The 113496-nt window shown below is 72.1% G+C and carries 99 protein-coding genes, 3 tRNA genes and 2 pseudogenes (2 of these 104 only partly in view); 44 read left to right on the forward strand and 60 right to left on the reverse strand.

The window, feature by feature from the left end:
* The 5 genes from ACFW5B_RS14355 to ACFW5B_RS14375 all read left to right on the forward strand — a co-directional run.
* A protein-coding gene (locus ACFW5B_RS14355) for a hypothetical protein (RefSeq protein WP_386438425.1) crosses the window boundary here: on the forward strand, nucleotides 1-217 show its 3' portion. The gene continues 137 nt to the left of window position 1, outside the view; only the last 217 of its 354 coding nucleotides appear in the window; the start codon falls outside the window, past its left edge; the stop codon is at nucleotides 215-217.
* A gap of 130 nt (nucleotides 218-347) precedes the next feature.
* Nucleotides 348-1094 carry a hypothetical protein gene (locus ACFW5B_RS14360; protein WP_386438428.1) on the forward strand — a complete coding sequence of 249 codons (747 nt, stop codon included), beginning with the start codon at nucleotides 348-350 and terminating at the stop codon, nucleotides 1092-1094.
* Nucleotides 1091-1459, forward strand: a complete 369-nt coding sequence (locus ACFW5B_RS14365; protein WP_386438430.1) for a hypothetical protein — start codon at nucleotides 1091-1093, stop codon at nucleotides 1457-1459. The genes ACFW5B_RS14360 and ACFW5B_RS14365 overlap by 4 nt, the downstream gene beginning before the upstream one ends.
* A gap of 219 nt (nucleotides 1460-1678) precedes the next feature.
* Nucleotides 1679-1915, forward strand: coding sequence for a winged helix-turn-helix transcriptional regulator (locus ACFW5B_RS14370; protein WP_386438432.1), 237 nt, complete (start codon nucleotides 1679-1681; stop codon nucleotides 1913-1915).
* 87 nt (nucleotides 1916-2002) lie between these two features.
* A complete protein-coding gene (locus tag ACFW5B_RS14375) occupies nucleotides 2003-2503 on the forward strand; it encodes a DUF1772 domain-containing protein (protein ID WP_386438435.1) in 501 nt (166 codons plus the stop codon).
* A gap of 46 nt (nucleotides 2504-2549) precedes the next feature.
* Here ACFW5B_RS14375 and ACFW5B_RS14380 read toward each other — a convergent pair whose 3' ends face one another.
* The 3 genes from ACFW5B_RS14380 to ACFW5B_RS14390 all read right to left on the reverse strand — a co-directional run bounded on the left by ACFW5B_RS14380 (nucleotide 2550) and on the right by ACFW5B_RS14390 (nucleotide 6044).
* Entirely contained in the window at nucleotides 2550-3137 is a 588-nt protein-coding gene (locus tag ACFW5B_RS14380) for a TetR family transcriptional regulator (RefSeq protein ID WP_386438438.1), read from the reverse strand.
* A 185-nt stretch (nucleotides 3138-3322) separates the two neighbouring features.
* Nucleotides 3323-4327, reverse strand: coding sequence for an aldo/keto reductase (locus ACFW5B_RS14385; RefSeq protein ID WP_386438441.1), 1005 nt, complete (start codon nucleotides 4325-4327; stop codon nucleotides 3323-3325).
* A 184-nt stretch (nucleotides 4328-4511) separates the two neighbouring features.
* Entirely contained in the window at nucleotides 4512-6044 is a 1533-nt protein-coding gene (locus ACFW5B_RS14390) for an MFS transporter (protein WP_386438444.1), read from the reverse strand.
* A gap of 101 nt (nucleotides 6045-6145) precedes the next feature.
* Between ACFW5B_RS14390 and ACFW5B_RS14395 the strand changes: the two genes are divergently transcribed.
* Nucleotides 6146-7063 carry a helix-turn-helix transcriptional regulator gene (locus tag ACFW5B_RS14395; protein WP_386438447.1) on the forward strand — a complete coding sequence of 306 codons (918 nt, stop codon included), beginning with the start codon at nucleotides 6146-6148 and terminating at the stop codon, nucleotides 7061-7063.
* A gap of 33 nt (nucleotides 7064-7096) precedes the next feature.
* On the opposite strand, the gene ACFW5B_RS14400 is transcribed toward ACFW5B_RS14395, so the two are convergent.
* Nucleotides 7097-8551, reverse strand: coding sequence for an MFS transporter (locus tag ACFW5B_RS14400; protein WP_386438450.1), 1455 nt, complete (start codon nucleotides 8549-8551; stop codon nucleotides 7097-7099).
* Between the two features lie 154 nt (nucleotides 8552-8705).
* On the opposite strand from ACFW5B_RS14400, the gene dusB reads away from it, so the two are divergent.
* A complete protein-coding gene (gene dusB / locus ACFW5B_RS14405) occupies nucleotides 8706-9833 on the forward strand; it encodes a tRNA dihydrouridine synthase DusB (RefSeq protein ID WP_386438453.1) in 1128 nt (375 codons plus the stop codon).
* A 531-nt stretch (nucleotides 9834-10364) separates the two neighbouring features.
* The gene (locus tag ACFW5B_RS14410) at nucleotides 10365-10937 is read left to right on the forward strand and encodes a MarR family winged helix-turn-helix transcriptional regulator (RefSeq protein WP_386438457.1); all 573 of its coding nucleotides are present in this window, start codon (nucleotides 10365-10367) and stop codon (nucleotides 10935-10937) included.
* 6 nt (nucleotides 10938-10943) lie between these two features.
* Here the strand turns inward: ACFW5B_RS14410 and ACFW5B_RS14415 are convergent, their stop codons facing one another.
* Nucleotides 10944-11864: a helix-turn-helix transcriptional regulator gene (locus ACFW5B_RS14415; protein WP_386438460.1), complete on the reverse strand. Its 921-nt coding sequence runs from the start codon at nucleotides 11862-11864 to the stop codon at nucleotides 10944-10946.
* A 564-nt stretch (nucleotides 11865-12428) separates the two neighbouring features.
* Between ACFW5B_RS14415 and ppdK the strand changes: the two genes are divergently transcribed.
* On the forward strand, nucleotides 12429-15209 hold the full coding sequence (gene ppdK, locus ACFW5B_RS14420; RefSeq protein ID WP_386438734.1) for a pyruvate, phosphate dikinase: 2781 nt from the start codon (nucleotides 12429-12431) through the stop codon (nucleotides 15207-15209).
* A 298-nt stretch (nucleotides 15210-15507) separates the two neighbouring features.
* Here the strand turns inward: ppdK and ACFW5B_RS14425 are convergent, their stop codons facing one another.
* Nucleotides 15508-15717 (reverse strand): hypothetical protein, encoded by a 210-nt coding sequence (locus tag ACFW5B_RS14425; protein WP_018088149.1) that lies wholly within the window; start codon nucleotides 15715-15717, stop codon nucleotides 15508-15510.
* A 559-nt stretch (nucleotides 15718-16276) separates the two neighbouring features.
* On the opposite strand from ACFW5B_RS14425, the gene ACFW5B_RS14430 reads away from it, so the two are divergent.
* The gene (locus ACFW5B_RS14430) at nucleotides 16277-17122 is read left to right on the forward strand and encodes an ArsR/SmtB family transcription factor (RefSeq protein WP_386438465.1); all 846 of its coding nucleotides are present in this window, start codon (nucleotides 16277-16279) and stop codon (nucleotides 17120-17122) included.
* Nucleotides 17123-17272: 150 nt separating this feature from the next.
* Here the strand turns inward: ACFW5B_RS14430 and ACFW5B_RS14435 are convergent.
* The 4 genes and pseudogenes from ACFW5B_RS14435 to ACFW5B_RS14450 all read right to left on the reverse strand — a co-directional run bounded on the left by ACFW5B_RS14435 (nucleotide 17273) and on the right by ACFW5B_RS14450 (nucleotide 21883).
* Nucleotides 17273-18164 (reverse strand): annotated as a pseudogene (locus tag ACFW5B_RS14435) (TauD/TfdA dioxygenase family protein).
* 613 nt (nucleotides 18165-18777) lie between these two features.
* Nucleotides 18778-19614 (reverse strand): carbohydrate ABC transporter permease, encoded by an 837-nt coding sequence (locus tag ACFW5B_RS14440; protein WP_386438468.1) that lies wholly within the window; start codon nucleotides 19612-19614, stop codon nucleotides 18778-18780.
* A 5-nt stretch (nucleotides 19615-19619) separates the two neighbouring features.
* Nucleotides 19620-20627 (reverse strand): carbohydrate ABC transporter permease, encoded by a 1008-nt coding sequence (locus ACFW5B_RS14445; RefSeq protein WP_386438471.1) that lies wholly within the window; start codon nucleotides 20625-20627, stop codon nucleotides 19620-19622.
* Nucleotides 20624-21883, reverse strand: a complete 1260-nt coding sequence (locus ACFW5B_RS14450) for an ABC transporter substrate-binding protein (RefSeq protein ID WP_386438474.1) — start codon at nucleotides 21881-21883, stop codon at nucleotides 20624-20626. The genes ACFW5B_RS14445 and ACFW5B_RS14450 overlap by 4 nt, the downstream gene beginning before the upstream one ends.
* 281 nt (nucleotides 21884-22164) lie before the next feature.
* On the opposite strand from ACFW5B_RS14450, the gene aac(6') reads away from it, so the two are divergent.
* Nucleotides 22165-22689, forward strand: coding sequence for an aminoglycoside 6'-N-acetyltransferase (gene aac(6'), locus ACFW5B_RS14455; protein WP_386438477.1), 525 nt, complete (start codon nucleotides 22165-22167; stop codon nucleotides 22687-22689).
* A gap of 62 nt (nucleotides 22690-22751) precedes the next feature.
* Here the strand turns inward: aac(6') and ACFW5B_RS14460 are convergent, their stop codons facing one another.
* The 19 genes from ACFW5B_RS14460 to ACFW5B_RS14550 form a co-directional block, all read right to left on the reverse strand.
* Nucleotides 22752-23057, reverse strand: coding sequence for a hypothetical protein (locus ACFW5B_RS14460; RefSeq protein WP_386438481.1), 306 nt, complete (start codon nucleotides 23055-23057; stop codon nucleotides 22752-22754).
* Between the two features lie 7 nt (nucleotides 23058-23064).
* Complete coding sequence (locus ACFW5B_RS14465; protein WP_386438484.1) at nucleotides 23065-23376, reverse strand: hypothetical protein; 312 nt, start codon at nucleotides 23374-23376, stop codon at nucleotides 23065-23067.
* A gap of 187 nt (nucleotides 23377-23563) precedes the next feature.
* The gene (locus ACFW5B_RS14470) at nucleotides 23564-23914 is read right to left on the reverse strand and encodes a toxin-antitoxin system YwqK family antitoxin (protein WP_386438487.1); all 351 of its coding nucleotides are present in this window, start codon (nucleotides 23912-23914) and stop codon (nucleotides 23564-23566) included.
* A gap of 2 nt (nucleotides 23915-23916) precedes the next feature.
* Nucleotides 23917-31050, reverse strand: coding sequence for a toxin glutamine deamidase domain-containing protein (locus tag ACFW5B_RS14475; RefSeq protein WP_386438490.1), 7134 nt, complete (start codon nucleotides 31048-31050; stop codon nucleotides 23917-23919).
* 96 nt (nucleotides 31051-31146) lie between these two features.
* Complete coding sequence (locus ACFW5B_RS14480; RefSeq protein WP_386438493.1) at nucleotides 31147-31611, reverse strand: hypothetical protein; 465 nt, start codon at nucleotides 31609-31611, stop codon at nucleotides 31147-31149.
* A gap of 136 nt (nucleotides 31612-31747) precedes the next feature.
* Nucleotides 31748-32116: a hypothetical protein gene (locus ACFW5B_RS14485; protein ID WP_386438495.1), complete on the reverse strand. Its 369-nt coding sequence runs from the start codon at nucleotides 32114-32116 to the stop codon at nucleotides 31748-31750.
* Between the two features lie 207 nt (nucleotides 32117-32323).
* Nucleotides 32324-33109: a maleylpyruvate isomerase family mycothiol-dependent enzyme gene (locus ACFW5B_RS14490; protein ID WP_386438498.1), complete on the reverse strand. Its 786-nt coding sequence runs from the start codon at nucleotides 33107-33109 to the stop codon at nucleotides 32324-32326.
* Nucleotides 33110-33303: 194 nt separating this feature from the next.
* Complete coding sequence (locus ACFW5B_RS14495) at nucleotides 33304-34050, reverse strand: RDD family protein (protein WP_386438501.1); 747 nt, start codon at nucleotides 34048-34050, stop codon at nucleotides 33304-33306.
* A gap of 28 nt (nucleotides 34051-34078) precedes the next feature.
* Nucleotides 34079-35023 (reverse strand): oxidoreductase, encoded by a 945-nt coding sequence (locus ACFW5B_RS14500; protein ID WP_386438504.1) that lies wholly within the window; start codon nucleotides 35021-35023, stop codon nucleotides 34079-34081.
* Between the two features lie 386 nt (nucleotides 35024-35409).
* Nucleotides 35410-35715: an ArsR/SmtB family transcription factor gene (locus ACFW5B_RS14505; protein ID WP_386438737.1), complete on the reverse strand. Its 306-nt coding sequence runs from the start codon at nucleotides 35713-35715 to the stop codon at nucleotides 35410-35412.
* A gap of 131 nt (nucleotides 35716-35846) precedes the next feature.
* Nucleotides 35847-36335: an SRPBCC family protein gene (locus ACFW5B_RS14510; RefSeq protein ID WP_386438507.1), complete on the reverse strand. Its 489-nt coding sequence runs from the start codon at nucleotides 36333-36335 to the stop codon at nucleotides 35847-35849.
* A gap of 151 nt (nucleotides 36336-36486) precedes the next feature.
* Nucleotides 36487-36858: a nitrite reductase small subunit NirD gene (gene nirD, locus ACFW5B_RS14515; RefSeq protein ID WP_386438740.1), complete on the reverse strand. Its 372-nt coding sequence runs from the start codon at nucleotides 36856-36858 to the stop codon at nucleotides 36487-36489.
* A 68-nt stretch (nucleotides 36859-36926) separates the two neighbouring features.
* Nucleotides 36927-39584: a nitrite reductase large subunit NirB gene (gene nirB, locus ACFW5B_RS14520; protein ID WP_386438510.1), complete on the reverse strand. Its 2658-nt coding sequence runs from the start codon at nucleotides 39582-39584 to the stop codon at nucleotides 36927-36929.
* 238 nt (nucleotides 39585-39822) lie between these two features.
* Nucleotides 39823-41853 carry a glycoside hydrolase gene (locus ACFW5B_RS14525; RefSeq protein ID WP_386438513.1) on the reverse strand — a complete coding sequence of 677 codons (2031 nt, stop codon included), beginning with the start codon at nucleotides 41851-41853 and terminating at the stop codon, nucleotides 39823-39825.
* Nucleotides 41854-41886: 33 nt separating this feature from the next.
* Nucleotides 41887-42078: a hypothetical protein gene (locus tag ACFW5B_RS14530; RefSeq protein ID WP_386438516.1), complete on the reverse strand. Its 192-nt coding sequence runs from the start codon at nucleotides 42076-42078 to the stop codon at nucleotides 41887-41889.
* Between the two features lie 94 nt (nucleotides 42079-42172).
* Complete coding sequence (locus ACFW5B_RS14535) at nucleotides 42173-42853, reverse strand: DUF899 family protein (RefSeq protein WP_386438519.1); 681 nt, start codon at nucleotides 42851-42853, stop codon at nucleotides 42173-42175.
* Nucleotides 42854-43215: 362 nt separating this feature from the next.
* The gene (locus tag ACFW5B_RS14540) at nucleotides 43216-44688 is read right to left on the reverse strand and encodes an MDR family MFS transporter (RefSeq protein ID WP_386438522.1); all 1473 of its coding nucleotides are present in this window, start codon (nucleotides 44686-44688) and stop codon (nucleotides 43216-43218) included.
* Nucleotides 44689-44956: 268 nt separating this feature from the next.
* A complete protein-coding gene (locus ACFW5B_RS14545) occupies nucleotides 44957-45349 on the reverse strand; it encodes a VOC family protein (protein ID WP_386438743.1) in 393 nt (130 codons plus the stop codon).
* A gap of 162 nt (nucleotides 45350-45511) precedes the next feature.
* Nucleotides 45512-46240, reverse strand: coding sequence for a bleomycin resistance protein (locus ACFW5B_RS14550; protein ID WP_386438525.1), 729 nt, complete (start codon nucleotides 46238-46240; stop codon nucleotides 45512-45514).
* A gap of 624 nt (nucleotides 46241-46864) precedes the next feature.
* Here ACFW5B_RS14550 and ACFW5B_RS14555 point away from each other — a divergent pair.
* Both ACFW5B_RS14555 and ACFW5B_RS14560 read left to right on the forward strand, forming a co-directional pair.
* The gene (locus ACFW5B_RS14555; protein ID WP_386438746.1) at nucleotides 46865-48154 is read left to right on the forward strand and encodes a ferric reductase-like transmembrane domain-containing protein; all 1290 of its coding nucleotides are present in this window, start codon (nucleotides 46865-46867) and stop codon (nucleotides 48152-48154) included.
* A gap of 116 nt (nucleotides 48155-48270) precedes the next feature.
* Nucleotides 48271-48666, forward strand: a complete 396-nt coding sequence (locus tag ACFW5B_RS14560; RefSeq protein WP_386438527.1) for a hypothetical protein — start codon at nucleotides 48271-48273, stop codon at nucleotides 48664-48666.
* A gap of 81 nt (nucleotides 48667-48747) precedes the next feature.
* Here ACFW5B_RS14560 and ACFW5B_RS14565 read toward each other — a convergent pair whose 3' ends face one another.
* Nucleotides 48748-49623 carry an aldo/keto reductase gene (locus ACFW5B_RS14565; protein WP_386438529.1) on the reverse strand — a complete coding sequence of 292 codons (876 nt, stop codon included), beginning with the start codon at nucleotides 49621-49623 and terminating at the stop codon, nucleotides 48748-48750.
* Between the two features lie 42 nt (nucleotides 49624-49665).
* On the opposite strand from ACFW5B_RS14565, the gene ACFW5B_RS14570 reads away from it, so the two are divergent.
* Complete coding sequence (locus tag ACFW5B_RS14570; protein WP_386438531.1) at nucleotides 49666-50454, forward strand: sulfite exporter TauE/SafE family protein; 789 nt, start codon at nucleotides 49666-49668, stop codon at nucleotides 50452-50454.
* A 148-nt stretch (nucleotides 50455-50602) separates the two neighbouring features.
* Here the strand turns inward: ACFW5B_RS14570 and ACFW5B_RS14575 are convergent, their stop codons facing one another.
* The gene (locus ACFW5B_RS14575; RefSeq protein WP_386438534.1) at nucleotides 50603-51457 is read right to left on the reverse strand and encodes a class I SAM-dependent methyltransferase; all 855 of its coding nucleotides are present in this window, start codon (nucleotides 51455-51457) and stop codon (nucleotides 50603-50605) included.
* Nucleotides 51458-51595: 138 nt separating this feature from the next.
* Nucleotides 51596-51961, reverse strand: coding sequence for a cupin (locus ACFW5B_RS14580; protein ID WP_386438537.1), 366 nt, complete (start codon nucleotides 51959-51961; stop codon nucleotides 51596-51598).
* A 286-nt stretch (nucleotides 51962-52247) separates the two neighbouring features.
* On the opposite strand from ACFW5B_RS14580, the gene cutA reads away from it, so the two are divergent.
* Both cutA and ACFW5B_RS14590 read left to right on the forward strand, forming a co-directional pair.
* A complete protein-coding gene (gene cutA / locus ACFW5B_RS14585) occupies nucleotides 52248-52613 on the forward strand; it encodes a divalent-cation tolerance protein CutA (RefSeq protein ID WP_386438540.1) in 366 nt (121 codons plus the stop codon).
* Between the two features lies 1 nt (nucleotide 52614).
* On the forward strand, nucleotides 52615-53688 hold the full coding sequence (locus ACFW5B_RS14590; protein ID WP_386438543.1) for a trypsin-like serine peptidase: 1074 nt from the start codon (nucleotides 52615-52617) through the stop codon (nucleotides 53686-53688).
* 69 nt (nucleotides 53689-53757) lie between these two features.
* Here the strand turns inward: ACFW5B_RS14590 and ACFW5B_RS14595 are convergent, their stop codons facing one another.
* The gene (locus ACFW5B_RS14595) at nucleotides 53758-54480 is read right to left on the reverse strand and encodes a vancomycin high temperature exclusion protein (protein WP_386438546.1); all 723 of its coding nucleotides are present in this window, start codon (nucleotides 54478-54480) and stop codon (nucleotides 53758-53760) included.
* A 148-nt stretch (nucleotides 54481-54628) separates the two neighbouring features.
* Between ACFW5B_RS14595 and ACFW5B_RS14600 the strand changes: the two genes are divergently transcribed.
* From ACFW5B_RS14600 to ACFW5B_RS14635, 8 genes are all read left to right on the forward strand, one after another.
* On the forward strand, nucleotides 54629-55069 hold the full coding sequence (locus tag ACFW5B_RS14600) for a gamma-glutamylcyclotransferase family protein (RefSeq protein WP_386438548.1): 441 nt from the start codon (nucleotides 54629-54631) through the stop codon (nucleotides 55067-55069).
* A gap of 176 nt (nucleotides 55070-55245) precedes the next feature.
* Nucleotides 55246-56268 carry an adenosine deaminase gene (locus ACFW5B_RS14605; RefSeq protein WP_386438551.1) on the forward strand — a complete coding sequence of 341 codons (1023 nt, stop codon included), beginning with the start codon at nucleotides 55246-55248 and terminating at the stop codon, nucleotides 56266-56268.
* Between the two features lie 186 nt (nucleotides 56269-56454).
* Complete coding sequence (locus ACFW5B_RS14610) at nucleotides 56455-57390, forward strand: sirohydrochlorin chelatase (protein ID WP_386438554.1); 936 nt, start codon at nucleotides 56455-56457, stop codon at nucleotides 57388-57390.
* Nucleotides 57387-58700 carry a deoxyguanosinetriphosphate triphosphohydrolase gene (locus ACFW5B_RS14615; RefSeq protein WP_386438557.1) on the forward strand — a complete coding sequence of 438 codons (1314 nt, stop codon included), beginning with the start codon at nucleotides 57387-57389 and terminating at the stop codon, nucleotides 58698-58700. The genes ACFW5B_RS14610 and ACFW5B_RS14615 overlap by 4 nt, the downstream gene beginning before the upstream one ends.
* 293 nt (nucleotides 58701-58993) lie before the next feature.
* Nucleotides 58994-60259, forward strand: coding sequence for an NAD(P)/FAD-dependent oxidoreductase (locus ACFW5B_RS14620; protein WP_386438560.1), 1266 nt, complete (start codon nucleotides 58994-58996; stop codon nucleotides 60257-60259).
* A gap of 9 nt (nucleotides 60260-60268) precedes the next feature.
* The gene (locus tag ACFW5B_RS14625) at nucleotides 60269-61273 is read left to right on the forward strand and encodes a pyridoxal-phosphate dependent enzyme (protein WP_386438563.1); all 1005 of its coding nucleotides are present in this window, start codon (nucleotides 60269-60271) and stop codon (nucleotides 61271-61273) included.
* Between the two features lie 69 nt (nucleotides 61274-61342).
* The gene (gene dnaG, locus ACFW5B_RS14630; RefSeq protein WP_386438566.1) at nucleotides 61343-63259 is read left to right on the forward strand and encodes a DNA primase; all 1917 of its coding nucleotides are present in this window, start codon (nucleotides 61343-61345) and stop codon (nucleotides 63257-63259) included.
* Nucleotides 63260-63553: 294 nt separating this feature from the next.
* Nucleotides 63554-64636, forward strand: coding sequence for an RNA polymerase sigma factor (locus tag ACFW5B_RS14635; protein ID WP_386438569.1), 1083 nt, complete (start codon nucleotides 63554-63556; stop codon nucleotides 64634-64636).
* 63 nt (nucleotides 64637-64699) lie between these two features.
* Here ACFW5B_RS14635 and ACFW5B_RS14640 read toward each other — a convergent pair whose 3' ends face one another.
* Complete coding sequence (locus ACFW5B_RS14640; protein WP_386438572.1) at nucleotides 64700-66181, reverse strand: FGGY family carbohydrate kinase; 1482 nt, start codon at nucleotides 66179-66181, stop codon at nucleotides 64700-64702.
* Nucleotides 66182-66247: 66 nt separating this feature from the next.
* Nucleotides 66248-66547 carry a YtxH domain-containing protein gene (locus tag ACFW5B_RS14645; RefSeq protein WP_386438575.1) on the reverse strand — a complete coding sequence of 100 codons (300 nt, stop codon included), beginning with the start codon at nucleotides 66545-66547 and terminating at the stop codon, nucleotides 66248-66250.
* 219 nt (nucleotides 66548-66766) lie between these two features.
* On the opposite strand from ACFW5B_RS14645, the gene ACFW5B_RS14650 reads away from it, so the two are divergent.
* From ACFW5B_RS14650 to ACFW5B_RS14670, 5 genes are all read left to right on the forward strand, one after another.
* Nucleotides 66767-66839 (forward strand) — tRNA-Asn (locus ACFW5B_RS14650).
* Nucleotides 66840-66844: 5 nt separating this feature from the next.
* Nucleotides 66845-66917 (forward strand) — tRNA-Asn (locus ACFW5B_RS14655).
* Between the two features lie 178 nt (nucleotides 66918-67095).
* Nucleotides 67096-67169 (forward strand) — tRNA-Ile (locus tag ACFW5B_RS14660).
* Between the two features lie 861 nt (nucleotides 67170-68030).
* Complete coding sequence (locus ACFW5B_RS14665; protein ID WP_386438578.1) at nucleotides 68031-68663, forward strand: hypothetical protein; 633 nt, start codon at nucleotides 68031-68033, stop codon at nucleotides 68661-68663.
* A gap of 211 nt (nucleotides 68664-68874) precedes the next feature.
* Nucleotides 68875-69807: a DUF5996 family protein gene (locus ACFW5B_RS14670; protein WP_386438581.1), complete on the forward strand. Its 933-nt coding sequence runs from the start codon at nucleotides 68875-68877 to the stop codon at nucleotides 69805-69807.
* Between the two features lie 47 nt (nucleotides 69808-69854).
* Here the strand turns inward: ACFW5B_RS14670 and ACFW5B_RS14675 are convergent, their stop codons facing one another.
* Nucleotides 69855-70730: a glycosyltransferase family 2 protein gene (locus ACFW5B_RS14675; protein ID WP_386438584.1), complete on the reverse strand. Its 876-nt coding sequence runs from the start codon at nucleotides 70728-70730 to the stop codon at nucleotides 69855-69857.
* 221 nt (nucleotides 70731-70951) lie between these two features.
* Here ACFW5B_RS14675 and ACFW5B_RS14680 point away from each other — a divergent pair, with 221 nt between their 5' ends.
* The 3 genes from ACFW5B_RS14680 (at nucleotide 70952) to ACFW5B_RS14690 (ending at nucleotide 72528) form a co-directional block, all read left to right on the forward strand.
* Nucleotides 70952-71314, forward strand: coding sequence for a cupin domain-containing protein (locus ACFW5B_RS14680; protein WP_386438587.1), 363 nt, complete (start codon nucleotides 70952-70954; stop codon nucleotides 71312-71314).
* A 222-nt stretch (nucleotides 71315-71536) separates the two neighbouring features.
* A complete protein-coding gene (trxA, locus tag ACFW5B_RS14685) occupies nucleotides 71537-71935 on the forward strand; it encodes a thioredoxin (RefSeq protein ID WP_386438590.1) in 399 nt (132 codons plus the stop codon).
* Entirely contained in the window at nucleotides 71932-72528 is a 597-nt protein-coding gene (locus ACFW5B_RS14690; RefSeq protein WP_386438593.1) for a histidine phosphatase family protein, read from the forward strand. The genes trxA and ACFW5B_RS14690 overlap by 4 nt, the downstream gene beginning before the upstream one ends.
* 44 nt (nucleotides 72529-72572) lie before the next feature.
* Here ACFW5B_RS14690 and ACFW5B_RS14695 read toward each other — a convergent pair whose 3' ends face one another.
* From ACFW5B_RS14695 to ACFW5B_RS14745, 11 genes are all read right to left on the reverse strand, one after another.
* Nucleotides 72573-73604 (reverse strand): rod shape-determining protein, encoded by a 1032-nt coding sequence (locus ACFW5B_RS14695; RefSeq protein WP_386438597.1) that lies wholly within the window; start codon nucleotides 73602-73604, stop codon nucleotides 72573-72575.
* A gap of 254 nt (nucleotides 73605-73858) precedes the next feature.
* On the reverse strand, nucleotides 73859-74452 hold the full coding sequence (locus ACFW5B_RS14700) for a hypothetical protein (RefSeq protein WP_386438600.1): 594 nt from the start codon (nucleotides 74450-74452) through the stop codon (nucleotides 73859-73861).
* A complete protein-coding gene (locus ACFW5B_RS14705) occupies nucleotides 74430-75233 on the reverse strand; it encodes an FkbM family methyltransferase (protein WP_386438603.1) in 804 nt (267 codons plus the stop codon). Before ACFW5B_RS14705 ends, ACFW5B_RS14700 begins: the two co-directional genes overlap by 23 nt.
* Nucleotides 75230-75454 (reverse strand): Trm112 family protein, encoded by a 225-nt coding sequence (locus ACFW5B_RS14710; protein WP_386438606.1) that lies wholly within the window; start codon nucleotides 75452-75454, stop codon nucleotides 75230-75232. The genes ACFW5B_RS14705 and ACFW5B_RS14710 overlap by 4 nt, the downstream gene beginning before the upstream one ends.
* Entirely contained in the window at nucleotides 75441-76400 is a 960-nt protein-coding gene (locus ACFW5B_RS14715; RefSeq protein WP_386438610.1) for a DMT family transporter, read from the reverse strand. The genes ACFW5B_RS14710 and ACFW5B_RS14715 overlap by 14 nt, the downstream gene beginning before the upstream one ends.
* Nucleotides 76378-77112, reverse strand: coding sequence for a methyltransferase domain-containing protein (locus tag ACFW5B_RS14720; RefSeq protein WP_386438613.1), 735 nt, complete (start codon nucleotides 77110-77112; stop codon nucleotides 76378-76380). The genes ACFW5B_RS14715 and ACFW5B_RS14720 overlap by 23 nt, the downstream gene beginning before the upstream one ends.
* Nucleotides 77109-78731 carry a condensation protein gene (locus tag ACFW5B_RS14725; protein WP_386438616.1) on the reverse strand — a complete coding sequence of 541 codons (1623 nt, stop codon included), beginning with the start codon at nucleotides 78729-78731 and terminating at the stop codon, nucleotides 77109-77111. The genes ACFW5B_RS14720 and ACFW5B_RS14725 overlap by 4 nt, the downstream gene beginning before the upstream one ends.
* Nucleotides 78728-83089, reverse strand: coding sequence for an alpha-(1->3)-arabinofuranosyltransferase family protein (locus tag ACFW5B_RS14730; protein ID WP_386438619.1), 4362 nt, complete (start codon nucleotides 83087-83089; stop codon nucleotides 78728-78730). The genes ACFW5B_RS14725 and ACFW5B_RS14730 overlap by 4 nt, the downstream gene beginning before the upstream one ends.
* Complete coding sequence (locus ACFW5B_RS14735) at nucleotides 83086-83811, reverse strand: class I SAM-dependent methyltransferase (protein ID WP_386438622.1); 726 nt, start codon at nucleotides 83809-83811, stop codon at nucleotides 83086-83088. The genes ACFW5B_RS14730 and ACFW5B_RS14735 overlap by 4 nt, the downstream gene beginning before the upstream one ends.
* A gap of 8 nt (nucleotides 83812-83819) precedes the next feature.
* Nucleotides 83820-85001, reverse strand: coding sequence for a glycosyltransferase family 4 protein (locus tag ACFW5B_RS14740; RefSeq protein WP_386438625.1), 1182 nt, complete (start codon nucleotides 84999-85001; stop codon nucleotides 83820-83822).
* 282 nt (nucleotides 85002-85283) lie between these two features.
* Complete coding sequence (locus ACFW5B_RS14745; RefSeq protein ID WP_386438627.1) at nucleotides 85284-86273, reverse strand: DUF3068 domain-containing protein; 990 nt, start codon at nucleotides 86271-86273, stop codon at nucleotides 85284-85286.
* A 258-nt stretch (nucleotides 86274-86531) separates the two neighbouring features.
* Between ACFW5B_RS14745 and ACFW5B_RS14750 the strand changes: the two genes are divergently transcribed.
* Nucleotides 86532-86678, forward strand: coding sequence for a hypothetical protein (locus ACFW5B_RS14750; RefSeq protein WP_386438630.1), 147 nt, complete (start codon nucleotides 86532-86534; stop codon nucleotides 86676-86678).
* A 44-nt stretch (nucleotides 86679-86722) separates the two neighbouring features.
* On the forward strand, nucleotides 86723-87952 hold the full coding sequence (locus ACFW5B_RS14755; protein ID WP_386438632.1) for a helix-turn-helix domain-containing protein: 1230 nt from the start codon (nucleotides 86723-86725) through the stop codon (nucleotides 87950-87952).
* Here ACFW5B_RS14755 and ACFW5B_RS14760 read toward each other — a convergent pair.
* Nucleotides 87945-88997: a GntR family transcriptional regulator gene (locus ACFW5B_RS14760; protein WP_386438635.1), complete on the reverse strand. Its 1053-nt coding sequence runs from the start codon at nucleotides 88995-88997 to the stop codon at nucleotides 87945-87947. The genes ACFW5B_RS14755 and ACFW5B_RS14760 overlap by 8 nt on opposite strands.
* Before the next feature lie 170 nt (nucleotides 88998-89167).
* Here ACFW5B_RS14760 and ACFW5B_RS14765 point away from each other — a divergent pair, with 170 nt between their 5' ends.
* Nucleotides 89168-90799, forward strand: coding sequence for an MFS transporter (locus tag ACFW5B_RS14765; protein WP_386438639.1), 1632 nt, complete (start codon nucleotides 89168-89170; stop codon nucleotides 90797-90799).
* Here ACFW5B_RS14765 and ACFW5B_RS14770 read toward each other — a convergent pair.
* Both ACFW5B_RS14770 and ACFW5B_RS14775 read right to left on the reverse strand, forming a co-directional pair.
* Entirely contained in the window at nucleotides 90792-91412 is a 621-nt protein-coding gene (locus tag ACFW5B_RS14770) for a disulfide bond formation protein DsbA (protein ID WP_386438642.1), read from the reverse strand. The two genes, ACFW5B_RS14765 and ACFW5B_RS14770, sit on opposite strands and share 8 nt — an antisense overlap.
* 132 nt (nucleotides 91413-91544) lie before the next feature.
* Nucleotides 91545-91976 (reverse strand): MarR family winged helix-turn-helix transcriptional regulator, encoded by a 432-nt coding sequence (locus ACFW5B_RS14775; protein ID WP_386438645.1) that lies wholly within the window; start codon nucleotides 91974-91976, stop codon nucleotides 91545-91547.
* An 88-nt stretch (nucleotides 91977-92064) separates the two neighbouring features.
* Between ACFW5B_RS14775 and ACFW5B_RS14780 the strand changes: the two genes are divergently transcribed.
* The 7 genes and pseudogenes from ACFW5B_RS14780 to ACFW5B_RS14810 all read left to right on the forward strand — a co-directional run bounded on the left by ACFW5B_RS14780 (nucleotide 92065) and on the right by ACFW5B_RS14810 (nucleotide 100270).
* Nucleotides 92065-93084, forward strand: coding sequence for an NADP-dependent oxidoreductase (locus ACFW5B_RS14780; protein ID WP_386438648.1), 1020 nt, complete (start codon nucleotides 92065-92067; stop codon nucleotides 93082-93084).
* 149 nt (nucleotides 93085-93233) lie between these two features.
* Complete coding sequence (locus tag ACFW5B_RS14785) at nucleotides 93234-93662, forward strand: organic hydroperoxide resistance protein (protein ID WP_386438651.1); 429 nt, start codon at nucleotides 93234-93236, stop codon at nucleotides 93660-93662.
* A 407-nt stretch (nucleotides 93663-94069) separates the two neighbouring features.
* Nucleotides 94070-94195, forward strand: a complete 126-nt coding sequence (locus ACFW5B_RS14790; RefSeq protein ID WP_386438654.1) for a hypothetical protein — start codon at nucleotides 94070-94072, stop codon at nucleotides 94193-94195.
* A 327-nt stretch (nucleotides 94196-94522) separates the two neighbouring features.
* The gene (locus ACFW5B_RS14795) at nucleotides 94523-95524 is read left to right on the forward strand and encodes a LacI family DNA-binding transcriptional regulator (RefSeq protein WP_386438657.1); all 1002 of its coding nucleotides are present in this window, start codon (nucleotides 94523-94525) and stop codon (nucleotides 95522-95524) included.
* A 171-nt stretch (nucleotides 95525-95695) separates the two neighbouring features.
* Nucleotides 95696-97288, forward strand: a complete 1593-nt coding sequence (locus tag ACFW5B_RS14800; RefSeq protein ID WP_386438660.1) for a sugar ABC transporter ATP-binding protein — start codon at nucleotides 95696-95698, stop codon at nucleotides 97286-97288.
* Nucleotides 97278-99217 (forward strand): annotated as a pseudogene (locus ACFW5B_RS14805) (substrate-binding domain-containing protein). Before ACFW5B_RS14800 ends, ACFW5B_RS14805 begins: the two are co-directional and overlap by 11 nt.
* A 129-nt stretch (nucleotides 99218-99346) precedes the next feature.
* Nucleotides 99347-100270, forward strand: a complete 924-nt coding sequence (locus ACFW5B_RS14810; protein ID WP_386438664.1) for a ribokinase — start codon at nucleotides 99347-99349, stop codon at nucleotides 100268-100270.
* A gap of 42 nt (nucleotides 100271-100312) precedes the next feature.
* On the opposite strand, the gene ACFW5B_RS14815 is transcribed toward ACFW5B_RS14810, so the two are convergent.
* From ACFW5B_RS14815 to ACFW5B_RS14825, 3 genes are all read right to left on the reverse strand, one after another.
* Entirely contained in the window at nucleotides 100313-101524 is a 1212-nt protein-coding gene (locus ACFW5B_RS14815; protein ID WP_386438667.1) for a M15 family metallopeptidase, read from the reverse strand.
* Between the two features lie 41 nt (nucleotides 101525-101565).
* Nucleotides 101566-102873: a pyroglutamyl peptidase gene (locus tag ACFW5B_RS14820; RefSeq protein WP_386438670.1), complete on the reverse strand. Its 1308-nt coding sequence runs from the start codon at nucleotides 102871-102873 to the stop codon at nucleotides 101566-101568.
* A gap of 229 nt (nucleotides 102874-103102) precedes the next feature.
* Nucleotides 103103-103810: a TetR/AcrR family transcriptional regulator gene (locus ACFW5B_RS14825; RefSeq protein ID WP_386438673.1), complete on the reverse strand. Its 708-nt coding sequence runs from the start codon at nucleotides 103808-103810 to the stop codon at nucleotides 103103-103105.
* A gap of 141 nt (nucleotides 103811-103951) precedes the next feature.
* Between ACFW5B_RS14825 and ACFW5B_RS14830 the strand changes: the two genes are divergently transcribed.
* Entirely contained in the window at nucleotides 103952-106477 is a 2526-nt protein-coding gene (locus ACFW5B_RS14830) for a beta-glucosidase (RefSeq protein WP_386438676.1), read from the forward strand.
* Between the two features lie 59 nt (nucleotides 106478-106536).
* Here the strand turns inward: ACFW5B_RS14830 and ACFW5B_RS14835 are convergent, their stop codons facing one another.
* The 3 genes from ACFW5B_RS14835 to ACFW5B_RS14845 all read right to left on the reverse strand — a co-directional run bounded on the left by ACFW5B_RS14835 (nucleotide 106537) and on the right by ACFW5B_RS14845 (nucleotide 109377).
* Nucleotides 106537-107235, reverse strand: coding sequence for a DUF4097 family beta strand repeat-containing protein (locus ACFW5B_RS14835; protein WP_386438679.1), 699 nt, complete (start codon nucleotides 107233-107235; stop codon nucleotides 106537-106539).
* A 130-nt stretch (nucleotides 107236-107365) separates the two neighbouring features.
* Nucleotides 107366-108412, reverse strand: a complete 1047-nt coding sequence (locus tag ACFW5B_RS14840) for an aldose epimerase family protein (RefSeq protein ID WP_386438682.1) — start codon at nucleotides 108410-108412, stop codon at nucleotides 107366-107368.
* A gap of 50 nt (nucleotides 108413-108462) precedes the next feature.
* A complete protein-coding gene (locus ACFW5B_RS14845; RefSeq protein ID WP_386438685.1) occupies nucleotides 108463-109377 on the reverse strand; it encodes an SGNH/GDSL hydrolase family protein in 915 nt (304 codons plus the stop codon).
* A 323-nt stretch (nucleotides 109378-109700) separates the two neighbouring features.
* Between ACFW5B_RS14845 and ACFW5B_RS14850 the strand changes: the two genes are divergently transcribed.
* A complete protein-coding gene (locus ACFW5B_RS14850) occupies nucleotides 109701-110195 on the forward strand; it encodes a DUF3145 domain-containing protein (RefSeq protein WP_386438688.1) in 495 nt (164 codons plus the stop codon).
* A gap of 271 nt (nucleotides 110196-110466) precedes the next feature.
* Here the strand turns inward: ACFW5B_RS14850 and fabF are convergent, their stop codons facing one another.
* From fabF to ACFW5B_RS14870, 4 genes are all read right to left on the reverse strand, one after another.
* Nucleotides 110467-111732 (reverse strand): beta-ketoacyl-ACP synthase II, encoded by a 1266-nt coding sequence (gene fabF / locus ACFW5B_RS14855; RefSeq protein ID WP_386438691.1) that lies wholly within the window; start codon nucleotides 111730-111732, stop codon nucleotides 110467-110469.
* 76 nt (nucleotides 111733-111808) lie between these two features.
* Nucleotides 111809-112057 carry an acyl carrier protein gene (locus ACFW5B_RS14860; RefSeq protein ID WP_006605825.1) on the reverse strand — a complete coding sequence of 83 codons (249 nt, stop codon included), beginning with the start codon at nucleotides 112055-112057 and terminating at the stop codon, nucleotides 111809-111811.
* A 105-nt stretch (nucleotides 112058-112162) separates the two neighbouring features.
* On the reverse strand, nucleotides 112163-113209 hold the full coding sequence (locus ACFW5B_RS14865; RefSeq protein WP_386438696.1) for a ketoacyl-ACP synthase III: 1047 nt from the start codon (nucleotides 113207-113209) through the stop codon (nucleotides 112163-112165).
* A 13-nt stretch (nucleotides 113210-113222) separates the two neighbouring features.
* Nucleotides 113223-113496 carry the 3' end of an ACP S-malonyltransferase gene (locus ACFW5B_RS14870; RefSeq protein WP_386438699.1) on the reverse strand. The gene runs 668 nt beyond the window's last position, so only the last 274 of its 942 coding nucleotides appear in the window; its start codon lies off the right edge, out of view; the stop codon is at nucleotides 113223-113225.

Genomic DNA, 113496 nt, shown 5'->3' on the forward strand with positions numbered 1-113496 from the left:
GGTGGACGGTGGCGGACTCCCGCAGAGCATCACGGCGGCCTCGGACTGGGGGAAGCGTTGCAAGCCCGACGGTCTCGGCATGGCCGTGGTCGAGGCTGCCCGTCATGCGCACTCTGCACTCATGGATACCTGGTCGCAGAACCTTCCCAGTGGCCCCTGGGATGCTCTTCCAGTTCGTGTTTTCGTCTTAGGAGATTGCGGTCGATCGGATACCTGACCGATGCAAGGAAGGTCAGCAGCGCACGCAAGAAATAGCCGATGCCCTCATCGAGAACGCGACGGCCTACGATAACCAAGAAGAAGAAACAACGGCGCATGTCGAGGGTGCATACCAAACAGGGGGCGGCATGACTACCTTCAGTCTTTCGCAGTACCAGGCCATGACGCACGAGCTGAATTCCGGCGTGCGCAAGCTGTCGCAAAAGCAAGAGGAGCTCGTTCCGACGGCACAGAAGGCGGGGGATGCATGGTACATTCCCCAGAAAATCGCCGATGCCATTATGTGGATCGCCGAGAAAATGAAGGAACTTGCAAAATGGGTGCTCGAAAAGATTGAGGATGCACTCAAGGCTGCGTGGGCTCCCGTAACGCGTTTCCACACTGCGACTGACTGGATTGACAAGATCAAGACTCCCGCATCGGCGGTGCAGGGGCAGACGGACTGGAAGGCTCTTCAGGCTCCCCGTCATTGGAAAAGGGAGGCGAGTGATCTCTACCTGGCTTCGATGCGCGGACAGTCCCCGGCCGCAGGGCGGATCGGGGATATCGCGGACCAAGTGAACTCGTCCCTCAATATCTGTGCCTCCACCGGCCTCGCGTTCTACATCACGCTGGCAGCGCTCCTGGCGAAGACCATCATCGCTACGATTGCAGCTATCGGCGCACTGATGAGTGGGGTGGGTGCTCCTGTCGCCGGCGCGATCTTCCTGGAAGAAGCAGGGTTCAATGCCACGGCCATCGGCGCAGCGATCACGGCGGCGGTCGCAGTCCTGTACACCCAGTTTCAGGAAATGGACAGCATCAAGTCGCAGGCGCAGGACGTCAAGGATTACCCCGGCCCGCCCGTTGGGCATTGGCCCAGGGGGACGGCGTGAGCATGCGGGAGTCGAAGCGCATACATCCGTTGGCGGGACTGCTGATGCTTCTGGGTATCGGTGCGGGCTACTGGGGGCTGGGGTTCCTGGTCACTGGGGATCGTGTGCAGCGTGTGGCCGGGGGCGTTCTCCTTCTGGTCTCCTTCGTCCTGTTCATGGCGGGCCAGATCTACAACCGTCGCAGGCGACAGCGTGACTGGTTCTACCGAACGTTCCGCACGTACGAGAACTTCCGCGCCGAGGTGATCGATGAGGTGCGCCAAGTGCAGTGCGAGAAGGGCGATGCGGCGATCGTGCGGCATCTGAGGATCCTGTACCCGCGCCTCCCGGTGCCGGTGATCACGCGGCTGATCAAAGAGCTCTGACCCGCGCCTTACGGGCGGGCGCCAGGGCAGCAGCCCCGGCGCCCGTTGCGTGCGATGATCGCCCTACCGGAAGGCGCGGAGGAGGAACCGCCCATGGCAACGCCGACACCAGGGCAGCCCGTTCGTGGCTCAACCACGGGGCGGCCCCTCATGGCCGCGCTCGACCTCTTCGGCCGGCGGTGGACGCTGCGCGTCGTCTAGGAGCTGAAGGAAGGCTCCATGGGCTTTCGCTCCCTTCAGCAACGGTGCGACAACATGTCCTCCAGCGTGCTGCGCCAACGCCTGCTCGAACTGGTCGACGCCTGCCTGGTGGAGCAGACGCCCGAGGGCCAGTACGTCCTCACCGCACTCGGCAAGGATGCCTACCGGGCGCTTCGCCCGCTCGTCCGCTGGTCGGACGGGTGGGCCGCGGAGCTCGCCGAGCGGTCCCGGGCGGGCGGCGGGGAAGAGGCCTGAGCGAAATCGTCCCCAGTCCTCCCGGCGGGACGGGTTCCGGGGCCGCTGCTCGGTAGGGTCGGCTCACGTACCGGACACGGAGGAGCCATGAGAGCTCTGCAGACCGCCACGCTCATGGTCGCGACGCTCGGCACGGGCCTGATGGCCGGCCTGTTCGCTGCCTTCGCCTACGCAGTGATGCCCGGCTTGGCCCGGAGCGCCGACCGCACCTTCATCCAGGCCATGCAGAACATCAACCGGGCCATCCTCAACGGCTGGTTCCTGCTCCCCTTCCTGCTGCCGATCCCGCTGCTCATCCTCGCCACCTTTCTGGCCTGGAACGGCCACGGGCGGGTGGCCATGCCCTGGATTCTCACCGCGCTGGTGCTCTATCTGGCCGGTTTCTTCGTCACCAGCGGCGTGAACGTTCCGCTCAACAACGCCCTCGACAAGGCCGATACGGGAGACGACGCCCGGACCAAGGTCGCCAGGGCCGCCTTCGAGGGCCGCTGGGTCACCTGGAACATCGTCCGCGCTGTCCTCCACACCGCGGCATTCGGCGTCCTCGCCTGGTCCCTTGTTCTGCACGGCGCGGCAGGCCCGGCGTAGTTGTCTGTGACGTGCTGCTCAGGGCGCTGTGTTCTGGTCGCTGTGCTCAGGTGTCCGTCCGCAGGCCGCGTAGGACCAGGTCGCGGACGGCCTGGAAGTCGGCGGTGATCTCGGGGCGGGACCACTCGGGGGCGTAACACGGGTCGTGGAAGCGGCCGGTGGCGTCGAAGACGGCTCGGGCGGTGGTGGCGGGGGAGGGGGTGTGGAAGTCGCCCTGGCTGACGCCGGCTTCGATGATGGAAGTGAGCTGGGCCTCGAGGTCGGTGACGTGCCGGTCGACCACGCCGCCGCTCTCTCCGATCAACGTCATATAGGTGGCGAACAGTTCGGGGTCGTCGCCGGCCTTGTGCCGCTTGGCCTCGAAGAGGGCGGTCAGCCAGCGGTCGAGCCGCTCCGGTGCCGGTCCTTCCGCCGTGACGATGACCGACAGCTCCTGGCTCGTACGGTCCAGCCAGCGCGCCGTGACCGCCTCCCGCAGCGCCGTCTTCGTACGGAAGTGGCGGTAGACGCTGCCATGGCTGACGCCCAGGGCCCGCGCCACATCCACGACCGTGGCCTTGGCCGGGCCGTAGCGGCGCAGCACCTCCTCGGTGGCTTCGAGGATGCGTTCCGGGGTCAACGTCTCGGGGGGCATGGGGCGGGTCGGCCTTTCGGGGGGCGAGGGCGGCCGCGCGACGGGTACGGAGTGGGGTCGGGGTGTGGCGCGGGCGGTGGGTACGTACGGGACGGTACCTGGCCGTGCCCCGTACCCGCTGCGGTGGCCACGACGTCCGGCTGCCCGGCTGTCCGGCCGTCTTGCTGCTCCTGCCTCTCCTGTTGTCAGTGCTCGCTGTCCAGGTGGGCCATCTGCTCGGCCGGGTAGCGGTCGCCGGCGGCTGCGTCGGCCGGGACGGCGTGCTCTATCGCGGTCTGATCGTCGGCGTCCAGGGTGATGTCCAGGGCGCCGAGGGCCTCGGTCAGCCGGTCACGGCGGCGGGCGCCGATCAGCGGGACGATGTCCGAGCCGCGGGAGAGCACCCAGGCGATGGCGGTCTGCGCGACCGAGACGCCCTTCTGTTCGGCGATCTTGCGCAGCGCGTCCACCAGGTCGAGGTTGTGGCCGAGGTTCCCGCCCTGGAAGCGCGGGCTCATGGCGCGGAAGTCATTCGCGGCGAGCTTGCGGTCGCGGGTGAAGTGTCCGCTGATCAGGCCCCGGGACAGGACTCCGTAGGCGGTGACGCCGATGCCCAGCTCGCGGGCGGTCGGCAGGATCTCCGCCTCGATGCCGCGGGAGAGGAGGGAGTACTCGATCTGGAGGTCCGAGACCGGGGCCACCGCGGCCGCCCGGCGCAGGGTCTGCGCGTTCACCTCGGACAGACCGATGTGGCGGACATGCCCGGCCTCGACCAACTCGGCGATGGCGCCGACGGTTTCCTCGATCGGGACGTCCGGATCGACCCGGGCGATCCGGTAGATGTCGATGTGGTCGGCGCCCAGCCGCTGGAGGGAGTACGCGGCGAAGTTCTTCACCGCGTTCGGCCGGCCGTCGTAGCCGGTGAAGCCGCCCTCGACGGTGCGCAGGGCGCCGAACTTCACGCTGAGCTGCGCCTTTTCGCGAGCCGCCGCGGGGGCGGTGCGCAGCGCCTCGTTGATCAGCAGTTCGTTGTGCCCCATGCCGTAGAAGTCGCCGGTGTCGAGCAGGGTGATGCCCGCTTCGAGCGCGGCGTGAAGAGTGGCGATGGATTCGGTGCGGTCGCTGTCGCCGTAGAGGGCGGACATGCCCATGCAGCCGAGGCCGAGGGCGGAAGTCCGCGGGCCGGTGGTGCCCAGGGTGCGGGTCTGCACTGCGTGCTCCTGACGAGGTGAGGGGGGCGGACGGACGGGGGCCGGCCGTCGTGCATTCATCGTGGCATGACGGCTGACAGATTTCAATATCTGTCAGCCGTCATGTGGATTGTCTGCCGTCCTCCCCGGCCGTCAGCCGCTCCCGCTCCGCACGGTCCGCTCCATCACCCCAGGTCAGGACCCCTCAGCGCACCGTGCGTGGCAGCCGCAGGGTCAGCAGCGTCGTGCCCGCGACGATGGTCAGTTGCGTCAGCAGGGCGGCGAGCAGGGCGTCGCGGATGCCGATGGACGGCAGCAGCGAGAGGAAGAGGGTGCCGAGGGTGGCCACGCCGAGGGCGAGGCCGGACTGCTGGGTGGTGACCATGACGCCGCCGCCCACGCCCGCCTGTGTCACCGGCAGTTCGCTCAGGATGATGCGCATCACCACCGGCATCACCATGCCCTGGCCGAAGCCCAGGACGGCCATGCTCGGCGCGAGGCCGGCCACCGATATCGCGGGCCAGCCCTCGTGCACGGTCAGCGCCAGAAGGGCCAGCCCGGTGCCCTGGATCAGGGACCCGGCGACCACCACCCGTCGCCCGAACCGCAGCACCAGCCGCGGACCGGCGAGCGAGGCGACGAAGAACGCGGCGCACAGCGGTGCCAGGGACAGCCCGGCCGCGAACGGGCCGAAATGCAGGCCGGTTTGGAGGGCGACCGCCACCACGAACATGAAGCCGCCGAAGCCCAGCGTGAACGGCACGAGCATGATGAGTCCGCTGTTCACGGACGGGATGCGCAGCAGTGACGGCGGCACCAGCGGCGTGCGGCCGAGGCGCTCGGCCCGGCGCTCGAAGAGCACGAACCCGGTCGCGATGAACGGGAAGACGCCCAGCAGGATCCAGGACCACAGGGGCCAGCCGGCCGCCCGGCCCTCGGTCAGCGGAAGCAGCAGGGTGATCAGGGCGGCGGCGAGAAGCGCGGTGCCGGTGCCGTCCACCCGCGCCGGGTGCGGGGAGCGGGTCTCGGGGACCGTGCGGGCGGCCAGCAGCCAGGCCGCGGTGGCCATCGGGACGTTCACCAGGAAGACCGCGCGCCAGCCGGTGCCCATCAGGTCGACGGAGACCAGCAGTCCGCCGAGCACCTGGCCGACGGCGCTGGACACCCCGGCCGTACCGCCGTACAGGCTGACCGCCTTGGCGCGCCGCTTGCCGGTGGTCGTTGCCTGGATGGTGGCCAGCACCTGCGGCAGCAGCAGCGCGGACGCGGCGCCCTGGGCCACCCGGGCGGCCACCAGCGTCCAGGCGTCCGGCGCCAGACCGCAGGCCAGTGAGGTCAGACCGAAGGCGGCCAGACCCCACAGGAACATCCGGCGGCGGCCGATCATGTCGCCGAGCCGCCCGCCGAGGACCAGCAGCATCGCGTAGGCGACGCCGTAACCGGCCACCACCATCTCCAGCATCGCCGGGCCCGCGTGCAGGTCGTGGTCGATGGTCGGCAGGGCGACATTGACGATAAAGAAGTCGATCATGGGAAGGGCCGCGCCCAGCAGCACGGTCAGCAGACCGAGCGGGGTCAGCGCGGTCGGCGTCCGCTGCTGCGGGGCGGGGCCGGGTGCGGCCGGTGCCTCCGGGATTGCCGGGGCGTCCGGGAACGCGGCCTCCGGGGCGGCGGCCGGCGCGCCGAGGGGCGCGGCCGGGGCGTCCGGGGTGGTCGTCTGTGCTCGGGTATCGCTCACGGAGTCGACGATCGCCGACCGCCCAACCGGGTACCAGAGTGTTCTTATCCTGGTACCAGCGCTACCTGGCAACCGCCTCGGGACTGCGGCACGCTGGACCCATGACCGTGGACCCGCGCCTGCCGCAGCCTGCCACAGCATCCGCCGCGGCCGCGCCGTACGGCACCGCCCCGCGCGACGGCGCCGCCCGCCGGGCGGAGTTGGCCGCTTTTCTGCGCAGCCGGCGGGAGCGGATCACGCCCGAGCAGGTCGGCCTGCCGCGGGGCGCCCGCCGGCGTACGCCCGGACTGCGCCGCGAGGAGGTCGCGCACCTGGGAGCGGTCGGGGTCACCTGGTACACCTGGCTCGAACAGGGCCGGGACATCCATGTGTCGCCGCAGGTCCTGGACGCGGTGGCGCGGGCGCTGCTCCTCGACCGAGCCGAGCGGAGCCATCTGTTCGCGCTGGCGGGAGCGGTCGACCCGATGCCCGGCACGGAGTGCACGGGCGTCACACGGGAGCTGCGGCAGATCCTGGAGCAGCTCTCGCCGTTCCCCGCCGTCCTCCAGAACAGCCGGTTCGACATCCTCGCCTACAACGGCACGTACGGCCGCCTGATGTGCGATCTCGATGCGCTGCCCGAAGAGGACCGCAACTGCATGTGGCTGGCGTTCACCCACCCCGAGTGGCGGGCGACGGTCGGCGACCTGGAGGCCACGATGCGGGTGATGGCCGCCAAGTTCCGGGCGTCGATGGCCGAGCATCTCGCCGAGCCTGCCTGGAAGGCGCTGGTCGCACGGCTGACGGAGGCCTCGCCGGAGTTCCGGGAGATCTGGGCGCAGCACGAGGTCCTCCGTCCCGTCAGCGCCGTCAAACGTTTCCGGCATCCACGGGTGGGCACCCTGCAACTGACCGCCACCAGCCTGTGGACGGGGCCCAACCCCGGTCCCAAGCTGCTGTCCTACACGCCCGTCGACGAGACGTCCCGGGAGCGGCTGGAGCAGCTGGCGGCGGAGCCGGCGGCGCTCGCCGTGGTGTGACCGTACGGCCGAAGATCCGAACGACACCCCTAGCTAGGACCGCGCATCCGCCGGCCGGTACCCCCGGGGCGCGTCCTCGAACAGCGCCGCCGTGCGGTCGGCCGTCGCCCTCGCCCACCGGCCCGTCGTCAGCGCGCCGAGCAGCAGGACGGCCGCGCCGCAGCCGGTGATGATCCACCACGCCGGCCGGCCGGCCGCGAGGAAGGCGTCCGCAGTGGCGGAGGCATGCGCCCCGCCTGCCAGTACGGCGCCGATCACCGCGACGCCGAGCGACTGTCCGACCTGTCTGCTGGTGGAGGCCACCGCGGCGGCCACCCCGGCCTGGGCGCGCGGCATCCCGGACACCGCGGTGTTTGTGATCGGCGCGTTGACCAGGCCGAACCCGATGCCGAACAGGACATAGCCGGTGAACATCAGCGAGTTCGTCGACTGTGCGTCGAAGGCCGCGAAGAGCAGTCCGCTCGCGCCCATCGCCATACCGGCCAGGAGCAGTGACAGCCGCGGCCCCCGGCTGCCGACCAGCCGTCCGGACACCGGTGCGAAGATCAGCGTCATCCCGGCCATGGGAAGCATGTAGAGCCCGGCGTCCAAAGCGGACAGTCCGCGGATGTTCTGCAGATACAGCGTGTTGATGAAGAGGAATCCGGCCAGCGCGGCGAAGGCACAGACGGCCACGACCGTGGCCCCGCTGAACGGCGCGCTGTGGAAGAACCGCAGATCGATCAGGGGTTCCGGGCGGCGCCGTTCGTAGCCGATCAGACCGGCCAGGCAGACCAGCGCGACCAGCACGAACGCCAGGATCTCCGGGGACGTCCCGCCGGCGTCCGGGGCCTCGATGATCGCGTACGTCAGCGAGCCGAGCAGCCCGATCACCAGCAGCTGGCCGACCGGGTCGACGCGGCGCGGCCTGGGGGCGCGCGATTCGGGGACGTAGCGCAGGGTCAGGAAGAGGGCGAGGGCGCCGATCGGGACGTTGATCCAGAAGATCGAGCGCCAGCCGACGCTCTGCACCAGCAGCCCGCCGATCACCGGACCGGCCGCCATGCTGATGCCGACGACACCGCCCCACACCCCGATCGCACGGGCCCGCTCCCGCGGCTCGGTGAAGGTGTTGGTGATGATCGACATCGCGACGGGGTTGAGCATCGAACCGCCGACCGCCTGCACCATCCGGAAGACCACCAGCCACTCCAGGCTGGGCGCCAGGCTGCACAGCAGCGAGCCGGCCGCGAAGACCACCAGGCCGACCAGGAAGATCCGGCGCCGCCCGAGCCGGTCGGCGGTGGAGCCGGCCAGCATCAGCAGCGCCGCCAGGACCAGGGTGTAGGCGTCGATGGTCCACTGCATACCGGCGACGGAGGCATGCAGGTCGCGCTGTACGGAGGGCAGGGCGACATTGAGGACCGTGTTGTCGAGGCTGACGATCAGCAGGCTCATACAGCAGATCGCCAGCACCACAAGACGCCGTCGACGGCTGAACTCAGGCATTCTTGAACGCTACAACGGTCCGCCGTGCCCGGCCCTGGCAGGGCCACTCGCGCGGTGCGGGACAATGGGAGGTCGCAGCGGCCGCTGACCCCGTACGGCCGCGGCCCGTCCGCCCCGCCAACGGAAGCCGAAGAAAGCCGAAGGTATCGCCGCCATGACTCTGCTGCAGATCGGTCCGCACGCGGTGCAGCCGCCCGTGGTCCTCGCGCCGATGGCGGGGATCACCAATGCCCCGTTCCGGACGCTGTGCCGGGAGTTCAGTGGCGGCAAAGGCCTCTTCGTCAGCGAGATGATCACGACGCGGGCGCTGGTCGAGCGCAACGAGAAGACCATGCAGCTGATCCACTTCGACGAGAGCGAGAAGCCGCGCTCGATCCAGCTGTACGGCGTCGACCCGGACACCGTCGGCAAGGCCGCCCGCATGATCGCGGAGGAGGACCTCGCCGACCACATCGATCTCAACTTCGGCTGCCCGGTCCCGAAGGTGACCCGTAAGGGCGGCGGCTCGGCGCTGCCGTACAAGAGGAACCTGCTGCGCTCCATCCTGCGGGAGGCGGTGGCGAACGCGGGCTCCCTGCCGGTGACGATGAAGATGCGCAAGGGCATCGACGACGACCACCTCACCTATCTGGACGCCGGGCGGACCGCGGCCCAGGAGGGCATCACGGCGATCGCGCTGCACGGGCGCACCGCGGCCCAGCACTACGGCGGCACCGCCGACTGGGACGCCATCGCACGCCTCAAGGAGCACGTCCCGGAGATCCCGGTGCTGGGCAACGGCGACATCTGGTCGGCCGGGGACGCCCAGCGGATGATGCGGGAGACCGGCTGCGACGGTGTGGTCGTGGGGCGTGGCTGTCTTGGGCGGCCGTGGCTGTTCGGGGACCTGGTGGCGGCGTTCGAAGGTACCGGCACCTACGCACAGCCGACGCTCAAGGAGGTCGCGGCGGTGATGCTGCGGCACGCCACCCTCCTCGGCGAGTGGATCGGCGACGAGGCGCGCGGCGTGATCGACTTCCGTAAGCATGTCGCCTGGTACACCAAGGGCTTCTCGATCGGCTCCGAGATGCGCCGCGGGCTCGCGGTGGCCTCCTCCCTCGACGAGCTGGACGGCCTGCTGTCGCAGCTCGATCTGGACCAGCCGTGGCCGGTGGGCGCGGACGGCCCGCGCGGCCGTACGTCGGGCCGCAACCGGGTCGTCCTCCCGGACGGCTGGCTGGACGACCCGTACGACTGCGCGGGCGTGGACGCGGGCGCAGAACTGGACACCTCCGGCGGCTGATCCCGGCCCGGAACCGGACGCTCCACCGGGCCTCCCCCGTACGGGGGAGGTTCCGCCGTGGGGATCCCTCTTGGTGCCGAGGCGCGCACCTTCCCGTCGCTGCACCATTAAGGGCGTGACCCGGCGCCCGGCTCGGAGCGGGGGTGGGGCGGGGGCGGCCGAGCGGGTACGGGCGTGGGCGGGGGAGCGCCTGGATCCGCCGGCTGGCTGCCGGGCACCGGGGCAGCCGTACGGGCTCGGGCGCACGGCGCATCAGAGGCGGGGCGCCGTGGGCCCGGCGTGACCCGGCACCCGGCCCGCGCTGCCCCGGCCGTTGCAGGGCGCGCAGACGCCGTGCCCGGGCCGCGAACGGGCCCGGCCGTACGGCACCCGGGTACATCCGAGGCGTGTCCCCGCGCGGGCGCGGGACGGGGGCATGGGCCCGGCCCTACCGTTTGAGGCCGTACGGGAGGCGACCGGCATCCCGTACGCCGCCCGCGCGATCCGGCCGGGAGCGGGCAGTTCGCGGGAGAGGCCGAAGGAGTCGCTGTGGTGAGCGGGCACCGTTCCATCGGGGAAACGGAGCAGGCCGTCCAGGCCAAGCTGGGCGACACCCCCGTCCGCCACGAGCGGATGGCCGCGGTGGCGCACCTCTACCGCGCCGCGGCCGCCGTACGGCAGCACTTCGAGAACTCCGTACTGCGCGGTGTCGAGCTGACCTGGACCTCCTTCGTCGTGCTGTGGGTGGTGTGGATCGGCGGCGAGCGGGAGACCCGCCAGGTCGCCGAGGAGGCCGGCATCTCCAAGGGCACGCTCACTGGCGTAGCCCGCACCCTCCAGAGCCGCGGGCTGCTGGAACGCAAGGCGCACCCGGCCGACGGACGGCTCGCCCTGCTCGCGCTCACGCCCGAGGGCGAGCGGCTGATGGCCCGGGTCTTCCCGGAGTTCAACGCCGAGGAAGCCTTCGTCACCGAGGGGCTGAGCGACGACGAGGCGCTGGATCTGGCGGATCTGCTGCACCGGATCGTGGCGCAGATCGAGAACCGCGGCGAGGAGCGGCGGCTGGAACTGCTGGACGGCCAGGAGCCGCACCCGCGACGGAGCGGACGACGGGCCAAGCGGTAGGGGCGGTCAGCTCACCCGGCCGTCACGGCCGTCCGCCCCGGCCGCCACCAGCCCGGCCGCGCCGCACTCCCGGTAGCGGTCGAGGAGTTCACCGATCACCCGGACCGCGTGCCCGTCGGCCGGCGTGTAGATCCATATCTTGGCGTCCGGGACGGCCGTCGCCGTGCACCCGGTCGCCGTAATGGTGACCTCGCGTCCGTCTGCCGTACGGAACCTCTTGCGGTGGGTGACCGGTGCGGTGACCTCGTGCCGGGCCCACATCTCCGCGAAGCGCGGGCTCGCCCCGGAGAGCTTCCGGACATACGCGCGCCACCGCGGGTCATGGAGATGCCGCCCGAATTCGGCCCGCAACTGGCCGACCATGAAGGCGACTTCACGCTCCCATTCGACGAGTGGCTGGCTTTCCTCGTCCGCCGTGAAGAGGCGCCACAGCACATTACGGTCATCCGGCGGGCGCAGCGCCATACGGGGATCGAGCGCCGCATAGGCGTCGTTGAACGCCAGCAGGTCGTATCCGGCGGACACGATGCCGGCCGGCAAGGGATTCAGCGCGTCCAGAATGGTCCGGGCCTCGTCCGGCAGCGGCTGCTGCGCCGGGGCACCGGCCGCGGCGCCGGGGACACCGGCGAGCCGGTGCAGATGCTCGCGTTCGGCCGGGCCGAGCAGCAGCGCACGGGCGATCGCGTCGAGCACCTGCACACTCGGGTTGATGCGCCGGCCCTGTTCGAGCCAGGTGTACCAGGCCACGCCGACACCGGCGCGCTCGGCGACCTCTTCGCGGCGCAGCCCCGGGGTGCGCCGCCGCGGGCCGCCGGGCAGCCCGACCTCCTCCGGCGTGATGCGCTCCCGGCGGAGCCGCAGAAACGTGGCGAGTTCATCGCGCCGGGAGGCCGCGACGGCTGTGGAACGGGTGCTGCTGCTGGACATCGCCCCATCATGTGGGACGCCATGACCGCGTTCCAGATACGGCCGGTACCGGGATCACCGGCATTCCCGCTGCACGATGTGCCATCCGGTCGTTCCCGGCGGCCGAAGACTATGGCCTGATCCTGACGCCCGGTGCTCTGTGAGCGGTGGCGAGAAGGAGTGCCCGGTCCGAGGCGGAACCAGCTTTCCCACATGCGCGTGGGCCTGCGTGTCGATGGAGGGGTCCTTGCTTACGTGGCCGCCAGGGGTCCAAATGATGGGACCAGCTCACACATGAGCGCGTGATTCTCGCCACCCCTGATAGGAGGTGCGCTCAGATGAGCGGTAAGGATGGGACTCCACCTCTCCAATGGTGGCACCGGGTGCCACGGATCATGTGTTCGACTCGTTAACGCGTTCGTAGCAGCGAGTAGCATTCAAGCGACTTGCGACTACATAGTGAAGTGATGCATTCAGGTAGTGAAGCATGGTCCAAACGCATGATCACTTTCGATCTGGTGGCGGACGACTGGTTACGCAGGTATGTCGACCAAGTGGACGTACCCATACGCCTTCGATCTGGGTATGTTCCTCGCCGTCAGGGCAGCCCGTCGGCGAGGAGTCAGTGCCGTGCCGGAAACACAAGATCCCCACGTAACCCAGCCTTCGGCCACGAAGTTCGTCTACGACTTCACCGAGGGCAACAAGGACCTCAAGGACCTGCTAGGCGGCAAGGGCGCGAACCTCGCCGAGATGACCAACCTGGGACTTCCGGTCCCTCCCGGCTTCACGATCACCACTGAAGCCTGCAAGGTCTACCTCGAGAGCGGTACCGAGCCCGCGGCACTGCGTGCCGAGGTCTCCGAGCACCTCGACGCCCTTGAGCAGAAGATGGGCAAGAAGCTCGGCCAGGCCGACGACCCGCTGCTCGTATCGGTGCGTTCCGGTGCGAAGTTCTCCATGCCTGGCATGATGGACACCGTCCTCAACATCGGCCTCTCCGATGCATCGGTTTCCGGCCTCGCCGCGCAGGCCGGTGACGAGCGGTTCGCGTGGGACTCCTACCGCCGCCTCATCCAGATGTTCGGCAAGACCGTGCTGGGCGTCGACGGCGAGCTCTTCGAGGAAGCGCTGGAGGAGGCCAAGCAGGCCAAGGGCGTCCGCGTCGACATCGACCTCGACGCCAAGGACCTCAAGACCCTGGTCGCGCAGTTCAAGGACATCGTCGCCAAGGAGACCGGCCGCGACTTCCCGCAGGAGCCGCGCGAGCAGATGGACCTCGCGGTCCGTGCGGTCTTCGACTCGTGGAACACCGACCGCGCCAAGCTCTACCGCCGCCAGGAGCGCATCCCCGGCGACCTCGGCACCGCGGTCAACGTCTGCTCCATGGTCTTCGGCAACCTCGGCCCCGACTCGGGCACCGGCGTCGCCTTCACCCGCGACCCCGCCAGCGGTCACCAGGGCGTCTACGGCGACTACCTGCAGAACGCGCAGGGCGAGGACGTCGTCGCCGGTATCCGCAACACCGTGCCGCTCGCCGACCTCGAGAACATCGACAAGGCGTCGTACGACGAGCTGATGCAGATCATGGAGACGCTCGAAACGCACTACAAGGACCTGTGCGACATCGAGTTCACCATCGAGCGCGGCAAGCTGTGGATGCTGCAGACCCGGGTCGGCAAGCGCACCGCCGGTGCCGCCTTCCGGATCGCCACCCAGCTCGTCGACCAGGGTCTGATCGACGACGCCGAGGCCCTCCAGCGGGTCAACGGCGCGCAGCTGGCGCAGCTGATGTTCCCCCGCTTCGACCTGGGCGCGAAGTCCGAGACGATCGGCCGCGGCATCGCCGCCTCCCCGGGCGCGGCGGTCGGCAAGGCCGTCTTCGACTCGTACACCGCCGTCAAGTGGTCGCGCTCCGGCGAGAAGGTCATCCTGATCCGCCGGGAGACCAACCCCGACGACCTCAACGGCATGATCGCCGCCGAGGGCATCCTCACCTCCCGCGGTGGCAAGACCTCGCACGCCGCCGTCGTCGCCCGCGGCATGGGCAAGACCTGTGTCTGCGGCGCCGAGGAGCTGGAGGTCGACACCAAGGCCCGCCGGATGACGACCCAGGACGGGACCGTCATCGAGGAGGGTGACGTCGTCTCCATCGACGGCTCCACCGGCAAGGTCTACGCCGGCGAGGTGCCGGTCGTGCCGTCCCCGGTCGTGGAGTACTTCGAGGGCCGGATGCACGCCGGCGCCGAGGACGCCGACGAGCTGGTCAAGGCCGTCCACCGGATCATGTCGTACGCGGACCGGGTCCGCCGGCTGCGCGTCCGTGCCAACGCCGACAACGCCGAGGACGCCGCCCGCGCCCGCCGGTTCGGCGCCCAGGGCATCGGCCTGTGCCGCACCGAGCACATGTTCCTCGGTGAGCGCCGTGAGATGGTCGAGCGCCTCATCCTGGCCGACACCGAGGCCGACCGGGACGCCGCGCTCCAGGAGCTGCTGCCGCTCCAGCGGACCGACTTCACCGAGCTGTTCGAGTCGATGGACGGGCTGCCGGTGACCGTGCGGCTGCTGGACCCGCCGCTGCACGAGTTCCTGCCCGACATCACCGAGCTGTCGGTCCGGGTCGCGCTCGCCGAGGCCCGCAAGGACGCCAACGAGAACGACCTGCGCCTGCTCCAGGCCGTGCACAAGCTGCACGAGCAGAACCCGATGCTGGGTCTGCGCGGCGTCCGCCTCGGCCTGGTCATCCCCGGCCTGTTCGCCATGCAGGTACGGGCGATCGCCGAGGCCGCGGCCGAGCGCAAGAACGCCAAGGGCGACCCGCGTGCGGAGATCATGATTCCGCTGGTCGGCACCGTCCAGGAGCTGGAGATCGTCCGCGAGGAGGCCGAGCAGGTCATCGCCGAGGTCGAGAAGGCCCACGGCGTCGAACTCAAGCTCACCCTCGGCACGATGATCGAGCTGCCCCGCGCCGCCCTCACGGCTGGTCAGATCGCCGAATCGGCCGACTTCTTCTCCTTCGGTACCAACGACCTCACGCAGACGGTCTGGGGCTTCAGCCGCGACGACGTCGAGGCCAGCTTCTTCACCGCGTACCTGGAGAAGGGCATCTTCGGCGTCAGCCCCTTCGAGACCATCGACAAGGACGGCGTGGGCTCCCTGGTCCGCAACGCCGCCGCGGCCGGCCGCGCCACCCGCCCCGACCTCAAGCTCGGGGTCTGCGGTGAGCACGGCGGTGACCCGGAGTCGGTCCACTTCTTCCACGAGGCCGGACTGGACTACGTCTCCTGCTCCCCGTTCCGCATCCCGGTCGCACGGCTGGAGGCGGGCCGGGCGGCCGCCGAGTCCAAGGGCAGCGACAGCCGCTGACCCCACCGGGGTACCACGGGCGCCAGGCGCGTCCGCGGTGCCCCGGACAGCCCACCGGAGCCGGTGCGAAGGCACCTCACCCTCAGCCGCCTGACCACCGGCTCCGGCACCCCGACGAGGGCGGCACCTGTGCGGAGGTGCCGCCCTCGCTTTGGGTTCCGGGGTCTGTCCGGCCGCGGGGTGCGGTCGTGACGCCGCCCCCCCGGTACCGGCGGTCCGGGGCAGGGGGCTCACGGGGGCCTCACCGCGGGCAGCGGTCTCATGGAGCCGTCAGCTCGGGTGGGCTCTCACGGGGCCGTCACATCCAGACGTTGTGGCCGCCGCCCCGCCATTCGATCAAGTCGTGGTCGTCGAGCGACACCACGTCCGTGTCCAGACCGGCACGGCGCAGAAACTCCAGCAGATCGACGCTGCTGTACGCGAGGCCGAGGATCTCGCCCTCGATCGTGACGCGCCGGCCGCCGGTGGGCGACGGCGGATGCACGATGACGGGCGGGTGCTCGGCCATGCCTCCAGCCTGCCCCTGTGTCCCCGAGGGTGCATCCGGTGGAGCGGGGGGCCGGGCCACGCCCCGCCGTTCATGATCGGTCCGACGAGAGCGGCACCTGTGCGGAGGTGCCGCCCTCGCTTTCTCCGGACTCCCCCCTCGGGAGCTGCCGCCACCCCGGTCGGCGCGGGAAGGCGGCCTTCAACGGGGCTGCCGAGCGGCCGGTTGTGTGCCCATCACCCCCCACGGGATCGAGCAACCCGGCCCGTTCGTGCCGCCGTTGAATTGAGTACAGCATTCCTTCCGGCCGCCCGGTGGCGCGACTACTTTCAAGTCTGGCCAAAAGGGCATGGTGACCGCGCGTGTTGGCGTGCATACTCAGGCGTGCCGGGGGCCGACTGAGGAAACCAGGGGTGGGGGTTCGGTGTTACGCGTCCATTTCAGTGGACTCGATCTGGCCCGTGTGCGCATTGCCGCGCGCCCGGACGCACTGTGGGAGACCGTCTTAAGCTTTCACCGGCTACGTGACAGACGGGACGATTCGGCGTTCGGCAAATGGCGATCGGAAACACGTGGAAGGTTGAATGGCGAAGCGCGGCTGCTGGCACCACTGGTGCCCACCCGCGGCTATTTTCCCGATTTTTTGACGCCCGCCGAAGGGCTCCTCGGGATGACCGACGCGCTCGCCGCCCTGCGGGAGACACCGGCCTGCCGGCTGGGCGCCGAGCTCGCCCGGCTCTCCACTGCCGCCCGCCCGTTCCCGTCGTGGATACGGGCGATGGCCGACGGTGACACCCGCGCGCTCGGCCGGCTCGCCGGGATACTCCAGCGCTACTACGAGGCGGCCGTCGCCCCGTACTGGCCGCGCGTCCAGGGCCGCATAGAGGCCGACCGGGCCGCCCGTGGCCGGGCGCTGCTCGACGGCGGCGCGGACCGGCTGCTCGCCTCGCTGCCGCCGATGATGCGCTGGCGCCCGCCGGTCCTGGAGGCCGACTATCCCGTCGACCGCGATCTCCACCTCAACGGCCGGGGCCTGTTGCTGCTGCCGTCGTACTTCTGCCGCCGCACCCCCGTCACCTTCCACAACCCGGACCTGACGCCCGTCCTGGTCTATCCCGTGGAGCACCCCGCGCCCCGGCTCACGCCGCAGGTCCCGCCGGAGCGCTCCCTGGGCCGGCTGGTGGGCCAGACCCGCTCCGCGATACTCCAGCGGATCGGCATCGGCTGCACCACCAGCGAACTCGCCCGTCGCGCCGACGTCTCGCTGGCCTCCGCCAGCCAGCACGCGACGGTGCTCCGCGACGCCGGCCTGCTGCTCACCCTGCGGCAGGGCAACGCGGTGCTGCACACCCTCACCCCGCTGGGCGCGGCCCTGCTGCGCGGTGCGCGACCGGCGGAGGAGGCGACGTACGAGCGGTTGCGGTGAGGGGCGTCGGGGGCGGCCGAAGGTGCCTTGCCGGGCGTTGGCGGCGCCGTGCGGGCCGGTGCGCAAGGCGGCCTCCGGGGGCTGGCTGTCTGACGGACGTGCCCGGGAGGTCCGGGTCCTCGCGGGCCGGCGGGACCGGCCGCCCTCCGGTCAGTACGGGCGGTCGCCCGCGATGGCGACCCGTTCGGCGACCCGGCGGTGCGTCCCGTAGTCGTTCACCGCGTAGTGCTGGGTGGCGCGGTTGTCCCAGAACGCGAGGTCCCCCGCCTGCCAGCGCCAGCGCACCTGATACTCCGGGACCTGCGCCTGCTGGAACAACAGCCGCAGCAGCCGGTCGCTCGCCGCCCGGCCGAGCCCCACGACGCGGGTGGTGAAGGACGCGTTGACGAACAGCATCCGCCGCCCCGTCTCCGGGTGCCGGCGCACCACCGGGTGCTCGACCGGAGGGAACTCCTCCTGAAAAGGCGCCAGTTGAGCGGATGAGTAGAAGCGAGCGAAGCCCGGAAGATAGTCGTGCACCGCCCACGCCCCATTGATCCGTGTCCGGATTTCCGGAGGCAAATTGTCGTATGCCGCCGCCATATCGGACCACATGGTGTCCCCGCCCGCGGGCGGCACCTCCCGCAGCTGCAACACCGCGCCCATCGCCGGGCGTTCCCGGAACGTCACATCCGTGTGCCATACATTTTCGAACGTCGCGGCCCCACCGGCCGCCTTGTCGAACCGCACCACATCAGCCGAATCCCCCCGTGCGAGCAGCGGATTGGACTCCAGCTCGCCCCAATTCCGGGCGAATTCCCGCTGTGCCCGGGAGCTCAGCCGCCGGCCGCGGAAGAACAGCACCTTCCACTCCAGCAGGGCCCGGTTCAGCTCCGTACGCAGCTCCGCGGAGAGCGGCCGGGACAGGTCCACCCCACGGATTTCGGCCCCGATGGTGGCCGCCTGCGGCACGACCTCGAAGCGCTCGTAGCGGCCGGTCGTCCCATCCGTCGGGGGTCCGGCGCAGGAGCCGGGGCCCCTCGTACAGGCCGTCGGCGGGGATGCGGTGGGGACGTAGGGCAGGGGTGTGGGGAGTCTCGGAATCGACAACGGCTTCGGTATCGGCATCGGCGAGGGGCGTCAACTGGTCCTCCTGGAGGGCGAGGTGGGGACGGTGAGGTGGGGAGGGAAGGGCACGGGGGGAGGCGACGGAGAGGTGTGAGGAGTCGTGGCGGGGCGGGCGGGCCGTCGCCGTCGGTGTGCGGGGCGGCGGGACCGTCAGGGGGCGCCGGGGCCGTCGAGGCGCCGGAGCCGTGGGGGCCGCCGGGGCTGTCGGGAGACCGCTGCGGGTACGGCCGTGCGGCCACATCCGCCGGATGTCAGCGGGTGGGGCCGTCAGCGTGCGGAGCAGTCAGCGCTGCTGGGGCGGTCAGGCCCGACAGGAACAGCCGGCCGGGGGAGAACCCACCCGGCCGCGGCGGCGCAGAAGGCTCAGGCCGCGGGGCGCGCACTCGCCGTGGGGGCCGCGGTCGCGCGGCTCCGCCTCACGGACGTCCAGATGCGTGCTCATGCCACGCACCGTACCCCCTCCGCCAGGTGTCCTCAATGCGCCAGTCGGCCATCGATCCACCTGCACCGGCCGTCGACCCCATGGGCATCAGTCGTCGATGTGTGCGTCAGTCGTCGATCCCGCTGCGTTCCACCCCCGCGACGATGTACCGCTGCAACAACAGGAACACCACCACCAGCGGGGCGATCGAGACCGCCGCCGCCACGAACAGCTTGTGCAGATTGAGGTTCTGCGCGGTGGTGAACGTCGACAGCGCCACCTGCACCGTCCAGGCTTCCTGGTCCTGCCCGATCACCAGCGGCCACAGGAACGCGTTCCAGGCGCCGATGAAGACGATCGTGCCGACGGCGGCGAAGACCGGCCGGGCGTTGGGCACCACGATGCGCCAGTACGTCCGCCAGTACCCGAGCCCGTCGACCCGCGCCGCGTCCTCCAGCTCCCGGGGGAAGCCCAGGAAGTACTGCCGGAAGATGAAGCAGGCGAACGCGCTGAACAGCGTCGGTATGACCAGCCCGCGCAGCGTGGAGATCCACCCGAGCGTCGACACCAGCACAAAGCTCGGCACGAACGTCACGGCCGCCGGGACCATCAGCGTTCCCAGGATCGCGTAGAAGACGGCATTGGCGTGCCGGTACGGAATCCGGGCCAGGCCGTAGCCCGCGAGCGAGGCCAGCAGCACCGTGCCGGCCGTCGTCGACACCGCGATCAGCGTGGAGTTGAGCAGCACCCGCCCCAGCGGCAGATTCGGGTCCTGGAACACCTCGGTCAGATTCGACCACTGCAGCACCCGCGGGAAGAACGTCCAGTCGGGCGCGGTGATGTCCTGCTCGGTCGCCAGCCCGTTCCGCACCAGCAGATAGAACGGCACCAGGAACAGCAGCGCCAAGGCGACCAGCAGCACCACCCGCAACGCCCGCCCGGCCCTCGTCAGCGCATCGTCCATCCCGCTCACTCCTCCTTGCGCCCGAGGCCGAACCAGCGTGCCTGCACCACCGTCGCCACCGCGATGATCAGCGCCAGGATCACGGCGCCCGCGCTGCCCAGCCCGAGGTTCTGATCCCGGCCGAGCGCCGTGTAGTAGAGGTAGACCAACGGCGGCCGGGCGTACGGCGGATAGCCGCGGGCGTCGCTCAGCAGGTTGTAGAACTCGTCGAACGCCTGGAACGCATTGATCACCAGCAGCAGCACCACCGCCACCGAGGTGGCGCGCAGCTGCGGAAAGGTGATGTACCAGAAGGTCTGCCGGCCGGGCCGCGCCCCGTCCACCGCCGCCGCCTCGTACAGCTGCGGCGAGATCCGCTGGAGCCCGGCCAGGAACAGGATCATGTAGAACCCGGCCTGCAGCCACAGTCGTACGGTCACGATGACCAGCCAGTACCAGGGCGGATCGGTCGTCGACAGCCACGCCGTCTGGTCCGCCCCGAACCACCCCAGCACCGTGTTGGCCAGCCCGAACCGCACCCCGTTGAAGATCGACAGCTTCCAGATCACCGACGCGACGACATACGAGCAGGCCGTCGGCAGAAAGAACACCGACCGGAAGAACGCCTGGGCGAACCGCAGCCGGTTGACCATCAGCGCCAGTGTCAGCGACAGCACATAAGTCGCCGGCACGATGAACGCCGTGAACAGCAGAAACGTCCCCAGGCTGCCGAGGAACGAGGCATCGCTGAGCATCGCGCCGTAGTTGCCCAGGCCGACGAAATCCGCGCCGGACGGACTGACCGTGTTGTGCGCGTCGAAGAAGCTCAGATAGACGCTCCACACCAACGGCACGTAGGTGAACAGCCCCAGCCCGAGGGCGAACGGCCCGACAAAGACCCAGAACCACAGATTCCGCCGCTGCGGCCCGAGCAGCCGGTCCCCGGGCGAGCGTCGTCGTCCGGCGTCCGGCACCACTGCCGGCCGGGGTGCCGGCGCCTCGGCGACCGCCCCTCCGCTCCCTCCCACCGTCATTGCTTCTTGACCCGCTGAGACTCGGCATTGACCTTGCGCACCACGGTCTTCAGCTCGCTCTCCGGGTTGGCGCCGTCCTTGATGATCCGGCTCAGCGCGTCCTGATAGGCGGTACGGTCCGCGGTCGTCCACAACAGCGGCTCGGCGTAGCCATGGTCCGTGGCGAGACGGACCGCGTCCGCCGCCGGTCCCTCCCGCAACTGCTCGGCTTTCTTCGCCAGCGAGATGCGGGCCGGGATGTGGAAGCCGTACGACAACGCGAAGTCCTGTTGGTAGTCGGTGCGGTCCACCCACAGCCACTTCGCGAAGGCCTTGGCCTGCGCCTGGCGCTTGCTCCGCGCACTGACCGCGCAGCCATAGGCACCCACCTGAACGGAAGGCTTCCCGCCGCTTCCGTCCTTCGGGAACGGCAGGACCCCGAAGTCGTCGCCCAGTGCACTCTTGATCTGCGGCAGCGCCCACAGCCCCGACCACTGCATCGCGGTCAGCCCCTGTATGAAAGCGGCCGGATCGGACCAGTCCGTGGGTGCCCCCAACAGCAGCGACTTGTCTGCGTACAGCTGCCGGATCTTTCCGAGCGCCCGCGCCGCGGCCGGATCGTCGAAGCCGGCCTTCCCGTCCTCGCCGATCAGACTCAGACCGGCAGCGAACAACGGCGTCCCACCGAGCACGCCCACCCCACCGTCATTCCCCAGGAACAGTCCCTTGGTCTTCTTGTCGCTGAGCTTCTTCGCCCCGTCCACCAGCTCATCGAGCGTCTGCGGCGGCCGTACCCCGGCCTTTCTCAGCAGGCTCTTGCGGTAGTAGAGCAACTGCATGTCCACCACCTGCGGGATGCCCCAGATCTTGTCCTGCCAGATCTTCGGCGCCAGCGCGGCCTGGTGGAAATCATCCTTGACCGGCTCGACGACCTCGGTCAGATCGGCCACCTGCCCGCCCTGGATCTGCTCCAGCAGAGGCCCGTTGACCTCGAAGACGTCCGGCCCCGAGTCGGTGAGCAGCGCCGCCGCCGTCTGCCGGTCGTAGTCTCCCGGCCGCCACTGCACCGACACGTGCACCTTCCGGTACGCGGCGGCATACCGCTTCACGGCCCGCTCGGTCTTCGGCTCCCCGTACTGGTGGTACCACTGCCGGATCTCCGGTCCCGAACCCCCGCCGTCCCGCCCGGTGTTGGAACCACACGCCGTCGCCAGCCCCGCGGCAAGAGCAACCCCACCACCGGCCGCCAACAGCCGCCGCCTGTCGATCTCCGTCATGACACTCGCCCCCTGCGCTCGTCACGTCCCGGTGATGGTCGATCACCGACGGTGCAGCAACCCACTTTGCCGCATGCGCGTGAGGTGCGCATTGCCTGTGGATAAAGCCGGGAGCGGGGTGGGGCCGAGGGCGGAGGAGCAGGGCGTCATCAATCCGGGCTCCCTGGGGCTGAGTTCGCTCCCGATCCACCGGTTTCTCCCCCCCCGGTGGCTGTGTTGCTCTTGACCGAATACCCACCACGGCCCGCTGCCTGAGCCCGCCCGCGCAGGACAATACGGAGATGGACTCGGAGAACGGTGACGACCGACGGCAGCAAACGGGCGGCTTGCCAAGCGAACTGCGCGGGACCGCAGTAGTGCTCCGGCCGACCACGGAGTCGGACGTCCCCACTCTGGACCGCATCGTCCGGGAACCGGAGGTCGCGGCGTGGTGGTCAGTGCCCGACGACTACCGGGGCATGCTCGCCGTCGTCCTCAACGACGCGGTCATCGGCGCGATCCAGTTCTCCGAGGAGCCCGACCCCGAATTCCGGCACGCCGGCATCGACATCTTCCTCACGGCGAGCCGGCACGGAATGGGCCTCGGCACCGACGCCGTCCGCACACTCGCCCGTTGGCTGATCCACGAACGCGGCCACCACCGCCTCACCATCGACCCGGCCACGGCCAACACCGCCGCCATCCGCAGCTACCGCAAGGCCGGCTTCAAACCCGTGGGAATCATGCGGGCTTACGGACGCGACTACCGGACGGGCGGTTGGGCGGACGGGCTGCTGATGGATCTGCTGGCCGATGAACTGACGTGAGGCGGAGGGTGGAGGGAAGCGCCATCCCGGCCCGCCGGACCACCTCGCCGACCGCGACCGACTCACGGAGTGGGGCGGCGCCGTTTGCGGTATTGAGCGATCGCTGAATCCGGCGGGAAGTTGGGCACGAAGGTCAGCGCGCCGTCAGTCTTGGAGATCACGAGATGGCTCCCGCCGAAGGAGCGGGGCTCGGTGGGCGGGAACGTGGCGTAGACGAGATAGCCGATGTCGAATTCCTTGACCCGCATCGGCGCCGGAGAGCCGTCCGCCAATGTGGGCTGGGCCTGGCGGCTGCGGGCGATGGCTAGCGCTTCCTCAGGGGTGGTCGGAGGGGCGGGGGTGCCGTCCGGCCAAACATGCGTGGCCAACTCCCTGTTATTCGGGGGACCGGCGCTGCTGTCGGTAGAGGTCGATGGCCGACTCGGTGGGGAGGTTGGGCACGGTGACGGTTTCGCCGGTGTCCTTGGCCACGATGATCTTCGCTCCGCCGGGTGGGGCCGGCTGGGGCTCGCCCGAGTCGTCGAGGGTGTCGGGGTACGCGGGGTACACGAGATAGCCGAGGTCGAATTCCTCAACCTGCATCGGAGCGGGTGAACCGTCTGCCAGCTTGGGCTCGGCGTAGCGGCTACGAACGATGGCGAGCGCTTCTTCGGGGGTGGCCGGTGGTGCGGGGATGTCCTGAGGCATAGCCGATCTCTCCTGATTCTCCTGGCGAGTCTGGTTCTTGGGCGGGGCGGTTCGGCCGGCTGGTCATTCGGATGCCGTCTGCGTCAATCTCCCACAGGCAAGCCCTGCCTGGGTTCGTCAATCGCCATGCACACACGAATTCTCCTCCCGATAAGCGTCTGCGAATTCAATGCGCCATGGCCATATCTCACGCCGTGTAGGTTTTGTCCACCGTGAGGTTTCCGTCCTCGTCCCACCTCTGGCGCTGTAGGTACCTCCCCTTGGGGCTGAAGACCGAGAACTCAGCGAGTTGGCCGTTTGGGTGCCACGTACGCCATTCGCCGACAGCCACTCCCAACCGGCACGAGCCCTCCTCCTTCTTTGCCCCGTTGGGGTACCACTCGGTCTGTGGGCCGGACTCGTAACCCTCCAGGTAGGAGACGAGGCTGATCACTCGGCCCTCTTCGTCGTGCGTAACGACTTCGCCGGTGAACGGATTGTCTTGGTAGTAGACGATGTTTCCGTTTTCCAAGTAGGTGTCTTCGTCGTCGATACGCATTTTTACTCCGAGGCGGGTGGCTCGAATCCTTGCGGCTCTTGCCTTCGATAATCGCGATTTGAGAAGTGGTAACGGCCGGAGAAGCTGGGGATGTCCCTGAGTATACAGTTGCAGTTTGCGCAGGCCGGCGCCGAGTCTCCCACGGTGAAGTCGGGATTGTCCCGGCTGGGGTTCTTGAACCAGCGCGGGTCGAACCGCATTTCCTTCAGCGCTTCGCGACTGAGCTCGCCCTGCTGTCGTTGGCGCGCCCACAGCAATTCGTTCACGGCCTTGACCTCGGCGTGCCGCAACGGCTGGTCCTCGTGGGCTTGTCCTTCCAGGACCCAGTCGACCCTCTCCCCCGGAATGGGCCTACCGTTTTCGTCGGTTGCCGGCCTCTGAGTGGGCACGCCCGGTGAATCCATCAGCGGATGCATCCACTGGGCCATGTCCATGTAGTTTTCGCGCAACAGCGGATGGAGGTGTTCCGGTGGAATGAGGTTCTTCGCCGTACCGTTGACGCCCTCGGCGATGATTCCGGTCCGAAGGTCGATCGCAAGGGCCGAGCACGGGCCTTCACGTTTCGTCGATCCCAGCTCAGCGTAATGCAGAGCGCGCTGGTGGGAAAGCTCCTGAAGATATTGCTTGACCGGCTTGTTGTCGATCTCCGTGATCAGACCATTCTCGATGGTCACCCGTTCCGTGTCTGTCAGGTCGATCGTTTCGACAATGGCGCCCCGCGACTTGTCCAGCTTGAACTTGGGGTCGCGGATGTCCGGTGCGTCGCCCGGGTCCTCCGGATCGTCGAAGGTGATGGGATCTTCGACCCGTTCATTGCTCGCCGACAGGGGCTTGTGCGGCTCGGTGGGCTCGTCGGCCTTGTCGCTCTGGTCTTCGTCGTGGTCGGCCGGCTGGTCTGCTTCCGCTTCCGCCGGGTCGGCAGCAGGCTTGTTGTCGTCTTCGTGCTGCGCGGTGTCGTGATCGTTGCCGGACGGCTCGGCCGGCCCGTTGGGTTCGGGCTGGGCGAGGCTCTCAGGGGTCGGGGACGGCGTCGGGGACGGCGTCTGGGGCTGGGGCGAGGTTGGCCGGCCGGTGTCGGGGTTCTCGTGGTGCGAGTCCGGAGTGGGAGGCCGGCTGCCGGGATCCTCGATGGGGGGCCTGCCGTAGATCCACGGATTGTGGTCGTGGCGAAGGGCATTGGCGAGGTGCTGCGAGAGGCTCGCGCCTTGGGCCTTCGGGGCACCTTCGTGATTGCTGGAAGTGTTCGGCTCCTGCTTATCGGTGGGCGCCTTCTCCGGTCCTGTAGTGGAGTCCTCGCCGGTAGACGCCTCGTCCGACAGAGCGTCGTCGGTGTCACCGGGCGACTCGTCGGCCGGGGTGTCGGTGTGTGGAGCGGGAGCGTCCTCGGGCTTGGTTTCGGTCTGTTCGGTGGGGGTGTTGTCGGGCTTGGGGTCCGTCTGCTCGGCCGGTGAGTTCTCGGGCTTCGTCTCCGCTTGGTCGGTGGAGGTGTTGTCCGTGTTGGTTTCGGTCTGTTCGGTGGTGTTGGAGTCCTGCTTGGGCCCGGTCTGCTTGGTTGCGGACTCCTCGTCGGGTTTGGCCACGGCCTGGTCAGCGTGCAGCGGCTGGCGGTTGGCGTCCAGCGGGATGTAGAAGGCGTGCGTTGCCTTGGAGATGTGGATGGGGTCGTGGCTGACCTGACCGGTCTGGGTGTCGATCCAGACGATCTTGCCGTTGTAGTTCACGGCATTGAAGGCATGGCCGCCGCCCTGCGGCTTGGGCCAGTTGACCTGGACGATCGCTGCCGCTCCGTGACCGGCCTTCAGGAGGTCATTGGCGATACGGGTGGCGGTGTTCGGGTCCTTGCCCTCTCCGGCGTAGCTGTGCTTGGCGCCGCTCCAGCGAATCTGGTTCTCGTTGGACGCCCGCTCCGGGGACCAGGTGTCGGGCTTGCCGTCCTTGTCGGTGTCGGGTGTGCGGGGTGCGGAGACCTGCGGGTTGCCGAACCAGGTCTCCAGGAAGGAGCGGGAGCAGTCGGCGCAGTTGTTGCTGCGGCCGGGGACGGTGTTGCCGCCGTCGTTCTGGAGCTGGGCCCACGAGTCGAAGGGGTTGGCGAAGCGCTGCGGGGTGCCGTCCTCGTTGCGAGGCATGGCGTTCTCCAGCGCCTGCTGGTCCTGAGGGTTCGGCGGAAGCAGACCCTCGGGGTGGTGGTTTAGATCGTTGCGGATCGCGCCGTGGGTGGTGGGATTCTCCTGCTCCTGCTCCTGCTCCTGCTCCTGCTGCTGCGGAGGTGCGGCGTTCTCTTGGTTGATGGGCGGCTGCTGGTGGGGAGCCTGCTGCTGGTGGGGCTGTGACTGTTGCTGCGGTGCCTGCTGCTGGTGGGGCTGTGCCTGCTGCTGCGGTGCCTGCTGCTGGTGAGGAGCGTGCTGCTGAGGCGTCGGCTGCTGCGGTGCCTGTTGCTGTTGCTGTTGCTGTGGCTGAGGCGTCGTCGGCTGTGGTGCCTGCTGTTGGGCGTGCGGTGCTTGTTGGTGCGGGGCCGACTGCTGCGGGGCGGACTGCTGCGGTGCCTGCTGCTGTGGCACCTGTTGCTGTGCGTGCGGTGCCTGCTGCTGTGGCACCTGTTGCTGTGCGTGCGGTGCCTGCTGCTGCGGCTGCTGGTTGTACGGGCTGGGCTGATGTTGCGGTGCCTGCTGCTGGTGAGGAGCCGACTGCTGCTGAACGTGCTGCTGTTGCGGTGCCTGCTGCTGTGGCTGCTGGTTGTACGGGGTTTGCTGCTGCGGCTGTTGCTGCTGGGCGTACGGGTTCGGCTGGGGCTGCTGCTGGGCGTGCGGTGCCTGCTGCTGGTAGGGGTTCGGCTGCTGCGGCTGTTGCTGCGGCTGCGGGTTGTACGGGCCCGGCTGCTGTTGCGGAACCTGCTGCTGGTGCTGCTGGTGCTGCTGATATGGGCTGGGCTGCGGCTGGGCGTACGGGTGCTGCTGATGCGGCTGTGCGTAGGGAGCAGGCTGCTGTTGCTGGTACGGGTTGGGCTGCTGGTTGTGGGGGCCGGGCTGGTGCTGCTGGAACGGGCCCGGTTGCTGCTGGGCATGCAGGTAGGGCTGCTGCTGCGGGACCGGCTGCTGGTGTTGCGGTGCCTGCTGTTGGGCGTGCGGGCCGGGCTGTTGGTATGGCTGGTTGTACGGGCTCGGCTGGGGGTGCGAGGCCTGCTGGTGCTGCTGGTACGGGTTGGGCTGTTGCTGTTGCTGTTGCTGTTGCTGTTGCTGGGCGTATGGGTTGGGCTGCTGGGCATGCGCCTGCTGCTGATGCTGCTGCGGCATCGGGGCCTGCTGCTGGGCCTGAGCTTGTTGTTGTGCCTGGGCCTGTGCCTGGGCCTGGGCCTGGGCCTGGGCTTGCTGCTGGGCGTGCGCTTGCGCCTGCTGTTGGGCTTGGGCGTGTGCCTGTGCCTGCTGCTGGGCCTGTGCTTGTGCCTGTGCTTGCTGGTGGGCCGTGGTGGGGATGAATGGTTGTCGGTTGGCGTCGAGGGTGAGGTGCCAGACGTCTGCGGCCTGGGTGTTGATGGGTTTTTTGCTGACTTCGCCGCTTTGGCTGTCGACCCAGACGACTTGGCCGTTGTGGTTGACGGCGTTGAAGACGTGGGCGCCACCGGGCTCGCCGTTGGGCTTTTTCGGCCAGGTGACCAGGACGGCTGCTGATGCGCCGTGGCCGGCTTGGCGAAGCTCGTCGGCTATGCGGGCGTAGCCGTCCTTGGAGTTCTTGCCGGAGGAACGGAATCCGGTGCCGGCGAACTGCTCGATGTGGGTGGCGCCGTCTCGTTCACCGGTCCTGTCGTCGATGCCGCCGTGGCCGTCCGGGTCGAGGGTGCGGGGTGCGGAGACCTGGGGGTTGCCGTACCAGGAGTCCATGAAGGAGCGGGTGCAGTCGGCGCAGTTGTTGGACCGGCCAAGGACGCCCATGCCGCCGTCGTTCTGCAGTTGGGCCCAGGGCTGGAAGGGGTCGTTGAACGGTCGTGGAGTGCCGTCCTGGTTGCGCGGGAAGCTCGCTTCCAGCGCGCGCTGGTCGCCGGGGAACGGTGTATGCAGTCCGTGCGGACGGTGGTTGAGCCCGCTGCGCACGTTGGAGTTGCTTCGGACGTGCGGGGGCTGGGGGACCGGAGTCCGGCGCTGGGCATGCTGATTCGGCAGTTGCTGCGCCTGGTGCGGGTTCTGCTGCTGTTGGTGGTGCGGTGCCTGTTGGTGGTGCGGCGCCGGCTGCTGGTGGGGAGCCTGCTGCTGCGGGGCGGGCTGGTGTGGCTGCTGGTGCTGGGGCGCGTGCTGCTGAGGGTGCTGCTGAGGGGGCGTGTGGCTCTGAAGCGTGGGCTGGTGCTGCTGCTGCGGCGGCTGCTGATGGGCGTACGGGTTCGGTTGCTGCGGCTGCTGGGCGTGCGGTGCCTGCTGCTGGTAGGGGTTCGGTTGCTGCGGCTGCTGCTGCGGCGTCGGCTGCGGGTTGTACGGGCCCGGCTGCTGCTGGGCGTACGGCTGCTGGTGCTGCGCGTACGGCTGCTGCTGCCAGTGGGAGTTGGGGTTCGGTGCGCCGGGGTTCTGGGCGTCCGGGCGTGGCGGAGCCTGGTCGGGGCCGTCGGCCCGGGGCCGGTTCGTACCGGGCGAGTCCGGCCGCTGGGCCGCGTCCGGGTGCGTGGTGTCACCGCTCGGGTCGGCAGGGGTCTGCGGGCGGCTGTCGCCCTGGCCGGGCGAGTCCGGGCGATGGGGATCGGAGTTCCCGGGCCGGGAGTCGTCGTCGCGGACGGGGCCGTCGAGACGAGGGTTGTGCGGGGGGCGTTCGGGGGTGGGCTGCTCGGTGTGATCGTGGACGATCTGCGAGCCGTCGGGGCGGCGGTTGTTGCCGGGTGGTGTGGTGGGGGTGTCGCGACGGGGCCCGTCGAGGCGCGGGTTGTAGGGCGGAGGCTCGGGACGGCGCTGCTGGGTGGGGTCGTGGATGACCTGCGAGCCGTCGGGGCGGCGGTTGGGGTCCGCGGGAGCGTTCCCGTTGCCGGCCTCGTTCCGGTTGCTTCCGTTGTTGCTGCCGTTGTTGCGGGGCGGGGTGGCGCCGCGGGGTGGCGTGGTGGCGGGGCCGCCCTGGGGTGGGATGGCGCCCGTCATCATCGGGCCGTTGGCCTGGGGGGTGTTGGCCTGGGGCGTGTTGGGCTGGGCCTGATGCGGGGTGGGGGCGGAGGGCGCGCCCGTGTCGGCGGTGTGCTGGGTGGGCGGGGGCATCGTGGCGGTGCCCGCGGACTGGGTGGTGACGGTGGTGTCGTCGGCGTCGTCCACGGTCGGCATGGGATCGCCGGGGGCGGGGTCACGCTGCTGGACGGGCTGGCCGGACGAGGGGGAGTGCTGTACGGGGGCGCCCTGGGGCGCGGAGCCGGCGTGCGGCATCGAGGCGCGGCCGCCACTGCCGCTGGTGGAGTCGTCCCCGTTGCTGTTGCCGGCTCCGTTGTGGGAGCCGGTGGAGCCGTCGTCGGCGGAGGGCGGGTTGCCGGCCACGGGGCCCGGATCCGGGCCGGGCGAGGGAGCCGGAGAGGGCTGGGAGGCATCGGGAGGCGACGGCTCGCTCGCCTGGGGTGCGTCGGGGCGTGCCCCGTCCGGGGTGTTGTCGGGGGCGGGCTGGGTGGTGACGTCGTCCGCGTCGGGACGTACGGGGTCCGGGGTGGTGTCCCGTGCGGGCTGGGTGCTGATGTCGTCCGCGTCCGGGCGCGCCGAGTCGGGGGTGTTGTCGGGGGCCGGTTGGGTGCTGACCGAGTCGGGGTCCGGGCGGGAGGCATCCGGGGTGGGGTTGCCCGAGTCGGGGGTGGGGCCGCCGTCCGGGGTGGAGCTGGAGTCGGGGGCGTGGGAGGACCCGTACGGGCTGTCGTTGCCGCCTGCGTAGCCCTCGTCGAAGGGGGAGCGCTGGTCCGGCGGCGGGAGAGGCTGCGCGTCGGGGACGTTGGGCGTGGAGTCCGGGCTGCTGCTGGGGGAGGTGTCGGAGGAGGGGGCGGAGTTGCTGCCCGCGCCTGCGTCCGGGCCGGGGCCGGAACCTGAGCTCGCGTCGGATCCCGTGTCGGCATGCGTGCCGGAGCCGTTGCCGCCGTCCGCGCCCGTGCTCACGTTGTCCGAGGCACGGGGCGAGTGGCTGTTGCCGCCGCCCGTGCCGCTGCCTGCGGACCCCCCGGATGCACCGCCGGAACCACCGCCGTCGGAGCTGCCCCCATCGGCGCCGCCGGCCGAGCCACTGCCGCCGGAGCCGCTGCCGCCGGAGCCGCTGTCCGCCCCGCCGCCATCGGAGCCGCTGCGCGAGCTGTCGGAGCCGCCGTCGTTGCCGCTGTCTGCGGACCCGCTGCGCGAGTTGCCCGAGCCGCCGTCGCCGCCGCCGTCGCTGCCTCCGGAATCGCTGTGCTCGCTTCCGTGCCCCGCGGCGCTGTCCAGCCCGCCGCGGGCGCGGCGGCCCGCGCGGCTGCCGGCGCCGTCGCGGAGGCTCTCGCCAAGGGTTTCACCGGTGTTCTTCAGGGCGTCGGTGGCGGCCTTCTTGCCCTCCTTGGCGGTGCGGCCGAGGTCGTAGCCCTTCTGGGCGCCGAAGTTCTGGTTGACCGTCTGGGCGATCAGGTCGGAGGCCATGGCCTGGAGCGCGGAGATCACCGGCTCCTTGGCGGCCTCCATGATGGCTTCAAGGAGCTGCTGGGCGACCTTCTTGAGGATCCTGCGGACCATCTCACGTGTCGCCAGCGTGGCCGCCGCGCCCCCGATTTCGGACAGACCGAGAGTGAAGGGGGCCGCGGCCTGCGCCGCGGCGATCTCCAGGGCCAGAATCACCAGCTGGGCGATCACGGCGACCTTCATGCCGAGGACCAGCATCGCGGCGGCCTCGAAGGTGAAGGCGATGATCTCGGCCGCCTCACGGGCATCGTCCAGATACCCCGAATTACCGCCGAGCTTCTCCCATACCTTACTGAACCCCTCGATGGCATCACCGGAGTTCTCCGCGAGCACATTGCTCGCATAGGTCCTGCCGCGGGCCTGGTGCTCCGCGACCTCCGCCGCGAAGTCACGCCAGACCTGCGCGCACTCCATCATTTTGTCTTCGTCCGCATGCGGCCAGTTGAAGCCGAGCATGTCCAGGACCCACTCAACGGCATGCGGTGGATTCAAAGACAAGGTGGAACTCCCCCGTGAAAAAAGTGCATTCAGGCACGTACCGGACGTGGCCCGGACAGGCCACTACGGCAAAAACTGTGGAGCGGCCGGCGGCGGCTAGTGCCTCGCGGGCGTGATGGAGGTACGGACATTGGGATCGACCGTCGGGTCCTGCCAGGCCCTCTTGTTCTCGACGTGCTGCTTCATCAGCGAGTCGTTGAAGTCCTCGTTCTCCGCATGGTTCTTGGACATCGACTTCAGCGCCTTGCCGATCTCCTGGAACTTGGCGACGAGGTGGCCCATCGATTCGTACATGCCGTCCCGTACGCCCTCATAGACGACACCGAAGTTCTCGCCGAGTTCGTCATCGCCCCACGGCGGGGCACCGTCCTTGCTGTCGAAGGTCAGCAGGCCGCTCAGGAATTGCTCGCCCTGCGACTTCTCCGGCGGCGCCTTCTCCTTGCCGTTACTCGGCGGCCCGGCATTCCGCTTGTGCAGGCCGTCCATCAGCCGGGCGACCGACGACGCGAAGTCATCGCCGAGCTTGGTGAGGTTCGCCCCCTCGGCCTTGAGGCTCTCCACGTCTGTCTGGAACCCGCCAGCGCCAGCCACAACATCCCCCGTGCTCGTACTGGTTACTTGATGCGATTCAAGCCAAAGTTTAACGGGCATCGCTGAGCCCCCGCCAGGGCTCCCCCCGGCGGGCGACCCGTCGGGCTCAGGAGCTGTTCGGGCGGTACACCCTGCGATAAATCGCCACCGCCTTCTCCTCGGGGAAGTTGGGCACGCTTGCCACCGCACCGTCGATCTTGGAGATGACGATGTTGCTTCCCCCTGGGGACGAGGGACGGCCAGTGGAGTCCTCGGTTGCCGGCCAGCCCGCATGGATGAGGTAGCCGATGTCGAATTCATGCACGTACAGCGAGCTGGGGCCACCGGGTGAGCCGACCTCGGGAAAGTACTTCTGGCCGATCTCCAGGGCCTCTGCCTCATTCGTCGGCAGGGGCTCCGGCCCGAGCCGGGGGCGGATCCGGGGTGGCGTGGGGGGCAGGCCGGGGGCGCTGCCCGGCTGGGTGTATTCGGTCATCGTGCTGACTCCCTGTTGCTCATCCGGTGGATGCTGGTCAACCTAACCCACGCCCTGGTGGGGCGGTTGGTTCACGTCCGGGCAGCAGCAGCCGGCCGGTGAACCGGTGCTTTCACCGCTTTCTCCAGACACTGTTCACTGAGCGGGAGCACCGCTCATGGTGCTGGCTGCCGGGGGCGGTTGGACAGATGGAGGGTGAGCAGACCCTCACCCGAAGAGCACCCGCGCCAGCCAGAACTCCAGCAACTCCGCGTCGCCGGTGATCTCGTAGGCGCCGTTGTCGCTGGGGGCCCGGCCGTAGATGAGGAGCAAGAGGTCCGTCAGGGGGGCGCTTACGGAGACGGCAGCCGGTTCCTGGGCGCGACGCCAGGCGAGGGTGTTGCCGGTGAGGTCGACGAGCCAGTCGGCGGCCGCTTCCGGTGGTGTGTCCGTGGCGTGGAAGTGGAGGGTGCGGCCGGGGCCGAGGAGTTCGCGCCGGTCCGGGTGGTGGTCGAACATCTCGGGCAGGGAGCCCAGTTCCATCCATTCGTCGAGGCAGTCGAGGGCGACCCGCTGGCCGACGGCGAAGTCCCGGCCGAGGGTCAGCGTGACATCGGCCCGGTGCATGACCGTCTCGTGGGCCATGCGGCGGGCGAAGAAGCGGGGAGAGCCGGAGGGGAGCGGGGTCCAGATCCGGGCGTCGGGGCCCGCGGCGCGGAGCGTGTCGGCGAGGAGCCGGGCGCCCTCGGTGAGCCAGGCGGCGAGCGCGGCCGGGGTTTCGGTGGTGTCGCGGGGGAGGTCCCGGAGCGCGGTGTCGGGCGGGGGTTCGGTGGCCCGGGTCCGGACGAGTTCCTCGACCCAGCGGTGAGCCTCGCCCAGATGCCGGAGCAGTTGGGCGAGGTTCCAGTCCGGGCAGGACGGCACGGCGGCCGTCAGCTGGGTGTGCTCGTCGAGGCCCGCACTCAGCAGGTCGGCCTGGTCGACGATTTCGGCGCAGTGGGCGTCGTAGTCCATGGCGTCACGGTAGAGGCCGGGACCGACAACGAGCCGTCACCGCGGGTGATGAGTGGTCTCCGTGGGTGAATGTGTGGCGTCGTGCGTCGCATCTCCGTGCGTGTTCGTTCTTCACGGATGCTTGCCGCAGGTGCCGCAGGTGCCGTCGGCGGTGTGGGCGGTGTGGGCGGTGTGGGTGACGCCGATGGTGCCGGTCAGTGGAGGGGCGCCCCGTTGGCCGTCTGGAGGTCGCGGAAGCGGACCAGTCGGATTCCGCAGAAGTCCTCGGGGTCGTCCTCCAGGCCGAAGCAGGCGGCGATGATCCAGACGATCAGGAAGAGGTAGCCGCCCAGCCAGCGCCGGAACAGACGGGGAAGCCGTGGGCGGCTGCCGTCCGTTTCGCGGATGACGCGGGTGCGGGCCGCGAACTTGCCGAGGCTTGCGCCGGTGATGCTGGTCAGCAGGACATGGTTGAGGAACGAGATGCCGAAGCCGGACCCGGCGACGGCGTAGATGCTCTGCAGGGCGGGCAGATCGGCGCGGTCGGCGGAGTTGAGGGCGACAAAGGCGGCGGCCAGGGCCAGCAGGCCGTCGACGAGTATCGCCCCGAACCGGCGCATGGTGCCCGCCTCTTCGGGGATGCGCGGAGCCGTGGTCGGCGGACCGTACGGGGCGTGCGGAGCCGGCTGCGGCGGATACGGGTGCTGGGGCCCCTCATAGGGATTGCGCGGACCCTGATGGGGATGTCGCGGTTCCTGTTGCGGGGGCTGCTGTCCCTGATAGGGATGCGGAGGTCCCTGATATGTGGGTTGCTGCCCCTGCTGCGGACCCTGGTAGGGGTTCTGTGGGCCCTGGTAGGGGTGCTGCGGTGCCTGTTGTTGAGGGGTGGGGTACTGCTGTGGCTGGTAGGGCTGTGGCCCCTGCGGTGAGGGCTGCTGCGGCGGGAAAGGTCGCTCGTACACGGGTACGGATTTTTCCATGCCGTACGGGTCAGAAGGCCGCAGCGGGACGGGAGAAGTCGTAGCGGACGCCGGTGAGTTGTTCCGAGGCCGCCCACAGACGCTCGCTGTTTGCGTCCTTCCTGGTCCAGGGGGCGCGGAAGGACGGTGCGGGGGCGCCGCGCAGTCCGCTGCGCGGGCCGACGAAGGAGTCCGGCCGCATGTGCGGGGCGGTGGCCGCGCAGAGGGTGCCCAGGGCGCCGCCGTCCGGGGACTGGGCGAGCACCCGGTTGGCGGCCTCGGCCATGCGCTCGGCAGCGGTGCGGCCCTCCATCCGGACGCCCGCGGTCTGGAGATTGGTGGAGGCGTAGCCCGGGTGCGCGGCGGCCGCGACGACCTGTGAACCGGCCGCGGCCAGCCGCCGGGCCAGCTCGTGGACGAAGAGCAGGTTGGCGCTCTTGGAGCGGGCGTAGGCGATCCAGCGGCGGTAGGAGTGCTCGCTGTTGAGGTCGCTGTAGTCGAGGTCGGCGAGCGCGTGCAGCATGCTGGAGACGGTGACGACGCGGGCGCCGGGCGTGGCGAGGAGCTTGGGCAGCAGCAGCCCGGTCAGCGCGAAGTGGCCGAGGTGGTTGGTGCCGAACTGCATCTCGAAGCCGTCGGCGGTGGTGCGGTACGGCAGGGCCATCACGCCCGCGTTGTTGATGAGCAGGTCGAGGCGGTCGCCGTCGAAGTCGTCGAGGGTGGCGGCGAAGTCCCGTACGGAGGACAGGTCGGCCAGGTCGAGCGGACGGAACTCGGCCTCTGCGGTGGGGACTTCGGTGCGCAGCCGGTCCAGGGCGGCGATTCCGCGCGTCTCGTTGCGGCAGGCCAGCAGCACGCGGGCGCCCCGGCGGGCCAGTTCGCGTGCGGTGACGTAGCCGATGCCGCTGTTCGCGCCCGTGACGACCGCCGAGCGGCCCGTCTGGTCGGGGATGTGGCTGGTGTTCCACCTCGTCACGCCTGCGCTCCTCCGTAGGGGGCAACCAGGTTACGCCGCGGGGTGGGGCGGACGGGGTTGGTGGGGCGGAGGTGACGGACACGGCGCGGCGAGCCCTCCGGGGGCGCCGTCCGGCACCGTCGCGCCGGCCGCACGGGCGCCAGCCCCACCAGCCGGTTCAGCCCCACCAGCCGGTTCAGCCCCACCGGCCGGTTCAGCCCCACCGGCCGGTTCAGCCCCACCGGCCGGGTGACTGCACCGGCGCCAGTCGCACCAGCCGCGCTGCGGCCGCGGCCGCACTCCTGGCCCGCGGCCGTGCTCGGCCCGCGGTCGCGTTCCGCCCGCGGTTACTTCCGCGTCCTTCGCCGCGGCCGTCTTCCCCGGTCGTGGTCAGTCCCCGGCCGGGGTCAGTCCCCTTCGGCGAGGCGCTTGATCGCCGAGAGGCGGGTGTCCCAGGCGGCGGCCACCCGCTCCATCCACCGGGCGGTGACCCCCAGCCGCTCCGGGATGACCCGGTAGCGGGCTTCCCTGCCCGCCCGGTGGCCGGCGACCAGACCGGCCCGGTCCAGGACGCCCAGGTGTTTGACGACGGCCTGGCGGCTGACCGGGAGTTCCGCCGCCAGGACCGTGGCGGTCGCCTCGCCGTGGGCGGCGAGGGCGTCGAGTATCCGGCGCCTGGTCGGGTCCGCCAGCGCGGCGAACACCTCCGCCACGGCGTCCCCGCCCGCGCCGGGGCCCGCGCCACGCTCCGGCCCGGCTTCCGCCCCGGCTCCCGGCCCGACACCCAGCACGACTTCCGGCCCGGCTCCCGCCCCGGCGTCCGCTCCCGGTGTCGTCTCCTTTGTCATGCCGTGAGCCGCTCCGTGTACCGCCGGATGTTCTCCACCTGGCCGGACCAGCCCTCGGCGTGGCTCTCGTAGCCGGCGGTCTTGCGGCGCTCCTCGGGAATGGTGAGCGCGGCGAATCCGGTCTCGACGACGCGTAGCCGGGTGCCGTCGCCCTCCGGAGTGAGCGTGAACTCGACGAGGGTGGAGTTGCCCTCCGTCGCCACCTCGCCCGGGAAGGCGCCGGCCCAGCGGTACGAGAAGTGGCGCGGCGGGTCGACCGTCACGATGGTGGTCGGGAACCGGCCGTACTCGCCGTGGTCGAGCTGCATGATGCCGCCCGGCCGCAGGTCGACCGGTGTCGGCTCGCCCTGGCCGAACCACGAGCCGACATGTTCCGGCTCGGTGAGCACGGCCCAGACCCGCTCCACGGGCGCGGCGATGCTGATCTCCCGCTCGATACGGTCCTTGCCGTCGCCGCCCGAGCTCTGATTGCCGTTGGTGCTCATGACGTGCGCCTCCTGCCGCTGATGGCCTACGTGCTACCCAATGGTTGCACGTACCTCCAGGAGGTGCAACTGGTGGGTTGCGCATCAGGCGGCGCGGCGCGCCACCGCCGGCGGCCTCCGCGGTTCCTCCCGATCCCCTCCGTTCCGCGAATCACTCCCTTCGCGCACCCCGCACACTCCGTACGTCATAAGCCGCGACCGACACCGACGCATCGTCCAGGCAGCTCCCCGACGCCAGGTCGAAACGCTGCTTGAGCAGGGGCGAGGCCACGAACGGGCGGCCGTCGGACGAGCCGGTCAGGCCGCGGGAGAGGACCTGGGCGCCGGTGAAGGGGTCGCGGTTGCCGATCGCGTAGGGCTGCCCCGCGCGGTCGACGAAGAGTGCGGCCTGGGTGCCGTCCGGGAGGAGTGCCGCGACACCGCGCCCCGGGATGAGGTCGGCGAGCGTGCAGACCGGGAGCCAGCCCTCGGGGCAGCGGATCTCGACCGTGGCGGCCGCGGCGTCCTCCACGGGGCTCTCCATGGAGCCCCCGGCGACGGCGTCGGCCGTGCGGGTGAGCGGTGCAGCAGTGGTGGCGATGGCAGTACTCATCACACAGAAGTCCCTTCCAGAGTGCGTACAGGCAAGGTCGGCCCGGCCAGCAGCGTCAGGTCCGGCTTGACCTGGTCGCGCTCGGGCACGAAGCGGACGGACGGATCGGGCGCGTCGGGCGCGTTGACGAAGGAGACGAAGCGGGCCAGGCGCTCGGGGTCGGCGAGGGTCTCGGCCCATTCGTCGCGGTAGTGGGTGACATGGGCGGCCATCAGGGCCTCCAGTTCGTCGCACAGCCCGAGGGAGTCGTGGACCACGACGTCCCGGACGTGGTCGAGGCCGCCCTCGATCCGCTCCAGCCACGCGGAGGTGCGCTCCAGCCGGTCCGCGGTGCGGATGTAGAACATCAGGAACCGGTCGATCAGCCGGATCAGTTCGGCGTCGCTCAGGTCCTGGGCGAGCAGATCGGCGTGCCGCGGGTCGGCGCCGCCGTTGCCGCCGACGTAGAGGTTCCAGCCGTTGGAGGTGGCGATGACGCCGAAGTCCTTGCCGCGGGCCTCTGCGCATTCCCGCGCGCAGCCGGAGACCGCGGACTTCAGCTTGTGCGGCGAGCGCAGCCCCCGGTAGCGCAGCTCCAGTTCGATGGCCATACGGACCGAGTCCTGCACGCCGTAGCGGCACCAGGTCTGCCCCACACACGACTTCACGGTGCGCAGCGCCTTGCCGTACGCATGCCCCGACTCGAAGCCGGCGTCCACCAACCGTGCCCACACTTGCGGGAGTTGGTCGACCCGGGCGCCGAAGAGGTCGATCCGCTGGCCGCCGGTGATCTTCGTATAGAGGCCGAAGTCGCGGGCCACCTCGCCGATCACGATCAGCTTGTCCGGAGTGATCTCCCCGCCGGGGATGCGCGGCACGATCGAGTACGAGCCGTTGCGCTGGAGGTTGGCGAGGAAGTGGTCGTTGGTGTCCTGGAGGGCGGCCTGTTCGCCGTCGAGCACATAGCCGTCCGCGCCGACGCTGGGCGCGAGGGAGGCGATGATCGAGCCGACGGTCGGCTTGCAGATTTCGCAGCCGTCGCCGTTCCTGGCCTCCGGGCGGCCGTGCGAGTCCAGCAGCTCGGCGAAGGTCGTCAGCCGCAGGGTGCGGACGATCTCGTACAGCTCGGCGCGGGTGTGCGGGAAGCAGCCGCACAGTCCGGTGTCGATGGTGGCGCCGGTCGCGGCCAGCTCGTCGTTCATCACGGCGGTCAGCGATTTGACGCAACTGCCGCAGCCGGTACCGGCCTTGGTGCACTTCTTCACCTCGGGGAGCGTCCCGCAGGAGTGCTCGGTGACCGCCGCCCGGACCGTCCCCTTGGTCACGTTGTGGCAGTTGCACAGCACCGCGCTGTCCGGCAGCGCGGACGGGCCGAGCGCGGCGGCCCCGCCCCCGGACGCCCCGGCGGGCAGTACCAGTTGCTCGGGCGGCACCGGCGGCACGCTGCCGGTCAGCGGCCGCAGCATGCCGTACGCCTCGGCGTCACCGACCAGCACCCCGCCCAGCAGCTCGCCCGCGGCGCCGATCACCAGCTTCTTGTAGACGCCGCTGCGGGCGTCCGCGTAGACCACGTCCAGACAGCCGTCGGCGGTGCCGTGCGCGTCGCCGAAGGAGGCGACGTCCACGCCGAGCAGCTTGAGCTTGGTGGACAGATCGGCGCCGGTGAAGCCGTCGACGGTTTCCGGAGCGGCGCCGAGTGCCTCGGCGAGCGTGCCGGCGGCCGTGCGGGCCATGTCGTAGCCGGGCGCGACCAGTCCGTAGACCCGGCCGTCGGCGGCCAGCGCGCACTCGCCGATCGCGTACACCGCGGGGTCGGCGGTGCGGCACAGCTCGTCGACGACGATCCCGCCGCGTTCGCCGACCGGCAGCCCGCAGTCCCGGGCGAGCTGGTCGCGCGGCCGGACGCCGGCGGAGAAGACCACCAGATCGGTCTCGATCCGGGAGTCGTCCGACAGGCCCATGGCGGTCACCGCACCGTCCGCGTCCGCGACGATCTCCTTGCCGCCGACGCCGGTGTGCACCTCCAGGCCCATCTCCTCGACGGTACGGCGCAGCGCGCGGCCGCCGCCCTCGTCGACCTGGAGGGCCATCAGCCGCGGCGCGAACTCCACGATGTGGGTGCGCAGCCCCAGCCCCTTCAGCGCCCCCGCCGCCTCCAGGCCGAGCAGCCCGCCGCCGACCACCACACCCGTGCGGGCGTTCTCGGCGTACGCCTCGATGGCGAGCAGGTCCTCGATGGTGCGGTAGACGAAACAGCCCGCGCTGTCCTTGCCGGGCACCGGCGGGACGAACGGGTAGGAGCCGGTGGCCAGCACCAGGGCGTCGTAGCGGACGGTCAGGCCGGAGCGGGCGGTGACCGTGCGGGTGGTGCGGTCGACGGCGGTGGCCGGGTCGCCGAGGTGCAGTTCGATGCCGTGCCGGGCCATGAAGTCCGGATCGGCCAGGCTCAGGTCCTCCGGCGTGCGGCCGGCGAAGTACGACGTCAGCTGGACGCGGTCGTAGGCCGGGCGGGGCTCCTCGCACAGCACGACCACCCGCGCCCGCCCGGTGACGCCGCGGTCGGCCAGCTCCTCCAGGAAGCGCTGGCCGACCATGCCGTGGCCGATCAGGACAAGGGTGGGGGTGGTGCCAGGCGCGGCGGCTGGCGTGGCTTCCGGGTGCGGCGGCATCGAGGTCATGTTCAGCAGCCTGCGGCCCGGCTGTTACCCGCCCGCATCTGCTCTGTTTCCCGGGCGGAACGCTGCCCTCAGTGGGGGGCGGGCGGGCGTGTGAGGGCGGGGAGACAGGCGGGGGAGGGGAGCGTACGGGGGCGGCGGGCCGCCTGCGCGAGGACGGGCCGCGCCCTGCCGGCGGGCCCGCCCCCACGACCGTCCGGTCCACCCGGCTGACTGACCACCCGGCTGACCGGCCAGCCGGTCAGCCCGTCGCCTTCGCCGGGCACAGCCGCCGCGGCTGCGTGTCCGTACGCAGCTTGGCGTCGACACAGCCGCCCGGCAGCCCGTCGTGCGCCCGGCTGCCGAAGTTGGCGGTGACGGTCAGCGCACCGTCGCCGAAGACCGTGCGCTGGACGCTGCGGTCACCGGTCAGCCACCGGAACGAGGTCAGCCGCTCGGTACCGGCCGCCCGGTGCAGCGGCGAGAAGTACTTCTGCAGCGCGGCCAGTTCCGGCCCCTTCTTCGCCAGCGCCGGGCCGTCGAGCACATAGTTCAGCGGGGTGTTGTAGAGCATCGCCAGCAGCGCCCGGTCGGTCTTCTGCTCCGGCAGCTTCTCGTACGACAGCTCCCACCGCTCGGCGTTGACCAGCGAGCCGTGCAGCGCGGTCTCGTAGAGGGGGACGCGGTACTTGGGGTCGTACATGGCCGTGGCCAGTTCGGTGGGCAGCTTCACCGGCTTGAAGAAGGCGCCCGGGGCCTTCTCCGGGTAGTAGCCGCCCCAGGTCTTCCGGTCCTTCTCCAGCTTCCACAGACCGTCGGCGGCCGGGGTGCCCGAGCCGTGGTCGTAGGCCAGCACCTGGTTGGCCCAGGCCTGGGCGGACTCCGATCCGAGGACGAGGTTCTGGGACAGCCGCCGCATCCGGGCGAGCCGCATCTCGCGGTCGCCGCCCTTGGTCATCTCATGGCCCCTGGCGTGGTCGCGGAACACCTCGCCCGTCGCGTCCACGTCGAGGAAGTAGCTGTCCGCCCCGTTGGCGACCATCGTGCGGGTGCGGTCGGCGAGGTAGTGCTTACCCGGCTCGGCCTTCTCGAAGGCCCGGGAGCTGAGGTAGCAGCCGCGGCCCCCGAACCCCGTCTCAGGGGTGCCGTCCGCCTTCCGTATACAGAAGTCGGGGTAGACCCGGCCGGGCCAGACCGAGGTGGGGCTGTCGGCGGACTTCGGGTCCTGCCCGTTGGCGAAGGTGTCGTACGGGCCGACGAGATAGCCCGCCTTCTTGGCGGCCCGCACCGCCGCGGCGTTCATCGGATCCGGGCCGGCGTCGTAACCGAGCCACATCCGGTCCACGCCGAGCCGCTTCAGCCTGCCGACCCCGGAGGCGGTCCGCGCGTCGCCCCACACATAGGCGTGGAACGCGCCGAGCAGCTTGCCGTTGGCCGGGTTCTGCCGGATCTTCTGACGCAGACTGCCGAGCTGCCCGTGCTGGGCGAGGTAGGAGCGGTAGTCGGTGGCGGGGGCGACCGGGTTGCCGTCGGTCAGGGCGAACGAGACCTCGTAGTCCCGGGTGCCCTCACCGGCGTCGAAGGCGTGCGCGGCGGTGGTGCGCAGCCGGCCTCCGGTGGACGCGAAGCGCAGCGAGGTGCCGATGTCGGTCGGCGTCAGATAGCTGACGCCGGCCCCGCCCTTGCCGCCGCCCATGGAGTAGCCCCAGAGCGGAAGCGAGAGCCCCTCACCCACGTCGACGGAACTGCCGTCCAGTCCGCCCTTCTCCTCCCCGCCGTTCCAGAACGCGTCCCGCACCGGCACGTCCAGGCCTTCACCGCGCGGCAGTTGGAGAGCCGACGCGCCCCGGTCGGTACCGGTCACCGGCCAGCTGACCGACCCGTCACGGTCCGCCCGCATCGTGATCCGCAGCCGTCCGCGCTCCGAACTGGCCGTGACCCTCAGCCCCTTGGCCGGATACGTCCAGCGCGCCCCGTCGCCCGTCCGCGTCACCGGCCCCGGCTTCCCGAGCCCGCCTCCGGCCGGAGCGGACAGCGCCAGCTCCCGCCCGCCACCGGTCTTCGCGGTCACCGCGAGCGAGGCGGTGTCGACGACGGCCGTGCCGCCGGTGACGGGCAGTTCGAGCCGACTGCCCTCCAGCGTCCCGGCGGCGGCACTGCCGCATCCGGACACTCCGAAGGTGGTCGCGGTCAGGGCGAGGGAGGCGGCGAGGACGCGGGTGGCGGTGGTCCGGCTACGGCCATGCCCCTCAAGGGACTTGGAATCAGGGATCTGGGAATCATCGGATGTCATGGGGACTGGATAGTCCCGGGTCTTAAGAGGGTTCTAAGAAGTCATGGTCCGTTCGACATCTGGCGCAGCCCGCAGCCGCAGATGGCCGGGGTCTCCCGAGTGGTCCACGGCGACTTCGACGACTGCGTCGTCCTTGAAGCGGAGGGTGAAGCGAGGGCTGAGGCCGAGGCAGGTGGAGGAATGGGCCCACCATTCGAGGTGCGCCAGGTCTGTGTCGCCGCTCACGCCGGTGAGGGCATTGCCGCCGTGGCGCTTTGTCTCTGCACCGGCCGGTTGAGGTGGAGGCTGAGGAACGGTCCGTGGTGTGCCCGGACAGGTCCTAGTAACGGATCGACGGAAACCACTCCCCGCGCCCCTTGGGCGTCAGATCGAGCAGATGCCACACGGGCGTGAGCAGGTCGATGCCGCGCTGGTCGATGTCGTCGGCCATCCCCGGGTGCACCGAGTAGACGTGGCGCACCGAGCCGGCGTCGTCGCGGCTGAAGACCGACACCGTCGAGTCCTGGTTGCCGTCGGCGTCCTCGCTGCCCAGGTCGTATTTGAAGGTGCTCGTCCCGGCGCTCAGCAGCCGCAGATTCGACCACTGCCGGTCGCGGGCGTAGGCGCGCAGTACCGGTAGTCCGGCCGCCGCGACGACGGCGAAGTCGACGTTCCGTGTGACGTGCTCGACGATCCCGTTGAACCCGTCGATCCACATCGTGCACATGGGGCAGGCCGTCTTCTGCTCCTTGCCGAACATGAAGTGGTAGACGATCAGGTCGCGTCCCGGCTCGCCGAACAGCTCGCTGAGTCGTACGGACCGCGCCGGCTCGTCCCCGGCGTCCAGATCCGCGGGACCTTCCTCGAAGACGTAGTCGTCGACGACGGGGCCGGGCGGTAGCCCGCGACGCAACTCCGCGACCCGTTCCCGCTGCCGCATCAGGTCGATCTCGGCCTGCCGCAGCTCCTCGCGGGCCTCGGTGTACTCGGCCGGCTCGCCGGCAAGACGGGTCTGGCGCATCGCATCTCCTGGACGACTCCCGGCACACGGCCGCGCCCCCCCCGGCCGCCAGCCGCTTTGCTCACCATCGTGTGCGGACGGGCGGTGCCTCGCCAGGCGGGACGGCCGGAAGGGGACCGGATGGGGGACCGGCCGGGAGACCGGCCGGGAGCGGCGGGACGAGGGGCGTGCCGGGGCGAGGCCGGGGGCCAGGGGCAGCGGCGGTCAGGGCCAAGGGCAGCCGCGGCCAGGAGCGGGGGCAGCCAGGAGCAGGCGCTGCCAGGCGCAGGCGCTGCCAGGCGCAGCGTCCCCCGGAGCCCGACCTCCCACCTGGCGTGGGCCCCAGCCGCTCGTAGCTGCTGGGGCCCACGCCGATCCCGCTCTCACGCTCCGGCGGGCTGCTCCGCGGCCGTGTCGTGGCCCTCGGCGTCGGCGGCAGCGATCCGGCGCGGCAGTTTCACGGCCACGACGACCGTCACCAGGGTAAGAGCGGCGGCGACGCCGAAGGCCAGCTTCATTCCACTCAGCTCCGCGGGTACGGCGGCGACGCCGTCGGCGGTCAGGTGACCGGCGCGTGCGGTCATCACGGTCACCACGAGCGCGGTCCCGAACGCCGCGGCGACCTGCTGCAACGTCCCGAGCATGGAGCTGCCGTGCGAGTACAGGTGCGGGGGAAGCGCGCCCATGCCGAGGGTGAAGACCGGGGTGAAGGTCGCCGCCAGGCTCACCATCAGCAGCGCGTGCAGCCCCAGCACCTGCCAGAACGGCATCGTCATCGAGACCTGGGTGAACCCGCCGAGGGCGAGCACCATGCCGATCGAACCGGGCACCACCAGCGGCCGGCTGCCGAACCGGTCGAACACCTTGCCCACGGTCGGTCCGAGCAGACCCATGGCCAGACCGCCCGGCATGACCAGCAGGCCGGTCTCCAGCGGACTGAGCGCGCGCATGTTCTGCAGGTACAGCGGCAGCAGGATCATCGACCCGAGCATCGCCAGGAAGCCGATGGAGATGAGGGCCAGGGAGAGGCTGAAGGTGCGGTGCTTGAGGGTGCGCAGGTCCATCAGCGGCACACCGGTGCGCTGCAGCTTGAGCTGGCGGATCACGAAAACCGCGATGGCCGCGACCCCGGCGGCGACGATCCCGATGCCGAGCCCGATCCCGCCGTCGGTCTCGCCGAGCAGGCTCAGGCCGTACACCAGGCCGCCGAAGCCGAGCGCTGCCACGGAGACGCTCAGCCAGTCGATGGAGCTCACCTGCGGCTCGCTGATGTTGTCCATCTTGCGCAGCCCGAGCAGGGTCACCAGAGCGGCGATCGGCACCACGACCACGAACAGCATCCGCCAGGAGCCGGCCTGCAGGATCAGTCCGGACACGGCGGGTCCGAGCGCGGGCGCCACCGAGATCGCCAGGGTGACGTTGCCCATCACCCGGCCGCGGTCGTGCTCGGGCACCACGATCATCAACGTGGTCATCAGCAGGGGCATCATCACGGCGGTGCCCGCGGCCTGCACGATCCGGCCCAGCAGGAGCACCTCGAAGGAGGGCGCGACGGCGGACAGAACGGTTCCCGCGAGGAACACGCCCATCGCGATGGCATAGGCCTGGCGGGTGGTGACCCGCTGCAGGAACCAGCCGGTCACCGGAATCACGGCGGCCATGGTCAGCATGAACGCGGTGGACACCCACTGCGCCGACTGCTGGGTGATGTGCAACGAGTCCATCAGCCGCGGAATGGCGTTGATCAGGATCGTCTCGTTGAGGATCACGACGAACGTGGCCAGCACCAGCAGCCGCACCACGGTCGGTATTCGGCCCGCCTTCACGGCAGGTCGTTCTTGAACAGCAGCTGACATGCAGCACCTCGCTGGGGTTCCTGGTCGCAGTCGCCTCGCAGCCAAGGGCTGTCGGCACGAACGTGGGCGGTGATCGTGGGAAGAGACCGGCTCGCCCGGTGAAACTCATCGGTCGGCGCGAGTGTCTCTCATCGTCGCGCCGATCTCACTCGATTATGCGGAGGGCGCCGCAGTACCGGGGACTCGGCGGAGCCGTCCCGGCGAAAGGCCCCGGGGTGGTGCCCGGGCTGAAGGAAGCGGGGTGTCTTACGGGCTCGACGGTGGCTGCCTAGGCGTCCTGCGGGTACCAGCGGAGTTCGACGGTGTTGTCGTCCGGGTCGCTGACGTACAGCGACTGGCCCTTGCCCCGGGCGCCGAAGCGCGGCCCCGGGCCGTCGACCACCGTGAAATCGCCCGAGTCGACGACCTCCTGCCAGTCGAGCGGCTCGACGACCAGGCAGAGGTGATCGACATTGGAGCCGTTGGCGGACCCCTCGCGAGGCCCCTGGACGAGATCGATGATCGTCGTGGGGCTGACGCGCACGGAGGGGAAGGACACCTCGCCCGCGCGCCAGGCGTCCACGCGGACCGGCTCCAGGCCGAGCGGCCCGCAGTAGAAGGCGAGCGACCGCTCGACGTCGGCGACGTTCAGAACGAGGTGGTCGAAGCCGGTGACGCGCAGACGCATACGAGTTCCTCCGGGGACGCAGGGCCCGCGGCAGGGCCCGTCGGACTGGTTGTACAAGAACGTATAGGCCGGTCAGCGGGGGCGCGATCCGTCCTTCGTCCCGGTTCTCCGGCCCGCCGGTCCTGGTCCGCCGGTCCTGGTCCGCGCGGCTGGGAGTCAGGGCCCGTCGGGCGGCACCTGGGAGCCGGCCTCCCGCAGCTCGTCCAGGCGCACGAGGCTGTCGTGAGCCGATTCCCGCTCCTCGACGGTGAGGGGGACCGCGGCGGCCCGGGCGAGCGCGGTCGCCGAGGTGTCCTCGTCGCCGAGCCGCCCGGCGACATCCGCGCGCAGCACGAGGAGTTCGAGGAGCTGCACGGGTGTGGGCTGCTCATCGAGGCGCAGCACCCGGTCGATGACCTGGGCGGCCGCCGCCGGGTCCCCCTTCGAGTCCGCCAGGAGCGACGCATGGTGCAGGGCGCGCGCGAAGGTCTCCTGGGGCGCGGGCCGGTGGTGCAGATCCGTGCTCGTCAGCTGTCCGATGCGGATGCAGTTGCCGCCCGGGTCGGTCATGAGGAACTGCCGCACCCCGTACGACATGTCCTTCAGCGGCCCGATCCGCGGCAGCCCACGGGTCGGGACCCTTCCGTACGCCGCCTTGAGGCCGGCCCGGAAGGCGTCGTGCAGCCCGTCGACGTCATCGGTCAGGACATAGCAGGTGCTCAGCGAGTCCGCCGGCTCGTAGTGCTTCACCCCGAAGAATTGGAGCTCGATGCCGCCGCGCTCCACGACGGCGTACGGGTTGGGGCTCTTCTGCTGGAAGGTCACCTCGAACCCGAGGGCGGTGTAGAAGTCGAGAACCGGCTGGATCGTCGGACACGGCAGGATCGGAATGGTCTTCTCACCCATGAACCCGACTCTAGTCAAAGTTGAGTAGGGAGAGGTGGATTTCCGGGAGGCGATGTCGCCGCGTCCTGAACGGCGCGTCAGGCGTGACCCAGGTGAAGGCATCAAGGCCAAGCAGCTCGGTTCCGCTGCCCAACTCATCGGGGAGGCGCGGGCCGTACCGGCCGGGCGGTGCTGGACGCCGGGGGAAATCCACCTCCTGGCCGAGGACTTGACCGCCGCGCTCGCGGAGGTGCACCGCGTCGCGGAGAGCCGTGGCGCCCGGCCGGCCGAGCTGTGGGGAGGAGCGGCAGGGTGCCCGGAGGTGCCCTGCGGAACCCGCGGTTCTTAACCCCCGGTCAGCAGATCCTCAAGGCCGCCTTAAGGATCTGCGGAGAGGGTCTGACCTGCTGTTTCCAGCGTCCGGGCGGCCGTATTTTCTACGCCGTGACGTTCCAGGCCGACCTCGGTGACGGGTACCCACCGGGCGGCGTGCCCCATCCTGGTGCAACGCCCCCGGACCCCGCCAATTCACCGCCCACCACCCATCCGCTCTACTCGCGGCTCACCCCCCGCTATGTGCCGCCCCGGCCGACCCGTGCGCCGCGCAGGGCTCCGGCGCCCGCGCCTCCGCTGCGTCTCTCGCCCATGACCTTGCTGCGGGTGCTGGGTCTCGGCGCGGTGGTGATCGTCGCGCTGTGGGTGGTGCAGGCCGAGCCCTCGGTGCGGCTCGATGCGCTGTTCGCCACCCTGGCCCATCTCACCGGGCTGCTCGCGGGCTACGGAATCCTGGTGATGCTGCTGCTGATGGCCCGGGTCCCGGCCATCGAACACGGCGTCGGCGCCGACCGGCTGGCCCGCTGGCACGCTTTCGGCGGCCGTCACGTCCTGCTCCTCTGCTTCGCGCACACCGTCTTCGCGCTGTGCGGTTATGCCGCCCACACCGGCACCGACGTCTTCGTGGCCGCCGTCGAGCTCATGGGCTACCCGGGTCTGGCCGCGGCCGCCATCGGCACCGCGCTGCTGGCCGGTGTCGGCATCACCTCGGCCCGTACGGTCCGCCGCCGGGTACGCCATGAGACCTGGCGCGCTGTCCATCTGCTGACCTATGTGGGCGCTGCCCTCGCCTTCGCCCACCAGCTCGCCGGGCCGGACCTGGCCGGCGGCCCGTTCGCCGCCTGGCTGTGGACGCTGCTGCACACCACCGTCGGCACCCTGCTGGTCTGGTACCGCCTGGTCGTACCGGCGCGGCAGGCGCTTCGGCACGGCCTGCGGGTGACCGAGGTGCGGGTCGAGGGCCCGGATGTGGTCTCGGTCGTCATGCGGGGCGTCGGGCTGGACGCGCTGCGGGCCGAGCCGGGGCAGTTCTTCCGCTGGCGGTTCCTGTCCCGGCGGTTGTGGCGGACCGCCCTGCCCTTCTCGCTCTCCGCGCCCGTACGCGATGACACCCTCCGGATCACCGTGAAGGCGTGCGGCGACCACACCCGCAGGATTCGCCGGATACGGCCGGGCGTACGGGTGCTGGCCACCGGCCCGTTCGGCGCGCTGACCGCACACCGGCGGACCCGGCGCAAGGTGCTGCTGCTGGCCGGCGGTGTCGGGATCACGCCGATGCGGGCGCTCTTCGAGACCCTGCCGGGTGAGCCGGGGGACCTCACGCTGCTCTACCGGGCGGGCAACGCCGCCCAGTTGGTGCTGCGGCAGGAGCTGGAGGAGATCGCCGCCGCACGCGGTGCGGCGCTGCACTACCTCCTCGGCCCGTCGGACGGCTCCTTCGACCCGCTGGCACCCCAAGCCCTGCGCAACCTCGTCCCGGACCTGGCGCACCACGATGTCTATCTGTGCGGGCCGCCCGGCATGTCCACGGCCGCGGCCACCGCCCTGGAACGGGCCGGGGTGCCGGCCGAACGCATCCACTCGGAGCAGTTCACGTTCTGAGGGCCGGTCCTGGTCGGCCCACCGCCCCCGCTCGCGCGGCCGTCCCCGGCGCCTGCCGTACCCGGTCGCCCCCGCCCCGTCGCCCCAACCGCCCCGATCCGCAAGGAAGTCCCCCCATGGCCCGACATCGCAAACCGCAGCCCGTCCCGGCCGTCACCGTGTGGGCCCGACGTCAGCTCGCCGCCTGCCTGGTGGGAGCGAGCGCGCTCACCGCCACCCTGGTGTCCCGGACGATCACCCCGTCCGCCCCGGTCTCCCCGGACCGCACACCGGCCGGGTACAACCTCCCCGAGCAGCCGACCGGCGGCTCCGTCACGCTGGTCAGCACGGCGTCGGAACCGGCCTCGACACGGGGCGGCTCGGCGACAGCACCCACCGGCTCGGCATCGGCACCGGTCGGCACGGCATCGACATCGGTCGGCAAGGCGTCAGTGGGCAAGGCGCCGGCACCGCTCCGCACCGCGTCGGCACCGTTCGGCACGGCGTCGACACCGGTCCGTACGGCCTCTTGAGGACCCGCGGCCGACGAACCGGACGCCCGGCCCGAACGAGCCCGTCCCGACGCCCCCTACGCCAGCCCCGAACGCCAACCCCTACGCCACCCCCAACCCGTCCAACTGCGCCAAGTCCCGCCCCGTGAGGGCGATCCGGGCCGCCGCCAGGTTCTCGTCGAGGTGGGCGGGGGAGCCGGTGCCCGGGGTGGGGAGCAGGACGGGGGAGCGGTGCAGGAGCCAGGCCAGGGCGATCTGGCCGGTGGTCGCGCCGTGCCGGGTGGCGACCGCGGTGAGGGGCGCGCCCGCGTCGCCGGTCAGGGCCCCGTTGCCCAGCGGGAACCACGGCAGAAACGCGATGCCCTGCTTCTCACACAGCTCCAGTACGTCCTCGGCGGCGCGGTCCAGCAGGTTGTAGCGGTTCTGCACGGAGGCGATGGGGGCGATCTCCCGGGCCCGGGTCAGCTCGGCCGCGTCGACCGAGTCCAGGCCGATGTGCCGGATCTTTCCCTCCCGTCGGAGGTCGAGCAGCGCGCCCAGCTGGTCGGCCATCGGTACGTCCGGGTCGAGCCGGTGCAGCTGGTAGAGATCGAGGGTGTCGGTGCGCAGGCGGCGCAGGCTCGCCTCACACATGGTGCGCAACTGCTCCGGGCGTCCCGCGATGTGCCAGCGGTCCGGGCCGGTACGGACCACACCGCCCTTCGTCGCGATCACCAGCCCCGCCGGATAGGGGTGCAGCGCGCGGGCCACCAACTCCTCCGCCACGTCGGGGCCGTAGTTGTCGGCGGTGTCGATCAGCGTGACCCCACGCTCGACCGCGTGGCGCAGCAGCGCGACGGAGCGTTCCGGAGCGTCGTGCCGGGGTCCCCAGTAGCCGGGGCCGACGAGCCCGCCGGTCCCGAATCCGAGCCGCCGGACCGGCAGCTCCCCGCCGATCCGGAACTCCGCCCACCCGGTCAACGCGGTTTCGGCATCCATGCATGCGGAGTTTAGGGCGGTGGTGGTTCATAAGATCAGCCGGTGCCTCCTGACATATCGCTGTTCGCCCTGACCCTGCTCTGCCTGGCCGCGCTCGCGGCGGGCTGGATCGACGCCGTGGTGGGCGGTGGCGGACTGCTGCTGCTCCCGGCGCTGCTCGTCGGCCTGCCGCACACCCCGGTCGCGTACGTCCTGGGGACCAACAAGTCCACCGCCATCGTGGGCACCACCGCGGCCGCCGCCACCTACGTCCGCCGGGCCCCGATCGATGTACGGACCGCGCTGCGCATCGGTCTCGCGGCGGTTGCCGGTTCGCTGGCCGGGGCGTTCTTCGCGGCCGGGATCAACAGCACGGTGCTGCGCCCGCTGATCATGGCCGTACTGCTGGGCGTGCTGCTGTTCATCCTGTTCCGGCCGGCCTTCGGGACCGCACCCGCTCCCTCGGGGCCGGTCTCCCGACGGCGCATCGCGGCGGCCGTCCTCGTCGCGGGCCTGGGCATCGGCTTCTACGACGGGCTGATCGGGCCCGGCACCGGCGCGTTCCTGGTGATCGCGCTCGCCGCGATGCTGCACATGGACCTGGTCACCGCCTCCGCCACCTCCAAGGTCGTAAACGTCTGCACCAACATCGGCGCACTGACGATGTTCGCGATCCAGGGCACGGTGCTGTGGCAACTGGGCGCGCTGCTCGCGGTGTTCAACTTCACCGGCGGCATGGTGGGCGCCCGGATGGCCCTCAAGCGCGGCGCCGGGTTCGTCCGCGGGGTGCTGGTGGTCGTGGTCGTCGCGCTGCTGTGCAAGCTGGCGTACGACCAGTGGCTGGCGGGCTGAGGGGCTGTTGCACGGCCGGGTGCCGGGCACCCGGGGCCGCGGCGGTCCGCCCCGGCCCCGGCCGTCCGCCCCAGCCCCGGGCGGTCCGCCCAGGATCGGCCCCGGCCGCGTTTGCGCCGGTCCGTCCCGCCCGTCCGCTCGACCGCCCTCAGAACCGGCAGCGGTACATCCGCGCCATGTCCCGCACCGCCGGCACCTTCGCCGACATCCGGGCCGCCAGCCGGTTGCCCGTCGGCAGCTTCTCGATCCCCGGGATCTCCATGGCGGAGATGTTCTCGACGATCTCCAGCCCCGGGCTCAGCGCCGCGATCCCCGCGGCGTCCGTGCCCCAGTGGAGCCGTGCGCCGGCCTTCACCACGACGCGGTTGAGCCACTGGACCCGGATCGCGAACCTGCTGAAGGCGTCGAAGGCCAGCTCACCGCCCGGCACCCGGTCCATCAGCCGCCGGAGCAGCGCCGTACCGTCCGCCTCGGTCAGATACATCAGCAGCCCCTCGGCCACGATCATCGTCGGCCGGTCCGCGGGGATCTGCGCCACCCACGCCGGGTCGGTCACGGACGACGCGAGCGCCGTGTAGCCCGCGCGCTCCGGGTAGAGCTGCCGCCGCAGTGCGATGACCTCGGGGTAGTCGACGTCGAACCACCGCACCCCCGGCCCGGGGGCGAGCCGGTACACCCGGCTGTCGAGGCCGCAGCCGAGATGCAGCACCGTCGCCTCCTCGTGCCGGGCGAGGAAACGTGCGGTCCAGTCGTCCAACTGCCGGGCGCGCAGGGCGACTCCGGCGGCGTTGCCGGGGCTCAGCCGCATCTTGCCGAAGTCGTAGTCGAGCCGCCGCACGGTGTCGGCGGCCGTGGGGTCGCCGAGGATCGGCTCCTTGGCCCGGCTGTCGACCGCGCGCCCGTAGAGCGTGGCGAGGAGGGTCTCCTTCTCCTCGGTCAGCCGCACCTTGGGACGCGGGCCGGGATGCGGTTCGGGCTGCGGGGCGGTATGCGGACTGGTCATAGCCTAGAGACTACTTAAGATTCAGAAAAATGTGAAGACTCGGAATTTCGAACCCGTGGCGGCGTTCCTGATCCGTCCCTTGCCCCCGCTCCGCCCCGATCCCCCTTCGCTTCGATAGCCCCCGTACCGATTCCCTCCCTACCTCCGGTCCGCCCCCGCGAGGGCCGCGGGGCGTGCCCCCGCCGCGATCTCGGTGACCGCCGTCAGCAGCACCGCGGAGTCCTCCAGGGCCAGCAGGCCGTGCCGCTCGCGCGGGGTCGTGACGACCTGACCGATCATCAATTCCTGGCCGCCGCCCGCACCGGTGAGCCGCACCCGCCCGCGGAGTACTTGCAGGCTCGCGGCCGGCGGTGCGTTGTGTTCGTCCAGCGAGGCGCCCGCGACCAGGGCGATCACGGTCTGCCGGAGCCGGTCGTCGTGTACGAAGAGACGGGCGCTGCGTCCGTGCGCGGAGGCCCTGGCGTCGTCGAGCTGCTGGCGGGCGAGCGCATCGAGATCGTCCATGATGCTGGCCTTTCGCGTACGGACCGGCGGCTGGGCTGCCCTTTCCATCGTTGCCGGTGCACGGGGGGACGCAACCGGGGAGCGTGGCCGCGGGCCCGGAAACCCGGCGCGCGGGGCGGGACGGCGTCCGGGTGCATACCGCCGCGGGGCGGGCCGGTCACTTCCGGGATGATCATCTCGTCCGTACGATGCGGTCCCGTGCCGTCGGCCGAGCCCGCTCAGCCGACGCGGTCCCCCCCGTCCCCGTACGTCCCCTCCCGACCCCCACCGAGAAGGATGCGCACCCGTGGCCGACCCGACTGCCCACAACGGCCCGCCCGACCCCACCGGGCGACCGGCAGGATTCCTGACCGTCATGACCACCATCGACAGCGAAGCCGGGGCCCGGAAACTGGCGCGCGGCGCGATCGAGGGCAGGCTCGCCGCCTGTGCGCAGATCAGTGCGCCGGTGACCTCGGTGTACCGCTGGGACGACGCGGTCGAGGCCAGTCAGGAGTGGCAGGTCCTGTTCAAGACCGCCGACGCGCGCTATGACGCGCTGGAGGCCTATCTCCTCGACGCGCACGACTACGACACCCCCGAGATCATCGCCACCCCCATCACCCGTGGTGGCGCCGGCTATCTGTCCTGGGTCGCAGAGGAGACGAGCTGACATGGAGCGCGACACCAGGGAACGCGACAGCACCGAGCGCGACGGTGCGGAAGGCCGCGCCGCGAGGCGAGTTGGGCGGGCGCGGCCCAAGCGGAAGCGCTGGATGAAGGCCGCGACGGCCGTGGCCGGAGTGACGGTGTGCCTGGCCACCGCCTCCGTCGGCCACGCCGTCAACGAGGCCCGGCGCGCGGCGCCGAAGACGGACCCCAGCCCCGTCCCCGAGGACACCTGGAGCAGCAAGGACGCCGCCGCCTACTGGACGCCCGACCGGATGGCGGGCGCCGCACCGGCCGGCAGCGACACCCCGGCACGGCCCGCCGCCCCCACCGCGTCCGCCCCCACGACCCGGTCCGCCGCGCCGAAGGGGACCGCCGCCGCGGCGGCCCGCGCCGGCCGGACCGCCCGGCACTTCGACGGCATTCCGTCCGTCGGCGTGCTGTTCTCCGTCGACGGGGACGCCAAGGCGCACCACTGCACCGCGAGCGTGGTGCACAGCCCGCACGGCAATATGATCCTCACCGCCGGGCACTGCAAGCCGGGAACCCGTGCGGCATTTGTGCCGCAGTATCGTTCCGGCGCAGCCTCCCAGCCGTACGGCGTGTGGGCGATCGAGCACACCTTCGCCTACCCCGGCCGCGGCACCACCGGCGCCGGCGCGGACCTCGACTTCGCCTTCGCCACCGTCGCCCCGAGCGAGGACGGCGACGACCTCGAAGACGTCACCGGCGGCAACACCCTTTCTCCCACGCCCGGTTACACCAACGACGTCACCGTCATCGGCTACCCGAACGTCCGGAACGACCCGCAGGACCGGGCCGTACGCTGCGCGACGACGACCAGCCGGCTGACCGGCACCCATGAACTGCGCATGGAATGCGGCGGGTTCTACGGCGGCACCTCCGGCAGCCCCTGGCTGAGCGACTTCGACGAGGACAGCGGCACCGGCCGGGTCATCGGCGTCATCGGCGGCCTCAACGGCGGCGGCCCGAAGGGCCCGGACGCCGACCGGATCTCCTACAGCCCGTACTTCGGCACGAAGGTCCTCACCCTCTACGCCCGCGCGGCGGAGAAGTGACCCAGGGGTGACGGAGGGGCGGAGGCGATGGAGGTGGCGGAGGCCACGAAGGCCTGAAGCCGACGAAGGTCAGTCACCTCCCGCAGCCGCCAGCGCCTCCGTCACCCCCTTCTCGCGCGGCCCGAGGAACTGCGGATCGGGCCGCAGCACCGCGTCCGCCGCCGCCTTCCCGGCCGCGAAGATCTCCCGTACGCCGCCGTACGCCCAGGTCACATCGCGCTTGGCGGCCACCGCGACACCATCGGAGTCGACGCCTGCCGCGCTGCACAGTGCCAGCGCGCGCCGGATGTGGAAGCCCTGACTGACCAGCACCGCCCGGTTCACGCCGAAGATCCGGTGGGCGCGGCTGCAGGAGTCCCAGGTGTCGAAGCCCGCGTAGTCGCTGACGATCTTGCGCCCCGGCACGCCGTGCCGCAGCAGATAGCTGCGCATCGCGTCCGGCTCGTCGTAGTCGTGCCGGCTGTTGTCGCCGGTCACCAGGACCGCCCGGACCGTGCCCCGTTCGTACAGCGCGGCGGCCGCGTCCAGCCGGTGCGCGAGGTACGGCGACGGTTCGCCGTTCCACAGGCCCGCGCCGAAGACGATGGCCACCGGGGCGGCCGGCACATCCGCGACGTCGTGCACCCGCGGCCCCGCGGTCGCGTTCATCCAGGTCGCGGGCGCCAGTGCCACCACCGCCGCCGCCACCACGACCTGGAACGCCCGGCGCTGCCCCCGCCGGCTCCGCGGCACCCGCAGCCGCCGCACCCCGTCCCATATCCGCCGCCCCGGCCCCGGTACCGGCCCTCGCATCCCTGCCCCCGTTCCTGCCCATGTCCTGACCGCGTCCGTTCGCGGCCGGTCTTGCAGGCACCGACGCCGGACGCGCCGCGATGGTTGCAGCGGGGGCCTGGCATCGTGGCAGAGGGAGCACCCGCCGTCCGGAGAGGAACGCACCACGATGCCCCGTGAAACCGAGCGGCTGCCGTTCTTCGTCTACGGGACGCTGCGGCCCGGCGAGGTCAACTACGGCCCGGCCCTGCGCGGCCGGACCGTGGCCGAGGAACCGGCCCGTATCGGTGGCGCGCTGCTGTACGACGGCCCCGGATACCCGTACGCGACGGCCGGGCCCGCCGGAGCGGTGGTGCACGGTGCGCTGGTCCGGCCCCGGGACACCGACTACGACGAGGTGTGCGCGCTCCTCGACCGGCTGGAGGGCTATGTCCCCGGCGACCCGCGGAACCACTACGAGCGGGTGCCCACCGAGGCCGTGTGCGCGGACGGCCGGACCGTACGGGCCTGGGTCTACCTGGCGGCGGGACCGCTCGCCGCCCGGCTGCGTGCCACCGGCACGCCCCTACCGGGCGGCGACTGGCCGGCCTCACGGGCGGCGTCCGGCTGACCGGCGTTCCGACCGCCCCCGCCGCACCACGAGAACGGCAGCCGGCCACCCCCGGGCGCCGCCACAGCCGCAGCCACCGCCCCGGCTAACCTGGACGCCCCCTCGGCCCCCCGGGGCTCCCCCTGCCGAGGCCCCTTCCCGTACCGCTTCCCGTACCGCAGAACAGGTGTGACCGCGTGGCTTCCTCCCCGTCCTCCCCGTCCGCAACCGCCCACCAGCCGCTGCCCAAGGCGGAGCTGCATCTGCACATCGAGGGCACGCTGGAACCCGAGCTGGCCTTCGCGCTCGCCGGGCGCAACGGTGTGCAGCTGCCGTACGCCACCGAGGACGAGCTGCGCCGCGCCTACTCCTTCGCCGACCTCCAGTCCTTCCTGAACCTCTACTACGCGCTGATGGCCGTGCTGCGCACCGAGGACGACTTCGCCGACCTCGCGCACGCCTATCTCGCCCGCGCCAAGGAGCAGGGCGTACGGCACGCCGAGATCTTCTTCGACCCGCAGGCGCACACCGCGCGCGGTGTCCCGGTCGGCACCGTCATCAACGGCCTCGCCCGCGCCTTTGACAGCGCCCAGGAGACCTACGGCATCAGCACCCGCCTGATCATGTGCTTCCTGCGCGACGAGAGCGCCGAGTCGGCCCTCGCGACCTTCGAGGCGGCCCGTCCCCACTTCGACCGGATCACCGCCGTCGGCCTGGACTCGGCCGAGGTCGGGCACCCGCCGTCGAAGTTCCGGGAGGTCTTCGCGCTGGCGCGGGAGGCCGGCCTCAAGTGCGTGGCGCACGCGGGGGAGGAGGGGCCCGCCGCCTACGTGTGGGAGGCGCTGGACGTGCTCGGCGTGGACCGGATCGACCACGGGGTGCGCTCCCTTGAGGACGAGCGGCTGGTGGCCCGTCTGGTGGCGGACCAGGTGCCGCTCACCGTCTGCCCGCTGTCCAACGTCCGGCTGCGGGTCATCGACGACCTCGCCGACCACCCGCTGCCCGCGATGCTGGACGCCGGGCTGCTGGTGACGGTCAACTCCGACGATCCGTCCTACTTCGGCGGTTACGTCGACGACAACTTCACCGCGGTACGCGACGCCCTCGGCCTCGACCAGGAGACTCTGCGCACCCTCGCCCGGAATTCCTTCCGCGCCTCCTTCCTCGACGAGCCGACCCGCGAGCGGTACCTGCGGGAAGTGGACGCGCACCAGGCGTAGGGCAGGGTCCGCCCCGGGGCGACCGGCGGGCTCTGCCGCGCCCGCCCCGGGACCGGCGCGGCACGGGACGTGAGATGCCCCCGCCGCCCGCCCTGTCCCCGGGGCGCGGGCCGGGGGCAGCCGGACGGAACACGGAGTTCGCCGCGGGGAAACGCGGTCGCAACGACCGGCTGCCAGGCTCGGGCCATGACGGCGCCGATACCGCACCTGCCCTCCGCGTCCTGCGACCCCCTCGGTACGGGAGACCTCGCCGCCGAGATCACCGCACAGCTCGGGACCCAGCTCCGCCGCGTCCGGCTGCACGGCTTCCGGCGGCCGGACGCCCCGGTCCCCACCCTCGTCGCCGTCGCCCACGGCAGCCGCGACCCGCGCGCCCTGCCCACCGTGCGGGCGCTGCTCGACCGGGTCCGTGCGCTGCGCCCCGGGCTGCCCGTACGGCTCGGGCACCTCGAACTGAACCGGCCGCTGCTCACCGACACCCTCGCCGGGCTGCGCGGCGCCGCCGTCCTCGTACCGCTGCTGTTCGGCCGCGGCCACCACGTCACCCACGACCTGCCCGCCGCGCTCGCCGCCGCACCGCAGCTCACCGGCCGGGTCGCCGCGCCCCTCGGACCGCACCCACTGCTCGCCGAGGCGCTGCACGCCCGGCTGCTGGAGGCCGGCTTCCCCGGCGCCCCGTCCCCGCGCACCGCCGTCGTCCTGGCCGCCGCCGGCTCCCGCGCCCCGCGGTCCGCCCACGACACCGAACGCATCGCCCGGCTGCTCTCGCACCGGCTCGGCGGCACGCCTGTCCTGCCCGCCTACGCCTCGGCGGCCCGCCCGTCGCCCGCCACCGCCCCGGCACGAGACGCTGCGCGTCGCCCCGCTGAGATCCCCACCGTCCCCGACGCGGTCCGTGCGCTGACCGCCCGCGGCCACGACCGGATCGCCGTCGCCGGGTGCTTCACCGCCCCCGGCCGTTTCGCCACCCAGTGCGCGGCCGCCGCCCCCGGGACCGCCGCCGGACCCCTGGGCGACCACCCCGCACTGGCCCGTCTCGTACTGCACCGCTACGACCAAGCACTGCTCGCACCGGCCGGATACGACCCCGAGGGCATCCGGGCGGCTACCGTCGCGGTATGACGGGCACACCACCGACCATCTCCGGCTACACCGCGGCCGACCTCGAACGCTGGGTCCCCGAGCCCGACAAGCGGCCGGGACGCACCGCCTTCCAGCGCGACCGCGCCCGGGTGCTGCACTCCGCCGCGCTGCGCCGGCTGGCCGGCAAGACCCAGGTCGTCACCCCGGGCGCGCACACGGCCGCCTGGGACGCCAGCCCGCGCACCCGGCTGACCCACTCCCTGGAGTGCGCCCAGGTCGGCCGGGAACTCGGCGCCGCCCTCGGCTGCGACCCCGACCTGGTCGAGACCGCCTGTCTGGCACACGACCTCGGCCACCCGCCCTTCGGGCACAACGGCGAGCAGACGCTCAATGAAGTCGCCGCGCCCTGCGGCGGTTTCGAGGGCAACGCCCAGTCGCTGCGGCTGCTGGCCCGTCTGGAGCCCAAGCGGTTCGTGCCCGCCCAGGACGGCGGGGCGCGCAGCGTGGGCCTCAACCTCTCCCGCGCCGCGCTCGACGCGGCCACCAAGTACCCCTGGACGCGCGGCGCGCACCCCACCGAGCCCGGCTCGGGGAAGTTCGGGGTGTACGAGGACGACCTGCCGGTCTTCGGATGGTTCCGGCAGGGCGCCCCGGACGCGGCCCGGAGCTTCGAGGCGCAGGTCATGGACTGGTCGGACGATGTGGCGTACTCGGTGCACGACGTCGAGGACGGGCTGCACGCCGGGCACCTCGACCCCAATGTGCTGCTCGCCGACCCCGAGCGCGCCGAGATCTTCGCCGTCGCCGCCGAGCGTTACGCTCCGGGCGCCGGCCCCGAGGAGCTGGCCGCGGCGCTGGACCGCCTCCTGGAGCAGGAATGGTGGCCGCACGGCTACGACGGCTCCGCGCTCGCCCAGGCCCGCCTCAAGGACGCCACCAGCCAGCTGATCGGCCGCTTCTGTCTCGCGGCGGAGGGCGCGACGCGGGCCCGGTGGGGGAGCGGGCGGCTCACCCGTTACGGCGCCGAGCTGGTGGTTCCGGCCGAAACCCGGCTGGAATGCGCCGTTTTGAAGGCGGTCGCCGACCGGTACGTCATGCAGCGCCCCGACCAGGAAGCGCTCCGCGCCGAACAGCGCGTCGTCATCGCCGAACTGGCCGAGGCGTTGCTCACCCGTGCCCCCGACGGCCTTGATCCACAGTTCCGTTCACTGTTCGACACGGCCTCCGACGACACCGCGCGGATGCGTGCCGTCATCGACCAGATCGCGGCCCTGACCGACACGTCGGCCCGCTCGCTGCACGCCCGTCTCACCCGGCGCCCCGGTCAGCGGGGGGCCGGCCGCGGGTGACCCTGGAGGGCAGCCCCTCTTCCCCCCTCACGCTCCGTGCGGGACGCTCGAACCCGACCGGTTTCGAACGGAGCACCCTGACAACAGCGAACAGCGAGCCCTGACGACGGCGGACGGAACTCCGTTCGGCGGACGGCGAACGGGAACCCCGGCCGGCGCCGGTCGAGGACCGTCGGCGGCGATCGGGAACCCCGGCGCCGCAGAGCGCATCAACGGGGGAGAGCCGGGGGGTACATCGGGGGCGTTCACGGACGCGGACGCGGCCGTACGGCACCGCAACGAGGAGGAAGCAAGTGGTCGACGCACACCAGACGTTCGTCATCGTCGGGGGTGGCCTGGCCGGGGCGAAGGCCGCGGAGACGCTCCGCGCGGAAGGCTTCACCGGCCGGGTGATCCTCATCTGTGACGAGCGCGACCACCCCTACGAGCGCCCCCCGCTCTCCAAGGGGTACCTGCTCGGCAAGGAAGAGCGCGACAGCGTCTTCGTCCACGAACCCGCCTGGTACGCCCAGGCGCACATCGAACTCCACCTGGGCCAGCCCGCCGTCCACCTGGACCCCACGGCCAAGACGGTACGCCTGGGCGACGGCACCCTGATCGCCTACGACAAGCTGCTGCTGGCCACCGGCGCCGAGCCGCGCCGCCTGGACATCCCCGGCACCGGCCTGGCCGGCGTGCACCACCTGCGCCGCCTCGCGCACGCCGAACGGCTGCGCGGCGTCCTGGCCTCCCTCGGCCGGGACAACGGCCATCTGGTGATCGCCGGCGCCGGCTGGATCGGCCTGGAGGTCGCCGCCGCGGCCCGCTCCTACGGCGCCGAGGTCACCGTCGTCGAGGCCGCCCCCACCCCGCTGCACGGCATCCTCGGGCCCGAACTCGGCGGCCTGTTCGCCGATCTGCACCGCGAACACGGCGTCCGCTTCCACTTCGGCGCCCGTTTCACCGAGATCGTCGGCCAGGACGGCGTGGTGCTCGCGGTGCGCACCGACGACGGCGAGGAACACCCCGCCCACGACGTGCTCGCCGCGATCGGCGCCGCCCCGCGCACCGCCCTCGCCGTCCAGGCCGGACTCGACCTGGTCGACCGCGCGGCCGGCGGCGGCATCGCGGTGGACGCCTCGCTGCGCACCTCAGACCCGTACATCTACGCCGCCGGCGACGTCGCCGCCGCCGACCACCCCCTCCTGGACACCCGGCTGCGCGTCGAGCACTGGGCCAACGCCCTCAACGGCGGCCCGGCCGCCGCGCGCGCCATGCTCGGCCAGGACGTCAGCTACGACCGCATCCCGTACTTCTTCTCCGACCAGTACGACGTCGGCATGGAGTACTCCGGCTACGCCCCGCCCGGCTCGTACGCGCAGGTCGTCTGCCGCGGCGACGTCGCCAAGCGGGAGTTCATCGCCTTCTGGCTCGGCGCCGACGGCCGCCTGCTCGCGGGGATGAACGTCAACGTCTGGGACGTCGCCGAGTCCATCCGGCAACTCATCCGGTCCGGCGCGCCGTTGGCGCCCGAGGCGCTGGCCGATCCGGAGGTTCCGCTGGCCTCGCTGCTCCCGTAGCGTGCGGACATGACCCAGAGCACCGAAGGTCCCACCGGCCCCGGCAGCCCCGCGATCCCGGCCGTCGTCACCCTCGACGACGTCCGGGACGCCGCCCGGCGGCTGGCGGGTGTCGCCCACCGCACGCCCGTGCTGCGCTCCCGCACCCTCGACGCCCTGGCCGGCGCCGAGATCCACCTCAAGTGCGAGAACTTCCAGCGGGTCGGCGCCTTCAAGTTCCGCGGCGCCTACAACGCCGTCTCCCGGCTGTCCCCGGAACAGCTCGCCCGTGGCGTCGCCGCCTACTCCTCCGGCAACCACGCCCAGGCCGTCGCCCTGGCCGCCCGGGAGCTGGGCAGCCACGCCGTCATCGTGATGCCCGAGGACTCCCCGCAGTCCAAGGTCGACGCCACCGCCGGCTACGGCGCCGAGATCGTCCGCTACGACCGCTACACCGGCGACCGGGTCGCCATCGGCCGGCAGCTCGCCGAGGAGCGCGGCCTCGCGCTGATCCCGCCGTACGAGCATCCGCACATCATCGCCGGGCAGGGCACCGCAGCCCTGGAGCTGCTGGAGGAGACCGGCCCGCTCGACGCGCTGCTGACGCCGGTCGGCGGCGGCGGGCTGATGGCCGGCTCGGCCACCGCCGCCACCGCCCTGGTCCCCGGCATCCGCATGATCGGCGTGGAGCCGGAGGCCGGCGACGACACCCTCCGCTCCCTGGCCGCCGGCCACCCCGTCACCATCCCCGTCCCGCACACCATCGCCGACGGCCAGGCTCTCGCCACCCCCGGCGAGCTGACCTTCGCGGTCAACCGGCGCCTCCTCGACTCGGTCGTCCTGGTCAGCGACGACGAGATCCGCGCGGCCATGAAGTTCGCCTTCGAGCGCCTCAAGATCGTCACCGAGCCCAGTGGCGCCAGTGCTCTGGCCGCCCTCCTCACCGGCCGCCTCGCCCCCCTGCCACCCCGCGTCGGCGTGATCATCTCGGGCGGCAACGTGGGGCTGGAGCGGTTCCTGGAACTGCTGGGCTGACGGGGGAGCCCGCGGCGCCGGCGACCACGCGCGGCGAGGGATGTCCGCCCCCGGCCGTAGAATTCACGCGTGGCAGGCAGGATCAACGATGACGATGTGAAGGCGGTGCGGGACGCGGTCCCGATCGACGCCGTCGTGGCCGAGTACCTCCAGCTCCGCAACGCCGGCGGCGGCAACCTCAAGGGCCTGTGCCCCTTCCACGACGAGAAGTCCCCGTCCTTCCACGTCAGCCCGGCCAAGGGCCTCTACCACTGCTTCGGCTGCCAGGAGGGCGGCGACACCGTCGACTTCGTCATGAAGATCGACCACCTCTCCTTCGCCGAGACCATCGAGCGCCTCGCCTCCCAGGCCGGTATCACCCTGCGCTACGAGGAAGGCGGCTACACCCCCGGCCGCCAGCAGGGCGAGCGCACCCGCCTGGTCGAGGCCCACAAGGCCGCCGCCCAGTATTACGCCGAGCAGCTGGACAGCCCCGAGGCCGAGATCGCCCGCAAGTTCCTCGCCGAGCGCGGCTTCGACCAGGCCGCCGCCCAGCACTTCGGCGTCGGCTACAGCCCGGCCGGCTGGGACCACCTCACCCGCTTCCTGCGCGGCCGCCGCTTCAGCGACCAGGAGCTGGTCCTCTCCGGCCTCTCCCAGGAGGGCCGCCGAGGCCCCATCGACCGCTTCCGCGGCCGCCTGATGTGGCCGATCCGCGACATCGCCGGCGAGGTCGTCGGCTTCGGCGCCCGCAAGCTCCGCGACGACGACAACGGCCCCAAGTACCTCAACACCCCCGAGACCCCGATCTACCGGAAGTCCCAGGTCCTCTACGGCATCGACCTCGCCAAGAAGGAGATCGCCAAGACCAGCCGCGCGGTCGTCGTCGAGGGCTACACCGACGTGATGGCCTGCCATCTGGCCGGGATCACCACCGCCATCGCCACCTGCGGCACGTCCTTCGGCGAAGGCCACATCAAGATCCTCCGCCGCCTCCTGATGGACAACTCCGGCTCCGAGGTCGTCTTCACCTTCGACGGCGACGCCGCGGGCCAGAAGGCCGCCCTGCGCGCCTTCGAGGACGACCAGAAGTTCGCCGCCGAGACCTCCATCGCGATCACCCCGGGCGGTATGGACCCCTGCGACCTGCGGCTCGCCAAGGGCGACCAGGCCGTCGCCGACCTCGTCGAGTCCCGCACCCCGCTCTTCGAGTTCGCGCTGCGCCATGTCGTCTCCCGGCACAACCTCGACACCACCGTCGGCCGCGCCGCCGCCCTCGACGAGGCCGCCCCCATCGTCGCGAACATCAAGAACAGCTCCATCCAGCACGAGTCCGCCGTCCAGCTCGCCGGCATCCTCGGCATCCTGGACACCCAGTTCGTGGTCAAGCGGGTCTCCCAGCTCGCCCGCTGGGCCCGCGAACGCGGCCGCGACGGCGGCCCCGACCAGGGCCGTCAGCAGCGCCGCGGCCAGGCCCCGGCGCCCGCGGAGGCCCGCCCCGCACCCGGCCCGCGCGGCCCGGCCCTCAACCTCCGCAGCCCCGCCCACCGCGTCGAGCGGGAGCTGCTCAAGCTGGCGCTGCAGCGCCCCGACCTGGTCTCCCCGGCCTTCGACGCCTACGGTGCCGACGAGTTCACCGCCGCGCCGTATGCCGTGGTCCGCCAGTGCATCGAGGATGCCGGCGGCACCACGGCCGGCGCCGCCGACCAGGCCTTCGTCCCCCGGGTGCGGGAGGCCGCCCCCGACGACACCGTCCGCGCCATGGTCACCGAGCTCGCCGTCGAACCGCTGCACACCCGCCGTGATCCCGACGAGGCCTACGCCGGCGTCCAGTTGGTCGCCGTCCGCCTCGCCGCCGTCAACCAGCGCGTCACCGAGATCCGCGGCACCCTCCAGCGCCTCGGCCCCCGCGCCGACCCCGGACACCTGGCGGCCGTCCAGAACGAGCTGTGGGTCCTCCAGCAGTACGGCCAGTCCCTGCGCGAACGCGGCTACGCCGCCCTGTAGCCGCGGGGAGCCCCCGGGAGCCCGCGACGGGTACCCCGCGTGCCCGTAGCACCCCGCGGTAGCCGTCCGGTCACGGACCGGACTCAAAAAGTGCTCGCACGCCCCTCGTGGCAGGCCTGTGTCGTACTCCACACTGAGGAGCGGTGCCCACGTCCCGGTGCGCGGCGGGCCCGGTCGAACCGCACCGGAATCCCCCGCGGAACCACCCGTGACGTACGGGACGGCCGGCGGCCCGCCGCCACCGTGCCCGACCTTTCTGCCGCTTCAGCAGCGATCACCCTGGAGGTCGCCCCCGTGCAGACGCAGACCCTCGCCGACGCGCCGGCCGGCACGGAACCGGAAACCGACCCGGACGCGGAGCCGGACGCGCAACCGCTCACCGTGCCGCAGCAGGCCGAACCACCCGCCGCCGAGATGATCGTCGAGGAGGTCACCCCGGAGCCGGCGCCGCGCCCCGAGGCGGGCAGCCCGTCCGCCGACCTCTTCCGCCAGTACCTCCGCGAGATCGGCCGGATCCCGCTGCTCACCGCCGCCGAGGAAGTCGAGCTGGCACGCCGCGTCGAGGCCGGTCTCTTCGCCGAGGAGAAGCTCACCAGCACCCCCGACCTCGCCTCCCGACTCGCCTTCGACCTCGACAAGTTGGTGGTCCTGGGCCGGATCGCCAAGCGCCGCCTGATCGAGGCCAACCTGCGGCTGGTGGTCTCCGTCGCCAAGCGGTACGTCGGCCGCGGGCTGACCATGCTCGACCTCGTCCAGGAGGGGAACCTCGGGCTGATCCGCGCGGTCGAGAAGTTCGACTACGCCCGCGGCTACAAGTTCTCCACCTACGCCACCTGGTGGATCCGTCAGGCCATGTCCCGCGCCCTCGCCGACCAGGCCCGCACCATCCGCGTCCCGGTCCATGTCGTCGAACTGATCAACCGCGTCGTACGGGTCCAGCGGCGGATGCTCCAGGAGCGCGGCCACGAACCGACGCCCGAGGAGGTCGCCGCCCACCTCGACCTGACCGGGGAACGCGTCAGCGAGGTGCTGCGGCTGGCCCAGGAGCCGGTCTCGCTGCACGCCCCCGTCGGCGAGGAGGAGGACGTCGCGCTCGGCGACCTCATCGAGGACGGCGACGCCGCCTCGCCCGTCGAATCCGCCGCGTTCCTGCTGCTCCGCGAGCACCTCGACGCGGTGCTGTCCACCCTCGGCGAGCGCGAACGCAAGGTCGTCCAGCTCCGCTACGGCCTCGCCGACGGCCGCCCCCGCACCCTGGAGGAGATCGGCCGGATCTTCGGCGTCACCCGCGAGCGGATACGGCAGATCGAGTCCAAGACCCTCAACAAGCTCCGCGACCACGCCTACGCCGACCAGCTCCGCGGCTACCTCGACTGAGCCCGCCGCGCCCGGCCCCGGGCACACCCGGCACACCCGCGCCCGCCAAGCCCGCCCGGTACCTCACGCCTCCCGCTGGAACGCCCCCGGATACGCCTCGTCGCGCACCGCCGCGTACTGCTGGCGCACGGCCTGGCCGACCGCCAGCTCCTCACCCGGCTCGAAGACCTGGCTCGCGGCGGCCGGCCACTGCGGGGGATCGATCCAGGCGGCCCCGCCGCCCGGCCCGGCCTCCGCGCCGCCGGCCGGCGTGAGGGTGCCGTGTGCCACGCCCCACGCCCAGGCCGCCTGCCGGGCCGCGCCCAGCGCCGCGTACTCAGCCGGCTGCGGCACCACGACCGGCACCCCGAACAGCGCCGGCGCCACCGCCTGCACCGCGAACAGCTCCGCGGCCGCGCCCAGCAGGAACACCCGGCGCACCGCCATGCCCCGCCCCCGCAGCACGTCCAGCGCGTCCGCCAGCCCGCAGAGCATGCCCTCCACGGCCGCCCGCGCCAGATGCTCAGGCTTCATGCTGTCCCGCCGCATGCCGTGCAACGACCCGGCGGTGTGCGGCAGATGCGGGGTCCGCTCGCCCTCCAGATACGGCAGCAGCACCATCCCGTACGCACCGGGCGAGGACTTCATCGCCAGCTCGGACAGCCCCTCCAGATCCGTCCCCAGCATCTCCGCGGTCCCGCGCAGCACCCGTACGGCGTTGCTGGTGTGCACCACCGGCAGATGCCGGCCGGTCGCGTCCGCGAACGAGGTGATCGTGCCGCTCGGGTCCACCAGCGCCTCGTGATGAATCCCGAACACCGACCCCGAGGCGCCCAGCGACACCACCGCGTCGCCCTCCCCGACGCCGAGCCCGAAGGCGGCGGCCATCGTCTCGCCCGTACCGGCGGAGATCAGCAACCCCTCCGGGGTGAACCCCGCCGTCCCCGAGGGGCTCAGCAGCTCCGGCAGCCGCACCTGATGGCCCAGCGCCAGCTCCACCAGATCCGGCCGGTACGACCCGGTCGCCGCCGACCAGTACCCGGTCGCCGAGGCACCGCCCCGGTCCGTCGTCCGCCGGGCCGGCCGCCCCAGCAGCTGCCACGCCAGCCAGTCGTGCGGCTGCATGACCTCCGCGATCCGGGCCGCGTGCGCCGGCTCGTTACGCGCCAGCCAGCGCAGCTTCGTCACCGCATGGGTCGCCTGCGGCACCGCCCCGACGGCCTGCGCCCAGGCGGTACGCCCGCCGAGCGAGTCGATCAGATCCGCCGCCGCGCTCTGCGCCCGCTTGTCGTTGCCGACCAGCGCGGGCCGTACGAGATTGCCCTCGACGTCCAGCGGCAGCAGCCCGTGCGGCTGCGCGGCGACGCCGATCGCCTGCACCCCTTCGAGCAGCCCGCCGCCGGCCGCCTCACCGAGTGAGATCAGCCACGCCTGCGGATCGACCTCATGCCCCTTCTCGGCGGGGTGCGGTGCATACCCGCGCCTGATGACGGCACCCGTGTCCGCATCGCAGACGACGATCCGTGTGCTCTCGGACGAACTGTCCAATCCGGCGACTATCCCCATGGCCTCAGATGATGCCCCATACGACGCATAGGAACGGAGTCAGGGTTTGCCCGGGAGGGTCGCCGCTCACGTATTGCTGGTGCCCCAGTCGTCCTCGTCGCCGTTGCGCCGCTCACGCAGCGACCGCACCCGGTCGGTGACGGACGCCGGCAGCCGGTCCCCGACCTTGGCCGACACCGTCCCGAAGGCCTTGGAGGCCGCCTCGCGCCCGGTCAGCGCGGCCGACTCGGCGGTGTTCCGGACCGCCGGATTCTGCGAGATCCGCTGGGCGGCCTTACGGAGCTGCTCGTACCGCTCCTGGCCGGCCCGTGCGCCGAGCACGTACCCCGTGGCCAGTCCCGCGATGAACGTGAGCCGGTAGCGCATCGCTCCACCTTTCCCTCTCGTCGGTCCCGTCCGGTGCCGGTACGCACCGGAGTGCGGGCTGTGCCGCGCGCCTACCCTCCGGGGCCGCAGATCACCCGAGGTGACCTGAGGCGATACCGATTGGCGGAGCACCCCCCTGCTTGCGCTAATGTATGTGTCGCAGCGAGCGCGCGCCGTCCGGAAGGCCGGACAGCGATGCATTCGAGGCACACAGAGCAATCCCCTGTAGCTCAATTGGCAGAGCAGCCGGCTGTTAACCGGCAGGTTACTGGTTCGAGTCCAGTCGGGGGAGCTCGGTCCCCTGTAGCTCAATTGGCAGAGCATTCGGCTGTTAACCGGAGGGTTACTGGTTCGAGTCCAGTCGGGGGAGCAGAGAGAACGAGGACCCCGCGAGGGGTCCTTTTTCTTGTGCCATGGAACCAACGGCCCGTGATCGCGGTCCTCTTGGGCGTGCGTGGTCGCGCGACGGCAGCCCTCACGGGCAGCAGATCGTATGAGCGGCTATGCTGCGGCAGACGGCGCGCACAAATGTGCGCGACGCGCCGTGGGGGGCGGTAGCTCAGCCGGTTAGAGCAGCGGACTCATAATCCGTCGGCCGTGGGTTCGAGTCCCACCCGCCCCACCGCAGCACCCAGGGGGGAGACCCTTTCTACCTGGGGAAACGTCAGAACGGGGGCCACCGCCACAGCGCGGTGGCCCCCGTTCAGCCGTTCAGACCAAGATCCAGGGGACATGCGGGGGACGCACGGGGGCACCCGGGGCTCGCTGGGGCGCACGGAGGTCCGGGCGGGCCGGGCGATGACGAAGCGGAGCAGTCCCGTCGGCGGGGTGCCGAGCTTCACTTCCGTGACCCGCAGTACCTCCAGCCTGACTGGCGGAGTGGGCGCGCATCCACTTGGAGGCCGTGTTGGCCGAGTGCTCCTGACTCCGGCCTCCATCGGGCTGTTCGGGGGCGTGTTCGTACTCCGATGGCCCAGGATTTCCGGTGTGGGCAGACGCTGTGACTGAAGATCGCAGCGATGTCTACAGCTTGGCTTGGGGCCTCTTCGAAATGCTGACCGGGGCGCCGTCACGAGACCCGCCGGGGTCGCGTCGCGACGCTGCGCGTGGCGGGGAGGCCCCGCCACCGGGAGCGCCTGACGGACGTGCCTCATTCCGGGGCCCACCGAACGGTTTCGGCGGACGAATGCTCATCCACACCTCAAGAAGATCACGGCGTGATCATGTGCGAGCCTGCTGTCCGCCCCTCTGCTGCGCCATCTCCCGCGACGCCCGCCGGGGCCTCTGCGATCTGCAACTCCACTCGCCGCTCTACAATTTGGCGAACTGCTCCCTCTCCACGCCTAGCTTCGCTGAGCTCCCCCGCTACGTCGGTTGGTTGCGGCAGATCGGTGAAACCCTCACCTTCCGTTTCGCCGCGCAGCCCGAGGAGGAATCCCGCACACCCACCGACGTCCGCTCGGTGTTCGGCTAGGAGAAAACAATGGACAGCCCCACGAAGGTTTGGTTCCACGCTCGGAACCCCTCGAACAGTGAGCCCGGCGAATGCGCCTTCCCCCTCGAATATGTCGTCGCGCCCTTCCGGGGCGAACCCTTCGCCTACGCCACCGAGGGCACACCCCCGAACTGGGCACTGCCTCCCGGTACCGAACCGCGCTACACGCTTTACCGCACCAAGGACACCTCAGAGCCCATCCTCGTCCTTGTGGGACAAGGGTTGCACTTCACGGTCCTGACACCCGACCATCACGTCCTGGCCGAACTTCGACTGCCACCCCCCGAGCAGTGGTGGCGCCCCGTCCGTGAGATCGTGCGGCCGAAGCAGTCCCTCCTGCGGGCCCGCGGAGCCTCCATCAGCTCGATCGTCAAGTCGGTGCTCTGCATTCCCCTCATCCTTATCGAGTTCATCTGCAATTTGCCCAACGGTGAAATCGTCATTGACCCCCCGACTCGCACTGTCTGGAAAACCACCCAAGGATTCTGGAAACGCACGGCACTCAAGCAAAAGATTGGCTCGCCCGAGTACCGCGTCTACGGCAAACACCTCGACCACCGCATCGCCTACGCCCAGTCAGTGGCGGGCCTCTGGCGAGTGGACCGTGACGACGACACGTAGGACCGGCGAGCCCCGCCCGTCAGAGCCTGTGCCCCCTCCGGGCGACGACGCGACTCGGCGCTCCTACGTCTGATTTCGAGTCCCCCCGTCCCACCGCAGCGCCCAGGGCGAAGATCCACGATGTGCCGATCGCCGGCCGCCATGGTCATCTGGTCGTCCAGGCCCCGGCCGGCCGTCAGGAGTGCCGGGCGGAAGAGGAAGGGTGAGGGCGATGGAGCTGTTTCCGGTGATTCCGTATGGGGAGTGGCGGGAGACCAAAGAGACGGTGCATCGCTTTGCGCAGGTGGTGGGGAAGGTGCGGCTGGCTGCCGGGGTGCGGCGCAATCACTGGTGGAACGTGCCGTTCCATCTGACCGGGCGCGGTATCACCACCCGGCCGATGGGGCTGGTCGACGGGAATCCGCTGTTCACGATCGACTTCGACTTCGTGGGGCATCAGCTGGTCGTGGCGGTGCTGGACGGCCGGACGGTGTCGTTTCCGCTTGCCGGGCGGTCCGTGGCGGACTTTCACGACACCCTTATGGACGCGCTGGCCGGGCTGGGGGTCCGGGTGCGGCTCGACGTTCCCCGGCCGTTCGACCTGCCCGATGCCGGGCGGCCGTTCGCGGAGGACACCGAGCACGCGGTCTACGATCCCGGTCACGCCAACCGGTATTGGCGGGTGCTCAGCCAGGTGGCGGCGGTGCTGGAGGAGTTCGCGGCGGGCTATGAGGGGAAGGTCAGCCCGGTGCACCACTTCTGGCACACGTTCGACATCGCGCACACCCGGTTCTCCGGGCGGCGGGTCGAGCAGCCGCGGGAGACCGATCCGGTGACCCGGGAGGCGTACTCCAGGGAGGTGATCAGCTTCGGCTTCTGGTTCGGGGACGACGGTTTCCCCGAGCCGGCGTTCTACTCCTACACCGCTCCGGAGCCCGCGGACCTGGCCGGGGAGCCGCTGCGGCCGGCCGCGGCGAGCTGGGTCGCGCGGGGCGGAAGCCATCTGGCCGTGCTGCGGTACGACGACGCGCGTGCGCAGGCCGATCCCCGGGCGGCCGTGCTCGGGTTCTACGAGAGCGCCTACCGTGCCGGTGCCCGGCGGGCCGGGTGGGACGCCGAACGCCTCGCCTGTCCGGGCGGGGTGACGGACCCACGGCTGCGGTAGCGGTCCCGGTGAGCCGGTCCCTCAGGGGCAGTCGTCCGGGGTGCGGCTCAGATGACCGGTGGGCGGCCCAGCATCGTCATCCGCCACACGGTGCGCCAGCGCAGTGGACGGCGGCGGCCGCACGGGGTCCGTACCCCTTCGGCGAATCCCGCGGCCCAGGCGCGCAGGCCCGCCACCGAGGGGCTGCGGACGGCGGTCAGCGCGGCCCATACGCCGAGGTAGAGCGGCACCAGGACGGCGGGGAGGTGCCGCCGGGCCAGCCAGACGCGGTTTCTGGCGACCATGCGGTGGTAGACCGCGTGCCGGGTCGGTGAGGTGTAGGGGTGCTGGAGCACGATTTCCGGGGCGTAGCGGATGTGCCAGCCGTCGTCCAGGGCCCGCCAGGCCAGGTCGGTTTCCTCGTGGGCGTAGAAGAAGTCCTCGGGCCAGCCGCCGATCCGCTCCAGCATCGGTACGGACAGCGAGTGCCCGCCGCCGAGGAAGGTGGTGACCAGGCCGCCGCGCGTCGGGTCGCCGGCCCGGAGGCGGGGGACGTGGCGGCGCTGGGTGCGGCCCCGCTCGTCGGCGATGCGGAAGCTCACGATCCCCAACTCCGGCTCCCGGGCGTGCAGTTCGGTCAGCCGGCGGAAGACGTCAGTGCTGTGCAGCAGACCGTCGTCATCCAGGTCGACCACCACGTCGAGGTCCCCGAGCTTGCGCAGCTCGTCCAGGGCGACATTGCGGCCGCCGGAGACTCCCAGGTTGTCGCTCAGCTCGACACCGACGGCGCCGTGCGGCAGCGGGGGCAGCGGTGAGCCGTTTCCGATGACCACGATGTGGGCCGGCTGGAGGTCCTGCTTCGCGACCGAATCCAGCAGCGCCCGCAGCTCGGCGGGACGGTTTCCCATGGTCAGGATGGCGACGCCTACGCGCAGAGGAGGCACAGAAGTTTGCTCCGTTCTTGGCGGTCTTGTCGGGATGCTAACCGCCGGGTGCGGCGGTTGTGTGCCACGGCGCTTCCCCGGCGACAACCGGCCGTTGAACGCTGGGGAACGTCTTCGCCGGGGGCGGGCGGACCGCGGATGCCGGGTGTGCCGGACCGGCGCACCATGGAAGGACCGGGGCGTGGCACGGATGCCCCAGGGGGGTGGACGGAGGAACCCTCATGATGGAAGTCAAAACGGTCGACAAGCCGGATGAACGGCGCGACTTTCCCCGGGGTCACCTCGAAGCCCTGCACCTCACCGGACTGGACTTCGCCGTGGCCACCTTCGAGCCCGGCTGGCGCTGGTCGGAGTCGGTGCGCCCGATAGCCGGGACGGACAGCTGCGAGGTCCACCACAACTGCTTCGTGGTCCAGGGCCGGATGCGGATCAGGATGAATGACGGCGCGGAGTCCGAAGTGGGGCCCGGCGATGTCTTCGTCTGCCCGGCCGGCCATGACGCCTGGGTCGTCGGGGACGAACAGTGCGTCGTGTACGACTTCGCGGGCGGTATGGCCAAGGACTACGGCAAGGCCAAGAGCTAGCTACGTGACCACAGGGGAGCGAGGCCGGGGCGCGGTGAGGGGAGCCGCGTCGGCCGGTCGGGTGGCGTGTGGTTTCCCACGTCGATCCGGATGTCTAGGAACGCGCTCGGTGGGCAGGGGTGCGGGACGGTCCGGCCTGCGGAATACGTCACGGGACGATCCCGTTACCGCAGCCGGAGACCGAGTCACAAGCGTCGACAGACCGGAAGCAGGGAAACAGGCATGAGCACCATCGAGCTCACCAAGGAAAACTTCGACGAAATCGTCTCCGGTAACGACTTCGTCCTGATCGACTTCTGGGCCGAGTGGTGCGGGCCGTGCAAGCAGTTCGGCCCGGTCTTCGAGAAGTCCTCCGAGAAGCACGACGACCTGGTCTTCGCCAAGGTCGACACGGAGGCGCAGCCCGAGCTGGCGCAGGCCCTGCAGATTCAGTCCATCCCCACGGTGATGATCGTCCGCGAGAACATCGCGGTCTTCGCCCAGCCGGGCGCGCTGCCCGAGGAGGCCCTGGAGGACGTCATCGGCCAGGCCCGTGCGCTGGACATGGACGAGGTCCGGGCGTCGGTCACCGAGGCCCAGCAGGCCGAGGCCGAGCAGGGGCAGCAGGCGCAGGACTCGTGAGCGACCTCCTTCTGGTCCGGCACGGCGAGACCGAGTGGAGCAGGGACGGCCGGCACACCAGCTGGACCGATCTGCCGCTGACCGCCACCGGCGAGGAGCAGGCCCGCGCGCTGCGGCCGCTGCTGTCGGACCGGAAGATCGGGCAGGTCTACGCCAGCCCGATGGAGCGGGCGCTGCGCACCGCCGAACTGGCGGGCCTCGCCCGCCCGCAGATCGACCCCGACCTGCGGGAATGGGACTACGGCGGCTATGAGGGCGTCGCCACCGCCGAGATCCACCGCGGCCGGCCCGGCTGGTATCTGTTCTCCGACGGTGTCGCCGAGGGGCCACCGGAGCATCCGGGCGAGACGCCGGAGCAGGTCGGGGCGCGTGCCGACCGGGTGCTGGCGCGGCTCGCGCCGCAGCTCGCCGCGGACGGCGGCGATGTGGCGCTGGTGGCGCATGCGCACTTCCTGCGGGTGCTGGCCGCCCGCAGGCTCGGGCTGCCGCCCGCGGCCGGCGGACTCTTCACCTTCGAGACCGCGACGGTCGGCATCCTGGGCACCGAGCACGACCGGCCCGCGGTGGTCGCCTGGAACGCCCGGAGTCTGTGAGCCGCTGGGGTCGGCGGGGGCCCCGGCCCCGGTTTCGGCAGGCCTCAGGGGCCCATCGGATCGAGGTGCAGGGGCTGGACCTTGCCCTCGATCATGGCACCGAGGCCCATCACGGCACAGGTGTCGGGGTGGTCCGCGGTATGCACCGGCATGTTCGTGGCCTGGTGGATCATCGGCTCCAGGCCCGGGATCAGGGCGCTGCCGCCCGCGAGCACGATGCCGCGCTCCCCGAGGTCGGCCACCAGATCCGGCGGGCAGCGGCGCAGCACCGACCCGATGCCGTCGAGGATCGAGGTCAGCGGGGTGGTGATGGCCTCCCGTACCCCCTCGGTGTCGACATGCACGGAGCGCGCCATTCCGCTGACCACGTCGCGGCCGTGCACCTCGGTGGAGCCGGGCGTGCCCCCGGCTCCACGGGAGAGCATCATCTGCAGCGGGCGGACGGCCTGTCCCGCCAGCATCAGCTCGTGGTGCAGCCGCAGATGCTGGATGACCGCGTGGTCGATGGCGTTGCCGCCCACCGGCACGGTCTCCGCGGACACGATCGAACCGAGCGAGAGCACCGCGACCTGCGTGGTTCCGGCGCCGCACACCACGATCATGGTGGCCTCGGGCTGCTCCACCGGGAGCCCGGACCCCACCGCGGCGGCGACCAGGGTGTCGACCAGTTCCACCCGCCGCGCCCCGAGCCCGGTGAGCGTCTCCACGATGGCCCGCTGGGCCAGCGGCTCACTGCCGTACGGGAGACAGACCGCGGCCCGCATCGCCGGCCGGCGCCGCCAGCTCTTGCGCAGCTTGTCGCCGACCAGGGTCCGCAGCAGCCGCTGGGCCATGTCGATGTCGACGACGGTACCGCCGGCGACCGGGCGCACCACGCGGATGTAGTCGGGGGTGCGGCCGTCCATCACCTCGGCCTGGGCGCCGACGGCCAGCAGCGCCCCGCTGCGGGTGTTGATGGCGGCGACGGTCGGTTCGTCGACGACCAGCCCCTGGTTCTTCACATACACCCTGGTCCGGGCCGCGCCGATGTCGATGGCGGCCGAACAGCGCCGCAATTGGGCGAGGCTGATGGTCATGGGTGATTCCTCCCCGATGGGCCGGTGTATGGACGAAGCGCTCGCGCGGCCGGTTCGCAGGGACCGCTCGTGCGCCATCCTCCGGTCGTGCCGGGGCCGCCGCCCGCTGGGCGGGTCCGCCCGGGGGACGGGCGCGGGGCGGCTGCGGCGAAGGAGTGACGCGCCCTTGAGGCGCCGGTGCGGCGGGGCGTCGGCCGGGCAATCGCCGCCCTCGGCCGGGCGGTCGTGGCCCTCGGCCGGGCCGGCCGCCGCCGTCAGCCGGTCAGCCGCTGGTACAGCCCCCAGGTGAATTCCGGGACGATCTGCTGCGGGGTGCCGTCGGGGCCCGGCGCGGTGCAGGCCAGCCGCCAGCGGGTGGGGGCGCTGCCCTCCATGGGGCGGGCCGGGGCGAAGGCGCGGGCGACCTCGTCGACGGTGCACGACCAGGGCGTCAGATCCGCGGTGGTGCGCAGGTCGGGGGCGGCGGCGCCGGGGGCCCGGACGAGCCAGGCGTTCCAGACCGCGCCCCGGCCGCCGGTGAGGACCTCGAACCGCAGATCGGGCCAGAGCGGAACCGGCCAGGTCAGGGCCTCGCAGCTCAGGTCGCCGATCCGGCGGGCGGTGACGGTCTCCGGGGCGCCCAGCAGCGCACGGTACGGCTGGAGGCCGCCGGGCGCGCGCGGGGCGTGCATCCGCGCCTGCCAGCGGCGGTTGGCCTCGCGCATCGCGGCGCGGGAGACGCCCAGGGTGCGCAGCGCGTCCTCGACCAGGCCGGGGTGGTGGTCGGCCATCCTCCGCAGCAGCACGAGCTGGAAGGCGACCGGGCCGGGCGGACCGGCGGGCGGGTCAGTGTCCGTGGTGGGGGCCATGAGGGACATGGTGGTGGACGGCGCGGGCGGCGGGGCGTCCGGGGCGCGCGCCCTTGGGGAGGAACAGCACGGAGTTGACGTAGCGGCGGTGCGGGGCGAGGGAGCGGCGCAGCAGCCCGTGCTCGGCGACATGGCAGGTACGGGACTGATGGGCGGGCAGATCGAAAGCGGCCAGCGGCAACCAGCGGTCACGCGGCAGGACCCAGCCGCGGTAGCCCCGCGCCGCCGTCCAGTCCAGCACGGGCCCGAGCGGCTGGATGCGGGTCTCCAACTCGACGAAAAGCGCCGGGAGTTCACGTTCGACGGTGTGTGTGGCGCCGCGCAGCACCGCCAGCTCCGCGCCCTCCGCGTCGATCTTGATGAGGGTGACGGCCGTCAGCCCCAGCGCGTCCAGCGGGAGACAGGGCACCTCGACGGCGGAGGTGTGCAGCTCACGGCGTACCAGCGAGGAGACCCCGCGGTCGCCGCGGCCGTCGGCGGGCAGCCAGAGGGCGGCGCGGCCCGTGCGGTCGGTGGCCGCGGCGGACACCACCTCGACATGCGGGGGCGCGACCGAGGCGAGCAGACGGGCCAGATGGGGCACCGGTTCGAGGGTGACGACCCGGTCGGCGCGCCGGGCCAGCCGCCGGGTCCAGGGGCCGTACCACCCGCCGACGTCGACGGCCGTGCCGCCGGGCGGGCAGAAGTCGGCCAGCCGCCGCAGCTCCGGTTCGAAGCGCGGATAGAGCCCGGCCGCCAGCGCCGACACCAGCCGGGGGCCCAGCCGCGCGGCGAGCGTCACGACCCCGGTTCCCGGTCCGCGATCCGGCCCAGCGCGCGCAGGTGCTCGGCGTCGGTGAGCTGCTCGCCGGAGGAGGGCAGGAGCTGGGGGATGCCGTCGAGGACCGGATAGCGGCGGCGCAGCCGGGGGTTGTAGAGGGCGTCACCGGGGGCGAGCAGCGACAGCGGGCCCTTGTCGAGGGGGCAGACGAGGATCTTCAGCAGCGGGTCATCGGGCTTCATGGCGCAACTCCGGGGTGCCGGTGGCGGATACGGGAGCGGGCGGGTCATGGCGCGGCAGCGCGAGCAGCACCGCCACGGCGACGGCGGTGCCGCCCAGCCGCAGCGCGCGGCGCAGCGGATCGGCGGGCAGCGGCTCACCGAACGCCACGGTGCCGCAGACGACGGTGAACACACAGGTGACGGTGGTGCAGACGGGGACGATCAGGGAGGCCCGGCAGCGCTGCAGCGCGGTCTGCGACAGCACCAGACCGGCGGCTCCCGTGACGAGCAGGAGGTACGGGTAGGGCGAGCGCAGCAGCCGGTCGACGGTGGCCGGGATGTCACGCGCGGTCAGCAGGCCGGCGACGCCCTTGATGGCCAGCGAGCTGACCCCGTAGAGGAGGCCCACGGCCACCCCGTAGGGGACACCCGCGGTGGGCAGCCGGTGCCGGCGCCGGGCGCGCCGTTCCGCCGAGCGGTACAGCAGCAGCCCGGCGGCCAGCGACGGCACCGCGATCAGCAGCAGGGTCCCGGGCGGCGCGGTGCGGGCGACGGCCTGCGCGTCCTCGCCCCGGAGGGACGCGATGACCAGCGCCAGCGCGAACAGGATCGCCACGATGCCCTGCCGCTCCCGGCCGCTGGTCCGCTCGCCCAGCACCACCGAGGACAGCAGCAGGAGCAGCACCAGACCGGAGACGAAGAGGCCCTGGGCGGCGGCGAGCGGCAGGGTGCGGTAGACGGCGAGCTGGGCGGCGAACCCGGCTGCCAGCGCGAGCGATCCGGCCAGCCACAGCGGGCTGGACAGCAGATGCCCGACGACCCTTCCGGGCCGGCGGATGCTCAGTGCCGGCAGCCCGGCCAGTGCGCGCTTCTCCAGCACGAAGCCGGTGCTGTACAGGACGTTGGCGAGCAGCGCGGACGCCACGCCCCACCACGGCACCGCGCTACCCCCTTCCCCGGCGGGCATGGGCGAGCAGGATGGAGGCCAGCGACGGGACGTGGCACGCGGCGCGGTCCAGGGGGCGCAGCGTCCGCGGCACGTCGTGATACGGCGCACCGGCGATGCGTACGGCCTCGAAACCGGACGCCGCGAGGAAGCCGCGCAGCGCACGGGCCGTGTAGAGCCGCAGATGGCCGACGACCTGGCTGCCGGGCCGGCCGTGCACACGGCGCATGCTGACCTCCGAGAAGACGGGCTGGACCCCGGCGAGCAGCAGCCCGCGGTTGTACCAGGCGGCGAGGTTGGGGGTGGACAGCAGCAGATGGCCGCCGGGGCGCAGGACGCGGCGCAGCTCGTCCAGGGCGGCATCGGGGTCGACGAGATGCTCGATGACCTCGCTGAAGAGGACGGCGTCGGCGGAGCCGGCCGCGAACGGCAGCCCGCCGTCGGTGAGTTCGCCGCGTACACAGGGGAGGTGGGTCCGGGCGCGGCGCAGCGCGTCCTGCGACCAGTCGACGCCGATCAGCCGGTGGCCGGCGAGCAGCTCCGCCGCGGTGGCCGCCGCCGAGCCGTCGCCGCAGCCGATGTCCAGGATGGTGGCGGCCGGCGCCCCGGTCCGTACGGGACCCAGGGCGCGCGCCAGCAGCCGGGCCTGCCGCCGGCTGCGGGCCGCTCCGGAGGCGACCGGTACGGCCGGGTTCTCGTAGAAGTCCCGCAGCGCGGCGGGCGGCCGGGTCATCGGGCCGCTCCGCCGGCCGGCGGGGTCCAGGCGGTGGCGGCGAGGGAGGAGCGGAACAGCGCACCGAGCCGGGCGCCGGCCGCCTCGTCCAGGAGGGCCGGGGACCAGCGCAGCGCCAGCTGGATGCGGCCGCCCACCGAGACCGTGGTGACGGTGAGACCGCGCGGCATCCGGGCCGGGGCGGAGAACCACACCGCGGTCGGCCGTCCGGCCTCCGCGAAGTCCAGCGGGTAGGGAATCCGGCCGATGTTGGACAGCAGGGTGGTGGAGGTCCAGGGCGCGGCGGCGGAGCGCAGCACCCGGGTGACCGCGCCGCGCAGCCCGACCGGGACGACGGGTGCGGTCAACAACGTTGCGGAAAGCCCGAGTTGACGCCCGGGGGGCGCGGCCTTGAGGGCGCGGGTGCGGGCGGCGGTGCGCCGCAGCAGCCGGGCCACCGCGTCCGGGTCCGGCGGATCGGCGGTGAGCGGCCCGGCGTCCCGGACCTCCTCGGGGCCGAACCCGACCGACAGCAGCCGGGTGCCGTTGCCGATGGGCATCTCGGCCCCGCGCGGCCGGTCGTCGACGGGCATGGTGACGACGACGGGCGCGGCGGCCGGGGCGCCGGCCGCGCCGTGCGGGCCGGACGGGGCGTGCAGCCGGTTCCAGCGGGCGACCATCAGCCAGGTGGCGACCAGCAGTTGGTCGTTGACGGTGTACGGCGCCGCCCGGCCGGGAGTGCGCGGCGGGCGGTCCGGAATCGGCAGATCGGCCAGGAACATGCCGTTGCCGGACCGGCGTTCGTCTGCCGGTGCCGGTGCCGGTGCCGGTGCCGGTGCCGGTGCCGGTGTCGCGGGCCGGGGAGTGCGGCCGGGGGCGGGGGCGATCCGCGCCGGCCGGGAGAAGCGGCGTCCGGCGCCCGGCCCGTCGTCGTCGGCCTGCGGTCGCTCCGTACGGGGACCGGAGGCGCGGACCGGGGACGGGGCGGGGGAGTTGTCGGCGCCGCCGTAGAGCTCGGCGGCGGTGGCCAGCACCCGCAGACAGGCCGGTCCGTCCAGGGCGGTGTGGTGGAGGGTGAGCAGCAGCACGGTGCCCTCGCCCGCCCCCTCGATCACCTCCAGCCGTACGGGCGGCGAGGCGTCCAGCGCCGGACTGTCGTCGAGCGCGCGCCGCCGGGCACGGGCCAGCGCGCCGGGGCCGGGCGGCGGGAAGTCGACCGGGTCCACGTCCGGGGCGGCGGTGAGCTGCCAGACGTAGCGGCGGTGCCACCAGCGGGCCGGTGCCTGGCGCATCAGGATGCGCGGATGCCGGGCGAGCGCCCGGTGGAACGCGGTGCGCAGCCGGGCCGGATCGACCCGGCCCGGGAGATGCACCTCGATGTGCACGGTCTCCGGCTGCCCCTCGTCCAGACAGTGCCGCGAGATCTCGTCCACAACGGGGAAGGGGACGCGGCCGACGACGATCGCGCGACATTGCTCCCCCCCACCCCCGAACCCACCCCCCGCCCCCTCCCCCGAAGGGGGAGAGGGGGAGGGGGCGGGGGAGGGCCGGCCGGGGTTGGGGGACGGTGCGCCCTGGCCGTCGGGCGGTGCGCCCCGCTCGTCGGGTGGTTCGTGCCGGGCCGGTTCCAGTGCGGTCATCGGGTGGTGTCCTCCCCGCTGTTGTCGGTCGGCCGTGCGGGAGCGCTGTGGGTGGGCGGTGCGGGGCCGCTGTCCGCATCCGCCCCGGCTCCCTCCAGGACCACCGGCCCCCGCGCCCCCCGCCCCCGCACGGTCACCACCGCCGCCGCCAGGGCCAGCAGCGCCGCCGCCTGGGCAGCGCCGCTGAAGGCGCCCTCGCCTGCGGCATGGGGCCGGCCCGCGCCGAGGGCCGCGACGGCTCCGGCGGTCAGCATCGCCAACAGGGCCAGTGAGAGCAGGAGTTGGGGTCGGAAGTGGGCCAGTAGTGCCAGGGCCGGCACGATCAGGGCGTACGGTCCGGAAGCCAGGGCCAGTACCGCGGTGAGTGCCAGGACGCCCAGGACCCAGGACGGGGCGGGCGGGGGCGGTGCCGCGGGTGGCGGGGTGCGGGGGGTGCGGCGGACGAGGGCCGAGAGGAGCAGGAGCGCGATTCCGAGGGCGCCGCCGGCCAGTCCCAGGTGGTAGGTGACGGACGGGGCGTAGGTGAGCTCGACGGTTCCGCCGGCCCCGGCCGGGACGAGGAAGGCCTGCTGCCAGCCGTCGATCCGGAGCGGGGTCAGCCGTTGGCCGTGGAGCGTTGCCTGCCAGCCGTCGTTGGCGTTCTCGTGCATCTGGAGGTAGACGGCCCGGCCGGCGCCGACCGCGACGCTGCGGCGGTCCCCCGACCAGTCCCCGGCAGCGACCCTCCGCGCCGGGGCGGCGGAATCCCGCTCCGGATCGGCCGGTTCCCGTACCGCCGAGGTGGATTCCCGTCCCGGGCCGGCCGCTTCCGGCTCCGCTCCCGACGGCTCCCGCCCCGGCCCGGCTCCCACGGCACCGGCGCGGGCCCCGTCACCCCGCCGCAGCGTCACCTCCGTCAGCGCCAGCGGCCCCTGGTCGCCCGCCTCCACCCGGTGGCGGCCGGACGGGAGGTCCAGGCGTCCGTCGCGGGCCGGGCCGGCGCACAACCGGACCCGGATGGGGCGGCGTTCGGTGAGGTCGCGGAGGTAGCCGGCGGCCTCGGTGGCGTGCAGGACGCCGTCGACGGCGAGCATCGGGCCCTGGCCGCAGCCGAGCGAGAAGCGGGCGCCGGCGGCGGGGCGGGGGGTGCGGTAGGCGTCCAGTGCGGGGATGTGGATCTCGCTGAGGCCGACGGGGAGCTGGAGTGGCCGGCCGGCGACGGGGTTGTGCAGGGTCAGCGGGGTGACCTTGCTGATGGTGATGTCGAGGCGGTCGGTGGTGATCGGGTCGAAGCGGGCCTGGCCGTTTTCGTCGACGCCCGCGGTGGCCGCCCCGTACGGGGAGTTGATCAGGATCTGCTCCGGCCGGGTGGCGAGACCGCCGGCCGCGGCCAGCACGAGCTGGTCGATCTTCTTCTTGCCGGGCCAGCGCAGATGCAGGGTCGGCCGGTCTCCGGCGATCCAGGCGGTGGTCAGATCGCCGTCGACGAGGTTGCGAGGGCTGAGCGACCGGCCGAAGCCGAAGCCGGTGGAGTCGGCGGTGGCGGTGATCCGGTCCCGTTGCTCCGGGGCGATGCGGTCCAGGAGCTGGTCGAGTTCGGGGCCGGGAACGGGCAGCGCGGTGCCAAAGACGCGGTACGCGGCCGCCGCGCCGGTGCGGAACTGGCGGTGCAGCCCGGTCTCCGCGGAGACCGGGGAGAGGCCGCCGGGGTCGCTGCCGCGGTGCAGCGAGACGATCTCGGCGGGCGCGCCGGAACGCCCGGCGTCGGTGGGGAGTTGCAGCAGCCGGGTGACCTGGACGCCGGGAACGGAGATCTCCCGGAAGCCGGCGCCGGACAGCCCGGCGCGGGGGGTCTGCGAACCGAGGACGGTCACCTTCAGCCAGGCCGCCCGCCCGGCCGGGGCCTTGACCCGCTGGGGTGTGCCGTCCGGGCGCAGGGTGTCGGTCGTGCTGCCGCGGTCGGTCTGCACCCGTACGGACGTCGGGGCGGCCCGCAGCCCGTCGCCGGGCAGCGGGGTGAGGGACAGCGTGGACGGGAGGGTGACGGGCCGGGTGAAGCCGATCCGGATCCACTGGCCGACGGGCGTCCCGGCGCTGCCTTCCGCCCAGGCGGTGTCCGGGTTGCCGTCGAAGGCGTTGACCGGGTCGTACTGCGGCAGGTGGAAGAGCCAGTTGCCGCTGGTGGAGGCGGTGACCGAGGACGCACCGCGGAGGACGGCGGTGGTCTGGTGGCCGGGCCCGGTGGTCGGCAGGATCTGCCGGGGCGGGCGGCCGGGGTCCTGGACGCTGTCGGGGTGGTTCCGCTCACCGGCGGTGTAGGTGTACGAGGTGTTGCTGTTGACCAGGCCGAAGCGGGTGTCGGCACGCCGCAGGCCGTCGGCGGTCAGCTGGAGCGGCGGGGTGCCGAGGCCGGGGTGGCGGTCACCGGTCAGCACGGTCGGGCGGTGGCGCAGGCCGGGGTCGGCGGACAGCTGGAGCAGGGCTTCGGGGCCGCCGCTGAGCTGCGCGGTGTCCGCGACGGCGCGGGTGGTGACCGGGCCGGGCCCGGGGGTGTCCGCCGGCCGGTAGATCTCGACGGCGCGCTGCCGCGGATAGAGGCCCTGGACCTGGAGGGGCGCCCCGGAGGGGATGCGGCCGCCGGTGGTCAGCGGACCGAACGCGGCCACCTTGCGGTAGCCGGACGCCTGGAGGGTGCGTTTGACGGTCTGCGGCGGGACGTAGCCGATCTGGTCCGGGTCGAGATCATTGCGTACGACCACGTCGTGCAGTCCGGCCCGGCCCAAGTAGTCGCGCAGGCCGGGGACCTGTGCGCCGGTCAGCAGGGCCTGCTCGACGGCGTCCAGGGTGCGGCGGGCGCCCGGCGTGCCGAACGGGACGAAGTCGCGCTGCGTCCAGGGGGAGGTGGCGAGGACATCGAGCGGTTCGTCGATGGGGGAGCCCCAGGTGTAGAGGCCGTGCGCGGTCGCGGGGACGACCAGCGCGCGGCTGTGCGGGGAGTGCTTCTGGAGCCAGGCCGCGGCCCGTTGCCAGGAGGCGGGCAGCTCGGTGAAGGCGCCGGGCTGCAGGACGGTGCCGGTGAGGAAGGGCAGCGTGAGCGCGGGCAGCACCAGCAGCGCCGTCAGCAGCGGCAGGCGCCGGCGGGCGGGCAGCCGCCGGGTGCCGCGGCGTTCGGTGGCGACCGCCAGCAGATGCGCCAGGCCCAGGGTGAGCGCCAGCGCCAGGCCCGGGGTGAACTTGTAGATGTTGCGGAACGGGCGCAGCCAGCCGTTGAGCCAGTCCTGCCACAGCGCGTGCAGCGGTCCGCCGAGCGCTCCGCCGTATCCGGCCAGCGCGATCAGCGCGACGGCAAGGACGGTCAGCAGCAGCCAGCGGCGCTCGGGCAGATCACGGCGGGCCAGCCCGGCCAGGCCGAGCGCCGCGGCCAGCGCCGAACCGAGCACCGCGAACGGCCGGGCGGTCATCGTCCAGCCGGCCGGCAGCCAGGGTTCGCCGAAGTTGAGGTAGCCGACCCAGTTGCCGGCGCCGCGCAGCAGTTCGGTGGCGGACATGGTGCCGGTGGTGGTGTCGGCCTGCTCGATGAACGGCATGAAGTTCTCGCCGTGGATGCCGAGCAGCAGCAGCGGCACCACCCACCAGGCGGTGGCCAGCACGACCCCGGACAGCCACCAGGCCAGCAGCTTCGCCCGGCGCGGCCCCGTACGGGACAGCAGATACAGGCCGGCGGGCAGCAGCGACGCCAGCGTCGAGGCCGCGTTGACGCCGCCCATGAAGGGGATCAGCAGCGCCGAGCGGGTGGCCGCGATCCGGGCGCTCACCTGTGTGTTGGTCAGCGGCAGCAGTACCCACGGCAGCAGCGCGCCGGGCAGCGCGGCGGCGGAGGTGGAGCCGATGACGAGGGTGAAAGCCGGCCACAGCGCGTAGCAGGCGGCGGCCAGGAGCCGGGCCGGCGGGGTGCCGACGCGGAGCCGTTCGGCCAGTCGCAGCGCACCCCAGAACGCGGCCGTGACGATCAGCGACATCCACAGCCGCTCGGCCAGCCACACCGGGACATGGGCGAGATCGGCCAGCCCGTAGTAGGGGAGCGTGGGGAAGGCGTAGCCGATGTACTGGTCGGCGAGGCCGCCGAAGCCCGCCCGGTCGTGCCACAACTGCCCGAGGTCGCCGAGGAACTTCCACGGGGCGGTCGTCACACCGAGCTTGGTCTCGAACGTCATCTTCCCCGGCGCGGGCGCGAGGAAGCCGGCCAGGGCGAGCGCCCAGAACGCGAACAGCCAGCGTCTGGAGCGGGGCTGACCGGACGGCGCGTCGGGGGCGGGCGTCGGCCGTCCCCCGGCGTCGGGCGAGCCGGGGGACGGGAGGGGCCTCAGGGTCTGGGTCATGGCAACCGCCGGAGGATGAGGAGGAGGTTCCAGGTGGCGACCTCCCGGACACCCGGGAGGCGGGGGATGGCCTCGGCGAGGAACGGCGCGTAGCGCGAGCGGGCGGTGACCACGGCGATGTCGTCACGGGCCCGGATCTGGCGCAGGGTGCGGCCGATGTGCACCGCGAACAGGTTGACGCCCAGGGTGTGTTTGGCCGGGTGTCCGGTGCGCCGCCGGTAGCGGGCGCGGGCCCGTTCGGCGCCCAGGTAGTGCCAGGGCGCGGTCTCGTGGCCGCCCCAGGGGGAGAACCAGTTGGTGAACGCGACGTAGATCAGCCCGCCGGGGCGGGTGACCCGGATCATCTCGCTGAGGAAGGTCTGCGGGTCGGCGACGTGCTCCAGGACGTTGGAGGAGAAGCAGATGTCGACGGCGCCGTCGGCGAGCGGCAGCAGATAGCCGTCGGCGACCACCGCGCCGTCGGGCGGCGGGCCGTGTGCGGTCAGCTCCGCCGTGTCGGGCTCGAAGAGCCAGCTCAGGGCGCCGCGGCGGCGGAACTCCGCGGTGAAGTACCCGCTGCCGCCGCCGACATCGGCGACCACCGCGCCCCGCAGCGGCGCATACCGTTCGACCTGGTCGGCGGCGTCCCGGGCGAGCAGCCGGTAGCAGTGCCCGGGGTCGGTCCGCTCCCGCAGAAAGGCCCGGAAGAGGGCGGCGGACCTGCGCAGCGAGGGGTCGCGCACCCGGGCCGTCACCGCCCGGTGACGGGGTCGAGGACGGCCTCCGCGGCGACCGCGCGGAAGCTCTGCACGGTATGGCTCCACCGGAAGCGGGCGGCGCGCCGTTCGGCGGCGCGGCCCAGCGCGTCGCGGCGTCCGGCGCTGAGCGCGAGGGTGCACCAGTGCGCGGCGAACGCGCTCTCGCCGCGGGCCAGCAGCCCCGTGCCGCCGTCCTCGACGGAGTCCCGCAGCCCCGGGATGTCGAAGCCGACGGTGGGGGTGCGGCGGGCGGCGGCCTCCATCACCACCAGCCCCCAGCCCTCGACGAGCGACGGATGCAGCAACAGCCACGCGGAGCTGAGCAGTTCGTGTTTGCGTTCCTCGGAGACACGGCCGGTGAAGGTGACGCCGGGGCCTGCGGTCGCGGCGAGCCGGGCGCGCTCCGGGCCGTCGCCGACGATCACCAGCCGGCCGCCGGTCACCGGCCGGACCCGCTCCCACAGCCGCAGCAGCAGATCGATGCGCTTGTACTCGACCAGCCGCCCCATGGCCAGGAACAGCGGCTCCGGCGCCTTGGGGGCCAGCGGTCCGGGCTCCGCCACGCCGTTGTACACCAGCCGGATCCGGTCCGGTTCGACCCCGAGGCCGTGCAGCGCGGACGCGGTCGAGCCGGAGACCGCCACCATCAGACCGCGGCGGTGCGCACCGGCCAGCGCCCAGTGCTCCAGGCGGCGGCCGAGCCGGGCGGCGGGCCCCCGGCAGCGCAGCCGCCACAGATCCGTGTGGACGTGGTTGACCAGGCACAGTGTCGGACCGCGGTGCCACAGCGGCGCCAGGTACGGCATGCCGTTGACGACCTCGACCAGCAGATCGCAGCCGCCGACCCGGCGCGCCACCTGGCGCGGCACGCGCAGGAAATGACCGGCGTCTCCGCCCGCGGACACCACCCGGTAGCCGCGGGCGGGGGCACCTCCCGGCTCGGGCGGCGGACCGCCGCACACCAGGGTGACGTCGTGCCCGTGGGCGGCGAGCCCTTCGGCGATCCGGTCCACCAGCAGCTCGGAGCCGCCGGCGGCCGGATTGCCCAGATCGCGGCGGGCGAGGAAGACGATCCGGCGGGGAAGCGGCGGCGGCCCCGAGCCGGGCGGCCCGGACGCCGCGGGGCCGGGGGCGGGCGCCGCGAGGGGCGGGGACGGGCGTACGTGCTGGGGCATGTGCGCTCCAACTCGTCTCAGGGTGCGGTACCGGCGGTGGGGGACGTACTGCGTACTGAGTCGTGCGGGCCGTGCTGCATCATGCGGGGTCGCGGGCGCACCGTGCGGCGTGCGCGGTGCGGTGCCGAGGTGCTGCGGTGCTGCGGTGGGGCGGATGTGCGCCGCCCGGCGGGCCGGCCGGCCGCGTGTGGGGTGGCCAGTGTTCGCCCGCCCCGTTCGCCGCGGCTACTCACCGGGGTGACAAAAACCGCCCCGATTTCGACTGACGGTTCATCACTTCGCTCAGGACCGGCCGGTACCCCGCCGCCCGCGCACCACCCACACCACCCCGGCCGGGACGAGCACCCCGCCCGCTGCCGCGGCCGTGACCGGCAGCGTCCGGCCGACCAGCAGCAGCTTGTCGCTGTCCGCCCTCGCCAGCCGCACCTGCGCCCGCTGCGTGGCGGGCGTGAACTCCAGCCGCTCGCCGCGCAGCAGCGTCACCGCGGTACGCCGCGAACCGGGCGCCCGCAGCGTTTTGACCGGCGACAGCACCGCATTCATGATCCGGCCGGTGCGCGGCTCGACGACCAGCTCGATACCGGAGTTGGCGTACCACTCCTCGGCCTGGATCTGGCCCTGTTCCGGGCGCCCGACGAGCCGGCCGGGGACCTGCCGGCTGCCGGTCCTGGTGGGCGCGACGGTCCCGGTGAAGCGGTAGCCCGGGTAGCCCTGCACCGTCTTGGTGCCGGTGAAGCGGAGCGGGACGGCGGCGCCCAGGGTGTTGTCCCACCAGCGATGGCCGGTCTTCCGTACGTCGAAGGGGAACTTGAGGTAGGCATCTCCGTCGAAGCGGGTCGGGGCCTCCCCGCAGCAGTGCACCGGGGCGTTGCTGCGCCGGTCGGTGACCCAGCGTTCGGTGGTCCACTGGAACGCGCGGCGCGGGTCCTTGAGGGCCAGCGTCTGCGGGGTGTCGACCGTGGTGGACACGTCCCACACGGCCTGTCCGCTCTTCTCGCTCGCCGCGACATCGCCCAGCACGTGCCGGGTGATGGTGATCCGCCGGTGGTCCCGGGTCTTCAGGGCCGTGGTGTCGAAGTAGCTGCCGCTGCCGGTGAAGACGGTGGTGACATCGACGTCGACCGGTGTGACCTTGGCCCGTGGCGCGACGTACCAGGCCAGCAGCGGCGCCAGGACCAGCAGGAAGACGCCGAGACCGAGGACGGCCAGCGACAGGCGCGGGGCGGCGGTGGCCGCGGTGGAGGAGGGGGCGGGCTTGCCGGATACGGGCATACGGGCACTCCTGGAAGCGGTGGGGGAATCACGCTCTGGTGCACGTGCGGCGCCCCGAGGCGCCATGGGCCGGGAACGTAAGGGAACTCTTGACAGGGCGTCAATGCCCTTCCACACTCGGCAGGCACCACGACCCCCCGTGGTGCCGCGCTGTGGGACACGGCACCGCGCCGGCCCTGACGGGCCGCACCGGGTGCCGCGCCAACCCCGACGGAGACCGCCGACGGACTCCGGCCTCGACGAAGGGCTCGCCGCGCCATGCCCCGAACGCTCGCCGCCGCACTGACCGCGCTGACCGCCGCCGCCCTCGCCGTCGGCGCCGCGCTCGGCATCGTCGCCGCTCTGGAGACCACCCCCGAGCAGCCGAACGTGCCGTTGGTGACCTTCGACGGGAGCGGTGGGTAACGGGCGGGGCCGGGGAGGCGGGGTGTGCTGAGGAGGTCCGGGGCATGGTGACAGCCGTCCGCTCGGCCTGGCGGGAGGTCCCGCCCTACCAGGTACGGCAGTTCGCCGCCCGGGCACTGGAGGAGGTGCCCGCCCTCGCCCAGGACATCCTCCGGGAGATCCGCCGCGCCTACCCGCAACTTCCCCTGGTCCCCGACGAGTTCGGAGAGCCTCGGGCGCTGGTGGGAATCCGCCAGTCGCTGGAGCACTTCGTCGCGCATCTGACCGCCGGCCCGGACCGGCCGCATGTGCACCCGCGGGTCTTCCAGGAGTTCGGCCGCGGCGAGGGCCTCCAGGGCCGCAGCCTGGACGTCCTCCAGGCCGTCTACCGGCTGGGCGTCCGGCTGGCCTGGCGGCGGCTCGCCGAGATCGGCCAGCAGGTCGCGATCCCGGCGCCCGCGATGTACGAACTCGCCGAGTCCGGCTACGAGTACCTGGACGGGCTGGTCGCCGAATCCGTACGCGGCTACGCCGAGGCCGCCGCCCGCCAGGCCGGGGAGCGGCTGCGGCTGCAACGGCGCCTGATGGAGCAGCTGTTCACGGCACCCGGGAGGCGGCGGCGCGGCGCGGCGGCGGACGGGGTGCCGGCGGCCCTCGCCGAGCGTGCCGCCGGGGCCGGCTGGGCGCTGCCCGAGCGGGTCGCGGTCGCGGTCCTGCTGCGGCCGGCCCGGGAGGCGGTGGCGCCCGCCGTCGCCCCCGACGTCCTGCTGGACATGGAGAGCGAACGGCCGCGGATGGTGGTGCCCGACCCGGACGCCCCCGGACGGCGGGATCTGCTGGCCCGCGCGACGGCCGGGTGGTCGGGCGCGATCGGCCCCGCCGTACCGCTGCTGGACGCCGCGAAATCGCTGCGCTGGGCCGGGGCGGCGGTCGATCTCACGGAGCGCGGGCTGCTGCCGGCGGGCGAGCTGCTCCAGTGCACCGAGCACACCGAGGCGCTGGTCCTGCTGCCGCCGGAGGAGCTGATCGGGGACCTCACCCGCCGCCGCCTCGCCCCCCTCGACAGCTGCGGCCCCGCCCATGGCCGTCGGCTCGCGGAGACCCTGCTCGCCTGGCTGGAGACCCGCGGCGGCGCCCCCGAGGTCGCCGCCCGGCTCGGCGTCCATCCGCAGACCGTCCGCTACCGGCTGCGCCAGATACGGGAGTTATGGGGCACGGAGATCGACGACCCGGACCGCCGCTTCGAACTGGAGCTGGTGTTACGGGCCCGGCGGCTGCGCGGGGAACTCAGCTGACCGGGCCGGAGGCCGCCGCCCGTCCCGCGCCGGCCACCTGGCCGGAGCCCGCCGTTGGGCCGGTGCCCGCCGCCCCGCCCTCCGCCGGCGCCGCCATCCCGTCCAGCAGCCGGGCCAGCCCGAACTCGAACAGCGACGTCAGCGTCACCACGTCGTCGTCGTGCCCCGAGATCCCCCCGTACATGGGGTAGGACCCCGACGTGACGATGCCCTCGAACACCGGCTCCATGGACGCCATCCACTGCTTCTGGTCCATTCCGGTCTCCTGCTCGGCCTCCAGATCGTCCTCGAAACAGGTGGCGGTGGCGCGCACGTAGTTCAGCAGCGTCACGGCCATGTGGATCAGCGTCACCGGGTCCACGCCGGTCACCCGCGCCATGGTCCACTCGATGAGCGCCATCGCCCGCGGCATCGGCTGCGGCCGGGTGAGCGACAGATAGTGCGCCAGCCACGGATGCCGCTGGTACAGCTCCCATTGCAGCCGCGCTCCCGCCTCCATCCGTGCCCGCCAGTGCTCCGGCGCCGGGTCCGGGAGCGTGACGTCACAGAACGCGGCATCCGCCATCAGCACCACCAACTCGTCCTTGTTGGCCACATGGCGGTAGAGCGCCATCGAGGACACCCCGAACTCCGCGGCCACCCGGCGCATCGACAGCGCCCGCAGCCCCTCGGCGTCGGCGATGGTGAGCCCGGCCCGTACGACGCGGTCGCGGCTCAGTCCACCCTCCGTCTCGCGCGCCCGCCGCTCCCGCGGGGCTCCGGCGCGCGCGGCCCGGTGAGGCGGCTGTGTCTGTGTCTGCGGTTGCGGTTGCGGTTGCGGCTGCGGCTCGGCCACCACCGTGCCCACGCCCGGCACGGCACGGACCAGGCCCTCCTGCCGCAGCGTGGTGAGCACCTTGGTGGCGGTCGCCATCGCCACCCCCCACTCCTGGGTGATCCGCCGCGTCGAGGGCACCCGGTCGCCCGGGTTGAGTTCCCCGGAGTCGATACGGCGCCTGATCTCGTCGACGATCCGGCGGTAGGGCGGCGTGCCTGACGGCTCCACGGGACGACCTCCGTACTAGTGCACCAGGGGGTTGTTTGGGGCTTGTGAGCGTATCAGCGCCCCCCGACAGGGGCAGGGCGCTGGGTTGGTGCACTAGTGTGACGCACTTCCAACTCCCTTATTCAGTCAGCTGTTTGCGCCGTAAGCGCAGCCTGCTTACCGTGTCATCCATGTCGTTTACTGCGTACACATCACCGTCGTCGCCCTCCCCGCTGTCCCCGCCGTCGGCCGGGCGCCGGGAGTGGACCGCCCTGGCCGTCCTCCTCCTGCCCTGCCTCCTCGTCTCGATGGACGTCTCGGTGCTCTACTTCGCGGTGCCGTTCCTGACCGCCGAACTGGAGCCCAGCAGCGTCCAGCAACTGTGGATCCTGGACGTCTACGGCTTCGTCCTGGCCGGCTTGCTGATCACCATGGGTGCGCTGGGCGACCGCATCGGCCGCCGCCGGCTGCTGCTGTCCGGCGCCCTCCTCTTCGGCCTCGCCTCCGGCACCGCCGCCTACGCGCAGAGCGCCGAAATGCTCATCGCCGCACGGGCGTTGCTCGGCATCGGCGGGGCGACCCTGATGCCGTCCACGCTCGCGCTGATCCGCAACCTCTTCCACGACGCCAAGCAGCGCGGCAGGGCCGTCGCGATCTGGTCGTCGGCGATGATGGGCGGGATCGCGGTCGGCCCGGTGCTCAGCGGGGCGCTGCTGGAGCACTTCTGGTGGGGCTCGGTGTTCCTGATCAACGCCCCCGCGATGGTGCTGCTGCTGGTCTGCGGGCCGCTGCTGCTGCCGGAGTTCAAAAACCCGGCGGCCGGACGCTTCGACCTGCCCGGCTCCCTCCTGTCGCTGCTCGCGATGCTGCCGATGGTCTACGGCATCAAGGAAATCGCCCGCGACGGCCTCTCCGCGCTGCCCGTCGGCGCGCTCGCGACCGGCCTGCTGGCCGCCGCGGCCTTCGTCCACCGCCAGCGCACCGCCCGCCACCCGATGCTCGACCTGGAGCTGTTCCGCCACCGCGGGTTCAGCGTCTCGGTGCTGATGAACCTGCTGGCGATGTTCGCGGTCGTCGGCTGCGCGGTCTTCTTCACCCAATACCTGCAGTCCGTACGGGGGATGAGCCCCATGGAAGCGGCGCTGTGGAACCTGCTGCCGACCCTCGCGGTGGGTGGTATGGCGGCGGCGGCCACCGCCCTCGCCCAGAAGATGGACCGGGCGTACGTCATCGCCCTGGGGTTCACCCTCGCGGCCGGCGGCTTCGTCTGGCTGTCCTGGCTGGAGCCGGGCTCGGCCCTCTGGTACGTCCTGGTCGCCTCGTCGGTCTACGCCTCCGGCCTGGTGATGGTGATGTCCCTCGGCAACGAACTCGCCCTCGGCGTCGCCCCGCCGGAGCGCGCCGGCTCCGCGTCGGCGGTCCTGGAGTCCGGCACCGAACTGGGCGGCGCGCTGGGCATGGCCATCCTGGGCAGCATCGGCGGCGCGGTCTACCGCGGCCACATGGATGACGCGGTGCCCGCCGGGCTCCCGTCGGGGGCGGCCGACGCGGCTCGCGAAACCCTGGCCGGCGCGGCCGCGGTGGCCGGCCAACTCCCGGGCAGGGCAGGCGGAGCGCTGCTGGCCGCGGCACGGTCCGCATTCACCGACGGCCTTCAGGCGGCCGTCCTGGGCGCCGCGGGCGTGATGGCCTGTGCGGCGGTGCTGGCTCTGACGTTGCTGCGGGGGCTGCGCACCAAGGGAGCCGACGAGGACGCGGAGGCGCCGGGGGCGGCCGCACCGTCAGTCTCCGCCGCCCCCGCCGCGCCCGGACCGGTCAGCTGAAGTCGAACTCGCCGGTGCGGGTCCGCTTCAGCTCGAAGAACTTGTCGTATCCGGCGAGGAGGCGCACGCCGTCGAAGACCCGCACCGCGTCCTCGCCGCGCGGGATCGCCATCAGCACCGGGCCGAAGAACGCGACCCCGTCGATATGGATCGTCGGTGTGCCCACGTCCTCGCCGACCGGGTCCATGCCCGCGTGGTGGCTCTTGCGCAGCGCATCGTCGTACGCCTCGCTGCCGGCCGCGTCGGCCAGCCCGGCCGGCAGCCCGGCCTCGGCCAGCGCCTCCTCGATGACGGTGGCGGTGTCCTCGCGGCCGTCGCGGTGAATGCGGTTGCCGAGCGCGGTGTACAGATCGCGCAGCACGCCCTCGCCGTGCTCCTGGGCGGCGGCGATGCACACCCGCACCGGCCCCCAGCCCGCGTCCAGCAGGTCGCGGTACTTCTCGGGGAGGTCCGCGCGGCCCTCGTTGAGCACGGACAGGCTCATCACCCGGAAACGCAGGTCCAGGTCTCGGTGCTGCTCGACCTCCAGGATCCAGCGGGAGGAGATCCAGGCGAACGGGCAGATGGGGTCGAAGTAGAAGTCGACGGAGGGGCGGCTGCTCGGGTTGTTCATATGGCCGAGATTAGATCCCTGCCGGCCCTGCCGCCCGGTCCACCTCGCCCCGATGATCCTGGGCCACTTCGCCGCGGCGTGTGTGAGGCCCGGCCCGGCCTCCGCCCGACCCCGTGCGAGCGCCCGCACAGGTCACTCGGGCGCGACGCCCAGCATGCGCTGGAGCAGCTCCTTGAGCAGCGTGCGCTCGGCGACTGTCAGCTTGCCGAGGGGCTCGCGCGCGAAGTTGAGGGACGTCCGCAGCGCCGCGGCCGTGCGCGCCCCTTCGTCGGTCGGGGCGGCGAGCTTGACGCGGCGGTCGGCCGGGTCGGGGCGGCGCTCGACCAGGCCACGGGATTCGAGGCGGTCCACTATGCCGGTGATGTTGGACGGCTCGCACTTCAGGCGCTGGGCGACCTTCCGCATGGGCAGCGGCTCCAGGGAGAGCAGGCTGAGCACCCTGGCCTGCGCGCCGGTGAGGGAGTGCTCGGCGGCGGCCTGCTCGTACTCCTCGTAGTAGCGGGCGACGACGGTGCCGATCAGGTCGACGACCTCGACGGTCAGGGTGTCTGCGCGGGGGGTCATGCACACGAGGATACCCATTTGCTTGACAACATGAAATATCGAGGAGCATGATTGTTTCATCACCTGAAGCATTTGGAGGATCGCGCTTATGTCCGCACTGCCCACGACCAGCCGCGAATGGCACCTCGTCGCCCGCCCGCACGGCTGGCCCACCCCGGAGGACTTCGCGCTGCGCGAGGCCGCGGTGCCCGAGGTCGGCGAGGGCCAGATCCTCGTCCGCAACCAGCACTTCTCCGTCGACCCGTACATGCGCGGCCGCATGAACGACGTGAAGTCCTACGTCCCGCCCTTCCAGCTCGACCAGCCCATGGACGGCGGCGCGGTCGGCGAGGTCATCGCCTCGCGCGATGACTCCATAGCCGTCGGTGACCACGTCCTGCACGGCTCCGGCTGGCGGGAGTACGCGGTCCTGGACGCCAAGCGCGCCGCCAAGGTGGACCCGTCGCTGGCCCCGCTCACCGCCTACCTCGGCGTACTGGGCATGCCCGGCCTGACCGCGTACGCGGGCCTGCTGGAGGTGGCGTCCTTCAAGGAGGGCGACGCCGTCTTCGTGTCCGGCGCGGCCGGCGCGGTGGGCAGCGAGGTCGGCCAGATAGCCAGGCTCAAGGGCGCCTCCCGCGTCATCGGCTCGGCCGGCTCCGACGAGAAGGTCAAGCTCCTGGTGGAGGAGTACGGCTTCGACGCCGCCTTCAACTACAAGAACGGCGACGTCCACCAGCAGCTCAAGGAGGCCGCCCCGGACGGTATCGACGTCTACTTCGACAACGTCGGCGGTGACCACCTCGAAGCGGCCATCAGCGCCCTCAACGTCCATGGCCGTGCCGCCATTTGCGGCATGATCTCGATGTACAACGCCACGGAGCCGACCCCGGCGCCCCGCAACCTCGCCATGGTGATCGGCAAGCGCCTGCGCCTCCAGGGCCTGCTGGTCAGCGACCACGCGGCGCTGCAGCCGAAGTTCGTCGAAGAGGCCTCGGCCTGGATCCGCTCCGGCGAACTGAAGTACAGCGAAACCAAGGTGACCGGCATCGAGAACGGTGTCGAGGCCTTCCTGGGCCTGCTGCGCGGCGAGAACACGGGCAAGATGATCGTGAGCCTGGAGGGATGAACACGGAGGGCTGAGTGGTCAGGGGCTGGGTACCTTCTCCGGCCCCGGCCCCCTCTCACCCACCCACCCCCTCGACCCGCCCGTTAGGCTCTGGGCACGCCGTCGTGATCCGTGGGCGCGAGTCGCGGCGAATCACAGGAGGATCGGGTATGTCCATCCAGACCGTCGACGTCGTTTACACCGCCGTCGCCACCGCTGAGAACGGCCGTGACGGCCGTGTCGCCAGCGACGACGGCAAGCTCGACGTGGTCGTCAACCCGCCCAAGGAGCAGGGCGGCAGCGGCGCCGGCACCAACCCCGAGCAGCTCTTCGCGGCCGGTTACAGCGCCTGCTTCCAGAGTGCGCTCAGCGTCGTCGCCCGCCGGGAGAAGGCCGATGTCACCGGCTCCCGGGTGACCGCCAAGGTCGGCATCGGCAAGACCCCGGACGGCGGCTTCGGCCTCACGGCCGAGATCGCCGTCTCGATCCCGCAGGTCGACGCGGCCACCGCCCGGGACCTGGTGGCGAAGGCACACCAGGTGTGCCCGTACTCCCACGCCACCCGCGGCAACATCGAGGTCAAGCTGACCGTGGCCTGACCCACGGCGGCGCCGGATTCACCGGTGTGGCCGGTCTCGCCGGCGCCACCGGCCACACCGGCGCCATCGGCGTAACGAGTGGCACCGCGCCACCGCTGCTTCTCCCAGGGGCCGCATCCCGCTACGGGGTGCGGCCCCTGTGCTGTCCGCGAAGCGGGTGCGCCCTCCGGGTCCGTGCCTGTCGTGGGTCGGCAGACATGGACCAGGGGGACCTCTCCAGGGCTCTGCGCGGGGCACCCTCCCGAGCCTCCGTTTGCGACCGCGCTCCCGTCCCCATTTCATGCCTGCGCCGGTCAACTCGCGCTATTCTTGCGGCGCTTCACCGCGTTCCTCCCTACAGCTCCGTCGGCGTCAGGCCGGCGGGGGCCCTGGTCTCCGGGGCCTGTCCGGAGGAGCGAGGAGGAGCGATGGACGATCAGGACACGGAGCAGGAGAGCGACCGGTGGGCGCCGTCTGACAGATGGCAGGTGGTCATCGGGGTGCTCGGTCTGCTGGTGGCGATCGTCGCTTGTGCGGGGCAGTTCGCCCGGTAGGAGCCGGGAGCGGATGACTCCCACGGGGTCCGGACACGGCCGGTGCCCGCCGTCGAGTACGTGGCGGGACGGTCAACGGGGGAGTGCCCGGGCTCGGCGTGCCCCACGAACCGCCGTACCCGTCACCCCCCGTGCATCGCGCCCTCGCGCCACTCTCACCCCACCCCCCCCGTGTGACGCAGACCACTCCCACCCAGCCTTGACGCACCCCCCATGAAATCGATTTCGTAGCCCCACGCATTCCACGCGGAAACGATTACACAGTGATCGCGCGCCCCCGCCCCGCACGGCAGGGCTCGTATGGACGGACGGAACGGCAAGGGTGCCATGGCGAACATCAAGGATGTGGCGGAGCGGGCAGGGGTGTCCGTTGCCACGGTGTCGCGGGTTCTCAACGGGCGCAGCCCGGTCGCCGAGACCCGGGAGCGGGTGCTCGCCGCCGTACAGGAGCTGGGCTACCGCCCCAACAACGTCGCCCGCGCGCTGCGCACCGCGCGGACCGGTGCGCTCGGCCTGATCATCAGTGATCTCACCAACCCCTTCTTCACCGAGCTGGCCGACGCCGTCGAGGACGAGGCCCGCAGCCTCGGCTACAGCCTGGTCATCGGTAACGCCGGTGAGCGCCCCGAGCAGCAGGACGACTACATCCGCACCCTGCTCGACCGCCGGATCGACGGCCTGCTGGTCAGCTCGGCGGGCACGGGTTCGGCGATGCTCAGCGAGGTGGTGGCCTCCGGTACCCCGCTGGTGCTGCTGGACCGCACCGTGCCCGGCGTCGACGCCCCCTGTGTCCGTGCCGACGGCCGCGCCGCGCTCACCGAGCTCGCCGCGCACCTCGCCGCCCACGGCCGCCGCCGCCCCGCGATCATCGTCGCCCCGGCCGGTACCCCCACCGGCGACGAGCGCCTCAGGCTCTTCCGTACGGCGCTGGCCGGGTACGGCCTCACGCTGCCCGACGAGCGGGTCGGCGCCACCCTCGACCTCCAGCCCGCCGGCGGCCGCCAGGTGATGAGCGATTTCCTCGACCTCGTCGAGCCGCCGGACGCGGTGCTGGCCACCGACAACCTGATGGCGCTGGGCGCGATGGACGAACTCCGCGCCCGCGGGCTGCGGGTCCCCGACGATGTGGCGCTGGTGGTCTACGACGACGTGCCGTGGTTCGCGCACACCGATCCGCCGCTCACCGCCATCGCCCAGCCCACCCGCGAACTGGGCCGGGCCGCCGTCCACACCCTGCTGGCACGGATCGAGGACCGGCCCGTCGACTCGGTGCTGCTGCCCGCCCGGCTGGTCACCCGCCGCTCCTGCGGCGAGGTGCCCGCCCCCTGAGCCGGCCCGCCCGGTTGCCGGATCCGCACCCCGGACCCGGCTCCCCCGTCCGGGCGGGCCACCCCACCCCCCCCCACAGCCCATCCGCCTCGACTCCCACAGCCACCGCCCACCCAAGTCAGCCACCGCACAACCCACCGCACCACCCACCGAGGAAGAGAGGGGCAGCGCATGACCGGCGTCAACGACGACGTACCGGGCGGCCGCGAACTGCTGCGCGTGGAGGGGGTGACGAAGTCGTTCCCGGGCGTCCGCGCGCTCGACGGCGTGGATCTGAGCCTGCGCAGCGGTGAGGTGCATGTCCTGCTCGGCGAGAACGGCGCGGGCAAGAGCACCCTCATCAAGATGCTCTCCGGCGCCCACCGCCCCGACGGGGGCCGCCTCCTCGTGGACGGCGACGCGGTCGCCATCCGGTCGGCGCAGGACGCCGAACGGCTCGGCATCGCCACCATCCACCAGGAGTTCAACCTCGTCCCCGGGCTGACCGTCGCCGAGAACATCTTCCTGGGCCGGCAGCCGCGCACCCGGCTCGGGCTGGTCGACAGGAAGACGATGCGGACCCGGGCCGCCGAACTCCTGCGGCGCGTACGGCTCGACGTCTCCCCGAACACCCCGGTCTCCGAACTCGGCATCGCCCGCCTCCAGATGGTCGAGATCGCCAAGGCGCTCAGCCTGGACGCCCGGGTCCTGATCATGGACGAGCCGACCGCGGTGCTGACCTCCGAGGAGGTCGAGACGCTCTTCGAGATCGTCCGCGAACTGCGTGACGTCGGCGTCGGCATCATCTTCATCACCCACCACCTGGAGGAGATCGGCGCGCTCGGCGACCGGGTCACCGTCCTGCGGGACGGCCGCTCCGTCGCCGAGGTGCCGGCCTCGACGGACGAGGACGAGCTGATCCGCCTCATGGTGGGCCGGGACATCGCCGAGCAGTATCCGCGCCGCCGCCCCGACGCACCGGGCGCGCCCCTGCTGCGGGTCCGCGGGCTGACCCGCAACGGCACCGCGGCCGGCCCGGTCTTCGAGGGCATCGACTTCGAGGTGCGGGCCGGTGAGGTCGTGGGCCTGGCCGGTCTGGTCGGCGCGGGCCGTACCGAGGTGGTCCGGGCGGTCTTCGGCGTCGACCGCTATGACGCCGGCACCGTCGAGATCGACGGCGAGCAGCCGGCCCGCGGCGACGTCCGGGCCGCGATGCGCGCCGGGCTCGGCCTCGTGCCGGAGGACCGCAAGGGCCAGGGCCTGGTGCTGGACGCCTCGCTCCAGGACAACCTCACCCTCGCCCGGCTCGACCGCGACACCCGGGGCGGGCTGGTGGACCGGGGCGCGCAGCGGCGCGAAGCGGCCGCCGTGGCCGCGCAGTTGAAGGTCCGGATGAGCGGTCTGGCGCAGAGCGCCCGCACCCTCTCCGGCGGCAACCAGCAGAAGATCGTCATCGGCAAGTGGCTGCTGACGGACACCCGGCTGCTGATCCTCGACGAGCCGACGCGCGGTATCGACGTCGGCGCCAAGGTCGAGATCTACCAGCTGATCAACGAACTGACGGCGTCCGGCCGCGCGGTCCTGATGATCTCCAGCGATCTGCCCGAGGTCCTCGGGATGAGCGACCGGGTGCTGGTGATGTCGCAGGGCCGGCTGGCCGGTGAGCTGTCGGCCGAAGAGGCCACCCAGGACGCCGTGATGGAGCTGGCGCTCCAGACCCCCGGCTCGCCCGGGAGCACGAAGCACCACGACGAGAGCGCGATGGAGGGCTCCGATGTCCACTGAGGTCAAGACAGGAGCGGCCGCCGAGGCGGTGGGACGGGCGCCGGACCGGGACGGTTTCGGGCCGTGGTTCTCCCGGGCGGTCCTCAGGAACGGCCCGCTCGGCGGGCTGATCGCCCTGGTCGTCGTGATGGCGGCGCTGTCCGCGGACTTCCTCAACGGGCAGAACCTCCTGAACGTCGGCGTCCAGGCGTCGGTCACCGCGATCCTCGCCTTCGGTGTCACCTTCGTGATCGTCTCGGCCGGTATCGATCTGTCGGTCGGCTCGGTCGCCGCGCTCTCCGCCACCGTCGTGGCCTGGGCGGCCACCGTCCAGGGCCTGCCCGTCTGGGTGGCGGTGCCGCTCGGCCTGGCGGTCGGTGCGGGCGCCGGTCTGGTCTCCGGCGCGCTGGTCGCCTACGGCAAACTGCCCGCCTTCATCGCGACGCTGGCGATGCTCTCGGTCGGCCGCGGTCTGGCCCTGGTCATCTCCGGCGGCTCCCCGATCGCCTTCCCCGGCCCGGTCAGTGCGCTCGGCGACACCCTCGGCGGCTGGCTGCCGGTGCCGGTCCTCGTGATGATCGCGATGGGGCTGATCGCCGCGCTGGTCCTGGCCCGTACGTACGCCGGCCGGGCGATGTTCGCGATCGGCGGCAACGAGGAGGCGGCCCGGCTCTCCGGCATCGACGTCAAGCGCCGCAAGCTCGCGATCTACGCGCTGTCCGGGCTGTTCGCCGCGGTCGCCGGGACCGTGCTCGCCGCCCGGCTCACCTCCGCCCAGCCGCAGGCCGCCACCGGCTACGAACTGGACGCCATCGCGGCCGTCGTCATCGGCGGGGCCAGCCTCTCCGGTGGCTCCGGCAAGGCCTCCGGCACCCTGATCGGCGCGCTGATCCTCGCCGTGCTGCGCAACGGCCTCAACCTGCTGAGCGTCTCGGCGTTCTGGCAGCAGGTCGCCACCGGCCTGGTCATCGCGCTGGCGGTGCTCCTGGACACCCTGCGCCGCCGGAGCGCGCGATGACCGCCCGGCGGAACACCCGGATCACGGTGTCGCTGGCGGCCGGGCTGGCCGCGGCCGCCGGCCTGGGCCTGGCCGGCTGCGACCGCGGCGGCGACACCGACCTGGGGCTCGCGCTGTCCACGATGAACAACCCGTTCTTCGTCGGCATCAAGAAGGGCGCCCAGGCCGAGGCGGACGCCCGCGGACTGCACCTCAACATCACCGACGCGCAGAACGACCCGACCCAGCAGATCAACCAGATGGAGACGTTCACCAGCCAGAACGTCAAGGCGGCCATCATCAACCCGGTCGACTCCGACGCCGCCGTCCCGGCCGTCGGCGTCGCCAACCGGGCGAAGGTGCCGGTCATCTCCATCGACCGGGGCGTCAACGGCGGCACGGTCGGCTCGACCATCGCCTCCGACAACGTCGCGGGCGGCCGGCTCGCCGCGCAGACCCTGGCCCGAGCGCTCGGCGGCAAGGGCAAGGTGGCGTTCCTGGAGGGACAGCCCGGCACCTCCGCCGCCCGCGAGCGCGGCCGGGGCTTCGAGGAGGGCATCAGGAAGTACCCGGGCATCGAGGTCGTCGCCCGGCAGCCCGCGGACTTCGACCGCACCAAGGGCATGGACGTGATGACCAACATGCTCCAGGCGCACCGCGACATCGGCGGGGTGTTCGCCGCCAACGACGAGATGGCGCTGGGCGCGTCCAAGGCGCTCGGCGGCCGCTCCGGCAAGGACGTCAAGGTGGTGGCGTTCGACGGCACCCCGGACGGCGTCAAGGCGGTCCGCGGCGGCACCCTGACCGCCACCGTCGCCCAGCAGCCGGAACTGCTCGGCAAGCAGGCCGTGGACTGGGCGCTCAAGGCCTCCCGCGGCGAGAAGCTGCCGCGCTCGGTCCGGGTGCCGGTGGTGCTGGTGACCGCGGCGAACGCCGCGAAGTTCGACGGCTGAGCGCGCGGCCGTCCGGCCCGCCCGGCGCCCACCGGACAATGACAGGTGACCCGGCGGCCCGCCGCGCGACGGAGGACGATCCGGCGGCCGCCGCGCAACGACAGATGAGAAGAAGTGGGAGAGCGGTGCATGTATGACGTCCTGGTGGTCGGCTCGGCCAACGCGGATCTGACGGTACGGGTCGAGCGGCGGCCCGGCGCGGGCGAGACCGTGCCCGGTACGGACCTGGTCGAATCGGCCGGCGGGAAGGGCGCCAACCAGGCGGCCGCCGCGGCCCGCATCGGCGGGCGCACCGCACTGCTGGCGCGGGTCGGCGGCGACGCGTACGGGGAGCTGTTGCTCGGCGCCCAGCGGGCGGCGGGCACCGATGTCACCCCGGTCATCGTGGACGAGGCGGCCCGCACCGGCACCGCGATGATCATCGTCGACCCGGACGGCGACAACAGCATCGTGGTCTCGCCCGGCGCCAACGCCGCGCTCACCCCGCAGGACGTGGCCGCCGCGCGGCACACCGTCGCCGCCTCCGCCGTGGTCTCCCTGCAACTGGAGATCCCGATGGAGTCCGTACGAGCCGCCGCCGCGGCCGCCGAGGAGGCCGGCCGCCGCGTCGTGCTCAACCCCTCCCCGGCCCCCGCCGCGGCGCTGGCCCCCGAACTCCTCGCGGTCGCCGACCCGTTGGTGGTCAACGAGCACGAGGCACGGCAGCTCTCCGGACTGACCGACGGCAGCCCCGCCCAGTGGGCACAGGCCCTGCGCGACCAGGGTGCCCGCTCCGTCGTGGTCACCCTCGGCGGCGACGGCGCGCTCGTCCTGGACGCCGCCGGAGCCCAGCACGTCCCCGGCGTACGCGTCGAGGCCGTCGACACCACCGGCGCAGGCGACGCCTTCACCGGCGCCCTGGCGACCCGCCTCGCCCGCGGCGACGCCCTCCCCGAGGCGGCCCGCTTCGCCGTACGGGTCGGCGCCGCCGCCGTCACCAAGCCGGGCGCCCAGCCGTCCTACCCGACCCGGGCGGAGCTGGAGGCTCTGGCGCCGGAGGTGTCGGCGGAGTGAGGCGGGCGGCGCCCGGCCGCCGCCGTCGTCGGGCCCCCGTCGTCACCGCCCGTCCGGCTCCTTCGGCCCGTACAGCGCGTGGCCCGCGCCGGTCGTCAGCGCCCAGTAGCGGTCACCGTAGGACCAATGCCACCACTCGGTCGGGTAGTTGACCAGACCGGCAGCGGTCAGCGCGGCGTTGAGCACCCGGCGGTACGCGCGCGCGGCGGGCGGCAGATCCGGCGCCCCCGTGTAGCAGGCACCGTCGCTCTCCTCCGGGGAGGCATCGATCGGCGTGCCCATGTCGACGGGCTCCCCCTCGGCGGTGACGAGGGTGAGGTCGACCGCGCCGCCGGCGCTGTGCGGCGCGATCTCGGGCGGCGACACATAGCGGCTGGCGGCCCGGTGGCGGCGGTCGGCGTCCCAGCCGGGGTGGGCGGCGCGCAGTCCGTCGGCGTACTCCTCGAAGTAGCGGCGCTGGAGCCCCGGCGGCCGGTAGCCCTCGACGAACTGCAGCCGCAGCCCGTCCGGCAGCGCTTTCTGCGCCGCCAGCAGCCGTTGGAGCACGCCCTCCCGCAGCGGCGCGAAGGCGCCGAGCGTGTCGTGCGGGTTCTCGGCCACCAGCAGCGCGGGCGCCGCGGTCCGTACGTCCACGAGCGGCTCACCGCACTCCTTGACGGGGATCGCCGCCACGGCCGGGTCCGACATCAGCGTGATGTGGTCGCGGACATCGGCGAGCACCAGCTCCGCCCCGTCCCCCGGCACCGCCCCGGTCCACTCGGCGGCCGTCGCCACCCGCTCGCCCGAAGGCAGCCAGGCGCCGCTGAGGCCGCACCCCGCATCGGAACCGCCGGTCCCCGTCCCATTGGCGAGCAGCACCTGCAGCCCGTGGTCCCGCGCCTGCTGTGCGTACCGCGCCACGCGCTCCGCCGAGTCGTGGAAGGAGCTGGCGAGGTACACCCGGCAGCCGTCCGCCGCGGCCCGCGCCGCCACTTCGGGGAAGCTGTTGTCGAAGCAGGTGGCGAGCGCGAACCGGATGCCTCCCAGGGTGAACCGGCCCTCGGTGGTGCCCGGCGCGAAGACCGCGTTCTCCTCCCCGGACAGATGGATCTTGTCGTAGCGGGTGAGCAGCGCGCCGTCCGGACCGAGGACGAACGAGGAGATCGCCGAGCGGCAGCCGTCCCCGGCGGTGCGGCCCGGGGCGTTCACGACCGCGGCGGTCCCGGTCGCCCGGCAGGCCTCCCGTACGGGCGCCAGCCGGGACGGCCCGCTCACCGGGCGCCGGGCCGCCCACTTCAGAGACCCACCTCCAGGGCCTACCCCAGGGCGGCCTGCTTCCGGGCCGCCGCTTCCGACGCCCCCTCCGACGCCGCGACCGTCACCACCGCCCGCACCTGCCCGGTGATCGCGATCCGGTTCCGTACCAGCACCGGGTCGGTGACCCGGCCCTTCTCCGGGTCCGTGTTCCCGGGCCCGAACTCCAGCACCGGAGTGTGCAGATGGCCGCCCGGGATCGCCGGCCGTACCGCGTCCCTCAGCAGCGTGGCCCGGTAGGCGATCTCATTGGACAGATAGTCCCCGCCGCCCCCGGCACGGGCCGTGGAGCCCGGCGTCGGGCCGTCCGGACGGTCGACCGGCGCGCCGCCACCCGCCGGGATCTCGGTGACGGCGGTGTGGTCGACCACCGGATACGGCCCGGTGCCGGCCGCCACGATCCGCGCGTACGGCAGGCTGGTGGTCGTCCACTGCGGCTGCGGCCGCACGGTCGGCACCTCCGCGGGAATCGGCACGACCTCCGTCCGGGACTCCCGGACGTTGTCCGGATAGCCGCCCCGCCAGGCCCCGTTGGTCCGCTCGACATCGAACCGTCCGGGCCGCCCCTGACTGACCGTCGTGAACAGATCGGCCTGCCGCGGTCCGGGCCGGAAGTGCGGCAGCAGGGTGCGCTCCACCGTGCCCGCCGCGAAGTCGGCCCACCGGACGGGGAACACCGCGGTCTCGATCCGGGCCGGCTTGCCGGAGGCGGTACGCACCGTCGTCCCGTCCAGCGCGAGCGCCGCCGCCCCCGACGGATTGCTCCGCCGGGCGTCGGCGTCCAGCTGGAACGGGTCGAAGCCGGTCACCACGACCCGCAGGACCTCCTTACCGGCGGGCAGCGCGATCGAGTCCTGCCCGCGCGACCCCCGCTCCAGCGACCCGAGCAGGGCCCGGCGCCGGGCCTCGGTCAGCCCGAACTCCGGCTTCCACTGCCGTAGTTCCTTCGTCATCCCGAGCCGCGCCCAGTACAGCGGACGGTCGTCGTCCCGGCTCAGATCGCCCCCGCCGGGCCCGCGGCCCTGCGCCCGGTCCACGGCCCGCCGCCACAGCGCCCGGGCCTCGTCCGCGACATACCTTCTGGCCTCCGGATAGCTCGTCACCCGCGCCAGCCCGCGCGCGAACTCCCGCTCCCATACGTCGAACCCACTGCGCCGCAGAATCTCCTGCGGCGCCGCCTGCGCCAGCCGCCCCTCCTCCACCGTGCCGGCCGCCACGGTTGCCGCGGCGGCCGGAGCCGCCAGGGACAGCGGGACGACGGCCACCAGCGCGACACCGAGCGCGCCCATCCTGGTACGTATGCGTGTCATGGGGCGAGTAAAGCGGTGCGTACGTGGCCGCGGTAGAGGTACGGGCTCTGCCGTGGCCCGGTGAGCGGGCAACGGGCCCGCGTGGCCAACGGAGCTTCTGGGCGGACGAGTTCCGTCCCACGGTGGCGTTTCGGCGCCGGGGCTCCGCGCCAACGGGACAGCTGAAGCCACGCGTTCCGGGCCGCGGTGTCGCGGCGGTTCCAGGCCCGGGACCGACGGACGGCCGCCCCTACGGGTTCCGGCGCCGCCTCTCGCCCGGCTCCTCCCCTGGACTCCCCTCGGCCCCTTCCACCCTCTCGCCCCGCTCGTCCCCGCAGCCGAGCAGATTCAGGAAGTCCCGGAAGGCCGTCGGCATCGCCACGTCCTCCGGGTCCAGCAGCCACTGGAGCTGCAGCCCGTCCATCACGGCGACCAGCAGTGGCGCCGCCCGCTCGGGGGTCAGCCCGCCGGGCAGGGAGTCTCCGCATTCGGTCCGCAGCACCTCGGCCATCGCGGCGCGTACGGCGCGGAAGCGGGACTCGAAGAAGGGGCGGGCGGGGTGGTCCTCGGTGACGCTGTCGGCGGACAGCACCGTGTACGTCTGCACCAGGCCGGGGCGGGTGGCGTTGTAGTCGACGAGCTGGGCGAGGGTGCCGGTGTGCCGGGCGCCGGCCGCCGCGGCGGCCCAGGCCAGATCCCACCGGTCGCGGGCCTCCAGCACCCCCACCAGCAGCAGTTCCTTGGTGGGGAAGTGGTGCAGCAGGCCCTGCTGGGTCAGCCCGGCGCGTTCGGCGACGGCGGCGAGCGAGGTGCGGCGGTAGCCGCGCTCGGCGATCAGCTCCATGGCGGCCTCCAGGATGGCCGCGCGCCGCTCCGTGCGCTGGGTCTCGCGCCCGCGGCCGGTCCGCCGCGCGCCCGGCCCGCCGCCGGGGGGTCCGTCCTGGTCTCGTGCAGTCACCGGCCGAGCGTAACCCTCCCGTGGAGATCCCGTACGACTGATGTAACGGAAAAGTAACGACGCCTACCGTCCGGGAGGTGGGCCGACAAGAATCCGGACACGGGGGTTCGCACGTCCACTCAGGGAACACCGGAGAGCCGCATGACCGACCATCATCCCCACGGCCCCACCGCTGACGCCGCCCACCATCATGCCCCCCTCCGTACACCGGAGCACACCGCGGCCGTCGAGCGGGCACTCGCCGCGCTCGACCTCGACACCAAGGTCCGGCTGCTGTCCGGCCAGGACATGTGGACGCTGCCGGCCGTGCCCGCGATCGGGCTGCGGTCGCTGGTGATGTCGGACGGTCCGGTCGGGGTGCGGGGCCAGGAGTGGAACGCCCAGGACCCCTCGGTCGCGCTGCCCGGCCCGACGGCGCTGGCCGCCACCTGGGACCCCGAGCTGGCCCGCCGGGCCGGTCACCTCCTCGCCCAGGAGGCCCGCCGCAAGGGCGTGCACGTCCTGCTGGCGCCGACGGTCAATCTGCACCGCTCACCGCTCGGCGGCCGGCACTTCGAGTGTTACGCGGAGGACCCGCTGCTCACCGGCGAGATCGGGGCCGGGTATGTGCGGGGGGTGCAGGAGGGCGGCGTCGGCGCGTCCGTCAAGCACTTCGTGGGCAACGACGCCGAGACCGACCGGCTCACCGTCGACAACCGCATCGCCCCCCGCCCGCTGCGCGAGCTCTATCTCGCGCCCTTCGAGCACATTGTGGCAAGCGCCCGACCCTGGGCGGTGATGACCGCCTACAACCAGGTCAACGGCGCGACGATGACCGAACACCGCGCCCTCGTCCAGGGTGTCCTCCGCGGCGAATGGGGTTTCGACGGCTGCACGGTCTCCGACTGGACGGCCGCCCGCGACACCGTCCGCGCCCTGCGCGGCGGCCTGGACCTGGCGATGCCGGGGCCCCGTACGGTCTACGGCGCGCCGCTCGCCGAGGCCGTCCGCCGGGGTGCGGTGGACGAGTCGGAGGTGGACGACGCGGTGCGCCGGGTGCTGTTGCTCGCCGCCCGTACCGGCTGTCTGGACGGGGTGCCGGCGGCGGTCAGCCCGGACGAGGTCCCGCGGGGGATCGACGGCCGGTCGGTGGCCCGGGAGATCGCCCGGCGCGGCTGCGTCCTGCTGCGCAACGAGCCGGTGGACGGCGCGCGGCGCGCGCTGCCGCTCGACGCCGCCGCGCTCCGCAGGGTCGCCGTCATCGGGACGGCCGCGCGCGAGGCCCGGGTGCTCGGCGGCGGGTCCGCGACCGTCTTCCCGGAGGCGGTGGTCTCCCCGCTGGAGGGGCTGCGCGCCGCGCTGCCCGACGACGTCGAGATCGCCTTCGCGGCCGGCGCCGATCCGCGCTCCCGGGTCCCGCACGCCCGTGAGGGCTTCACCCTGCGCGCCCGCTACCTGGCCGCGGACGGCCAACTGCTCGCCGAGACCGCGCAGCCCGACGGCAGGGTGCAGGTGCTGGGCCGCTTCCCCGAGGGCGTCACCCGGGAGAATCTGCGCGCAGTGGAACTCACCGGCGGCTTCACCCCGCGGCACACCGGCCGCCACACCCTCGCCGTCGCCGGCACCGGTGAGCTGCGGCTGACCGTCGGCGGCGCGGTGCTCTTCGACGGACGGTGCGCGCCGCAGGGCGGCGACCCCTTCGAGGGCTTCCTGCACCCCGCCGAACAGCGGGTGGCGGCGCAGCTGACGGCGGGCGAGCAGGTCGAGGTCACCCTGCGGTTCGTGCCGGACGGTGCGGACCGCGGTGAGGGGCCGGCCGCGCTGACGTTCGCGCTCGGCCACCGGGCGCCGGACACCGATGCCGAGGCGGAGATCGGCGCGGCGGTCCGCGCCGCGGCCGGGGCCGATGTGGCGATCGTCGTCGTCGGCACGACCGAGGAGACCGAGTCCGAGGGCGCGGACCGCGCCGATCTGCGGCTGCCCGGCCGCCAGGACGAGCTGGTCCGCCGGGTCGCCGCCGCCAACCCGCACACCGTGGTGGTCGTCAACTCCGGCTCCCCGGTGGAGCTTCCGTGGCGCGAGCAGGTCCCGGCCGTGCTGCTGAGCTGGTTCCCCGGCCAGGAGGGCGGCGCGGCACTCGCCGACGTCCTGCTCGGCGCCCATGAGCCGGGCGGCCGGCTGCCCACCACCTGGCCGGCCCGGCTCGACGACGCCCCGGTCACCACCGTCACCCCGACGGACGGGCAACTCGACTACGCCGAGGGGGTGTTCATCGGCTACCGCGGCTGGCAGCGGTCCACGGCCGCGCCCGCCTATCCCTTCGGGCACGGTCTCGGCTACACCGACTGGGAGTACGAGTCGCTGGACACCACCCCGGACTCGGTGCGGGTGCGGGTCCGCAACGCGGGCGACCGGCCGGGCCGTGAGGTCATCCAGATCTATCTGGCGCCCACCGCGGACGCCGCCCCGGACGCTCCGGAGCGGCCGGCGCGCTGGCTGGCCGGTTTCGCCGTCGTCGAGGCCGGTCCCGGGGAGAGCACGGAGGCCGAGATCCCGCTGCCGGACCGGGCGTTCGCGGTCCGGGACGCGGAGGACGACGGCTGGCACCGGGTCAAGGGCGTCTACCTCGTCGAGGCGGCGCGCAGCGTCGAGGACCGCAGGCTCACGGCGGAGGTCACCGTCGGCTGACGGGGCCGGTGGCGGGGGCGCTCCTCCCCAGGGACGCCCCCGCCGGTCCCGTCGGCCCCTCATGAGGGCATCACCGCCACATCACCGCCGCTCGTGCGTGCCGTGATCTTGTGGGCGGAGCTCTTGTCGTTCGGGACGGAGACCTTGCTGGTGCCGCCGCTGGTGGTGGCCTCCACGGCGTACGAGCCCTTCGGCAGCCGGATGGTGACATTGCCTCCGCTGCTGCGGCCCGACACCTCGTCGGGCGCCGCGGACAGCGCGAGCTCCACATTGCCGCCGCTGGTCCGTGCCGTCGCCGTACGGGCCGAGGAGTCCTTGACAAAGATGTCGCCGCCGCTGGTCTCCGCGGCGATACCGCCCGTGGCGCCGCGGACGGTGATGTCCCCGCCGCTGGTCCGCAGATCGACCGAGGCGTTGCGCGGCAGCAGCACCCGGTAGGCCACCTCGCACCGGCGCCCCATCCCGCAGTCCTCGGCCTCCAGGGTCAGCCGGCCGTCCTTGACCCCGTGCTGCGGGCTCGGCTTCCGGTCGTTGTAGACATACCTCTCCGTCACCCTGACCGAGCCGCCCGCGCCGACCGGCACGACCTCGATGTTCCCGCCGTGCGTGGTCGCCGACAGCGCGGTGATCCTGCCGTCCACGCTGTATATACGCTCCGCCTTCTTCGTCGGGCCGTAGTCCGTCAGCGAGCAGCCGGTCACGAAGGCGGCCAACGCCACACCGGACAGCACGAGATGGGGGATACGCAGGCGGGCCATGGCGAAAGGTCTCCTGAGACAGGCATCGAGCGGGAACGGGACGGACCGGACAACCGGTCATCACCCATCGTTCCGTCCCGGCCCGCCCCGTGGCGTCCCCGCACAGGATGACCTTCGCCCCGCCGTGCCCTTAAGGGTCTCCCGCACCCCGCGGCCGTACCGAGAAGCCGTACACGGTCTCCGACCGGTAGGTCTCGCCGGGACGCAGCACCGTGCCGGGGAAGTCCGGGCGGTTCGGGGAGTCGGGGAAGTGCTGGGTTTCCAGGGCCAGTCCGGCCGCCGGTCCGTAGGGGATGCCGGACGTTCCGGTCAGGGTTCCGTCGAGGTGACCGGCGGTGTAGAGCTGCAATCCGGGCTCGGTGGTGGCCAGTTCCAGGGCGCGTCCGGAGCGCGGGTCGTACAACTCCGCGACCGTGCGCGGCGCCCGGCACACCCCGCCGTCCAGCGCGAAGTTGTGGTCGAAGGCCCCGTCCACCGCGCGCGCCGTCCGGAAGTCGAAGCGGGTGCCGGCCACGTCGGCGGGCGCACCGGGCAGCGGAATGCCGCTGTCGTCGCACGGCGTGTAGCGGGACGCCGCCAGCCGCAGCCGGTGTCCGGCGGCGCTGCCGCTGCCGTCGCCACCCAGATTGAGGTACGTGTGGTTGGTGAGGTTGACGACCGTCGGCGCGTCGGTCCACGCCCGGAAGACGATGCGCAGCGCCCCGCCGGGGGAGAGGGTGTACGTCACGCGCACGTCCAGCGCGCCCGGGAAGCCCTCCTCGCCGTCCGGGCTGATCCGCCGCATTTCCACCCCGCCGTCGACCGGCCGGGCGTCCCACACCACCCGGGAGAAGTTCCGCGGCCCGCCGTGCAGGCTGTTGTGCCCGTCGTTCGGCGTCAGCGTCCAGGTCCGGCCGTCGAGCCGGAACGACGCCCCGGCGATCCGGTTCGCATACCGCCCGACCAGCGCGCCGAAGTGCGAACCGCCGTGCGCGACATACGAGCCGAGGTCGGCGAAGCCCAGCGCCAGCTGCCCCCGCGTCCCGTCCCGGTCCGGGGCCTGCACCGTCTGGATGATTCCGCCGTAGGTCAGGACCCGGACCCGCACCCCGGCGGGCCCCGACTCCAGGGTCCAGCGGTCGACCCGCGTACCGTCGTCCAGTGCGCCGAAGGCTTCCCTGCTGACCTGCGTCTTCATGGCAGCGACCCTATGCCGCCGGCCACCGGGGCGCCGCCCGGGGAGCGCGGTCAGGTACTGCGGCCGGGCCGGGTGATGGTGCGGAACGCCAGCTCCGCCAGCTCCTTCTGGCCGCGGGTGCCGGGGTGGAACCAGTCCCAGGTGCTCAACTGCCGCCCCGTGAAGCGGTAGTCGAAGACCGACTTGTCGAAACGGCACAGCGGGTCCGTGCCGCACACCTCCGCCAGCGCCGAGTTGTAGGCCATCACCCGGCTCCGGACCTGCGCCCGCCGCTCCTGCGCCGCCGGGCCCAGATCGTCCGGATCGCGCAGCATGGACCCGCAGATGCCCAGCTTCCACACCTGTTTGCCGAGCGGGTTCTTGCGCCCTTCCGACCACAGCCGCAGCAGGTCAGGCACCGCCGCGACATACACCTGGGTGTGCGGCAGGGCGCGCCGCAGATACTTCATGGACCGCGCGAAGTCGATACGGAAGGTGTCCGCCGGGGTCATCGTCCGGACGTCCCGCCGGCAGGCGTCGTTGGCGCCGATCAGGACCGTGACCAGCTCGGGCTTCCGGTCGGCGGCCGCGGTGACCTGGTCCGGCAGATCGCTCATCAGCGCACCGGCCCGCGCGAGGTTCCAGCTGTGTGTGGCGGGGCGTTTGACCAGCCGTCGGGCGAGGCTGTCGACTTTGGGGTCGGTGCCGGTGGCCCAGGAGACCTGCGGGCAGTCGGAGAGGACCGTACAGGCGTCGAAGCCGACGGTGATGGAGTCGCCGAGCGCCGCGATCGAGCCGGGATCGGTGCGCCAGACGGGCGCTTTCGCGGCCTTCCGCTTGCCCGCCGCGCCGGACTGCGCACCGGAGTCACTCCCACTACAGGCGGTGAGGGCGATCACCAGTGCGGAACCGATGGCGACGGTACGTGAGGAACGGAGGCCGGAGCGGCGGCGCCGGGGACGAAAGGGCCGATCGATCCGCGTCATCCCCTGTCCCCCTCCGGCGTGCGAGTGATATCTCTTCGGGTACCGACGGTACGTCACCCCCTCGACCGGCACCGCGCGATAGCTTTGCCCCGTGCTTGCCGGGCGGTGACGCAAAGTGGCAAGTGCAGTCGGCACAGACAAATTACATCACGTCATTTCCTGTCCCTTTTGCGGCAAATTCCGCCTAATGGTGTTTACTGTAAGTCACCAGCATGCTGGTGCCGAGGCGACCACCGGGGCAGAATGACTCCTGTCCCGGCCGCAACCGGAACGGGCACGAGGCCGCTGGGGAAGGCGAACCTCGAACCGCACTGGAGGTCCCGGTGACGACACGTGGAGTTCTGTACGTCCACTCCGCTCCGCGCGCGCTGTGCCCGCACGTCGAATGGGCCGTCGCGGGCGTCCTCGGTGTGCGCGTCAATCTCGACTGGATCCGCCAGCCGGCGGCGCCGGGCACGTGGAGAGCCGAGTTCTCGTGGCAGGGCGAGGCCGGCACGGCGTCCAAGCTGGCCTCCGCGCTGCGCGGCTGGCATCTGCTGCGCTTCGAGGTGACCGCGGAACCCTGCGCCGGCGCCGAGGGCGAGCGCTACAGCTCCACCCCCGATCTGGGGATCTTCCACGCGGTCACGGGCATTCACGGCGACATCCTCATCCCCGAGGACCGGCTGCGTGCCGCGGTCGCCCGCTCGGCGGGCGGCGAGACCGAGTTGGCCGCCGAGGTCGCCAAGCTCCTCGGCAAGCCCTGGGACGACGAACTGGAGCCCTTCCGGTACGCGGGCGAGGGCGCCCCGGTCCGCTGGCTCCACCAGGTCGTCTGAGCCGCGCCGGCACCGGCGCCGCACACTCCGACACGCGGGCGGCAGGAACCTTTCCCCGGCGCACGGGAACAGGCGGCCGCCGCCGTGCCGCCTCCAGGTGCCTCACTGCGGCTGAAATCCGAGCCGATCATGGCCGATAACCACCCGGCGAGCCGCACGGTGTCCGCGGCCGGCGAGGACGCCCGGCTCATCACGGACGCCCCCCGGAACGCCTGAGGGCCCGCCCGGTGGATGTCCACCGGGCGGGCCCTCAGGGTGTGCTGAGCGTGCCTCAGACCGTACGGAAGGCCAGGACCACGTTGTGGCCGCCGAAGCCGAACGAGTCGTTCAGGGCCGCGATCCGGCCCTCGGCCGGCAGCTGCCGGGGCTCGCCGCGGACGATGTCGGCGTCGGCCTCCGGGTCGAGCTGGTCGATGTTGATGGTCGGCGGGGCGACCCGGTTCTTGAGCGCGAGGACCGTGGCCACCGTCTCGATACCGCCCGCGCCACCCAGGAGGTGACCGGTCATCGACTTGGTGCTGGTGATGGCCATGTGGTCGACGTCGTCGCCGAACGCCTTGCGCAGCGCCCGGAGCTCGCCGACGTCACCGGCCGGGGTCGAGGTCGCGTGCGCGTTCACGTGCACGATCTCGGCCGGCTGGAGGTCGGTGTTGTCCAGGAGGTTCTGCAGCGCCGCCGCGATGCCGTTGCCGGACGGCTCGGGCTGCGTGATGTGGTGCGCGTCGGCCGAGATGCCCTGGCCGACGGCCTCCGCGTAGACGCGCGCGCCACGGGCCTTGGCGTGCTCCTCGGACTCCAGGACGATCACGCCCGCGCCCTCGCCGAGCACGAAGCCGTTGCGGTCGACGTCCCAGGGGCGGGAGGCGCCCTGCGGGTCGTCGTTGTTCTTGGACATCGCCATCATGTTGCCGAACGCGACGATCGGCAGCGGGTGGATGGCGGCCTCCGTGCCACCCGCGACGACGACGTCGGCGCGGCCGGAGCGGATCATCTCGATCGCGTAGCCGATGGCCTCGGCGCCCGACGCACAGGCCGAGACCGGCGTGTGCACCCCGGCGCGGGCGTTGAACTCGATGCCGACGTTCGCGGACGGCGAGTTCGGCATCAGCATCGGGACGGTGTGCGGGGAGACGCGGCGTACGCCCTTCTCCTTGAGCACGTCGTACTGGTCGAGCAGGGTCGTCACACCGCCGATACCGGAGGCGATGACGGCACCCAGACGGTCGGGGTTGACCGCGGTGTCCTCGCCCGCCTTGGCGGTGAAGCCCGCGTCCTTCCAGGCCTCCTGGGCCGCGACGAGCGCGAACTGCGCCGAGCGGTCCAGCTTGCGGGCCTGCGGACGGGGAATGATCTCGGTCGGCTCGACGGCGATCTGACCGGCGATACGGACCGGCAGGTCGGCGGCCCAGTCCTGTTCGAGGGTGCTGATGCCGGAGCGTCCGGCGAGCAGCGCCTCCCAGGTCGAAGCGGTGTCGCCACCCAGCGGTGTGGTTGCGCCGATACCGGTGACGACCACGGTGCGATTGGTCGCGTTCACGGGAATTCTTACTCCACGGGTAGAGGGGTCTGAATCGACGGCGCCACCGCGGGGTGGCGACTGCGCAGAGCCTGGATCAGCTCTGGTGCTTGAGGATGTAGTCGGTCGCGTCGCCGACCGTCTTGAGGTTCTTGACGTCGTCGTCCGGGATCTTCACGTCGAAGCGCTCTTCGGCGGCGACGACGACCTCGACCATGGACAGCGAGTCGACGTCCAGGTCGTCGGTGAAGGACTTGTCCACCTGGACGTCCTCGGTGGGGATCCCGGCGATCTCGTTCACGATCTCGGCGAGACCGGCGACGATCTCTTCCTGAGTGGCGGCCATGATGGCGCTCCTTCGGTCATTTTAAGGGGAAACTGCGTTACTTGCGGTGAAGATCCGTTCGGCGTCCGACACATCCGAAGACGTGCGGTGCTGCGCAGATCTTGCCTAGGGGAGGGTAACGACCGTAGCGGCGTAGACGAGACCCGCCCCGAAGCCGATGACCAGCGCGGTGTCGCCGCTCTTGGCCTGTCCGGTCGCCAACAGCCGCTCCATGGCGAGCGGAATGGAGGCGGCCGAGGTGTTGCCGGTGGTTTCCACGTCACGGGCGACCGTCACGCTCTCCGGCAGCTTCAGAGTCTTCACCATCGAGTCGATGATCCGCATGTTGGCCTGGTGCGGAATGAAGACGTCCAGGTCGTCCGGGCTGACTCCGGCCGCGTCCAGCGCCTGCTGGGCGACCTTCGCCATCTCGAACACCGCCCACCGGAAGACCGCCTGGCCCTCCTGGGTGATGGCGGGGTAGCGGATCTCCTCGGGGGTCGGGCGGCCCTCGGGCGCGTCTCCTCCGGGCACCGGGGTGGGGCGGTAGACGTCCCAGCCGAGGGTCTGCTTGATGGTCTCGGACTTGTCGCCCTCCGAACCCCAGACCGTCGGGCCGATCTCGGGCTCGTCGGCCGGACCGACGATGACCGCACCGGCACCGTCACCGAAGAGGAAGGCCGTCGCGCGGTCCTCCAGGTCGGTCAGGTCCGAGAGCCGCTCCACGCCGAGGACCAGCACATACTCCGCCGAGCCCTCGGTCACCAGGCCCTTGGCCAGGGTCAGTCCGTAGCCGAAGCCCGCACAGCCCGCCGAGATGTCGAACGCGGCCGGCTTGCCGGCACCGATACGGTGCGCGATCTCGGTCGCGATCGCCGGGGTCTGCTTGAAGTGCGACACGGTGGAGACGATCACGGCGCCGATCTGCTCGGGCGTGATCCCGGCGTCGGCGATGGCCTTGCCGGACGCCTCGACCGACATGGTCGCGACGGTCTCCTCGGGGCCCGCCCAGTGGCGGGTCGCGATACCGGACCGCGAGCGGATCCACTCGTCGGACGAGTCGATGTGCTTGAGGATCTCCTCGTTCGGCACGACACGGGTCGGGCGGTAGCCGCCGACGCCCATGATCCGCGCGTACGGGGCGCCCTTGGATGGCTTGATCTTCGAGGTCATGCGCTGCGGACTCCTATTCGGCCGGTGCGGATTGCTCGGCGATCAGCGTGCGGGCCGCGTCGAGGTCGTCGGGCGTCTTGAGGGCGAGGGTCCGCACGCCGGGGAGCGCGCGCTTGGCCAGGCCGGTGAGCGTGCCGCCGGGGGCCGCCTCGATGAGGGTGGTGACCCCGAGCTCCTTGAAGGTCTCCATGCACCGGTCCCAGCGCACGGGGTTGGCCACCTGGCCCACCAGCCGCTGCACCAGCTCCGGTCCGGAGGAGACGACCTGGCCGTCCTTGTTGGAGACG

It is taken from the genome of Streptomyces sp. NPDC058773 (assembly GCF_042746015.1).
In the GTDB taxonomy this organism is placed as follows: domain Bacteria; phylum Actinomycetota; class Actinomycetes; order Streptomycetales; family Streptomycetaceae; genus Streptomyces.

Excerpts from the sequence above, each read along its gene's own strand:
- ACFW5B_RS14755 (WP_386438632.1), top strand. The coding sequence starts at position 86,723 with ATGGTGACAGCCGTCCGCTCGGCCTGGCGGGAGGTCCCGCCCTACCAG.
- ACFW5B_RS14440 (WP_386438468.1), bottom strand. The coding sequence starts at position 19,614 with ATGGACGATGCGCTGACGAGGGCCGGGCGGGCGTTGCGGGTGGTGCTG.
- ACFW5B_RS14470 (WP_386438487.1), bottom strand. The coding sequence starts at position 23,914 with ATGCGTATCGACGACGAAGACACCTACTTGGAAAACGGAAACATCGTC.
- trxA (WP_386438590.1), top strand. The coding sequence starts at position 71,537 with ATGAGCACCATCGAGCTCACCAAGGAAAACTTCGACGAAATCGTCTCC.
- ACFW5B_RS14710 (WP_386438606.1), bottom strand. The coding sequence starts at position 75,454 with ATGAAGCCCGATGACCCGCTGCTGAAGATCCTCGTCTGCCCCCTCGAC.
- ACFW5B_RS14525 (WP_386438513.1), bottom strand. The coding sequence starts at position 41,853 with ATGACATCCGATGATTCCCAGATCCCTGATTCCAAGTCCCTTGAGGGG.
- ACFW5B_RS14845 (WP_386438685.1), bottom strand. The coding sequence starts at position 109,377 with ATGACGCGGATCGATCGGCCCTTTCGTCCCCGGCGCCGCCGCTCCGGC.
- ACFW5B_RS14510 (WP_386438507.1), bottom strand. The coding sequence starts at position 36,335 with ATGAGCACCAACGGCAATCAGAGCTCGGGCGGCGACGGCAAGGACCGT.
- ACFW5B_RS14715 (WP_386438610.1), bottom strand. The coding sequence starts at position 76,400 with ATGCCCGCCGGGGAAGGGGGTAGCGCGGTGCCGTGGTGGGGCGTGGCG.
- ACFW5B_RS14810 (WP_386438664.1), top strand. The coding sequence starts at position 99,347 with ATGTATGACGTCCTGGTGGTCGGCTCGGCCAACGCGGATCTGACGGTA.
- ACFW5B_RS14695 (WP_386438597.1), bottom strand. The coding sequence starts at position 73,604 with ATGACCATCAGCCTCGCCCAATTGCGGCGCTGTTCGGCCGCCATCGAC.
- nirB (WP_386438510.1), bottom strand. The coding sequence starts at position 39,584 with ATGACCTCGATGCCGCCGCACCCGGAAGCCACGCCAGCCGCCGCGCCT.
- dusB (WP_386438453.1), top strand. The coding sequence starts at position 8,706 with ATGACTCTGCTGCAGATCGGTCCGCACGCGGTGCAGCCGCCCGTGGTC.
- ACFW5B_RS14645 (WP_386438575.1), bottom strand. The coding sequence starts at position 66,547 with ATGCGCTACCGGCTCACGTTCATCGCGGGACTGGCCACGGGGTACGTG.
- ACFW5B_RS14785 (WP_386438651.1), top strand. The coding sequence starts at position 93,234 with ATGTCCATCCAGACCGTCGACGTCGTTTACACCGCCGTCGCCACCGCT.
- ACFW5B_RS14720 (WP_386438613.1), bottom strand. The coding sequence starts at position 77,112 with ATGACCCGGCCGCCCGCCGCGCTGCGGGACTTCTACGAGAACCCGGCC.
- ACFW5B_RS14595 (WP_386438546.1), bottom strand. The coding sequence starts at position 54,480 with ATGCGAGGGCCGGTACCGGGGCCGGGGCGGCGGATATGGGACGGGGTG.
- ACFW5B_RS14485 (WP_386438495.1), bottom strand. The coding sequence starts at position 32,116 with ATGACCGAATACACCCAGCCGGGCAGCGCCCCCGGCCTGCCCCCCACG.
- ACFW5B_RS14800 (WP_386438660.1), top strand. The coding sequence starts at position 95,696 with ATGACCGGCGTCAACGACGACGTACCGGGCGGCCGCGAACTGCTGCGC.
- ACFW5B_RS14610 (WP_386438554.1), top strand. The coding sequence starts at position 56,455 with ATGACGGCGCCGATACCGCACCTGCCCTCCGCGTCCTGCGACCCCCTC.
- ACFW5B_RS14395 (WP_386438447.1), top strand. The coding sequence starts at position 6,146 with ATGACCGTGGACCCGCGCCTGCCGCAGCCTGCCACAGCATCCGCCGCG.
- ACFW5B_RS14550 (WP_386438525.1), bottom strand. The coding sequence starts at position 46,240 with ATGGGTGAGAAGACCATTCCGATCCTGCCGTGTCCGACGATCCAGCCG.
- ACFW5B_RS14745 (WP_386438627.1), bottom strand. The coding sequence starts at position 86,273 with ATGCCCGTATCCGGCAAGCCCGCCCCCTCCTCCACCGCGGCCACCGCC.
- ACFW5B_RS14565 (WP_386438529.1), bottom strand. The coding sequence starts at position 49,623 with ATGGATGCCGAAACCGCGTTGACCGGGTGGGCGGAGTTCCGGATCGGC.
- ACFW5B_RS14795 (WP_386438657.1), top strand. The coding sequence starts at position 94,523 with ATGGCGAACATCAAGGATGTGGCGGAGCGGGCAGGGGTGTCCGTTGCC.
- ACFW5B_RS14490 (WP_386438498.1), bottom strand. The coding sequence starts at position 33,109 with ATGGACTACGACGCCCACTGCGCCGAAATCGTCGACCAGGCCGACCTG.
- ACFW5B_RS14765 (WP_386438639.1), top strand. The coding sequence starts at position 89,168 with ATGTCGTTTACTGCGTACACATCACCGTCGTCGCCCTCCCCGCTGTCC.
- ACFW5B_RS14730 (WP_386438619.1), bottom strand. The coding sequence starts at position 83,089 with ATGACCCAGACCCTGAGGCCCCTCCCGTCCCCCGGCTCGCCCGACGCC.
- ACFW5B_RS14775 (WP_386438645.1), bottom strand. The coding sequence starts at position 91,976 with ATGACCCCCCGCGCAGACACCCTGACCGTCGAGGTCGTCGACCTGATC.
- ACFW5B_RS14575 (WP_386438534.1), bottom strand. The coding sequence starts at position 51,457 with ATGACCAGTCCGCATACCGCCCCGCAGCCCGAACCGCATCCCGGCCCG.
- nirD (WP_386438740.1), bottom strand. The coding sequence starts at position 36,858 with ATGGAGAGCCCCGTGGAGGACGCCGCGGCCGCCACGGTCGAGATCCGC.
- ACFW5B_RS14535 (WP_386438519.1), bottom strand. The coding sequence starts at position 42,853 with ATGCGCCAGACCCGTCTTGCCGGCGAGCCGGCCGAGTACACCGAGGCC.
- ACFW5B_RS14465 (WP_386438484.1), bottom strand. The coding sequence starts at position 23,376 with ATGCCTCAGGACATCCCCGCACCACCGGCCACCCCCGAAGAAGCGCTC.
- ACFW5B_RS14830 (WP_386438676.1), top strand. The coding sequence starts at position 103,952 with ATGACCGACCATCATCCCCACGGCCCCACCGCTGACGCCGCCCACCAT.
- ACFW5B_RS14820 (WP_386438670.1), bottom strand. The coding sequence starts at position 102,873 with ATGACACGCATACGTACCAGGATGGGCGCGCTCGGTGTCGCGCTGGTG.
- ACFW5B_RS14780 (WP_386438648.1), top strand. The coding sequence starts at position 92,065 with ATGTCCGCACTGCCCACGACCAGCCGCGAATGGCACCTCGTCGCCCGC.
- ACFW5B_RS14725 (WP_386438616.1), bottom strand. The coding sequence starts at position 78,731 with ATGACCGCACTGGAACCGGCCCGGCACGAACCACCCGACGAGCGGGGC.
- ACFW5B_RS14360 (WP_386438428.1), top strand. The coding sequence starts at position 348 with ATGACTACCTTCAGTCTTTCGCAGTACCAGGCCATGACGCACGAGCTG.
- ACFW5B_RS14640 (WP_386438572.1), bottom strand. The coding sequence starts at position 66,181 with ATGGGGATAGTCGCCGGATTGGACAGTTCGTCCGAGAGCACACGGATC.
- ACFW5B_RS14415 (WP_386438460.1), bottom strand. The coding sequence starts at position 11,864 with ATGTCCAGCAGCAGCACCCGTTCCACAGCCGTCGCGGCCTCCCGGCGC.
- ACFW5B_RS14865 (WP_386438696.1), bottom strand. The coding sequence starts at position 113,209 with ATGACCTCGAAGATCAAGCCATCCAAGGGCGCCCCGTACGCGCGGATC.
- ACFW5B_RS14375 (WP_386438435.1), top strand. The coding sequence starts at position 2,003 with ATGAGAGCTCTGCAGACCGCCACGCTCATGGTCGCGACGCTCGGCACG.
- ACFW5B_RS14425 (WP_018088149.1), bottom strand. The coding sequence starts at position 15,717 with ATGGCCGAGCACCCGCCCGTCATCGTGCATCCGCCGTCGCCCACCGGC.
- ACFW5B_RS14835 (WP_386438679.1), bottom strand. The coding sequence starts at position 107,235 with ATGGCCCGCCTGCGTATCCCCCATCTCGTGCTGTCCGGTGTGGCGTTG.
- ACFW5B_RS14450 (WP_386438474.1), bottom strand. The coding sequence starts at position 21,883 with ATGACGGAGATCGACAGGCGGCGGCTGTTGGCGGCCGGTGGTGGGGTT.
- ACFW5B_RS14680 (WP_386438587.1), top strand. The coding sequence starts at position 70,952 with ATGATGGAAGTCAAAACGGTCGACAAGCCGGATGAACGGCGCGACTTT.
- ACFW5B_RS14370 (WP_386438432.1), top strand. The coding sequence starts at position 1,679 with ATGGGCTTTCGCTCCCTTCAGCAACGGTGCGACAACATGTCCTCCAGC.
- ACFW5B_RS14560 (WP_386438527.1), top strand. The coding sequence starts at position 48,271 with ATGGCCCGACATCGCAAACCGCAGCCCGTCCCGGCCGTCACCGTGTGG.
- ACFW5B_RS14540 (WP_386438522.1), bottom strand. The coding sequence starts at position 44,688 with ATGTCAGCTGCTGTTCAAGAACGACCTGCCGTGAAGGCGGGCCGAATA.
- ACFW5B_RS14615 (WP_386438557.1), top strand. The coding sequence starts at position 57,387 with ATGACGGGCACACCACCGACCATCTCCGGCTACACCGCGGCCGACCTC.
- ACFW5B_RS14665 (WP_386438578.1), top strand. The coding sequence starts at position 68,031 with ATGGACAGCCCCACGAAGGTTTGGTTCCACGCTCGGAACCCCTCGAAC.
- ACFW5B_RS14670 (WP_386438581.1), top strand. The coding sequence starts at position 68,875 with ATGGAGCTGTTTCCGGTGATTCCGTATGGGGAGTGGCGGGAGACCAAA.
- ACFW5B_RS14750 (WP_386438630.1), top strand. The coding sequence starts at position 86,532 with ATGCCCCGAACGCTCGCCGCCGCACTGACCGCGCTGACCGCCGCCGCC.
- ACFW5B_RS14380 (WP_386438438.1), bottom strand. The coding sequence starts at position 3,137 with ATGCCCCCCGAGACGTTGACCCCGGAACGCATCCTCGAAGCCACCGAG.
- ACFW5B_RS14580 (WP_386438537.1), bottom strand. The coding sequence starts at position 51,961 with ATGGACGATCTCGATGCGCTCGCCCGCCAGCAGCTCGACGACGCCAGG.
- ACFW5B_RS14740 (WP_386438625.1), bottom strand. The coding sequence starts at position 85,001 with ATGCCCCAGCACGTACGCCCGTCCCCGCCCCTCGCGGCGCCCGCCCCC.
- ACFW5B_RS14600 (WP_386438548.1), top strand. The coding sequence starts at position 54,629 with ATGCCCCGTGAAACCGAGCGGCTGCCGTTCTTCGTCTACGGGACGCTG.
- ACFW5B_RS14700 (WP_386438600.1), bottom strand. The coding sequence starts at position 74,452 with ATGGCCCCCACCACGGACACTGACCCGCCCGCCGGTCCGCCCGGCCCG.
- ACFW5B_RS14790 (WP_386438654.1), top strand. The coding sequence starts at position 94,070 with ATGGACGATCAGGACACGGAGCAGGAGAGCGACCGGTGGGCGCCGTCT.
- ACFW5B_RS14555 (WP_386438746.1), top strand. The coding sequence starts at position 46,865 with ATGACCTTGCTGCGGGTGCTGGGTCTCGGCGCGGTGGTGATCGTCGCG.
- ACFW5B_RS14625 (WP_386438563.1), top strand. The coding sequence starts at position 60,269 with ATGACCCAGAGCACCGAAGGTCCCACCGGCCCCGGCAGCCCCGCGATC.
- ACFW5B_RS14400 (WP_386438450.1), bottom strand. The coding sequence starts at position 8,551 with ATGCCTGAGTTCAGCCGTCGACGGCGTCTTGTGGTGCTGGCGATCTGC.
- ACFW5B_RS14860 (WP_006605825.1), bottom strand. The coding sequence starts at position 112,057 with ATGGCCGCCACTCAGGAAGAGATCGTCGCCGGTCTCGCCGAGATCGTG.
- ppdK (WP_386438734.1), top strand. The coding sequence starts at position 12,429 with ATGTTCCTCGCCGTCAGGGCAGCCCGTCGGCGAGGAGTCAGTGCCGTG.
- ACFW5B_RS14590 (WP_386438543.1), top strand. The coding sequence starts at position 52,615 with ATGGAGCGCGACACCAGGGAACGCGACAGCACCGAGCGCGACGGTGCG.
- ACFW5B_RS14770 (WP_386438642.1), bottom strand. The coding sequence starts at position 91,412 with ATGAACAACCCGAGCAGCCGCCCCTCCGTCGACTTCTACTTCGACCCC.
- ACFW5B_RS14840 (WP_386438682.1), bottom strand. The coding sequence starts at position 108,412 with ATGAAGACGCAGGTCAGCAGGGAAGCCTTCGGCGCACTGGACGACGGT.
- ACFW5B_RS14445 (WP_386438471.1), bottom strand. The coding sequence starts at position 20,627 with ATGACGGTGGGAGGGAGCGGAGGGGCGGTCGCCGAGGCGCCGGCACCC.